Below are 112,636 nucleotides of genomic sequence, written 5' to 3'. Positions count from 1 at the left end.
GCCGTATGTTGGGCGTCGGCACCTTCTGTTACGCCGCGACACATATAGCGTTGTATGTCGCCGATCAGAGCTACGACGTCGTCAAGATCGTGCACGAAATCACGCATCGCGTTTACCTGATCATCGGCATGACCGCGCTGCTTGGCCTTGCGGTGCTGGCGATCACGTCGACGGACGGAATGATCCGCCGGATCGGGCCGTTGCGGTGGCGCCGCTTGCATCAGGCGATCTACGGCATCGCGCTGCTGGCGATCGTCCATTACTTCCAACAGACCAAGGCGGATGTGACCGTACCCGTGTTCGTCGCGAGCCTGTTCGGCTGGCTCATCGGCTATCGCATCGTGGCGTGGTGGCAGGACCGGACCGAATTGTCGACGTTGAGCTTGCTCGCACTATCGGTAACGGTTGCGCTGCTCACCTTCGCGGGCGAGGCCATTGGGATCGGACTGGCGTTCGGAGTGTCGCCATTGCGGATCTTGGATACGGTGTTCGATTTTGACGCCGGCATCCGACCGGGTTGGCAAGTGCTGGCGGCGGGACTGGCCGTGCTCGTCCTCGACTTGGTGCGCGCGCGCTGGAACGGCCGCCGGACGCGTCCGCGTCCTATCGCTGTGCCGCCGTGAAGACCATTGGGCTTACGTCTTCTTGGCCGTCAAATCTTGCGGCTGTCGTAGGCCCAATGCAGCAAGGCCTGTCGTTGCCGCCGGCGGCACAGGAGTTCGCCGGGCTCGCAGTTCTTTCTGATCTGCGCGACATCCCGACGGATCGCCTTCCAGCGCTTGATCTGCCGGGCATCCTCGTCCGGCATGCGGCGGCCCATGTAGTAACGGCAGTACCATTGAAACCAGCCGCGCGGATCGTCGGGATGAATCCAGCCCTTGCGCTTCCACTCCGATAAGGGCTGGCTGGCATCGATGCCGAAAAAGTTGAGGGCGCAGTCGCGCTCCGCCTTGGCAAATTTGGCGCGGGTGAACCAGCTCTTGGGAAACTCGCGCCGGCAGTCCGTCATGTACTTGCCGCAGAACACCCCGAGCGCCAGCATTTGAGCCGGCGTCAGATCCGGCGTGAATTCGGGCGCGAAGCCGCGTCCGGCGGGTGCCGTCAACGTATAGCGATAGCCCTTCTGCATCTTGTCATTGACGGTGACGACACGCCGGCGCATCGGTCGCTCTTTGTCCAATCGTTATGTCTGTTGCTGCGTAATCTTTTCTGCCGTTGTCGCGCGGCAATTTAAGCGCGCAAGTCGGCGTACTCGGGATGTTTGTCCATATAGGAAGCGACGAACGGGCACAGCGGCTTGACTTTCGACCCTTCGGCACGCGCGATATCGAGCACTCCACGCACCAGCTTGGAGCCGATGCCACGCCCATTGAGCTCCTGGGGCACCTCGGTATGAAGAATCGTCAGCAGCGTTCCCTCGCGCCGATAAGTGGAGAATGCGGTGTGGCCGTCGAGGTCGAGCTCGAAACGATGGCGGGCGGCATTGTCGTGGACGTCGTTGGACATGGTCACATTCTCGGCATGGGTCTAGACTAGCAACAAGCTCGTCGTTCTTGAACGTTTTGACAAGGTCCCGCCATGCCGGATTTGACGCTCTATCATGCCACCCCCTCGCGTTCGTCGGTCGTTTTGTGGATGCTGGAGGAGATCGGCGAACCGTATGACATCCATCTCTTGAGCCTCAGCGCGGGCGATAACCTCAAGCCGGATTATCTTGCGGTCAATCCGATGGGCAAAGTGCCGGCCTTGTCTCATAACGGCACGGTCATCACCGAGGTGGCGGCGATCTGCACCTATCTCGCCGACGCGTTTCCGCAGAAGAATCTGGCCGTACCGATCGGCACGCCGCGGCGCGGCGTCTATCTCAAGTGGCTGTTCTTCGGCCCGGGTTGTCTCGAACCGGCGGTGATCGACCGGGCTGCGCCGCGCAAAGAGGCGCCGCGGCGGGCCATGCTCGGCTATGGCGATTTCGACACCACGATGGACGTGATCGCCAAGGCGGTCGAAAAGGGCCCGTGGCTGATGGGCGAGCAATTCACTGCTGCGGACGTCGTCATTGGCGCCAACATCCGCTGGGCCACGATCTTCAAGCTCATTCCCGAGCGCAAGGAGTTCGTCGATTATGCCGCGCGGATCGCCGCGCGGCCGGCGGCACAGCGTGCCGAGGCCAAGGACAAGGAACTCGCGGGCTGAACCAAACCGTCGTGGGGCGCGACCAAACAGCATGAAAAAGCACATTGCGGTCCTTGCCGCCATTTGTATGACGGCTGTCGTCGCGTCTCGCGTGGCGGCGGCGACGCCGGAAGATGCCTACATCGCCGCGCGCGACGCGGCGATTGCCGCCATGAAGGCGTTGCCCGCGGGCGACGACGATGACGCCACGCGCAAGCGCGAGGAGGCGGCTCGCACCGATCTGACCGGCCGGCTGCAGGCGATCATCGGCCCCATCGCGATCAAAGGCCTCGATGGTCAGGCGCGGTCGAACATCGAGACCTTGTTCGAAGGCGATCAAGGTTTCGGTACGCTCGACGGCTTGGTATTCGGCGCCGTGGATGGCCCTCTGCAGGTGGTCGTCACGACCGAGGGCCTGCTGCGGCGCTGGCTCGTCGGCCATCGGCAATGGTGGGGCGACAAGGGGGCGCGCATGCCGCGGAGCTTGGCCGCGGCGGCTGCGACCAACGCCTTCTACACTCAAGCCATCAGCACCGACGCGGCAGTGACGAAGTTCGTTGCATTGCCGGTCATGAAGCCGGATGAGGCGACGTTCGCCTTTGCCATGCTTGCCGCGCGCTCCCAAGACGCCGTGCCGGCCAAGGCGGACGAGGTGTTCGTCACCGTTTCTTATGGCGGCCGCGTCTATCTTGCGTGTGGCAAGGCCAGCGCCGCCATCGGTCCCATTGGAGTCTGCGAACGCATCCGTCGCGAGTCTCAAACCAAGTCGGAGGCGGAGCAGGCGAAAGATGAGCGGGATTTCCTGCGCTGCTTTGCCGAGCGGGCGCCGCGCGAGCCGGCCTTCGGCACGGCGCTCAAAGATGCGCAGGATCTGATCGGGCGCCTGCCGCGCTGACGCCTCACGCCATATCGAGCACGACGCGGCCGTCGATGGTGCCCTTGGTCATGGCGTCGAAGATATCGTTGATGTCTTCGAGCTTGCGCGTGGTCACCGTCGTTTTCACCTTGCCTTCGGCGGCGAAGGCGAGCGCCTCGACGAGGTCCTTGCGCGTGCCGACGATCGAGCCGCGCACGGTGATGCGCTTGAGCACGACATCGAAGATCGGCGTCGGGAAATCGCCTGGCGGCAAGCCGACAAGGCCGACAGTGCCGCGGCGGCGGGTCATCGCGATGGCCTGACCGAAAGCGGCGTTCGACACGGCCGTGACCAGGACGCCGTGCGCGCCGCCGCCGGTTTCCCTGATCACTTTGGCGACCGCGTCCTCGGTCTTGGCGTTGGCGGTGACGTCGGCCCCAAGCTTGCGGGCCAAAGCGAGCTTGTCGTCGGCGACATCGATGGCGGCGACATGCAGGCCCATGGCCTTCGCATATTGCACGGCGACATGGCCGAGACCGCCGATGCCGGAGATGGCGACCCATTCGCCGGGCTTGGCCTCGGTCTCCTTGAGACCCTTATAAGTGGTGACGCCGGCGCACAGGATTGGCGCCATGGCGATGAGATCGGCGCCCTTCGGGATGCGGCCGACATAGGCCGCGGCTGCCAGCACGTAATCGGCATAGCCGCCGTCGACGCTGTAGCCGGTGTTGTGCTGGCTCTCGCACACGGTCTCCCAGCCGCTCGTGCAGTATTCGCAGCAGCCGCAGGCATCGTGCAGCCAGGGCACGCCGACGATATCGCCTTCCTTGAGGCCGAGCACGCCTTTGCCGACCTTGGCGACGGTGCCGATGGCTTCGTGTCCCGGAATGAAGGGCGGATTGGGTTTCACCGGCCAGTCGCCGTTCGCCGCGTGCAGATCGGTGTGGCAGACGCCGCTGGCGCGCACTTTCACGAGCACTTCACCGAGGCCCGGTTCGGGAACTTTGACTTCTTCGATGGTGAGAGGCTTGCCGAAGCTCCGGACGACGGCGGCTTTCATCATGTTGGCCATGCGCTGCTCCCGTGGATTGCCCGCGTGTCACATCACGATACCGGGCCGCCCACCTTGCGCTGGATCAATCGTCGCGTTCGCGCGCCATGCCAGAAGCATAGCGCGACGCGAAGGAACTCGGACGATGACGAAGAAGCTTGATTGGACGCCCGACACCAGCCTGCCGACCGGCAAGGGCGCGACGGTGCAGCGTTTCACCGCCACCGACGGCAAGAACAAACTAGAGATCGACACGGCGCCGTGGGGCGAGGGCGATCTCACCATCAACGGCGCCAAGCGCGCGCATGTCGAGAACGAGAAGACGGCGCAGCGCGCGTTCCGCGATCTCGACGCGCTGGCGGAGCGTTTCGAGCAGGAAGGCGAATAGGCGCGGCGATCAATCGTTTTCGACCGCCTTGAGCCACAACGCGTGACGCGCGGTTTCGCGGTTGCTGCAGGTCGCGTAGATCGTGCGCGCCACCGTGCCGCCTTCGTAGCGCAGGCCTTCGATATCGCAGGCTTTGGCGCGCCAGGTTTCCCACGCCGTTTCCATATCGTCGATCAGCGTCGCGCCCGAGACGGGGTGGGTGAGGCGGGTCTGCGGCGGCCGGTTATAAGGCTGCACCGGCGACTGGCCTGCGGGCCCTTCGCGCAGCGCTTTCAGGCTCGCGTCGATCATGGCCTGCCACACCGCCCGTTCGCGTGCGGCGCATCGTTCCTGGCCCGGCGTCGAGCCCGGGGGGAAGGCATCGTTCGGCTCGGCCGGCGCATCGGTGCACGGCTGATAGACGATGCCGATGCAGCGTTCCGGCCGGTCGGCTTCGCGCTTGAGGCAGGTCTCGATCGCAGCGCGATCCTCGGCCTTCGGCGGCTCCTGCGCCCAAGCCGCGCTGGATGCCGCGCTGGATGCTGCGGCGATGACAAAAACAAAAGCGAGCGGCTTCATTCCGGGTCTGACCCTTCGGTGATCGACGTCACGCGCACGGCAAGCTGTTTGTTGTTCTCGCTCAGGCGCAGCACGATGTCGAACGGCTTTTCCGGTCCCTCTTTCGGCACCCACATGGTGACGCGAAAACGGATGACGCCGTCGTTGCCGATGGTGAGGTTGTCGCGACCGAAGACGGAGAACACCCAGTTCTCGGACAAGGCTTTGGGCAGCTTCAGCTTCGCGCGCACCGCCGGCTCGACGATCTTCAGCAAATCGATGACGGCCGGGCTGGCGGCGCGGAGCGCATAAAGCTCGAAGGCGCCGGTGTTGAAACGCAGCTGCATCGCGCGCACGGCGAGGGTGCCGTCCGGCGACCAGCTCACATCCTCGCTGCGGCGGTTGGCGTGGCTGTCGCCGTTGTTCCAATAGCCGGTCGTGCTCTTGGCGAGCACCGCGCCGTCCTTGAGCCGCACCAGCAGCAATTCGAGCGTCTCGTCTTCCGGCTCGTCGCGCGGGGCGGCGCGGGGGGTGCGCCAGGCAAAGCCGCGCTCACGCGTCGGCGAGAGCGTATCGGCGATGATGCGCGCGGCGCCCGGGCCCGCGCCACAGGTCAGGCCCTCGAACGCGTCGGGCCGACACGGGCCCATGTCGGCGCGGGCGCGGCCGGCAAAGGCGATCGCCGCGGCGACGATGACGACACAGGCGATGGCCGCGACGATGGCGTCGCGCAGCGGATCGATTTCGTCGGACATGAGGCCCCCGCGGCCGATATGAGCACGCTTCGTCCCCTTTGTCGTGGCGAGGGCGGCAGCGGTTCATGGGCTCGGCGGCAGTGGCGGCAGCCTCAGACCGGGCGCGACGGCGCGTCCGACAGCGGCGAGCGCTCGGCGACAAGGCGCTTGCGCAGCTTGCCGCTGACGCGCGGCGCGACCAGCCAGCACAACGGCGCGGTGATGAGCGCGCTGCCGATCATGCTGAACAGCATCCAATAGCCGGCGTGGACGTTGAGCGTCGGCGACAACATCACGACATAGACGACGACGGTGAACACCGCGACGTTGAGCGTCGTGAAGAACAGCATCGCGACCTGGGCACGAATTCCGATTCCGCTCTGCATCGGCAGCCTTCCGTTTCTTCCCCTCGAGGCGGGCAGGGTCCCGCTCTTGTCTCGTTCGACACGGTGTTGCGAATGATGAGCGAAACAAGTTCCCAAACGCAACCAAATTGCGCCGCCGATACCGCCGAAAAGTTGCTGCGATGCACAGTCGTTGCGACCGCAACCGTTTGTGCGGTGAGCGTGCAGCAAACGGCCGACGCGGCGGGGTAGGGGCGGTGCGGCACAGCGGCCCGCACGGCGCGGCCGGCGCGTGGAACGCGGGGCGCGCCATCGCCGTTGGCCCTGCGAACCACGGGAGACACAGAGACAATGCCGACCCAAGCAGAAATCCAGGCGCGCTTCTGGAGCGCGTTGAAATCCGACATGACGATGATGATCGGCCTCGACGGCGTCGAGGACGGCCACGCCCGGCCGATGACGGCGCAGCTCGACGGCGAGCGCAGTCCGATCTGGTTCTTCACCACCAAGGACAATGCGCTGGTGCAGAACCTCGCGCGCGGCAACCGCGCCATCGCGACCTTTGCCTCCAAGGGCCACGACATCTTCGCCACCGTGCATGGCACGCTGCGCGTCGACACCGATCGCGCCACCATCGACAGGCTGTGGAACCGCTATGTCGCCGCGTGGTTCGAGGGCGGCAAGGACGACCCCAAGCTGGCGCTGCTGCGGCTCGACGCCGAGCGCGCCGAGATCTGGGTGGACGCCTCGAGCCTGGTGGCCGGCATCAAGATGTTGTTCGGCGCCGACCCGAAGGAAGACGTCAAGGACAAGGTGGCCGAGGTGGCGCTGCGCTGACGCGCGGCGCCACGGCGGGCGCTTACGAGTCCGTGCCATGCGCCGCGCGCGCCTGGTGCGGACGCGGCTTCGCTGGCGCGACCGACCACGGCAAGGGCGTCAGGCCGAAGCGCCGACGCCAGGCGATCAGCGCATCGATGGCGCGGCGCTGTTCGCCGCGCAGCTTGAGCGGATCCTCGCCAGCGACGTGCGCATCGAGACAGAGGCGCATGCCGGCGATCGCGTCGTCCGGCACGCGGTCCATGGTGAAGCGATAGCAGGCGACATGGCGGCCGCGGCAGCGACACGCGCGCAGGCACGCGGCGTTGTCGCAGAACAGCCACAGCGCATAGTGATCGGACAGCCAGCGCCGCGCGGCGCACACGTCAGGATCGTCCGAGAAGGGCACCGTCACCGGCGGCGGCGGCGCATTGAGCTTGCGCTCGAGCTGGTCGATGGCTGTGCGGGTGACGCGCACGAGCCCGTCGTAGAGTTCATCGAGCGCGGCGTTGGTTTTGGCATTGGCCATGGCGGCCGGTTTCGTCGTGGTGGTCATGGCGGGCGTGCTCCATCGTTCTCGCGGCGCGTTCGCGCCCGAGCTTTGCTGCGGTGGCCCTCGCCGAAACAGGCGGCGAGGGGAGTAGACCCCCGCGAAAACGCGAGGGGGACGGCGCGCCGAGAGGGCGCGACGTAGTCGTTCGGCGCGCGGTCATCGCGGACAAGCTTGCGCAGTCCGCGCAAGCAAGCCGTCGACCGCGCGGCGCCTTTCGGCGCGCCGTCCGGCGACTTGTCGGCGTCGGGCCGCGCTTTCAACGGAGGCCTCGCAAAGTCCCGAGGCACTCGGTGTCAGCCGGCTCCCGGCAGGGGGTCTTAGTGCCCCCGGCAAAGCAGTTTGCGTTTGCGCAAACTGCGTAAACTTGTTTGCGCTTGCCCGACGCCGCCCGAGCGCGTGGCTAGCGAGGCCACGCCCGCGGGCGCCGGCCCGGACCCCACGAGCCGGCGCAACCGGTTCGCGTCCCTCATGGGACCGAGCGGAGAGGATTTTAAGTTAAGCTAGGAAGATGGGGATAAATAATTTTTCGGAAGATCAAGCGGCTGAAAGCGCGGGGGAATTTGCGGGAAAGTGTGCGCGGGGGCGCGCATGTGCGAGCTGCGCGGGCCAGCCACGCAGCGCGAGTTCGCTCCGCCTCATCCTGAGGAGCCCGCCGAAGCGTCAGCGAGGGCGGGCGTCTCGAAGGATGGGCGGCCTCATGCATCGAGACGCGCTGCTTCGCAGCGCTCCTCAGCATGAGGGGCTGAGTTCATACCGACCCCGATTTCGCTGCGCTCCATCCGGGCTACAATCGCGCTGTTGACTCGCAAAGGACATCGTCGTGGCGTGGAAGGCTCGCACCGTCAAACTGCCGGCGCCGTATCTCAAGCGCGTCTGGCTCGAACCCGAGCGGGTGAGCGAGAAGGAGGCCTATCCGTTCTGCCTGCCGTTCCTGCGCGACGGCTTCGAGCTCGATTTCGATCATGCCATCACCATCATCGTCGGCGAGAACGGCACCGGCAAATCGACGCTGCTCGAAGGCATTGCCGCGCTCGCCGGATACGATGAGGCGGGCGGCGGCAAGGGCTATCGGCCGATCGACCATTCGCAGGCGCTGGAGAAGATGGGCGGCGCGTTGTCGAAGGCGCTGCGCGCAAGCTGGCTGCCGAAGATCACCAATGGCTGGTTCTTCCGCGCCGAGAGCTTCTTCACCGTGGCGCGCTATCTCGACGAAGCGGCGCGCGAGCCGTTGAGCGGCCCGCCTCCCGACTTCCTGTCGCACTCGCACGGCGAAGGCTTCCTGCGCTTCTTTCAGGAGCGCTGCCAACGCCAGGGCATCTTCATCTTCGACGAGCCGGAATCGGCGTTGTCGCCGTCACGGCAGATCGAGTTCTTGAAGCTGCTGCGCGCGATGGAGCGCTCGGGCATCTGCCAGGTGATCATGGCGACGCATGCGCCGCTGCTGATGGCTTATCCGAAGGCGCGGCTTTTGGAATTGACGCCCGCCGGCCTCGCGCCGGTCCGCGTGCGGGACACGGAGCATTTCCGGACGCTGCGGGAGTTCTGGCGCGATCCGGATGGGTTTGTGGAGGAGGTTTTGGGGGAGTAAGTGGAAAAGCCGATGGGGCCAGCCAAGCCTCCAATTTGCCCTATGGGCTTGTGGGCAACCTGCCGCCTCACTTCGTTTGATGTCGTCGGGTAAAGAAAAGTTGTGTAAGATTCTCTGGCAACCTTGAGGAGGTCTGCCTTGACCAAGCTTTTGGGTGCGCCCGAAAACCTTCATGAGTGAAGGATAACCACGGCTCCCGGGACGAAAACCTAGATGGGTAGGTAGGAGCACTCTCAAAACGTGGGACTCAAAGAAGCTCATCCCGCTAAAGGGATACTTAGATGGCCTGAGGCCAGGATAATGGTCGGACGCCCATCAGACGGTTATTATCCACGGAGCCCGGTCACCATGCCGGGCTCCTGCATTTATGGACATTAGAGCGGGTTAGCAGGACGCGTAATAAAGGCTTGCCATCCAATATACGAATTAATGGCATTTCAGAAGCTGGGGGCATGTCAAATGCGGGTTGTAACGACATGGATGTATTTCGACACTTCTGAAGTAAAGGGAGAGCGATCATTCCACCGCCCGCGCGGTCGAGGAGAAGAGCCTGAGCCAGGAATCGGAGTGGCATGGTTTGGCGGCGACACGACAACGCTTGGAGAAATCAACAATCTAAAAATCTTCCGGCATCTACCAGGGTCGCGCGGCGAGCAGCCGCTTACAGAAGATTTTTTTCGGGACTGCCTGGATCTTTTTTTAATGGACGCAGAAGAGTTCGAATTTTCCCGACCTGAGCGTTCGCTCAAAAATTCTGAGATCGTCGATTACCTTCTTGCGCAGCCTATCGTTATCGAGCGCTCGCCACCTATCCACCTTACCCTTAAGGGACTGCTCAATTCCACTAACCTCCCAGTCTGGATCGGCACGTACATGGGCTGGAGTGTCGCGCCAGAGCATTCCGTTCTTCTATTCGTTACGGTGCCCGGCGGTGTTATTGTTGTGGGCTCCGCCGCCGCAATAGCTGATGCTCTCGGTGCAGGTCTCAGCAAGTCCATGAAGCGGTTATTTCGAAGTCGATAATGCTGTCAAAGGAGAGACCCACCGAATTCAAGACGAGCGACAGAAGGCAAACTCACTAACCCGCTTTAGCGCCCGTCGATCTCAACTGTTGGAACGCCTTCCGGCGGCATTCGTCTTCGAATTTGTTCGAATATGAGCGCGGTCGAATGTCGATGCCAAGCCCAAAGGGCCAAAAGGACGAGACCAATAATAAAACCTAAAACTGCTACGACGACAAAAACAATAAATGTTCTCGAAGATTGAATTTCGGTTGTTAGGAGCGTGACTAGGAAACTTATTGCGATTGAAAGCAGAAAAATTGCAAAGTTTAGAAAGAGCGATTCTGGCGAACCCCGTTCCAATATTTGTAGCTCGGTTTCGGATATTTCATAGATATCTAAACGCTCAATCCGGCCTCGTCGCACAGCGGGCAAAAAACCAGATTGATCTTGACTTGCCATTAAGCGGCTCGGTGCGTCTGAACTGAGGCACTTACTGAGCCTGCGTAGCCTCCTAAATCTATAACGAGATGCCAATGGCCAGGCCGTGGCGGCGCAAGCCGCACTGGTGATCGCTTTGCTAATCCACCGAAATAACTATGGCGAAGCCCGCGTTTGTAATTCGAGAAATTGGTGTCATCCAAGAGAAGGACATTCGCTTGCTTGTCCAATGTAACTTCAACAACTTCGCCCGATCCCAAATTCAAGTCATAATGTAAGAAGTTCATGGCGACCTCACATTAGGAGTCGTGGTTGCAGAAATTATACGACACTACTCCGCTGCTTCCATCCCCTTCTTCCGCTTCCCCACGATTTTTCGCTCCAGCACCGGCTTCAAGAACTGTCCGGTATAGCTGCGCTTCGCCTTGACGATGTCCTCGGGCGTGCCGGCCGCGACGATCTCGCCGCCGCCGTCGCCGCCTTCGGGCCCGAGGTCGATCACCCAGTCGGCGGTCTTGATCACTTCGAGATTGTGCTCGATCACCACCACGGTGTTGCCCTGGTCGGTGAGCTCGTGCAGCACCTCAAGCAGCTTCGCCACGTCGTGAAAGTGAAGACCGGTCGTCGGCTCGTCGAGAATGTACAACGTGCGGCCGGTCGCGCGCTTTGACAGCTCCTTGGCGAGCTTGACGCGCTGCGCCTCGCCGCCGGAGAGCGTCGTCGCCTGCTGGCCGACATGGATGTAGTCGAGGCCGACGCGGTGCAGCAGCGCCAGCACGTCGCGCACGCGCGGCACCGCCTTGAAGAACTCGAGCGCTTCTTCCACCGTCATGTCGAGCACGTCGGCGATCGACTTGCCCTTGAACAGGACGTCGAGCGTCTCGCGGTTGTAGCGCTTGCCCTTGCAGACGTCGCAGGTGACGTAGACGTCGGGCAGGAAGTGCATCTCGATCTTGATGACGCCGTCGCCCTGGCAGGCCTCGCAGCGGCCGCCCTTGACGTTGAAGGAGAAGCGCCCGGGCTCGTAGCCGCGCGCCTTGGCTTCGGGCAGCGCCGCGAACCATTCGCGGATCGGCGTGAAGGCGCCGGTATAGGTCGCGGGGTTCGAGCGCGGCGTGCGGCCGATCGGCGACTGGTCGATGTCGATGATCTTGTCGATGTGCTCGAGGCCCTCGATCTTGTCGTGCGGGGCGGGGGCGAGCGAGGCGCCGTTGAGCTTGCGCGCGACCGAATTGTAGAGCGTGTCGATCAGCAGCGTCGACTTGCCGCCGCCGGAGACGCCGGTGACGGTCGTGAACAGGCCGAGCGGGATCTCGGCGGTGACGTTCTTGAGGTTGTTGCCGCGGGCGTTGACGACCTTGATCATGCGGCGCGGATCGGGCTTGCGCCGGTCGGGCACCGGCACGCCGAGCTCGCCGGAGAGATATTTGCCGGTCCATGATTTCGGCGCGGCGATGAGGTCCGGCACCTTGCCGGCGGCGATGACGTGGCCGCCATGGATGCCGGCGCCGGGGCCGATGTCGAGCACGTAATCGGCCTCGCGGATCGCGTCCTCGTCGTGCTCGACGACGATGACGGTGTTGCCGAGGTCGCGCAGGCGCTTGAGGGTTTCGAGCAGCATGGCGTTGTCGCGCTGGTGCAGGCCGATCGACGGCTCGTCGAGCACATACAGAACGCCGGTGAGGCCGGAGCCGATCTGCGAGGCGAGGCGAATGCGCTGGCTCTCGCCGCCGGACAAGGTGCCGGAGGCGCGGGCGAGGGTGAGATAATCGAGGCCGACGTCGACCAGGAATTTCAGGCGGTCGCGGATCTCCTTGAGGATGCGCGTCGCGATTTCCATCTGCTTGGCGGTCAGCGTCTTCGGCAGTTCGCCGACCCATTCGCCCGCCTTGCGGATCGACAGGTCCGAGATCTCGGCGATGTTCTTGCCGGCGATCTTGACGCACAACGCCTCGGGCTTGAGGCGCGCGCCGTGGCACATCTTGCACGGCACGTCGGTGAAGTACTTCTGCAGCTCCTCGCGCGCCCACTCGCTCTCGGTTTCCTTGAAGCGGCGTTCGAGATTGGTGATGACGCCCTCGAACGGCTTCTTGGTGGTGTAGCCGCGCATGCCGTCGTCGTAGACGAACTTGATCTCGTCGTCGCCCGAACCGTAGAGGATCGCCTCCTGCGTCTTCTTGCCGAGGTCCTTCCACTTGGTGTCGAGCGTGAACTTGTAGTGCTTGCCGAGCGCTTCCAAGGTCTGCGTGTAATAAGGCGACGACGACTTCGACCACGGCGCGATGGCGCCTTTGCCGACCTTGGCGTCCTTGTCGGGAATGACGAGGTCGGCGTCGATGTGCTGCTCGAGGCCGAGGCCGCCGCATTCCGGGCAGGCGCCGAACGGGTTGTTGAACGAGAACAGCCGCGGCTCGATCTCCGGAATGGTGAAGCCGGAAACGGGGCAGGCGAACTTCTCGGAGAAGATCAGCCGCTCGGCATTGGCGTTGCGGCCGCGGTTGGCGGCCGCGCCGCTCGCCTTGGAGTCGGCAAGCTCGACCACGGCGAGGCCGTCGGCGAGCTTGAGGCACTGCTCGAGCGAATCCGCGAGCCGCGCGCCGATATCGCCGCGCACGACCAGGCGGTCCACCACCACGTCGATGTCGTGGGTGAACTTCTTGTCGAGCGGCTTCACCTCCTGAATTTCATGGAAGGCGCCGTCGATCTTCACGCGCTGATAGCCCTTGCGCATGAACTCGGCGAGTTCCTTCTTGTACTCGCCCTTGCGGCCGCGCACGACCGGCGCCAGCACATAGATGCGCGTGCCTTCCGGCAAAGCGAGCACGCGGTCGACCATCTGCGACACGGTCTGGCTTTCGATCGGCAGGCCGGTCGCCGGCGAGTAGGGCGTGCCGACGCGCGCCCACAACAGGCGCATGTAGTCGTAGATCTCGGTGACGGTGCCGACGGTCGAGCGCGGATTCTTCGACGTCGTCTTCTGCTCGATGGAGATGGCGGGCGACAGGCCGTCGATCTGGTCGACGTCCGGCTTCTGCATCATCTCGAGGAACTGCCGCGCGTAGGCCGACAGCGACTCGACGTAACGGCGCTGGCCCTCGGCATAGATGGTGTCGAAGGCGAGCGACGACTTGCCGGAACCCGACAGGCCGGTGAACACCACCAGCTGATCGCGCGGGATCGTCACATCGACGTTCTTGAGATTGTGCTCCCGGGCGCCGCGGATGGTGATGGCGCGGGCGTCGCGGGCGGCTTTCGCCGCTTTGGCGTTCTTGTCGAACAGGTCGTTCATGAAGACGTCAGTCGCTGTAAGGGGTTGAGCCGGCGGAGCAAAAGGCCGCCGCCCGGCAATGGCCGGCGCGGCAAAGGCGATCAGTCTGAGAGCGGAACATAGGAAGAACCGTGACGCTTCGCCAGCCCGCCATGCGCGCTATTTCGGTGCTGGGGACAAGTGGGGAATCGCGCCGCAACACCGTGCCGCCGGCAGCGACGGAACCGGTGAGTTCCACGCACGGAAATAGTGAAAATTCGCGGTAATCCCGTAAGGTGTTAGTGCACCAGGATCGATAGGCTGTTGGTGCAGTCGTTGGGAATAGATTGGAATGGGAATGCCGGAAGCCGGGTCGCCTGCCGCAAGCACCGTCGACATCCCTCAACAATCGAAAGTCCGCACACGACGATCTCCCCCTGCGCCAATCATCGTCGACCGCCAACGCCTTCTAACGAGCGCTTCGATCGCGGTGCTCACGGCGCTCTCCGCCGGGTCGGCGTCGGCGCAAGCGTGGAACGGCAATACCAGCAGCGACTGGACCAACGGCGCCAACTGGTCAGGCGGCACGGTGCCGACCAGCCCGACCGCGGTGACCGTCGACTCGGTCAATCCGGCAGTGCTCGGCATCGGCGGCGCCGCAAGCGGTTCGACCGGCAATCTATACGTCGGCGAGACATCGGCCGGCAGTCTCACCATTCAGAACGGCAGCACGCTTACGAGCCTTGGAAGCTTCCGCATCGGTGGCGGCGGCGGCACCGGCACGGTGACGGTGACCGGCGCCGGATCGCAATGGACGGCCACCGGCCTCGCGCTCAGCATCGGCGGCACCGGACGGGGAATCCTGAACGTCGAGGACGGCGCTACCGTCACCGCCAGCGGCGGCATGTCGCTCGGCAACACCGGCGGCGTCGGCACGCTCAACGTCAGCAATGCCACGATCGCATCGCAGAGCCTGAGCGTGGGCGCGGGCTCCCAAGTCAACTTCGACAACGCCACCTACCGCGCGACACGTAGCAGCGGCGTGTGGATCGGCACCGGCCCCGGCACGCTCAACATCGCGGCGGGCGGGCTGACGCTCGACAGCGTCGGCTTCACGGTGTCCGCCTTGCGCGAACTCAGCGGCGTCGGCGCATTGACCAAGACAGGGACCGGCATCCTCAACCTGACGACAAGCAACTCCTATACGGGCCGGACTGTGATCGATCAGGGCACGCTGGCGCTGCGCGCCAACAGCTCGATCGCGGCCTCGAGCGGCGTGACCGCCAACGGCACTTTCGATATTTCACCGCTGACGGCAGCCGGCACCGACATTCAGAGCCTGAGCGGCAGCGGCGTCGTCACCATGGGCGCCAAGAATCTGACGATCACCAACGCCAACGATACGTTCGCCGGCACATTCAACGGCACCGGCGTGCTGACGATCGCCGGCGGCAAGGAGATCCTGAGCGGTGATAATTCGGCGTTTGGCGGATCGACGCTCGTTCAGGGCGGCACGCTGGCGATCAACGGCATTCTCGGCGGCCCGATGAGCGTGCTGTCCGGCGGCCGGCTGCAAGGCATCGGCACGGTCGGCGATACGACCAATGCCGGCGTCATCGCGCCGGGCAACTCGATCGGCACGCTGACCATCGCCGGCAACTACACCGGCAATGGCGGCACGCTGCAGATCGAGTCGGTCCTTGGCGGCGATGCGTCGCCGACCGACAAGCTGGTCGTCACCGGCAACACGGCGGGCAGCACGTTTGTACGTGTGACGAACGTAGGCGGCACGGGTGCGCAGACCACCGAAGGCATCAAGATCGTCGATGTCGGCGGCGCCTCGAACGGCACCTTTGCGCTTCAGGGTGACTACGTGATCCAAGGCCAGCAGGCCGTGGTCGGTGGCGCCTATGCTTATACGCTGCAGAAGAACGGCGTCTCGACGCCGGCCGATGGCGATTGGTATCTGCGCTCGAGCCTGGTCAATCCGCCAGCCGCTGCGCCGGCCGGTCCGCTCTATCAGCCTGGCGTGCCGCTCTATGAATCCTACGGCCAGATCCTGCTCGGCATGAACGGCCTGTCGACCTTTCGCCAGCGCATCGGCGACCGCTACAGCGGTGCGGGCGATGTTGCCGCGCCGACGCGCGTCCAGGCGCCATCGCCGGTGTGGGCGCGTGTCGAAGGCCAGCACACCAAGATGACGCCGTCGAACACGACGGGCTCGAGCTACACCGCAGATCAGATGAAGCTGCAAAGCGGTTTCGACGGCCTCGCCTTTGCCAACCGCTTCGGCCAACTGATCTTCGGCATCTCGGCGCACTACACGACGCTGACGTCCGACATCAAGTCGTTCTACGGCAACGGCAAGATCAACGTCGAAGGCGCCGGCATCGGCGGCTCGCTGACCTGGTTCGGCGACAACGGCTTCTATGTCGACGGTCAGTCGCAGGTGACCTGGTACAAGTCCGATCTGTCATCCGATCTCGCCGGCACCGTGGCGGGCAACAAGTGGGGCTACGGCTACGCGGTCGGCGCCGAAGGTGGCCGGCGCGTGCCGATCGGCGGCGCCTTCTCGCTGACGCCGCAGGCGCAACTGACCTATTCGTCGGTCAACTTCGACGGCTTCAACGATCGATTCGGCGCGCATGTGTCGAATGACCGTGCCAGGAGCTTGTTGGGGCGCGCCGGTCTGTCGCTCGATCATCAACGCGTCGGGCAGGGCGGCGACGGCCGAACGACGCGCTCGGACATCTACGGCATCGCCAATCTCTATTATGAGTTCCTGAACGGCGCGGTCGTGGATGTCGCGGGCACGAAGTTCGCCAGCGCCACGGATCGCTTGTGGGGCGGTGTCGGCGTCGGTGGCAATTATCGCTGGGCGGGCGACAAGTACGCCGTCTATGGCGAAGTGTCGTTCAACACCAGCCTCGCCAATGCGGGCGACAACTACGCGTACAAGGGCACGGTCGGCTTCCGCGCCAAGTGGTGAGCGGCGCGCCGCCAACGGAACCGCAAACGAACAACGGAACCGCAAAAGAAAAAGGCCGGCGCGAGGCCGGCCTTTCCCACATTACGAAAGTGGCTTCGGCTTAGAAGCGATAGTTCAGGCCGAGGCGGGCGACGTTGTAGTGATAGTCGCCGGTCGAGACGTTGACGCCACCGAAGTTGAGGTCGACGCTCTTGGCGTTGACGTACAGGTACTCGGCCTTGACGCTCCACGGACCCGCGAAGGCCCATTCCACGCCGCCGCCGACGGTCCAACCCGAACCCCACTTATCGGACGAGATCGAGCCGCCCGGGCCGGTGAGCGAAACCTTGGTGTCGCTGTAAGCGAAACCGCCGGTGCCGTACACCATGAAGCGATCCCAGGCGTAGCCGAGGCGGGCGCGCACGGTGCCGAAGGCCGGAACCTTCGCGTCGCCGGTGATGCCGCCGCCGAGGTCGGCGCTGTTCTTGATCGAGGTGCCCTGGATATCGGCTTCGAGGCCGAGCACGAACGGGCTGCCAGCAGCCTGCCAGTTGTAACCGATCTGGCCGCCGCCGACGACGCCGCTGGCCTTGCCGAAGTTCGAGTTGGCATCGGACCAGCCGCCGCCGAGGTTCACGCCGACATAGAGGCCGGTCCAGTTGTAGAGCGGCGCATACATCGGAGCCTTGGCAGGCATCGCCTCACGACGCGGGAGGTCGGCCGCGGAAGCGGCGGTGGCGAAGCCCAGCACGGCGACAGCGGCGCCAAGTGCAGTGAAAGAACGCATGGAAATTCTCCGGAAGTTCAGACAAGGACGGTTCGTCTCGAACCGTCGCGGTGCCACACTAATACGCAAGTCCCGACAAAATGCTGTAGCTTTTCGGTCACTCACGTCATCCGAATTGATTTGGATTTGAGTTACTTAATGAGTCCTTTACAGCGGGCGCGCGATGGAACTTTGGAACTTGTCATTTGTGAGTTCCGCCAAAAATTTCTTTAGACATCCACAACTGTTTTCATTGCGAGTGGCCGTGCGATTCTGCGAGCGAACACGAAATCGTGTTTGAGCCGTTATCGCCGTCGGACGCATCGATAGAAACGCGGAGGCGCTTGCAACGCCTCCGCGTCGGCTTCGATCAAGCCTTGATGAACTTGAGGACGTCGGCGTTGAACTTGTCGGGGTCGACCTGGGCGAGGCCGTGCGGCGCGCCCTCGTAGATCTTCAGCTCCGCGCCCTTGACGATCTTCGCGCTCTTCTCGGCTGACGCCGCGATCGGCACGATCTGGTCGTCGCTGCCGTGGATGACGAGCGTCGGCTTGTCGATCTTCTTGAGGTCCTCGGTGTAGTCGACTTCCGAGAACTCGTGGACGCAGTCGTATTCGCCCTTGATGCTGCCGGCCATGCCCATCAGCCAGAAGCTCTCACGCAGACCTTCGCTGATCTTCGCGCCCGGACGGTTGAAGCCGTAGAAGGGCATCGTCAGGTCTTTGAAGAACTGCGAGCGGTTGGTCGCCGTGCCCTTGCGGATCGAGTCGAAGACCTCGAGCGGCGTGCCTTCGGGGTTGTTCGCGGTCTTGAGCATCAGCGGCGGGACAGCGCCGACGAGCACGACCTTGGCAACGCGGCTGGTGCCGTGGCGGCCGATGTAGTGGACGACTTCACCACCACCGGTCGAATGGCCGATCAGCACGACATTTTTCAGCTCGAGCTTCTCGATCAGTTCGGCGAGATCGTCCGCGTACTGATCCATGTTGTTGCCGTTCCACGGCTGATCCGACGCGCCGTGACCGCGGCGGTCGTGAGCGATGACGCGATAGCCGTTCTGACCGAAGAACAGCATCTGCGCGTCCCACGCGTCGCCGGCCAAAGGCCAACCGTGCGAGAACAGGATCGGCTGGCCTTTGCCCCAGTCTTTGTAAGCGATCTTGGTTCCGTCCTTGGTGGTGATCGAAGTCATCAGAGGTGCTCCATGGTTGGTCTGCGGGTGGGAGGTCGGTGCGGCGTCGACCGTTGCCGGTAGGGCGAGCGAGGCAGCGAGTGCGCTGCCGGCAACGAGGGCGTCGCGGCGGGTCAGGGAGGTGCGAGCTTGCGGGTCCTGGGCCATACGGCGCTCCTTCAGGGCGGAAGTGCCCGACGATTAGATCGCAGGCGATCTAATCGTGCACGATATAAAAGGCGATGCCCCGGCCGAGTCAAGCGCTTGCGATTTAAGCGTGCGCGATTTATATTTTCGTCATAAAACGGGAAACGCGAAGGTGTGGAGGATAGGTATGGCGGTTCGGTCTAAAGCGAAGCCGCAGGATCATCTCGATCTCGATGAATTCCTATGCTTTTCGATCTATTCGGTCGGTCACGCCTTCAATCAGTTCTACCGGCCGGTGCTCGACAAACTCGGCCTGACCTATCCGCAATATCTGACGATGGTTGCGCTGTGGTCGAAGGACGAACAGACGGTCAAGGAGATCGGGCAGTCGCTGTTTCTCGAGTCGAACACGCTGACGCCGATGCTGAAGCGGCTCGAGGCGCTCGGCTACGTCAAGCGGGCGCGCGACACCGAGGACGAACGGCAGGTGCGCATCTGCCTGACCAAGGAGGGGCGGGCGCTGCGTGCCAAGGCGGCCGCAATCCCCGAATGCGTGCTCGATGCGCTGGGCGCCTCGCCGGAGCAGCTCGGCCGGCTGCAGAAGGAATTGTCGGTCATTCGCGACCGGCTGCTGGCGAAGGCGTCGTAAGGCGTCGCGCGCCACGCCGCTCGCATGGCCTGCGAGATACCTTACGCGTCGATATAGGCCGCGAGTTCGTCCGGATGGCCTTTGGGAAAGGCCGCCTTCAAATGGTCCAGGAAGGCTGAGACGCGCGCGTTCAGCAGCCGCCGCGACGGATAGAGCGTCCACAGCGCGATCTCCGGTCCTTCGACATCGCCCCAATGCACCAGCGTGCCCGCGGCAAGATCGCGACCGACCAACGAGATCGGAAGTCGCGCGGCGCCGACGCCCGCGCGCGCGGCATCGCGGACCATGACCAGCGATGACAGGCGAAGGACGGGATCGACGGCGATACGCAGTCGTCCCGCCGGCGACACGATATCCCAGCTTGCACTGCGATCGCCGGTTCCGCGCACGACAGCCGGAACAGTTTGATTGTCCGTTGGCCGCGTCAGGGCGGGGCTCGCGACGACGACGAGCCGATCGCGCAGGAAGATGCGGCCGACCAGGCTTTGGTCGGGCGCCGGATTAACGCGAATGGCCAGATCGTAGCCTTCTTCGATCAGGTCGACCGCCCGGTCCTCGGTCGTGATCTCGAGCCGCACCTCGGGATATTTCAGCGCGAAGGCGGCAGCGAGTTTGCCCATCGCTGTCTGCGAGAACAGCAGAGGCGCGCTGATGCGCAAGGTGCCGCGGGGTTTGTCGCCGCCGGAGGCGATCGCGGCGGCCGTCTCGTCGAGCTCGGTCAGCAGTGCCGCCGTCCGCGCAAATAGGGCGCGGCCTTCCTCGGTAAGCTTCAGCGCGCGGGCGCCGCGCTCGAACAGCCGCAGGTCGAGTGCGGCCTCCAGCTCCGCCACCCGTCGGGACAGGGTCGCTTTGGGGCGGCCGGCGGCGCGGGCCGCGCTTCCGAACCCGCCGTGCCGCGCGACGAGATTGAAATCGGCGAGAGCCAGGAGATCCATAGTGTTCCACTAGTGAGACGGTCTGTCCAAATATACCGTCTATCGGACCGAATTTGGATCGGCAATTTACGGGATGTCTTTTGACCCCAACCCCGGAGTGATCCCATGACCATCCTCGTTACCGGCGCCACCGGCCGTGTCGGCCGCAAAGTCGTCCAGCAACTCGTCACGCGCGGCGCCGCCGTACGCGTCCTCGTCCGCGATCCGGCGAAGGCCGACTTTCCGGCCGGCGTTGAAATCGCGACAGGCGAGCTGCTCGACATCGACGCGCTGCGGGCCGCCTTCGCCGGCGTGAAGACGCTGTTTTTGCTCAATGCGGTGGCGGGCGATGAATTCACCCAGGCCCTCGTCGCCCTGAACGTCGCTCGCGAGGCGGGCATCGAGCGCGTCGTCTATCTCTCCGTGATCCACGCCGATCGCTTCGTGAATGTGCCGCATTTCGCGGTGAAGTCGGGCGCCGAGCGGATGATCGAGCAGATGGGCTTCAGCGCCACGATCCTGCGTCCGACCTACTTCATCGACAACGAACTCATGATCAAAGACGTCATCGTCAATCACGGCGTCTATCCGATGCCGATCGGCAGCAAAGGCGTGGCCATGGTCGATGCCCGTGACATCGCCGAGGTCGCCGCGCTCGAACTGATCCGCCGCGACCAGGCGCCGGCCAAGCTGCCGCTCGAGACGATCAATCTGGTCGGGCCGGACACTCTGACGGGTCCGGCGGTGGCCGCCGTTTGGACCGCTGTCCTGGGCCGTGCGGTCGTCTATGGCGGTGACGATCCCGGCGCGTTCGAGCAGAATCTGGCGACCTTCATGCCAAAGTGGATGGCCTATGAGATGCGCCTGATGGCCGAGCGGTATGTGAGTGACGGCATGATCCCGGAGCCGGGCGACGTTGAGCGTCTGACGAAGATGCTGGGCCGGCCGCTGCATTCCTATCGCAACTTCGCGGCCGAGGTCGCCGCCTCGGCCTAAGGCCCGCGCGACGCTCACCATTTGGACCGGCGGCCAGCCTACTCGCTCGCCGCTGGTCTCTTTATAATCATTCTAAGTTATTGATTTATTTGTATTTACTTGACGGCGCGGGGGCGCAGACGCAAATAAAGACATCGTTTCGCGAAAGATCAGACCGATGTCCTGCAACGGTGACCACGCCACGCCGTCCGAAATCTTTCTGCTGGGCCAGGCGCCACGCGGGTTTCGCGGCCATATCGAAGCGATCGTGGTGACCGACAATGCGTCGGGCCTGGCGGTGGACGAACTCGAGCGCCGTCTGATCGAGCTTGGCTTCACCGAAGGCGCGCATATCGAAATCCTGCATGAGGGCGCCATCGGACGCGACCCCATTGCCGTGCGCGTCAACAACGCCACCGTGGCGCTGCGCCGCCGTGAAGCGATGGCGATCCGGGTAGTGTGATCGGATAAAACATGACTGCTGTCGTTGCCGGTACGGGCATTCGACGTTTCGCCCTCATCGGAACGCCGAACAGCGGGAAGACCGCTCTCTTCAACGCACTGACGGGCAGCCGGCAGAAGGTTGCCAATTATCCCGGCGTCACGGTCGAGCGTAAGACCGGCGCGCTGACGACGCCGTCGGGCCGCAGCGTCAACATCGTCGATCTGCCCGGCACCTATTCGTTGCGCGCCCGCTCGCCCGACGAAGAAGTGACGCGCGACGTCGTGCTCGGCCGCTTCAAGGCGGAAGAGGCGCCCGACCTGCTGCTCTGCGTCGCCGACGCCACCAATCTGCGCCTGTCGCTGCGCCTGATCCTCGAGCTCAAGCGGGTGGGGCGGCCGCTGCTGCTCGTGCTCAACATGATCGACATCGCCAAACGGCGCGGCGTCGAGATCGACACCGACCTGTTGTCGCGCGAGCTCGGCGTGCCGGTGGTCACCGCGGCCGCGGTGCGGCGCGGCGGCACCGAGGATCTGTTGTCGCGGCTCGATGCTATCGCCTCGCTCGAAGGCCTGCAGCCGTCGTCCGACCCGAACTGGCATGCGCCGACCACCGGCGACCTGCGGGCCGGCCAGCGCGAGGCCGACCGCATCATCAAGCTCGCGGTGAAGCATCCGGCCAAGCCGGACACGCTGACGACGCGGCTCGATGCCGTGCTGCTGCATCCGGTGTTCGGGCTGATCTTCCTGCTGGTGCTGCTGTTCGTGATGTTCCAGGCGGTGTTCACCTGGGCCCAGCCGCTGATGGATCTGATCGAAGCCGGCTTCGATGGATTGGGCGGCTTGGTGCAGGCTTACGTGCCCGACGGCCTGCTGCAGAGCTTCCTCAAGGACGGCGTCATATCGGGCGTCGGCAGCGTTCTCGTCTTTCTGCCGCAGATCCTGATCCTGTTCCTGTTCATCCTGCTCTTGGAAGATCTCGGCTACATGGCGCGGGCCGCGTTCCTCATGGACCGCATCATGGGCGGCGCCGGCCTGCACGGCCGCGCTTTCATCCCGCTGCTGTCGAGCTTTGCCTGCGCCATTCCGGGCATCATGGCGACGCGCGTCATCGACAATCCGCGCGACCGGCTGACCACCATCCTGGTGGCGCCGCTGATGACCTGTTCGGCGCGCATTCCGGTCTACACGCTGATCATCGCTGCCTTCATTCCGAACAAGCCGGTGCTCGGCTTCTTCGGCCTGCAGGGCCTCGTCATGTTCGGGCTTTACGCGGCGGGCATCGTCAGCGCGCTCGCCGTGTCGGCGATCGCCAAGTTCGTGTTCTGGCGCGACGATCCGACGCCGCCCTTCATGCTCGAGCTGCCCGACTACAAGCTGCCGCGGCCGCGCAGCGTGGTGATGGGCCTGTATATGCGCGCCAAGATGTTCCTGACGCGCGCCGGCACCACGATCTTCTCGATGATGGTGCTGATCTGGTTCCTGGCCTCGTTCCCGCGGCCGCCGGCCGGCGCGACCGATCCGGCCATCGACTACAGTCTGGCGTCCATCATTGGCCATGCGATCGAGCCGCTGCTCGCGCCGATCGGCTTCAACTGGCAGATTGCCGTGGCGCTGATCCCCGGCATGGCGGCGCGTGAAGTCGCGGTCGCCGCGCTCGGCACCGTCTATTCGATCGAAGGCGGCAAGGAAGCCGCCGAGCAGATCGGGCAGGCGCTGGCGAACAAGTGGACGTTGGCGACGGCGCTGGCGATGCTCGCCTGGTACGTGTTCGCGCCGCAATGCGCCTCGACCCTGGCGGTGATCAAGCGCGAGACCGCGAGCTGGAAGTGGATGTGGGTCACCTTCTTCTACATGCTCGCGCTCGCCTATCTCGCGGCCTTCGCCACCTATCACGTGGCGGTCGCGTTCGGAGCGGGCTGAGGCGGCGCGCATCCGCGCCGCCCCGATGTTTGCCGCCGATCCTTACGCGCCGGAGACCAGACGCAGGTTCGGACCGTCCGACTGCTTGCCGGCGGCCGGCAGGTTGGGGAACAGGTCGTCCGGCTGCGCCTTGATGTGCGCGACGATATCCGCTGCCGGCACCACGTCGGCGTACTTGGCGTGCATGTCGCACAAGTTGATGGCGTGGCTCGCCTGCGAACGATCGAAGCAGCCGTCCTCGGCCACGGCGACGCGGTAGTTCAGGCTGAAGGCGTCGAGCACCGTGGCGCGCACGCAGCCCGACGTCGTCGTGCCGGTGACGATGACGCTGTCGCAGCCGAGCAGGGTCAGGTAGCTCGCGAGGTTGCTGCCGAAGAAGCCCGACGGCTTCTGCTTGAGCACCACGAGATCCTGCTGCGCCGGCGCGATGGCGGAGACGATCGCGTTGGCATCGAGGTTCTGCTGCGGGCGCGGCGCGGATTCGGCGGTCCGGTTGTTCTTCCACGACCAACTGCCGGCATCCCAGTTGTCGGCGCGCACGACGCCGGTCGTGAAGATCACCGGCATCTTGCGGTCGTGGAAGACGTCGATCAGGTCCCGGATCTTGGCGATCGCGTCCCAGCTTTCTTCACCGCAGGAATTGGCCCAGCGCTTGATCGACTCCAGGATCGGCTCCGGTCTGTCGCCGGCGAAGCCATAGCTGACGTCGATCACGAGAAGCGCCGGACGCTTGCCGTAGCCGGCGTGCGTGCCGTAGCCCGAGGCGGCGAAGACCTTCTTGTCGCGCTCGGTGAGGAAGGCGTCCCAGATGCGGGGCTTTGAAGTGTCCGTCATGGCGATTTCCTTAAGTCGTTTAACCGTTGGCGGCGGTCGCGAGCCGCGGCGCCGTGCCCTTGGGCAGGTCGTACATGTCCGACGGCAAGATCTCGAAGAACGATAGCACCTCGGCCGTCTTCACGACATCGGCGTATTTGGCGTTCATGTCGCAGAGATTGATCGCGTGGCTGGCCTGCGAGCGGTCGAAGCAGCCTTCCTCGGCCACCGCGATGCGGTAGTTCAGGCTGAAGGCGTCGAGCACCGTGGCGCGCACGCAGCCCGACGTCGTCGTGCCGGTGACGATGACGCTGTCGCAGCCGAGCAGCGTCAGGTAGCTCGCCATGTTGGTGCCGAAGAAGCCGGACGGCTTCTGCTTGTAGATGACGATGTCCTGCGGCGCCGGCGCGATCTCGTCGACGATCTGGTTGCCGTCGAGATTGCTCATCGGCACCTGCGGCCGCTCGCTCGAGCGCTTGTTCTTCCAGCTCCACGAGCCGGAGTCCCAGTTGTCCTCGCGGCGCACGCCGGTCGTGTAGATGACCGGAATGCCTTTGCCGTGCGCCTTGTCGATGAGCGACTTGATCGATGCCACCGCCGGCCAGCTTTCCTCGCCGCAGGAATTGCGCCAGCGCTTGATCGATTCCAGGATCGGCTCGGGTTTGTCGCCGCAAAAGGCGTAGTTCACGTCGATCACGAGCAGCGCCGGACGTTTGCCGAAGCCGCCCCGCGTGCCGTAACCGGACGCCTCGAAGACGGCCTTGTCGCGTTCGGTGAGAAACTGGTTCCAGATCGGCTCCGACATCACGGCATCTCCCTTCCAACGTTGACTTCCAATTTCCGCATTACTTGTTCGCCTGCTTCATCGCCTTGACGAACTGCATATCGATGATGTCGTCGAAGGCGACATCCTGCTTGAGCAGGCCGGCGTTGCGCACGACACTCTGCGCGGTCGTCCAGGCTTCGGGCTCGACCATGCCGTCCTTGCTCCAGATGCTGTCGGCGAAGGACCGGTTGAGCGTCGCCCTGAGATCCTCGGCCGCCATCGTCGGGAACTCCTGCTTGGCGATCGCCACCGCTTCGTCGTGGTGCGCGTAGGTGAACGCGAGCCCCTTGATCACATTCTTGACGAAGGCCGCGACGACCTTCGGCTCATTCTGAATCGAATCCAGCCGCACGTTCAACGTCGAATATGCGTAGGGCCCGAGTTCCTTCGGGACGTTGTAGATCGGCTCTTCCCAGATGCCCTCGACCACGCCGCGCGTCAGCATCGGCTCGGTGGTGACGCCGATCTCGCCGGCGCCGGCTTTCACCGCGGCGACTTCCGCGCCATTGGCCATTTCCTTCAAGGTCACGTCCTTGCCCGGCGTGAGGTTCCATTTCGCCAGCAGAAAGCGGGTGATCGAATTCGGCGTACCGCCAAAGAAGCTGACGGCGATCGTCTTGCCCTTGATGAAATCGGCGAGCGACTGGCCGCTCGCCGGCTGCAAGCCCTTCTTGGCGACGAGATAGACATTGCCGCGATCGACGACATTGACCACGGCGCGCAGCTCGGCGCCCTTGAGCTTGGCGAAGGCATCATGCTCGGGGCCGCCGATGAAGGCGAAAGCCTGCTTGCTGAGCACGGCGTTGGTGTGCGCGGCTCCGCCTTGCAGGGTTGCGACTTTCACGTCGAGGCCGTCTTCCTTGAAGAAGCCTTTGCGGATGGCGACGTAAAGCGGCAGATAGCCGGTGCTGTGTACCGGCTCCGCGACGAGCAGACTCGTCTGGGCGTGAGCCGGCGCGGCGACGGTCGCGATGGCGGAGGCGGCGCCGGCCACGAGACCGAGAAGACGCTGGCGGAGTGTGATCTGCATCTGAGGGTTTCTCCTGTTGTCGTCACGAACGATACGCAAGAACCGGAGACCTCAGCGGTCGACACCCTTGCGAAGCACTTTCTCGATCCAGCCGACGATGACGTACATGACCATCGACAGCGTCGCGAGCACGAGCACGGCGACCCAGACGAGCGAAATCTCGTAGGTCGAGCCTGCGTAGAGAATGGTGCGGCCGAGGCCGTGCTCGGAAGCGACGAACTCGCCGACGATCGAGCCGGTCAAAGCGAGCCCGATGTTGACGCGCAGGATCGAAATGATCCAAGGCACGCACGAGGGAACGACAAGCTTGCTGAAGACCTGCCAGCGGCTGGCGCCGATCGAGTAGAACAGGCGCTCCTGATCCTTGTCGACCGCGCGCACGCCGGCATAGGCCGTCAGCGTCGACACCACGATCGTCAGCGCGATGGCGATCGCCACCTTTGAGCCGATCCCCATGCCGAAGACCAGGACGATCAGCGGCGCCAGCGCCAGCTTCGGGATGGATTCGAGGCAGACCACGTAAGGCTGCATGACGCGCGCGTAGTTCGGCGACCACCAGAACGACATGCCGAGCAGGGCGCCCGCGACCGTGCCCAATACGAAGCCGATCAGCGTCGACTCGAAGGTGTAAACGATATCGGTGAACGCGTTGCCTTCGGTGAAGAAGACGACCAGCGTCGACCAGATGGTGCTTGGCTGCGACCAGAAGAACGGATCGATCACTTTGAGGTCGGCGGCAACTTCCCACAGGGCGAGCAGCGCGACGAAAATGCCGAACTGCGCTGCCGCGATCACCGCCGGCGGCCAATTCTTTTGCACCGGCAATCTGCGCACGACCCGGCGCTGGCGTGTCGGCGTTGCGGGCATCGCGCGGTCGCGCGTGGCATTCATGACGGTGTCGGTGAGGGCCTTGGTGTTCATCGTCCCGCTATACTCCGCGTGTTGGCCGGTGCATCGTCAGGCCGCGACCGGTTCGGGATCGAGCGGCGCATCCGCTTCGCCATGCAGTAGGTCGAGGCAATACTTCTTCATGGCCACGAAGCGCGGCGTGCTGACGACCGAACGGTCGCGCGGCCGCGGTAGGTCGACCGGCATGATGTCGACGACACGGCCGGGCCGGCTGGCCATGACGTAGATGTCGTCGGACAGGAACACGGCTTCCTCGACGTCATGCGTGACGAAGATGACGGTGCGGCCGAAGTCCTCGAACAGTTGCAGCAGCCATTCCTGCATCTGCGCCTTGGTCTGCGCATCGAGCGCGCCGAACGGCTCGTCGAGCAGCACGACGTCGGTATCGATCAGCAGGGTGCGCAGAAGGGCCGCGCGCTGGCGCATGCCGCCGGACAGCGCTGACGGATGGCTGTGTTCGAAGCCGCCGAGGCCGTAGCGCTGCAGCAGCGGCAGCGCGCGCTCGCGCGCTTCTTTCATCGGCACGCCGCGGATCTCCATGCCGAGGGCGACATTGTCGACAACCGTGCGCCACGGCAGCAGCAGATCTTTCTGCAGCATATAAGCGACGCGGCCGATCGTGCCGGTGGCGTTGTCGCCATCGATCAGCACGTTGCCCGTGGTCGGCAATTGCAGGCCGGCGACGATGTTGAAAATGGTGCTCTTGCCGCAGCCGGAGGGACCGATCACTGAGACGAAACGGCCGGCGGGAACTTTGATGTCAACCGGTGCGAGTGCGGTGAAGGATTGGCCGGCACGCTCGAACACCATCGAGACATTGTCGAGGAGAAGGCGAGGTTGCTTGTCCACAATAGCCCTCCGTCATTCCAAAAGCCGGGGGCGCCTTTCACGCGCAGTCTGTGTCAGGGGTCCGCGGTCCGGTAGAGCAAGCATGCATCGTGCCAGACGCAATGGATGCGCTAACCACCCCGGCTGAAACGCTTTTCATTCTCTGGCGAGGATGGTGCGCCGGAACCCGGCGGCTGGCGTGCTCAAAGATCGACCGTGCTGTCGGGCACTGTGCACGGTTTCGTGGCGCGGCCTCAGTGAGTGGATCGCGGCGCTCGTCGGCAGGAGAGGGTGTTGTCGCGGGGGACCGCGTTGGCGATCATCAAAGCGAAAAGGCCGGCATTCACGCCGGCCTCTTGCTGCATCTTTGCGCACCACGCGGGCCGCATCTCCCGCGGGGCACGACGGTTGTTCAGAAGCGGTAGTTCACGCCGGCGCGGACGAGGTTCGTCTTGTAGGATACGTTGGTGTCGACGCCGCAGACGTCGGCGCCGCAGGTGATCTTGCCGAGATCGGCATAGAGATATTCGAGCTTCGCCGACCAGGGACCGCTGAAGGCCCATTCGACGCCGGCGCCGGCCGTCCAGCCGAACTGCGTCTTGTTGACCGAGCCGCCGAAGTTCGGCGTCGCCTTGATGTTGCCGAAGGCGCCGCCGCCGGTGATGTAGGGCAGGAAGCGATCGATGGCGAAGCCGATGCGGCCGCGCGCGGTGCCGAACCAAGTGTTCTTGCTTTCGCAGTTGTTCGGACCGGTGCATACGGTGCCGTTGGCACCGGCTTGGCTCGAGCCGCTGATCCAGGTGGCGTCGATATCGCCTTCGAGACCGAAGACGAAGTTGCCAGTCTGGATGTTGTAGCCCAGCGTGCCGCCGACCATGGCGCCTTTTGCATTCAGGCTGACGTTGCCCATGGGGGTGTTGTTCCAGTCGCTGTGCCCCCAGGCGTAGCCGCCGTTGATACCGAGATAGAAGCCGGTCCAGGTGAAGACCGGGGCAACATAGACCGGCGCCTTGTAGACCGGGCGGGGGATGTCGGCCGCGAACGATGGTACCGCCGCCGCCGCCGCCAGCACCGCCGCCGCGCACGCCGAGAGAATTCCACGTTTCATATTTGACCTCCTATGAGTTCTTCGATCGAAAAGGACAACTCATACTGGTAGCGGGAACTTATATGTTGTGGATGATTCGCGCTGTGGCTATTGCGCAACAGCGAATTGTATTTTCTCAATCGAATCAATTGCATAAATAGTTAACGCAACCGCGAACAAAAAAAGAACATGACTTGGCTTTAAAGGCACGGTACAACCGCGTCGCCACCCCGGAAGCTGCTGTGGATTAGGCGCAATCCGGCTTGCCGCCCGGACGGCGGGGTCTAGGGTGAAAAGTTAATTTTGGGCCTCGTCCACGGCGGGAGAGGCCATAACCGGCGGCCGCTGCCGATCTCGTCCAACGGGAGACGGAAGCCGCGGCCGCCCCTCGGAGAGCATCATGGCTGGTAGCGTCAACAAGGTCATTCTGGTCGGCAATCTGGGCGCCGACCCTGAGGTCCGCCGGACCCAGGACGGCCGGCCCATCGTCAACCTGCGCATCGCGACGTCCGAGACGTGGCGGGACAAGGCGACCGGCGAGCGCAAGGAAAAGACCGAGTGGCATCGTGTCGTCATCTTCAGCGAAGGGCTCGCCAAGGTGGCCGAGCAATATCTGAAGAAGGGCTCGAAGGTTTATCTCGAGGGCGCACTGCAGACGCGCAAGTGGCAGGATAAGGACGGGCAGGACCGCTACTCGACCGAGGTCGTGCTGCAGGGCTTCAATTCCAACCTCACCATGCTCGACGGCCGTTCGGGTGGCGGCAGCAGCGGCGGCGGCGACTTCGGCGGCAGCGACGATTTCGGCTCGAGCGGACCGAGCGGCGGCGGTGGCCAGCGCCGGCAGCCGGCGATGGCCGGCGGCGGCGGTGGTGGCCGCCGCGACGACATGGACGACGAGATTCCGTTCTGAGCCGCGGCGTAAAGCGGGCGCCGACAACACGCATAAAATCGCAAAGAGCTCAGGCCCGTCCCGCACAGGGGCGGGCCTGATGCATTGGGCTGTGCTGCGGCGCTCGATTGAAGCAACGCGTGGTTGCGTGCTTAGATGGGGCGGGCTCGCGCGGTTTTGCGCGCGCCGATCCGGGAGGGCAATCATGTTACGTCAAGGTCTGGCTATCGCGCTCGGCGCGGGCCTGCTGGTCGGCATGGTCGGTCATGCCGATGCGGCCAAGAAGAAACGCGCCGACGACGGTACGATTACGTTGTCGGGCTGCGCGCGGTTTTGGCCGCCGTTCTGCACGGTGCTCAGCACAGGTGCGCAAAGCTATTCATTGATCGGCGCCGTGCCGGCCGTACCGGTGAATACCGGCGTGACGGTCGTCGGCGTTAAGAGCGGCGATGTTTCGTTGTGCTTCGGCACACCGGTCCGCGTCGTGCGCTGGCGGCCCAACAAGATGCGTTGTCCGGCGATGTAGGGGCGGGGCGCTCCCCCGAACTTTGCGAAGCGATGGCCGCGCTGCCGCGCAGCGCGGGGCTTTGCGTTGCGCCGGCGGCAACCGAATGTCCTCGTCGGTTTCAGTGGGCAAGAAGCGGAAGACATGCGGAATACGCTGTGATGGCGTCATTCCGGGGCTCCGACGTGCCGGAATGACGGAGTCCTTTTGATCTGGCACAGTGGTTGCCAACAACGGCCGTCAACAGCGACCGCTCGACGGCGGCCATCCACGATCCATTCAGGACTTCGTCATGCCCACATTGGCCAGCGCCCTGTTGCAGGGGCTCAAAGATCATGGCGCCCGGGAAATCTTCGGCATCCCGGGCGACTTCGTGTTGCCGCTCTACAAGGTGATCGAAGAGAGCAACATCCTGCCGCACTACGAACTGAGCCACGAGCCCGGCGTCGGCTTCGCCGCCGATGCGGCCGCGCGCTACCACGCCGGTCTCGGCGTTGCCGTCGTCACCTATGGCGCCGGCGCCTTCAACACGGTCAATGCGATCGCCGGCGCGTATGCCGAGCGTTCGCCCGTGGTGCTGATCGCGGGCGCGCCGGGCGCGCGCGAGCGCAGCAGCGGCTTCATGCTGCATCATCAGGCGCGCACGGTCGACACGCAGTTCGCCGTGCTCAAGGAAGTCACCTGCGACCAGGCCGTGTTGAACGATGCCGCGACCGCGCCGGCCGAGATCGCGCGCGTGCTGCGCAGCGCGCGCGAGCGCTCGCTGCCGGTCTATATCGAATTCCCGCGCGACATGGTGGCGGCGCCTTGCGAGGAAGTGCCCGTTTTGCCGCGCACGGAGGCCGATCCGGATGCATTGGCCGAATGCGCCGACGAGATCGTGGCGCGGCTGAAGACGGCGAAGTCGGCGGCCATCATCGTCGATATCGAGATCAGGCGTTACGGCGTCGAGGAGCAGGTGGCGCAGCTCGCGCGCAAGCTCGGGCTGCCGGTGGTGACGACCTTCATGGGCCGGGGCCTCATGGAGAATGCGCCGGATGTGGTCGCCGGCACGTATTTGAGCGCGGCCGGCGACGAGAGCATCAACCGCCTGGTCGAGGATGCGGACGCCTTGCTGCTGCTCGGCGTCATTCTCTCCGACACCAACTTCGCGCTGTCGCAGCGGGTGCTCGATCCGCGCCACACCATGCTGGCGATCGACCGCGAGGTACGCATCGGCCATCATGTCTATCATGAGATGCCGCTCGAGGCGTTGATCGGCGCTTTGATCGCGCGGGCGGGGACGGGCCGGACGCGCAAGGCGCTCGCGCGCGGCGCGATGCGCTATCCGCGCGATCTCAAGGCCGACGACACGGCGATCATGCCGTCCGATATCGCCGCCGCGATCAACGACCTGTTCGACAAGCATGGGCCGATGCCGATGACCGCCGATATCGGCGATTGCCTGTTCACGGCGATGGAGATCGAGAACACGGCGCTCGCCGCGCCGGGCTATTACGCCGGCATGGGCTTTGGCGTGCCGGCCGGCATTGGCGTCGCCGCCGCGACAGGCCGGCGGCCCTTGATCCTGGTCGGTGACGGCGCCTTCCAGATGACGGGCTGGGAGCTCGGCAACTGCCAGCGCTACGGGCTCGATCCGATCGTGGTGCTGTTCAACAACTGCAGCTGGGAAATGTTGCGCGCGTTCCAGCCGGAGTCGGCTTTCAACAATCTCAGCGACTGGCACTTCGCCGACATCGCCAAGTCGATCGGCGGACATGGCGAGCGCGTCGCGACGCGGCGGCAACTGGTCGAGGCGCTCGATGCGGCGGTCAAGCGGCGCGGCAAGTTCTCGCTGGTCGAGGTAATGCTGCCGCGCGGCGTCACCTCCGACACGCTGGCGCGCTTCGTCTCCGGCTTCAAAGCCGCGCGCGAGAAGAAAGCGTAGGCGATCGGGGGCTTCGCATGTGGACGCAATTGCGCGGCCTAGCGCCGCGCCGAAAGCACCGACAAAGCCGTCGCGCAGAACGCAACAAAGGTGATGAGCGCGCCGGCGGCGTGCGACATCTCCCACTTCCACCGCAGCGCCTCCCAGCCGGCGGGAATGGCGGTCCAATTCTCGGTTGCCACATTGGCCGGATAGGTGAAAGCGAAGAAGACGGCGAGACTCGCCGCCATGCACACGAACGCCAGCACCGCGAACGCGAAAGCAGGACCTTGGCCGCGCGTCGCGATGGCCAGCGTAAGGTTGGCGAGGAGTGCAGCGATCGTCACGGTGCCGAGCAACGCCCAGCCGCGATAGATGGTCTGCACGATGAAGTAATCCGTCTCCGCCAGTTCCATCTTGTTGGCCAGTTCCAACAGATGCGCACCGGCTGGCACCAACGCCAGCGTGGTCAAGACCAGGGCCAGGAACTGAATATATTTCATCTGAGGTTCTCGCGGCGGCAACTAGCGAGATCAACAGGCGTCGGCCGGTCGGGTTCCTGTCGGCCGTTGCGCCTCAGTGCGCGCGGCGGCGGGTATTGAGGCGGCTCGCCAACACCTTGTCGATGCGGCGGCCGTCGAGATCGACGACCTCGAAGGTCCAGCCATGCGCGGTGACGCTTTCGCCGGTCGTCGGAATGCGGCCGAGCTCGGCCAGGACGAAACCGGCCACGGTCTCGTAGTCGCGGTGCTGCGGCAGTGTGAGGCCCAAGAGATCGGCCATCTCGTCGGCGGGCAGCGAGCCCGACAGCAGCCACGAGCCGTCGCCGCGGCGGAAGGCTTCCGGCGCCTCGGTGTCGGCCTTGAAGGCGCCGACGATCACTTCCATGAGGTCGGCCGGCGTGATGATGCCTTCGAAGTGGCCGTATTCGTCGTGCACCAGCGCGACCGGCACCGGCGCCTCGCGCAGTATCGCGAGGACGTCGAGCGCATCGGCGGTGTCGTGCACGATCGGCGCGGGGCACACGAAGTCGCGCGCGCTCACGCTCTTGATGAGGTTCTCGTCGTTGAGGATGGCGGCGAGCAGATCGCGCGTCTGCACGACGCCGACCATGGTGTCGACGTCTTCGCCCGCCGGCAGCCGCGAATGCTTGCTGTCGATAAGGGTGCGGCGGATCGTGTCCCAATCGGCGTTGAGATCGATCCACTCGACGTCGGTGCGCGGCGTCAGCACGCCGGCAACCGAGCGGTCGCCGAGCCGCATCACGCCGGCAATCATCTTGCGCTCGTCGGCGGCGATGACGCCGGCGCTTTCGGCTTCGGCGATGACGGTCTTGATCTCCTCGTCGGAGACGCCGTCTTCTTTCGGCGCGTCCTCGCCGAGCACGCGCAGCAGCAGGCGGCCCGACGTGTTGAGCAGCCACACCAGCGGTTTGGCAAAGCGGGCCAGGACCGTCATGGCCGGCGCGACGCGGACCGCGACGCGTTCCGGATTGCGCAGCGCGACCTGCTTCGGCACCAATTCGCCGACGATCAGCGACAGATAGGTGATCAACGCGACGACGATGCCGACGCCGGCCGGGTCGGCGATGAAGCGGGGCAGGCCGGCGGCGGTGAGCATCTCGCTGAGCCGCAGGCCAAGGGTGGCGCCGGAAAAGGCGCCCGAGACGACGCCGACCAAGGTAATGCCGATCTGCACGGTCGATAGGAAGCGGCCGGGGTCGGCCGCCAACGCAACGGCCTGGCGCGCGCCGGCAACCTCGCGGTCGGCCAGCGCCCGCAGCCGCGCCTGACGCGACGAGACGATCGCCAGTTCCGACATCGCCAGCAGGCCGTTGATGACGGTCAGCGCCAGGACGATGACGATCTCGATATAGACCATGTCTCTATTCCAGTGGGGTCAGGCGGCGATTGCGAGCCGCGCGCCGTCGATGACGTATTGCACCGCCAGCGCGGCGAGGATGACGCCGAGCAGGCGCGACAGCACGATGTTGCCGGTGACGCCGAGCCAGCGGCCGATACGGCTTGCGGCGAAGAAGGCGAGGAAGCACAGCGCGACCACGACCGCGATGACGAGAAGCAGCAATGTGAGCCGCACCGGATCGCCGCTGGCGCGGCCGGCGAGCAGCACTGTCGCGGTGATGGCGCCGGGGCCGGCCATCAGCGGAATGGCGAGCGGGAAGGCGGCGATGTTGCGCACATGCTCTTCGATCGCTTCCTCGGCCTGCTGCGTCTGCCGCACCGTGCGCACGCCGAACACCATTTCGGCGGCGATGTAGAACAGCAGCAGGCCGCCGGCGATGCGGAACGCGGGCAGGCCGATCGACAGCGAGCGCAGCAGCCAATCGCCGACGAGCGCGCTGCCGGCGAGGATCGCCGCGGCGATGACGCAGGCACGCAGCGCCACCGCGCGGCGGGCGGGCTGGGGCAAGCCCTCGGTGATGCCGATGAAGGCCGGCACCAGCCCGATGGGGTCGACGACCACCGCCAGGGTGACGAGCGCGGGAACGAGGAAATCGAACGGCATGGCGATGCCGAACCTAGCGGTTTTGCGGCCGTCGCGGGCGGCAAAAATGGCCGCAGGCACGCGCTTTCGGCGGGGCCTTCGGCCGCGCTTAAAAACCTAGCGTAAGCTATTGAAAAATCGCCAGGAATAACCACATTCGGGAGGTGTTTTGAGGTGGCCTTGCCGCCGTGAATCAGCTACAAAACCGGGTCGCTTAAGGCACCTTTCAGGAAGCCATCTTGTCCGATAACGAAACTCCCAAATCGGGGGGTGATCAGCCCTCCGATGTCCGCCCCGTCTCCATCACCGAAGAGATGAAGCGTTCGTACCTCGATTACGCCATGAGCGTGATCGTGTCGCGAGCGCTGCCCGACGTGCGCGACGGCTTGAAGCCGGTGCACCGGCGCATCCTCTATTCGATGCACGAGCAAGGCCATACGCCGGACAAGAAGTATGTGAAGTCCTCGCGCGTCGTCGGCGACGTGATGGGTAAATATCACCCGCACGGCGACCAGGCGATCTACGACGCCCTGGTGCGCATGGCGCAGGACTTCTCGATGCGCCTCGAGCTGATCGACGGGCAGGGCAATTTCGGCTCTGTCGACGGCGATCCGCCGGCGGCCATGCGATACACCGAATGTAAGCTCGAGCGTTCGGCGATGTCGCTGCTCGACGACATCGACAAGGACACCGTCAACTTCCAGGACAACTACGACGGCCACGAGCAGGAGCCCGTCGTCCTGCCGGCGCGTTTCCCCAATCTCCTGGTCAACGGCGCGGGCGGCATCGCCGTCGGCATGGCGACCAACATTCCGCCGCACAATCTCGGCGAGGTGATCGACGCCTGCTCGGCGCTGATCGACGATCCGGCTTTGTCGATCGACGATCTCAACAACATCGTGCCGGGCCCGGACTTCCCGACCGGCGGCATCATTCTCGGCAAAGCCGGCATCCGCAGCGCCTATCACACCGGCCGCGGCTCGATCATCATGCGCGGCAAGGTCGGCTTCGAAACCGTTCGCAAGGAACGCGAAGCGATCATCATCTCCGAGATTCCGTATCAGGTGAACAAGGCCTCGATGGTCGAGCGCATTGCCGAACTGGTGCGCGAGAAGAAGATCGAGGGCATCTCGGATCTGCGCGACGAGTCGGACCGCGACGGCTACCGCGTCGTCATCGAGCTCAAGCGCGATGCCGAGCGCGAGGTGGTGCTGAACCAGCTCTATCGCTTCACGCCGCTGCAATCGTCGTTCGGTTGCAACATGGTGGCGCTCGACGGCGGCCGGCCGCTGACGATGAACCTGAAGGACATGCTCAGCGCCTTCATCGCGTTCCGCGAAGAGGTGGTGTCGCGGCGCACCAAGTTCCTGCTCAACAAAGCGCGCGACCGGGCGCACATCTTGGTCGGCCTCGCCATCGCCGTCGCCAATATCGACGAGGTGATCCGGCTGATCCGCGCCTCGCGCGACGCCAAGGAGGCGCGCGAAGCCTTGATGGCGCGCGACTGGCCGGCCAAGGACATGATCAACATGGTGCTGCTCATCGACGACCCGCGTCACCGCGTGTCGGACGAGGGCACGACGCGCCTGTCGGCTGAGCAGGCGCAGGCGATCCTCGATCTGCGCCTGCAGCGCCTCACGGCTCTCGGCCGCGACGAGATCAGGGAAGAACTGGACAAGCTCGCCGCCGAGATCGCCGACTATCTCGACATCCTGCGCTCGCGCGCGCGCATCCAGGGCATCATCAAGGACGAGATGGCGAAGGTGAAGGCGGAGTTCGCCACGCCCCGCCGCACCGTGATCGCCGAGCAGGAATCCGAGGTCGAGGACGAGGACCTGATCCAGCGCGAGGACATGGTCATCACCGTGTCCCACCTCGGCTACATCAAGCGCGTGCCGCTCTCGACCTATCGTTCGCAGAAGCGCGGCGGCAAGGGCCGCTCCGGCATGCAGACGCGCGAGGAGGATTTCGTCTCGCGGCTGTTTGTGGCCAACACGCACACGCCGGTGCTGTTCTTCTCGTCCGCCGGCCAGGTCTACAAGGAAAAGGTCTGGCGGCTGCCGCTGGCGGCGCCGCAGGCGCGCGGCAAGGCGCTGATCAACATCCTGCCGCTCGATCCCGGCGAGACCATCACGACCATCATGCCGCTGCCCGAGGACGAAAAGACCTGGGCCGAACTCGACGTGATGTTCGCCACCACCAAGGGCACGGTCCGCCGCAACAAGCTGTCGGACTTCGTCGACGTGCGCCGCTCCGGCATCATCGCGATGAAGCTTGCGCCGGGCGAGGGCATCGTCGACGTGCAGATCTGCACCGAGAAGGACGACGTGCTGCTGACCACCGCGGGCGGCCAGTGCATCCGCTTCCCGGTGCCGGAAGTGCGCGTCTTCACCGGCCGCACGTCGATGGGCGTGCGCGGCATCGCGCTCGACGGCGACAACCGGGTCATCTCGCTGTCGATCCTGCGCCATCTCGAGGTCACCGCCGACGAGCGCGCGGCCTATCTCAAGCGCGCCAGCGCCATCCGGCGCGGCACCGGCGCGGAAGTCGAGGCGGGCGCGGCGCCGGTCGAGGCCGAGGAGGCACCGGAGATCGCCGACAGCGGCAATATCGAGCTCGGCGAGCAGCGTTACGTCGAGCTCTCGGCGGCCGAGCAGTTCGTGCTCACTTTGTCGGAGCGCGGCTTCGGCAAGCGCACGTCCTCGTTCGAGTATCGGACCACGGGCCGCGGCGGCAAAGGCATCGTCGGCATGTCGCTCACGACCAAGACCGGCAAGATCGTCGGTTCGTTCCCGGTCGAGGAAAGCGATCAGGTCATGCTGGTCACCGATGCGGGCAAGCTCATCCGCACCACGGTCGCCGGCATCCGCATCGCCGGACGCTCGACGCAAGGCGTCATCGTGCTCAACACCGCCGAGGACGAACGCGTGGTGTCGGTCGAGCGCTTGAGCGAGGAAGAGAGCGAGTAGGGCACTGTCATGCCCCGCGAAAGCGGGGCATCCAGTAGCCACGGCGCTGATGAAGATCATGGGAGCCGGTGATTGCTGGATCGCCCGCTTTCGCGGGCGATGACAGCAGAAACTGGAGGCCACGATGAACACCCAACTCTTCTCCGCCTTCCTGCTCATCACCCTGATCCTGGTGCTCACGCCGGGGCCGATCGTCACGCTCGTCATCTCGACCGGGGCGACGCGCGGCACGCGGGCGGCGCTGATGACGGTCGCGGGTTCGACCGTCGGCAATGCCGTGCTGATTTCGGCGATCGCCTTCGGCCTCAACATCGTCATCGAATACACCGCGGCGATCTTCGAAGTGCTGCGCTGGGCCGGCGCGGCTTACCTCATCTATCTCGGCATCCAGGCGTGGCGGCATGCGGGGCGCGACGTCGCGCTCACGACGGCGCCGAGCCACGGCGTCTATTTCCGCCGCGGTTTCTTCGTCGCCATCTCCAATCCGAAGACCATCGCCTTCTTCACGGCCTTCCTGCCGCAGTTCATCGATGCGACCCTGCCGGCCGGGCATCAGCTCGTGGTGATGTGCGTGGTGTCGGTGCTCATGGCCGGCGTCACCGACAGTGGCTGGGCGCTGATGGCGGCGGCGGGCCGCAACTTCTTCCTGCGCAAGGCCAATGCCAAGCTGCTCGGCCGTCTGTCGGGCCTCGCGCTGATCGGCGGCGGCGTCTGGCTGTCGCTGGCACGACGGCCGGGATAGCGTGTTTGAGGTGATTTAAGCGCGGAGCAATCTATGGAAGAGATGCCAAAAAAGTCGCGGGCGTTTATTGAGGGCGAATGTCTGAAGAAAATCGCCAAGGCTTGGCCCTCTAACGATGTTCAGCGCGTGGAGATCGAGCGCCTCTATCCCGAGGGCACCGGTCCAAACTGGCGCATTCGAGCGATGCATCCGAGTCTTCCGCCGATGGCCGAAAGTGAAATCCTGAGCCAAGTGGCGCATCTTAATCAGAGTTGGGCGTTGGAGGACGAGTGACTTGTTCGAGTCGAACTCGGCGTGAGACGCGGCACAGCGTTTGACCCGTCATCCTGAGGCGGCGGCCGCAGGCCGCCCTCGAAGGATGAACGGCCAAGACCTGAAAAGATTTGGCCGTCGCCCTTCGAGGCTCGCCGCTGCGCGGCTCGCACCTCAGGGTGACGGCTTTGGCGCTTTAGCCGTGGCCAGAAGGCCGGGTTAAACCGGTGATGTCGCCCGCCGATACAACACCAGCAACGCCACCAGCAGCACGCCGGCCGAGAGGCCGAGCGACCAGTGGATGCCGATCGCCGATCCGGCGACGCCGACCGTGATGCCGCTGAAGGCGCGCATGCCGAGACCGGCCATGTTGTACAGGCCGACGACGTGGCCGCGCATGTCGACGGGCGCGTTCAATTGCACCAAGGCCTGCGCCATGGTGTTGAACGACAATTCGAAGAAGCCGGCCGAGAACAACAGCACGATCGCCGCCGCGTAATGCGACACCGTCGCGAAGGCGAGCAGGGACAGGCTCCACAGAATGGCGAGCAGGATCGCCGTGCGTGCCGTCGGCTTGAGACGTCCCCAGGCCTCGAGCGCAAGCCCCGCGAGCAGCGCGCCGGCGGCGTCCGCCGCCAGCAGGATGCTGTAGGACACGCCGGGATCGCCGTGGCCGAGATCCTCGGCGAAGCCCGGCATCTGCGCGCTGTAGGCATTGCCGACGAGGAACGACGTCATGCCGGCGAGCAGCGTCATCGAGGTCAGAACGCGATACGGGCCGATGGCGCGGATGGTGTCGACGATGTCGGCGAAGCCGCGCACGGCCATGCGTTTGGCCGCGGCGCCTTTCTCGCTGGTCGGCGCCCAGAACAGCCAGATCAGCATCGGGAAATAGAACAGAGTGTTGACGATGATGCCGTGCGAGGGGCCGAGCGAGAGCATGATGGCGCCGCCGACGGCCGGGCCGACCAGCACGCCGAGATAGCGCGCCATCGCGTTCATGCGCACCGCGCTCGGCAGGCCGGCGGGGCCGACGATGTCGTACAGCAGCAACTGGTTCGGCGTCTGCCACAACACGCCGGCGCAGCCGTGGATGACGAGCAGCACCATGGCCGCCGACATGGTCAACGTGTCGGTGATGAACAGGATCCCCCAGCCGGTCGAGGCCACGATGAACAGCAGCATGCCGCACTGGATGATGCGGCGCGGATCGAAGCGGTCGGCCAAAGCGCCGACCGCGACCGAGAACAGCAGGAACGGCAGCCAGTGCGACAGCACGGCAAAGCCGGCCAGCGCCGGCGAATGGAATTTCTGGAAGACGACCCAGTAGCTGATCACGTGCTCGATATTGTCGGCCATCATCGCCAGCACGAACGACGCGAATTGCAGCCGATAGGCGGGCGACTTCATCGCCGCGAACGAACTGGACGCGGCCGCGGGGCTCTTCGGACTTTGGAAGTTCAAGGGATCACCTGGGTCGGACGGCACGATGCGATCGCTGTGCCGCCGGCGCGGCATCCGATCGACTGGCGTGGGCTCGTTGTGGCGCGAGCCTCTTACGCTCGTTCAGGCGCGGAGATAGCCGGGCTGTCCAACAGGGGCAACAAGCGCTGGGCGTTTTGGCCGCCTTGCAGAGCTGATCTGCGTGTCCGCGCGGCGGAGTCTTGGACCGGCACCTCTTGGAGGCTGACGTTCGGAGACCGCCTCAAAGCGCTTCCGATGGAAATCAGCACCTCCGGTCCAAGGACCGTCATGCCCGGCCTTGTGCCGGGCATCCACGAGCCCTTATGCGAGGTGTTAAAGACGTGGATGGCCGGGACAAGCCCGGCCATGACGCGGAGAGCCCGTGCCGCTTCGTTTACTCGTTGCCACGTTTGTCCGTCGTCACCAGGCGGACCTTGGCATTGCCGACCGCTGTGCCGGCGCAGGTGTTGTAGGGCCAGGGCGCCTGCGTGCAGGACTTCAGCGCGGCTTCTTCCTTTTGCGGCAGCGGGCCGGCGCTGACCGGACCGTTGGCCGGAGCCGAGAATACGGTGACCATGGCCGCGACGGCGGCGGCGGTCAGGATGGCGGAAACGGTTTTCAGCATGATAGCGCCCCTTGTTCGATTGCCCGAACATTGGTCGTGACACCCGGCCTGCGGGTTCAACGGCGTCCGGGGCTAAAAGTTCGCCCGGGCGGGGCGGGGTGCCTTGCCCGGGAACAAGGGCCGGGTTAGACCGGCGCGCATGCCGAGAACCGCCCTTTACGCAGGCTCTTTCGACCCGGTGACCAACGGCCACATCGATGTGGTCCGTAACGCCGTCAGGCTCGCCGACCGGCTGGTGCTCGCCATCGGCGTGCACCCCGGCAAGGTGCCGCTGTTCACCGCCGAGGAACGCCTGGCGATGCTCGAGGAGACCTGCGGGCCGCTCGCCAAGGCCGCCCAGTGCGAGCTCACCTGCATCACCTTCACCGGGCTGGTCGTGAACACCGCGGTGAAGGAGGGGGCCACGGTCCTCGTCCGCGGGCTGCGCGACGGTACGGACTTCAATTACGAAATGCAGATGGCGGGAATGAACGAGACCATGGCGCCGTCGGTGCAGACGGTGTTCCTGCCGGCCTCTCCCTTGGTGCGCCCGATCACCGCCACATTGGTACGTCAGATCGCGGGCATGGGCGGTGACGTTTCCGCCTTCGTTCCGGCGACGGTCGCTGCGCGCCTGAAGCAGAAATTCGCCGGCCGCGCCGGCGCCTGATTTCCCCTGACACGAGGATGACGATGCAAAGCCGCCGCTTGATCCTGACGCTCGCTTTGTCGCTGTTTGCCGGCGCGATCGCCGCGCCCGCCGTCGCGCAAGAGGCCGCCGCGCCCGCGACCTACAAGGTCAAGTTCGACACCACCAAGGGCTCCTTCGTCGTGCAGGTGAACCGCGATTGGGCGCCGCTCGGCGCCGACCGCTTCTACAATCTGGTCAAGAGCGGCTTCTACGACGACGTGCGCTTCTTCCGCGTCATCTCCGGCTTCATGGTGCAGTTCGGCATCAACGGCAATCCGAACACGATGGCGCAGTGGCGCGACAAGCCGGTCAAGGACGATCCGGTCAAGCAGAGCAACAAGCGCGGCTACATCACCTTCGCGATGGCGGGACCGAACACCCGCACCAGCCAGGTGTTCGTCAACTTCGTCGACAACACCAATCTCGATCAGATGGGCTTTGCGCCGTTCGGCCGCGTGATCTCCGGCATGGACGTCGTCGACAAGCTCAACGCCGAATACGGCGAGGGCGCGCCGCGCGGCCGCGGTCCCGACCAGAGCCGCATGCAGCGCGAGGGCAATGCGTATCTCGCCAAGGATTTCCCGCGCCTCGACTACGTGAAGAAGGCGACGATCGTTCAGTAGCTGTCGTCATCGGGCAGGCGCGACGCGCCGTGACCGGTGATCCCGTTTCGTCGGGCACAGCGCCTTCATACGCGGGATGGCCGGCATAGAGTCGGCCATGACAATTGAAACCCAAGGAGAATTGAAATGGCCAAGCCGGAAGATACCCTGACGCTCGAAACCACCCAGGGCCCTGTGGTGATCGAGATGCGTCCCGACCTCGCGCCCGGTCACGTCGCGCGCATCAAGGAACTGGTGAAGGACGGCTTCTACGATGGCATCGTCTTCCATCGCGTGATCGACGGCTTCATGGCGCAGACCGGCTGCCCGCAGGGCACCGGCACCGGCGGCTCGGGCAAGAAGCTCAAGGCCGAGTTCAATGCCGAGCCGCATGTGCGCGGCACCGTCTCGATGGCGCGCGCGGCCAACCCGGATTCGGGCGACAGCCAGTTCTTCATCTGCTTCGACGACGCCCGCTTTCTCGACAAGCAGTACACCGTCTGGGGCAAGGTGATCTCCGGCATGGAGAACGTCGACAAGATCAAGCGCGGCGAGCCGGTGCAGGACCCCGACAAGATCGTCAAGGCGACGATGGGGGCGTAAGGCCTTCACACCGCCGAAAGCAACGTCATGGCCGGGCTTTGTCCCGGCCATGTTCGTTTTGGGTTGCTCAATGCGTGGTGAGATTGGCGTGTAAGGCACAGCATTCGCCCGCTCGTCCCCGCGCACGGACATCGGGATTACCCGATGTCCGTCGTTTTGTTTTCTGCTTCAATCGCGGCTCACGCCGGCGTGGGCTTCTGCACCGGCGAGACGATATCCGTATCGGCGGCGATGGTGCGGTTCCGCCCCGCGGCTTTGGCCTGGTACAGCCGGCGGTCGGCGCGGGCGAGAAACGGCTGAAACGGCTCGCCTGATTGGTGCTCGGCGATGCCGAAGCTTGCCGTAATCTGCCCCGGCGACGGCAGAAACGGAAAATGCGTGCCGGCGAGACCCCGGCGCAGCCGTTCGGCGAACAGATAGGCGCCGCTGCTGGGCGATCCCGGCAACAGGATCGCGAATTCCTCACCGCCGATGCGTCCCACCACGTCGGCGCTACGCGCGGTACGGCGCAGAAGCTCACCGAACGCGGTCAACACGTGGTCGCCCGCCGCATGGCCGTGACGGTCGTTGATCTGCTTGAAGGCATCGAGATCGCAGGCGACCAGCGAGCATGGCTTGCGCCAGTCCTGCGCGATGATCGCTTCGGCGCGGGCCTCGAAGGCGCGGCGGTTCAGAACGCCGGTCAGGCCGTCGACATCGCGCTCGCGCCGCAGGTCGTCAATGACATCGGACAAGGCAGCGGCGAGCAGGGCGGCCGCCAGAGCGGCGCCCAACACCGCCAGCGAAAGATGCAGCATGTGCCAGAACAGTGACGCCCCGAAGGCCAACGCCGTGGCGGGCGCCTGCGTGCCGATGGTTAGCGCCGTGCGCGGGAAGAAGTGCAGCGCGAAAACGAAGAGCGTCCAGAACAGCACGCGATCGATCGCACGAGCTCTCATCAGCGGCGTCAGGTAGAAGACGGCCGTCAGCAGAATGGCGCCGTAGCTGAAGTTCTGGATGTACACGCGCACCAGCGTGCTCGGCACGATGTGAGAGAAGTACCACAGGCCGCCCATGATCGCGGCCAGGAACACCAGGTCGAGCGCGAGCCCGAAGCGCCGACCGCTACGGCGCAGGATGCCCTCGGCCGCGAGCAGCACGGCCGTGGTGTAGAACAGCCCGGACATCAGGGCGTTCGGCTGTGTTCGCGGCGGCCAATAAAAGACCTGCACCATGACGCCGAGCGCGAACAAGGCAGGGGCGGCGGCGAGCAGGAGCAGATAATGGCGCTTTCTTTCGATGGCCCAGGCCCACAGGAAAGACAGCCCGAACACGCACAGGATGCCCGGGCCGATCAGGGCCATCGTCACTCTGGCTGTGGGCTCGTCCAATGTCGTCTCCTGCGGCCAATCGGGCCGAACTCACAGCAGCGACATTGATAAACGCCTAAATTGTGTCTGACACTTTGCACTGTCGGCGGTCGCGTTCGCCGGCCTTGAATGTGCGCGCCCCGACCGGCATGGAAGGGCATGCGTACTGATCTGTTCGATTTCGACCTCCCGGCTGACCGCATTGCCCTGCGGCCCGTGCACCCGCGCGACGCCGCCCGGCTGCTGGTGGTGCGGCCTCATGCTCCGGTCGCCCCCGAGCAAGCGGGGGCCCAGAGAAGCGAGGTTGGCGCGGGTGGCCCCTGGGTCCCCGCTTTCGCGGGGACGAACGGAGAGGTTCTCGAGGACCGGCATATCCGCGACCTGCCGGACCTGCTCGCGCCCGGCGACTGCCTGGTGGTCAACGACAGCAAGGTCATCGCCGCGCGCCTCAAGGGGCGGCGGATCGGCCGGGGCGATACGGAACCCGGCATCGAGGCGACCTTACACAAGCGGCTCGACGGCTCGACCTGGAAGGCCTTCATCCTCGGCGCCAAGAAGGTCCAGGTCGGGGACACGCTGCGCTTTGGCGACGAGGGCAAGGTCTGCTTCCTCGGTCAGCTCGATGCTAAAGTTTCACATAAAGATGAAGGAGGTGAGGTAACCATTTCATTTTCCTTCCATGGCCCGATCCTGGACCAGGCCATTGCCGAGCGCGGCGACCTGCCGCTGCCGCCTTACATCGCCTCCAAGCGCAAGCCGGACGATCAGGACCGCGCCGACTATCAGACGGTCTTCGCCCACGAGGAAGGCTCCGTGGCGGCCCCGACCGCCGGGCTGCACTTCACCGAGGACCTGCTGGCGCGGCTGACGGCGCGCGGCGTGGCGGTCCACAAGGTGACCCTCCACGTCGGCGCGGGCACCTTCCTGCCGGTCAAGGCGGACGACACGGCCGAGCACAAGATGCATTCGGAGTTCGCCATCCTGCCGGCCGAGGTCGCCGACGCGCTCAACGCCGCCCGGGCCAAAGGCGGGCGGATCGTGGCGGTCGGCTCGACGGCCATGCGGACATTGGAAAGCGCGGCCGGAGACGACGGGCGCCTCAGGCCGTTCGCCGCCGACACCGACATCTTCATCACGCCGGGCTATCGCTTCAAGGCGGTCGACCTGATGCTGACCAACTTCCACCTGCCGCGCTCGACCCTGTTCATGCTGGTGTCCGCCTTCTCGGGGCGCGAGACCATGCAGCGGGCCTACCGCCATGCGATCGAAACCGGCTACAGGTTCTACTCCTACGGCGACGCCTGTTTGTTGTTCCCCCAACCGTCATTCCGGGACAGCGCGTAGCGCTGGACCCGGAATCCAGCGGCGCGGTACAGCGGTTCTGGATTCCGGGTTCGCTCGCTGACGCTCGCGCCCCGGAATGACAGAGAAAATGATGACCGACCCCTTCACCTTCACCCTCAAGACCACCGACGGCATGGCCCGGCGCGGGCAGTTCGTCGCGCCGCATGGCGTGGTGCAGACGCCGGCCTTCATGCCGGTCGGCACTGCCGGCACGGTGAAAGGGTTGCATCCTGAGGACGTCGCCGACACCGGCGCCGAGATCGTGCTCGGCAACACCTATCACCTGATGCTGCGGCCGGGACCGGAGCGCGTCGCCGCGCTCGGCGGCCTGCATAAGTTCATGAACTGGCAAAAGCCGATCCTGACGGACTCGGGCGGTTTCCAGGTCATGTCGCTCGCGACCTTGCGCAAGCTGACCGAGAAGGCGGTCACTTTCCGCTCGCACATCGACGGCACGATGTTCGAACTCTCGCCGGAGCGCTCGATCGAGATCCAGGCGCTGCTCGGGGCCGACATCTCGATGCAACTCGACGAGTGTCTGAAGCTGCCGGCCGCCCGAGAGGAAATCCAACGCGCGATGGCGCTGTCATTGCGCTGGGCCGAGCGCTCGCGGCGCGCCTTCGAGGCGCGCAACGCGACCGGCTACGCGCTGTTCGGCATCGTGCAGGGCGGCGACGACATCCCGCTGCGGCAAGAGAGCGCGCGCGAGCTCATCGACATCGGCTTCGAAGGCTATGCCATCGGCGGCCTCGCGGTCGGCGAACCGCAGGCGGTGATGCTCAAGGTGGTCGAGGAGACGACGCCGGTGCTGCCGGCCGAGCGGCCGCGCTATCTGATGGGCGTCGGCACGCCGCATGATCTTTTGGAAGCGGTGAAGCGCGGCGTCGATATGTTCGACTGCGTGATGCCGACGCGCAACGGCCGCCACGGCATGGCCTTCACGCGCTTCGGCTCGATCAACCTGTCGAACGCGCGCCACGCCGACGATCCGCGTCCGCTCGACGAGGCGAGCCCGCATCCGGCCGCGCGCACATACTCGCGCGCCTATCTGCATCACCTCATCAAGGCCAACGAGATCCTCGGCCAGGTGCTGCTTTCGACCATCAACATCGCCTACTACCAGGCGCTGATGGCCGGCATGCGCGCGGCGATCGAGGAGGGCCGTTTCGCCGACTTCTACGCCGGCACGATGGCGGGCTGGAAAGGCGGCGACATTCCGCCGCTGAGCTGAGCCGCACGCGAAACCTTTCTCGGCCTCATCCTGAGGAGCGCTGCGCAGCAGCGCGTCTCGAAGGATGGGGCCGCCCTCGATCCTTCGAGACGCCCTCGCTTCGCTCGGGCTCCTCAGGATGAGGGCCGGAGTTAAGTATCGAACCAGCGGCTACTTCCGCTTCGCCATCGGCTTGGCCACCTCACGCGCGCAGTCGATGAACAGCTGCGCCACCGGGCTCAGCGTGCGGGTGCGGAGGGTAACGATGCCGTTGGCCACGGGCGCGATCGGCAATCGAACCGGCAACGCTTTGATCTCCGGGCGCTGCGGCGCGATTTTCAAGGCGTCATCATGGAAGATGGTGATGAAGCGCCCGCTGGTCAGCAGGCTCATCCGCACCTCGGGCGACATGGTCACCACGGTCGTCCGGGGATAAGCGAGCCCGCTCTTGCGAAACGCTTCCGAATAGATCGGCCCCAGCGCGCTTTCGGGCGGCGGCAGCACCCATTGTTCGTTCATCAATTCGGCAAGCTCGATCCGGCGCCGTTTGACCAGCGGATTGTCGGCGCCCGCCGCGACGACATAGGACGTCTCGTAGAGCGCTTCGAACGTGAATTGATCGTCGTTGAACAGGTCGAGGCGCGGCACGATCAGAAGGTCGAGATTTCGCTCGGTCAGCTCGCGGTGCAGGGTTTCGACCTGCGTCGCCACCACATGGAACACCATGCGCGGATGATGCCGCGACAGCCGGCCGATGATGGCTGCGATGAAACCGGCGGCGAGCGGCGTGATGCTGCCGATGCGCACTTCGCCCGCCGTCGGGTCGGCGAGAAACTCGATGTTCTTGACCGCCTGATACAGCTCGTCGAACGCGGCTTCGCCGCCGTCGAGCAGGGCGCGGCCATACGGCGTCAGCTCGATGCCTTGCGGATTGCGGTCGAGCAGCCGTACGCCGACGGCACTTTCGAGGTCGGCGATCGACCGGGAGACGGCGGGCTGCGTGGTGTTGAGCAGCGTGGCGGCTTTGCGCATGCTGCCGGCCTGCACGACCGTCATCAGGATGTGCAGGTCCTGGAGCTTGATCCGGCGGCCGATCCGATCGCTCAACTGCATCGCCGATACCCTATCGCAACATTGGTATAACTATATCAGGAATTAGCATTGTCCCGGCATCACCGCATCCGCTATTTGTCCGCGCGGACGGTGGAACAGCCGCCGGCCAAGAGGGCGTTTTCTCCTGCCTTTGCGGCTCTGAGGGACGCCTTGCACGCCCACGCCGTCGTATTTTGCCAGTAATGGCGCGGCTTATCTCCACGACGGCGCTGTGCAAATCGAACGCACCCGAGTTGAGGAAACCGCCCGTATGACCGTCGATCCGAGCTTTCTCGCGAAGCGCCGCAAGCCGGCCTTCAAGCTGCCGCCGGGGGCGACCGACGCGCATTGCCACGTGTTCGGGCCGGGGGACAAATTCCCCTATGCGCCCAACCGTCGGTACACGCCGGAAGACGCGCCGAAGGAGATGCTGCGGGCGCTGCATGACTATCTGGGCATTTCCCGCGCGGTGATCGTGCAGGCGAGCTGCCACGGCATCGACAACAGCGCGATGATGGATTGCCTCGCTTCCGACCCGAAACGCTATCGCGGCGTCGCCATCGTCGACGACACCTTCACCGACAAGGATTTCGACAAGCTGCATGAAGGCGGCGTGCGCGGCGTGCGCTTCAACTTCATCAAGCATCTCGGCGGCACGCCGGACATGGACGTGTTCTACAAGGTGATCGATCGCATCAAGGGCCGGGGCTGGCATGTCGTGCTGCATCTCGGCGGCGCCGACATCATCCCGAACATGGAGACGATCAAGAAGCTGCCGCTGACCTTCGTCATCGACCACATGGGCCGCGTGCCGGCCAAGGACGGGCTCGATCAGGCGCCGTTCAAGGCGCTGATGGAGCTGGCCAAGCTCGACAATTGTTGGATCAAGGTCTGCGGCGCCGAGCGCATCGATTTTCCGCCTTACGACAAGGCGGTGCCGATCGCCCACGCGATCATCGAGGCGCTGCCGACGCGGACGATGTGGGGCACCGATTTCCCGCATCCCAATGCGTCGCACGAAGCCGACGAGGGCGAACTCGTCGATCTCCTGCCGAAATTCGCCGATGCTGCGGCACTTCAGCGCGTGCTGGTCGACAATCCGGCGCGGCTCTACAATTTCGATTAAACGTCAAACGTAGTCAGTAAAGGAAAGCCCGGGATGATGAACTATTTCAAAGGGACGCGGCTGTCGCGTCGGCTTGTCGTGTCGAGTTTGGCGATCGCCGCCGCACTCGCGATCGCGCCGCTGCAGAGCGCGCAGGCCAAGTGGCCGGAGCGGCCGATCCGCCTGGTGCTGCCGTTCGGCGCAGGCGGCGTCGCCGACGTCACCGCGCGCATCGTCGCGGAAAAGCTTTCCGACAAGCTCGGCGAGCGCGTCGTGATCGAGAACCAGCCGGGCCCCGGCGGCATCAACGCCGCGCGCACCGTTGTGACGGCGCAGCCGGACGGCTACACGCTCGGGCTTCTGAGCAACGGCACCGCGATCTCGGTCGGTCTGTTCAACAAGCTGCCCTTCGATCCGGTCAAGCAGTTCGACATGGTGTCGCTGGTCGGCACCTTCGATCTGGTATTCGCCGTCGACGCCAACGGCCCGTACAAGACGCTGGGCGATTTCGTGAAGGCCGCCAAGGCCGAGCCGGGCAAGCTCAATGTCGGCACCATCGCCGTCGGCTCGACGCAGAACCTCGGCGGAGAACTGTTCAAGTCGACCGCAAACGCCGACTTCCAGATCGTGCCTTACAAGAACTCGCCGGACATCGTCGTCGCGCTGCTGCGCAATGACGTGCAGCTGATGGTGGATTTCCCGCCGTCGATCCAAGGCCAGGTCAACGACAAGAAAATCCGCATTCTGGCCAGCTCGGGGCTGAAGCGCTCGCCGTTCCTGCCGGACGTTCCGACCGTGGCGGAGTCGGGTTTCCCCGGCTACGACGCGACCTCGTGGAACGGCATCTTCGCGCCCAAGGGCACGCCGAAGGAAGTCATCGACACGCTCAACAAGGCGATCAACGAGGTCGTGGCGATGCCGGACGTGAAGGAGAAGTTCGCGATGCTCGGCGTGACGGCGCAAGGCAGCACGCCGGATGAAGTGATGAAGCGTCTGACGGACGACATCAAGAAGTGGGACGCCGTCATCGCCAAGGCGGGCATTCCGAAGAAGTAAGGTCGGTTTTCGGCTGACGAAAAGTAAAAGGCCGGCGCGCGACGCCGGCCTTTTTTTGTTCCGCCGCCGCGAAGCGAGAGCCGGGTGGCACGGACACCGGCGAGCCTCTATGCTCGCCCCATCAAAGAAACGAATATTCGGGCGGGGCGCGTAAAGGAGCGATGATGACAAGAAAAACACGATCGATCGCCGTGGTTGGTGCCGGCATGGGCGGCCTCGCGGTCGCCGCCACGCTGCGGCAGGTCGGGTTCGACGTTCAGGTCTACGAGCAGGCCACGCGTTTCGGCCGCATCGGCGCCGGCATCCAGATGATGCCGAACTCGATGAAAGTGCTGCGCGGCATCGGCGTCGAGGAGCGGCTGCGAAAAATCGCCTTCGCGCCGTATTCGCATCTCAACCGCGATGCCTATAGCGGGGAGGTGCTGCGCGAGCTGCCGATGCCCGACACGCTCTATGGCGCGCCCTATCTGTGCATGCATCGCGCCGACCTGCACGAAGCACTGGCCTCGGTGCTGCCGGACGACATTATCCATCTCAACAAGAAGCTCGCGGGCCTCGACCAGAAGAGCGGGCAGGTGACCTTGTCGTTTGCGGACGGCAGCAAGGCGACCGCCGACGCGGTCATTGGTGCCGATGGCGTGCACTCGCTGGTGCGCGACATCATCGTCGGCCCCGATGTGCCGATCCACAAAGGCCGCATCGCCTATCGTGCGGTGTTCGACGCCAGCCTGATGGGCGGCTTCGACATCGGCCCCTCGCGCACCAAATGGTGGGGCAAGGACCGGCACATCGTCATCTATTACATCACGCGCGCGAAGAGCGAGCTTTACTTCGTCACCAGCGTGCCGGAATCGGCCGAGTGGATGACGAAGGAGTCGTGGTCGGCGAAGGGGGACGTCACGGAACTGCGCGCCGCCTACGAGACGTTCCACCAGGATGTGCGCAACGTGCTCAATGCCTGCCCCGACTGCCACAAATGGGCGATCCTCGAACGCGAGCCGCTGCCGCATTGGAGCGACGGCCGCGTCGTGCTGCTCGGGGACAGCGCCCATCCGATGACGCCTTATATGGCGCAGGGCGCTGCCACCTCGATCGAGGACGCGGCGGTGCTGGCGCGCTGCCTCAAGGACGTCGACGGTGACGACATCGAGGGCGCCTTCAAGCGCTACGAGGCGCATCGCAAGCCGCGCACGTCGGTCATTCAAGCCATCTCCAGCGCCAATAGCTGGATGCAGGGCGGCGACGCCGACACGAGCTGGCTCTACGGCTACGATGCCTGGGGCGCCGATCTCGACCGGCCGGCCTCCAATCCGCAGGCGAAGGCGGCTTGAGTTAACCTCCCCCCGCGAAGCGGCGGGGAGGGTCGATTTGCATTCGCCCGCGATTGCAAATCGGGGTGGGGCGCTTATTAGGTTTCGCGCGCGATTTTCTTCCCCCCACCCCCGACCCCTCCCCACCGCTCGCAAGAGCTCGCGGGGGGAGGGGAGACACGAGCCCCCATGGACTGGTCGCGTCCGGTCGATCTCTATTGCGAGCGGACCGATCCGTCCTTCTGGGCGGAGCCGGTCAATGCCGTCACCAATGCGTCGTTCCTGATTGCGGCGGCCATTGCCTTCATCCAGTGGCAGCGCAAGGGCGAGCGCGACTGGCCGGTGCTGCTGCTCGTCGTCATCACCGCCGTGATCGGCGTCGGCTCGTTCATCTTCCACACGGTGGCGACACGCGGCGCCGCGCTGTTCGACACCATTCCGATCGCCGTGTTCATCTACGGCTATCTGTTCTTCGCTTTGCGGCGTTATCTCGGGCTGTCGCTGATGATGGCGGCGGCGCTGCTCATCGCGTTTCTGGCGGCCACCTACGCGGAAGCCGCCATCGTGCCGCGCGGCGCGCTCAACGGCTCGCACGCTTATCTGCCGGCGCTTGGCGCCACTTTCGTAATCGGATTTCTGACGCTCCAGCGCCGCGCCGGTCCGCTGATCATCGCCGCCGGCGTGACGATCGCGCTCTCGCTGACGTTCCGCAGCATCGACATGGCGGTGTGCGAGAGTTTCCCGCTCGGCACGCACTTCCTGTGGCACAGCCTGAACGGGCTGGGCCTCTATCTGCTGCTGCGGGCCGCCCTGCTGGACAAGGCGGCCGCGCCGGTCACGAAGGCGGGCTAGCCGCGAAGGTCGTTACGGACCGCCGTAGAGCCAGGCGATGCCGTCGTAAGACGCTTCTTCGGAGCGGCCGGCGAGCATCATGTCGCGCAGCTCGGCGGCCGGGCCGCGGGCGTGATAGAACTCGCCATAGACGCGCGCCATGATCTGCACGCGCGCTGTGCGCAGATAGCGCTCCTGCTGATAGTCGAGGAAGGCGGCCTTCACGTCGTTGGGCTTGGCCGCGATCTTGTCGGCGAGCACCACCGCGTCCTCGGTCGCCATGCAGGCGCCTTGCGCGAGATATTGCAGCATCGGATGCGCGGCATCGCCGAGCAAAGTGACGTTGCCCTGAGTCCAGTTCTTCACCGGCTCGCGGTCGCAGAGAACCCACATGCGCCAGGTCTCGATGCGCTCGAGCAGGCGCAGCACTTCCGGCACCTGCATCTTGAAGTGCTGCCACAGCAGATCCTTGCTGCCTTCGGCGTCCCAGCCTTCCTCGTAATGGTCGGAGTGGAAGACGGCGACGAGATTGAACAGCTCGCCGCGGCGCAAGGGATAGTGCACGAAATGGGTGCGGGGACCGGCCCACAGCACCACCTCCGGGCGCCACAGATCGTCCGGCACCTGATCGCGGCGCAGCACGGCGCGATAGGCGATGTGGCCCGATACGCGCGGCTTGCCGTCGTTGACGATGCGCTCGCGCGTGTTCGACCACATGCCGTCGGCGCCGATCAGCGCGCGGCCTTCGACCTGCTCGCCGTTATTGAGCCTGACGGTGACGCGGTCGCCGTGATCGGTGTAATCCTCGACGCGGCGGCTGGTCTCGAGCGTGATCAGGTCGTTGTCCTGGCATGCCTTCAGGAACGTGCCGTGGATGTCGGCGCGATGCGTGACGGCGTAGGGCTGGTTGCCGAAGCGCTTTTGAAAGGCTTCGCTGAGCGGCACCGCCGTGATCAGCTTGCCGGTGAGGGCGTCGCGCATTTCCTGCGCGGGCGGCACGTGCGCGTCGGCGAGCACGGCGTCCTTGAGGCCGATCTTCTCCAGCATGCGGAAGATGTTCGGTCCGAGCTGAATGCCGGCGCCGACCTCGCGGAACTCATCGGCCTGCTCGAACAGGCGTACCGGAAAGCCTTTCTGAGCGAGCGCATAGGCGGCGATCAATCCGCCGATGCCGCCGCCGGAAATCAGGAAGGGGGCCGATCCGTTACCACGCGCCATGGGAGTTCCTCAGTATGCTGTCAATTATGGGGGCGGACCATAATGCGTTCCGCCGGCAAAGCAAGGCGTCCGGCCCATAAAAAAGCCCGCCGGCAGGCGGCGGGCAAGCGGTGACGTGAATCCGCGAATCGAACGGCGATCTATTTCTGCACTTGGCCGCGAATCTCGCCGGCTGTGTGCGCTGCGGTATGGACGTTCACGTAGAGCCGGCCCGCCAGGAGGTCGGAGGCTTGCGCGTCGGTGAGCGTCGCGGAGCCTTCGAAGGGGCTCGAACCGGCGCCCGTGATCGGAACCTGGATGCCGCCGTTCTTGCCGGGCTCGCCGGCGTGGAAATGGGCGGCGACGGCAGGGCCGGTCAGGTTGGAATAGCTGCCTTTCCAGGTGAGTTTCTTGGTCGCCGTGTCGTAGGCGGCGGTCAAAGAGCCCGTCGCCGGGCTGTCGTTCGGCGGCACCTCATTGGCGGCTTTGAGATCGGCCTTGAGGTTGATCGTTTCCGCCGCAGCGGGGGCTGCGGCGCTCAGCACGGCGAGAAAGGCGAGGGCGGCCACGCGGGGGCGGCGAATCGAGACGGTCATTGGTGTTCTCCCCAGTTTATTTTGCACTGCACGCAGGACAACACCGTACACGAAACTCTATTCCGTCGCCTCGCTTACAACGGCTCCAAATTAATGACCGTGGACGACGCTTCGCCGCAGGCGTCGCATTCCCAATGATGGCGAATCTCGTCGCCTTCGACGAACTCGGAGGAAACCGGCGCAACCATCCAATCGCCGCAATGCGGACAACGGGCCGGGCTCGCGAAAGCGCGGATCGAGGAGAGAGTCGAAAGGTGGCACTCGTATTGAAGCTGCATGTCTCTGCCTCCTGGCGGTGTCGCTATGAACCCCCGCTCACAGTGAGGAATAGAGGCGCATCGTGGCGTCGCAGAGACGGAAGCGTGAAAGTGTGGTGGCCGGTCGACTAAGGTTTCGTGACAGAATGTATACGCGTCAGCGACACGCGGTTTGCGGCGCCACGCGCATTCAACGAATCATTTCAAAAGTGTAAGCGCGCGGCCTCGGGCGCATAAAAAATGGATCAACGCAGCGGCCGTTCGGCCGGCCTTCATCACTGTACCGTGAACAGCATCACGGTGCGGGCGGACGACACGACGAAGTTCGCCGCGCAAAGGAATGCCATGATGCGGTTGATCCATTTCATGTCGATCATCATGGCGCTGCCGCTCAATTCGCTGGGACGCAGCTTTATAGCTCCAGAGCGGTGTCGAGACGGTTAAAGGCGCCACCATCGCGCGACGCAATGCTGCCCTGCTCGGGAACAGCGCAATAGCCAACATCAACCAGCAAGAACGCACGTGCGGCTCGCGCGTTGTCGGACCATGTGTGCGGCCGGGGGGCGGTCAACAAGCGGCCGGCTGCAACGGCCGGCGCCGGGACACAGATGATAGGGACGAGGACAATGAGCAAATTGATGGTTGCCATGGCGCTGACCATGGCGGTGGCGACGCCGACACTCGGGTTTGCCGCGCAGGGTTACAAGGCACGGGCGCAGGCGCCCGCGCGCTACAACGACGTGAGCATCGACAACGCACGGATGTCGCAAGAGCGCGCTCAAGCCATCCGGGATTGCACGGGCGTCGAGCAGAAGATGGGCAGCCAGTCGACCTGGGGCGTGCAGCAGTTGACGGTTTATCGCGACTGCATGACCCAGCACGGTCAGGCCGAGTGAATCGCTGAGCGATCGGGCGTGGCGCGCCATCGCCACGCCTGACAGGAATGCCGGCCTCCCGGGTGATCTTGCCTCCCCCGCCACACCGCCCGGCGCTGGCACCCGCCCTCAGGGGCCGACGCTTGCCGCCGGTTCCTGGGGGCGGGTACTTGTCTACCAATGCCGTCCGAGACGGCCTGGGCGCGGTCCCATCCCGCAAACCTCGACCGCGACGCCAGAATGTCGTGATTTTCGACGCCGCGGCGGTCGTGGTCGGTTGTCGGATGGCGACGTGCAGTGCTAGCCACTGGCCCGACACCTTTTGAAATGGAGCGGCGGGACATGTCGAAAGAGGCCATGCGGGCGGAAGCCGAGCGGCTGATCAAAGAGGCACTGGCGAAGAACAGCGTGTCGGTGACACGCGGCGCGACTCGGATCGAAACCAAGTGCGGCAAGTGCGGTGCCGTCAATCGCGTCACGGCGGAAGCGGGCGAGACCCGCGTCGAATACAAGTGCAAGGAATGCGGCCATAAGCAGAAGGCGATCTAAGCCTTCTGAGCGTGCGGTGTGCCGATCGGTCTGCGATCGATGCTGCCGCGACGCTCCAGGTCCGGCGCCGCTTGATGCGCCGGCTCTACCTTGCGCGACCAGGCGCGCTAGATCAGATCCTGCTCAACCAACTTGAGAAGATCGCGGCGGGGACGGCGTGCCTGTTCGTACAGAGCCGCGCCTTGATCGCCGCCGGCATTGATCAGGTCTTCCTTCTCACAGGTTGACGCGATCGTCAGCGACAGGCTCAGGAGATGCGCGTGGCCGCGGCAGTAGACCGCGAGCAATGCGCGCGTGAACGGCGGGATGGTCTTCACCAGCTCGCGCAGGCCTTGCGGATGTGTCCGGTAAAGATCGCCCAGCAGGCTCTCGGGAACGGGGCAGGGTTCTTCTTGACGCTGAAATTGCATTGCACTCTCCAACGATCATGAAGATGCAAGCAAAGAGGTTAAGGTCGTGTAAAGGTTTTGACCTAGCGCCCCGCCAACAGCGCGGACATCATTCACTTTATCAATCTGCTTGTGTGATTTTCGTCGATTGCTGAGAAAGTCTGGGCCCGCTGCGTAAGATAATTTTAATTCGGCCGTCGCTCAATCTGCGCGTGAGGAATGCGAATGACGGAAGCAGTTTCGCGCGCGACGGTTGAGGCGTTTTACGAAGCGTATATGTCGCGCGATCCCGAACGGATCGGCACTTTTCTGGACGGCGACGTCGAGTGGCATGTGGGCGGCCCGGTGGACGTCATGGCCGTGTGCGGTGCCTGGCGCGGCAAGGCCGCGGTGATCGACCGCTTCAGGAACCAGGTGCCCAAGATCATCCAGTTCAAGAAGCTCGACATCGAGGCACTGTTGGTCGACGGCGGCACGAGCGCGATGTTCGGGCGCGTCTCCTCGATCCATCGGGCGACCGGACGCATCATCAATCATCGCGTCTCGCATCTCGCGCGCTATCGCGACGGCAAGGTCACGCATTTCCGCGTCATCAACGATTCGCTGGACGCGGCCGAGCAGTTCGTCGGTCATCGCATCGACCTGAACAGCGATCCCGACGGTGCAGGCGGCCTGATCGCGGTGTAAGCGCGGTCAGCGCAGCGCCTTCGCCTCCTGGCGGCGCCGGGTGAGGATGAACTCGGTATAGCCGTTCGGCTGCGTGCGCCCTTCGAAGATCAGATCACAGGCGGCCTTGAACGCCGGGCCGTCGAAGCCTGGCGCCATCGCTTTGTAATGCGCGTCGCCGGCGTTCTGCCGGTCGACGACGGCGGCCATGCGCTTGAGCGTCGCCATCACCTGCGCCTCGTTGGTGACGCCGTGCAGCAGCCAGTTGGCGATGTGCTGGCTGGAGATGCGCAAGGTGGCGCGGTCTTCCATCAGGCCGACGTCGTGGATGTCCGGCACCTTCGAGCAGCCGACGCCCTGGTCGATCCAGCGCACGACATAGCCGAGGATGCCCTGGCAGTTGTTGTCGAGCTCCTGCTGCACTTCGTCCGGCGCCCAGTTCGAGGCCGCGACCGGAATGGTCAGCAGGTCGGCGAGTTTGGCCGGCGCACGCCCGGCGATCTCGCGCTGACGAGCGGCGACATCGACGGCGTGATAGTGCAAGGCATGGAGCGTGGCGGCGGTCGGCGAGGGCACCCAGGCGGTGTTGGCGCCGGCCCGCGGGTGGCCGATTTTCTGCGCCAGCATGTCGGCCATCTTGTCCGGCGCCGCCCACATGCCTTTGCCGATCTGCGCCTTGCCGGGCAGGCCGCAGGCGAGCCCCACGTCGACGTTGTTGTCCTCGTAGGCCTTGATCCAGGCGGTGTTCTTCATGTCGTTCTTGCGCACCATCGGACCCGCTTCGATCGAGGTGTGGATCTCGTCGCCGGTGCGGTCGAGGAAGCCGGTGTTGATGAAGACGATGCGATGGCGCGCGGCGCCGATACAGGCCTTGAGGTTGAGGGTCGTGCGCCGTTCCTCGTCCATGATGCCCATCTTCACCGTGTGGCGCGGCAGCCCGACCAGCTCCTCGACCCGGGCAAACAGTTCGTCCGCCAGCGCGACCTCGTCGGCGCCGTGCATCTTCGGCTTGACGATATAGATCGAGCCGGTGCGGCTGTTGCGGAACGGCCGGTCGCCGGGTTTCAGGTCGCGCGCGCCGATCAGCACGCTGACGGCGGCATCGAGAAACGTTTCCGGGATTTGCGCGCCAGCCTCGTCGAGCACGATATCGGTCATCATGTGATGGCCGACATTGCGGATCAGCATCAGGCTGCGGCCGGGCAGTGTGCGTTCGCCGCCTTGCGGCGCCCGATAGGTGCGGTCTTGCGACAGGCTGCGCTCGACCGTACGGCCGCCTTTCTCGAACGTCGCCTTGAGCGTGCCGTCGGTCAGCATCAGCCAGTTGCGGTAGATCTCGACCTTGTCCTCGGCATCGACCGCGGCGACCGAGTCCTCCATGTCCATGATGGTCGTGACCGCCGCCTCGAGAATGACATCGGCGACGCCGGCCTTGTCCTCGCGGCCGATCTGGTGCGCGCGGTCGATCTCTATCTCGAAATGCAGGCCGTGATGGGCGAGCAGCACCGCGTCCGGCGCGGCGGCATCGCCGCGATAGCCGGCAACCTGCTTCGGATCGCGCAAGCCCGTGAGCGCACCGCCCTCAAGCTCGGCGACGAGCGCGCCATTCTCAATGCGATAGGCGGTCGCCGCCGCGTGCGAGCCCTCGCGCAGTGGCGCGGCCTCATCGAGGAACAGCTTGGCGCGCGCGATCACCGCCGCGCCGCGCTTGGGATTGTACGCACGCCCGCGCGCGAGGCCATCGTCGTCCGGGATCGCGTCGGTGCCGTAGAGCGCGTCGTAGAGACTGCCCCAGCGCGCATTGGCGGCGTTGAGCGCGTAGCGCGCGTTCGACATCGGCACGACGAGCTGCGGCCCGGCGATATGCGCCATCTCGTCGTCGACGTTCTTCGTCTCGGCAATCACAGCGCCCCCGTCCGGCGCGAGATAGCCGATCTCGGTGAGGAAGGCCTGATAGGCGTTCATATCGATGGGCTTGCCGCGCCGCTCGCGATGCCAGGCATCGATCGCCGCCTGCAGCCGGTCGCGCTCGGCCAGCAGCGCCCGGTTCTTCGGACCGAGATCACGGAGGATGGCGGCAAAGCCGGACCAGAAGGCGTGTGGCGATTGGCCTGAGCCGGCAAGCGCCTCGGCGACGAAATCGGCGAGAATCCGGGCGGGCTTCAAGCCGCCCACGGTAACGCGGTCCATCGAGCGTGTGCTCCTCTCCCTGGCCTGGCTTAGACGCCATTATGAGCCGTGGGGTTCCCTTATCATAAGGGGCGAGCGGGCAGCGCCGGCAAATGGCCGATGTCCCGGAAGGCGGTACGTTTAATGCGTATTATCCGTGCGCCGGGCAGGGAACCGGGATCTCCCGACGAAGGCCATCCGAGCGCTATTTCACGGTTCATCTGTAAAACAATCAATAACCGATCGATAATGCGAAAGCCCTTTGATAATACGATATGGTCGTATTATCTCATTTTCCCGATTTGCACAGTTTACTATGCTAGATTGTTTTCGGGCGCGCAGGGTATTCGTAGTATATTTATATATTCTATAGGTTGTATATTTATGGAAGTAATCTGCCTGCTAGGGGGCGGCAACATGGTTACGAGCCAAGAAACGGCAGTTTATATTGCCGATATGATTTACCAGTTGGCGCACTTAGCGTCTGGCAACCGGCAACCTGACCTTGAGCAACTTCTTCGAATTGCGGAATTGGAAGCGAGGTGTTCGATCCCCTCTGACAATGCAAAGTCAGCGTAACAGCGCCGTGTGGGTTACTTCTTACGGCGCATGGTGCCGCGCCGGCTTATCGCTTTCCTTACCTCCGAGACCGCACCATCCTCGCGGATCATGAGGTCTTCGATTGTGCGGCCGGCAGCTAGCGCCGCGACCATCCAGCGAGGCCGCAAGCCGCGCCCCGACCACGTTTCCTCGGGATTGTCGGGATTCCTGAACTGCGGCGGGACCTTACCGAATTTCGGCGACCGAGCCATCGGGCTCACCGCATCGCCGGCCTTTGCAGGGCGATCAGAAAAGCGGTTGAGCCGCTCGAGCTTCATCTCGAGCGCACGCCGCTCGCTCTCTATCTGTTTGGAAATCGCGGCGTCGACCTGATCGCGAAGTTCTAAAAGCTCGTCGAATGAAAGCGTCTTTAAATTGATCGAAGGCATAGGGGGCCCGAATGATCTCTGCCGAACGTCAGTGCTTGTCATTTCTTCTCGCCTCGAAGGCAATAGACCAACGGGTGTGATGCCCCGCGCATTGCTACCGTCGTAAAATATATCCAAACAACGCGTCACAAAATTCTTGTAAAATGTGGCGTGAACTTGTCGGCGCCGGGCGGTATACAGGCCCAACCTCGCCCAAACGCCGGCGCAGGCCGCTATTCCTTGACCGCGCCGGTCATGGCCGCGACGTAGTGCTCGACGAAGAAGGCGTAGAGGATCACGAGTGGCAGGGAGCCGACCAAGGCGCCGGCCATCAACGAGCCCCAGCGATAGATATCGCCGTCGACGAATTCGTTGACGATGGCCACGGGCACCGTCTTGTTCGGCGTCGAGGACAGGAAGGTCAGCGCGTAGATGAACTCGTTCCAGCACAGCGTAAAGCAGAAGATGAAGGCCGAGATCAGGCCCGGCACCGCGAGCGGCAGCACGATCTTGAGCAGGATCTGCCAGCGCGAGGCGCCGTCGATCAGCGCGCACTCCTCGAGCTCGAACGGGATGGTCTTGAAATAGCCCATCAAGAGCCAAGTCGAAAACGGGATCAGGATGGTCGGATAGGTGAGAATGAGCGCAAAGGGCGTGTCGAACAGGCCATACTGGAACACCACCGACGACAGGGGAATGAACAGGATCGAGGGCGGCACCAGATAAGCCAGGAAGATAAGGATGCCGGCGTAAGGCGCGCCCTTGAAGCGGATGCGCACGATGGCATAGGCGGCGAGCACGCTCGCGACGATGGAGAGGAACGTCGCCGCCACGGCGATGAACATCGTGTTCCACAGCCACAGCGGATACTGCGTCTCGAACAACAGTTTGTAGATGTGTTTGAAGGTCGGCGTCCAGGTCCAGAACGGGCTGACGCGGTCCATGTCGAGCAACTGGTCGTCCGGTTTGATCGCGGTGAGCGCCATCCAATAGAACGGAAACAGCAGCACGATAAGGATGAGGCCGAGCGGCAGATAGAGCGTCACCAGCCTGCGCGGCAGGGTTTGCAGATAGGCCATGCCCTCGGAATGGTCCGCGAGCGCCTCGGCCTTCAACGCTCTGCCGGGCCGGACGAGTTTGGAGGCGAAGGTTTCCGTCATTCACTGCGCCTCTTTTCGCCGCGCGCCGTTCACGCCCTGGTGCCTCTCAATCATTCGTCTCTCCCTGTTGCCACTTGCGCCGTTGCAGGCCGAACCAGGACAACAGGATGGCCGCGAGCAGAAACGGGATCATCGCGGTGGAAATCGCCGCGCCTTCACCGAGCTGGCCGCCGATGATGGCGCGCTGATAGGAAAGGGTCGCCATCAGATGCGTGGCGTTGACCGGGCCGCCGCGCGTCAGCACCCAGATCAGCTGGAAATCGGTGAAGGTGAACAGCACCGAGAAGGTCATCACCACGGCGATGATCGGCGTCAGCAGCGGGAAGGTGACGTGGCGGAAGATCTGCCAGCGGTTCGCGCCGTCGATCGTGGCGGCTTCGTAGAGCGACGGCGAAACGGTCTGCAGACCCGCCAGCAGCGTGATGGCGACGAAGGGGATGCCGCGCCAGATGTTGGCGAAGATCGTCGACCAGCGCGCGTTCCAGGTATCGCCGAGGAAGTTGATGTTGCCGTCGATCAGGCCGAGGTGGCGCAAGGTCCACGATACGATCGAGAACTGCGCGTCGTAGATCCACCAGAAGGCGATCGCCGACAGAACGGTCGGCACGATGAACGGAATAAGGACGACGGCGCGGATGATCGCCTTGAACGGCATCCGCTCGTTGAGCAGCAGCGCGAGATAGAGGCCGATGCCGAACTTCACCACGCTGGCGACGACGGTGTAGAGCAGCGTGTTGAAGACCGAGAGCCAGAAGACGTTGTCGTCCCAGAGCCATTCGTAGTTCTCCAGGCCGACGAAAATGCCGCTGCGGCCGATCTTGGCGTCGGTGAACGACAGCCAGACGCCAAGTCCGAGCGGATAGGCCAGGAACAGGATGAGAAAGGCGGCCGCCGGCAGCATGAACCACAGGCCGAGCCAGTTGCGGTTGCTTTTGAGTCGCGTCCAGGCCGACGCCCGCGCGGCCGTGGATTGAACTTGCGAAAGGGCGATATTTGCCACGCGCGGCTGTTCCCCTCTTTGCGCGAGCCGATGTGGGTGGCGCACGCGGCGCCACCCACGGGTCACTTCAGGTGCGGTAGATGCGTTTCAACTGCCGCTCGGCATTGCGCATCGCTGTCTTGGCGTCGTCCTTGCCGGCGCAGAAGCCCGCGAACATGTCGAGGATGACATAGTCGGAGATCGCGGCGGCCGCCTTTTCGCCGTTCGAGCCGAGGCCGCCGGCGGTCAACGAGCGTTTGGCGACGTCGCGGTAGGGCGTGCGCTTCGGGTCTTCGGTCCAGACCGGATTGCTATCGAAGGCGTTGAGACAATGCGTCAGATAGCCTTGCGCCGCGGCGATCCACGGATTGAAGTTATCCGCCTCCAGCATGTAGGCAATCAGCGCTTTGCTCGCCTGCGGATACTTGGTGTAGCCCATCGCCAGGATCGGGAACATCAGGTGCAGTTCGGTCGGCTTACCGGCCGGCCCCACGGGGAAGTAGGCGTGGTTCATGTCGTCGGCGATGTGCTTCTTCGACGGGTCCTTGGTGGCGGCGACATAGATGGAGATGCCGTTATTGGTCCAATGGATCTCCTCCCCGAGGAACGCCTTGTTGTTGAATGCGTCGTTCCATGACGCGACGCCTGGCACCATGTTCTCGTATAGCGCCTTGGCGTAATTGAGCGCTTTCTCGGTCTCCGGCGAGTTGATGGTGACCTTGTCGTCCTTGTCGACATGCTGGCCGCCATGTGCCCACAGGCACCAATAGACCCAGGTGTTGCCGTCGCCCGGCGCATGGCCGAGCGCGAAACCGCCCGGCGTGTTGTTCTTCTTCATCGCCTTGACGTATTCGAGAAACGCGTCGGTCGTCGTCGGGAATGTGGAGAAGCCGGCCTTCTGCGAGGCGGCCAGGCGGTAGTTCATCAGGCTGCCGGTGTAGCAAATTGGAATACCGACCCACTTGTTGCCTTCCTTGCCGTACTTCACGGCGCTGTCGACCCAGCCGCCGTACTTTTTGCCGAGATAGTCGGCGACGTCGGTAACGTCGAGCACCTTGGTCGGGAACAGGTGCGGCAGTGAATAGAGCCCCCAGAAGAGGTCCGGCCCGGCGCCGGTATTGGCGGCGACAGAGGCCTTGGGCTGCACGTCCTCGTAGGACTCCCGGCTGATCGTGATCTTGACGCCGGTCGCCTTGGTGAAGGCATCCATGAGAGCGACAAACTTGTCGTCCTCCGCCTGCACGAAATACTTCCAGCGCAGGATCGAGAGCTGCGCATCCTTCTCGGGCTTCCACGGCGCGCTTTGCGCCCAGGCTTTGCTCCATTCGAGCAGAGCCGGGCCGGTCAAAGCCGCGGTGGCCGCCGCAGCGGTGCCCGCCTTGAGCAACGTACGGCGATCGAATGTCGTCATGGTCGTTTCTCCCGGTTGCGGTTCATTTTTTAATTGTCGAGCCGCTGCCCCGATTGCGCATCGAACAGGTGCGCAAGCTTGGGATCGGCTTTCAGCCGGATCTTGTCGCCCGGCTTGAATTGATGGCGTTCGCGGAAAACGGCGATGATGTCCTGTTGGCCGAGCTTGGCGACCACTTGCAGTTCCGAGCCGGTCGGCTCGACCACCTGCACCTGCATCTCGGCGCCGTCGTCGGCGAGCGTGAAGTGCTCCGGCCGCACGCCGAACACGGCCGGCTGGCCATCGCTGCCGCGCGGCGCGGTGTCGATCGCGAAGCTCGCGCCGGCCTCGGCTTGGAAGACCGCGCTGCCATTGGCGCGGATGCTGCCGTTGATCATGTTCATCGCCGGCGAGCCGATGAAGCCGGCCACGAACAGATTGTTCGGCCTGTCGTAGAGGTCGAGCGGCGCGCCGATCTGTTCCACCAGACCGTCGTGCATGACCACGATCTTGTCGGCCATGGTCATGGCTTCGATCTGGTCGTGCGTGACATAGACGGTCGTGGTCTTCAGCCGCTGATGCAACTCCTTGATTTCCGTGCGCATCTGCACGCGCAGCTTGGCGTCGAGGTTGGACAGCGGCTCGTCGAACAGGAACACCTGCGGATCGCGCACGATGGCGCGGCCCATGGCGACGCGCTGCCGCTGGCCGCCGGAGAGCTGACGCGGATAGCGGTCGAGCAAATTGGTCAAGCCGAGGATGCCGGCGGCGCGATTGACGCGTTGCGCAATCTCCTGCTTCGGCGCGCCGCGCAATCGCATCGAAAACGCCATGTTTTCGGCAACCGTCATGTGCGGATAGAGCGCGTAGTTTTGGAACACCATCGCGATGTCGCGCTCTTTGGGCGGCAGATGGTTCACCACGCGGTCGCCAATACTGATTTCGCCGGCCGTGATGTTCTCAAGGCCGGCGATCATACGGAGGAGGGTGGTCTTGCCGCAGCCCGAGGGACCGACGAGCACCACGAACTCGCCGTCCCGAATGGAAACGTTGACGCCATGAATGACGTTGACGGAACCGAACGCCTTGCGGACATCGCGTATCGCGACCGACGCCATGCATTCCTCCCTGTCGGCGAGCATAGGCCTTGGCTTTGCGCCAATGTGCTTGGCCCCATCGGGGCTGCTCGCGTCAGTTGAGGATCATCCGCCTTCCACGGCGCGAAAATCAAGTCCGTTATTAGTCGAACACGCGCGGCGCCTAAATCGCCATGCCGCCGTCAACGAGATGCGGCTGTCCGGTGATGTAGCTGGCTTCGTCCGATGCCAGAAATACCGCGAGTGCGGCCACTTCCTGCGCGGTGCCGAGGCGGCCCATCGGCTGACGCGCGACGAAATTCTGCCGCACTTCGGCGAGCGGCTTGCCGGTCTGCTGAGCGACGGCGACGACACGGTCTTCGAAAGACGGAGATACGATGGTTCCCGGGCATATCGCATTGCAGCGAATGCCTTTGGTGATGAAATCGGCCGCGACGGCTTTGGTCAGCCCGATCACGGCCGCCTTGGTCGCGCCGTAGACGTAGCGATTGGGCAGACCTTTGATCGATGACACGCCCGACGACATGTTGATGATCGACCCACGGCCGCTGTCCAGCATCGCCGGCAGGAAGGCCTTGATGGTGCGGTGCATGGATTTGACGTTGAGGTCGAAGGAAAAATCCCAGTCTTTTTCCGTGCACTCCAGCACTGTGCCCTGGTGCACGTAGCCGGCGACATTGGCGAGAATGTCGAGCGCGCCGAATTCGTCGGTGACGGCTTTTGCGAAGGCATTGACGGCGTCCGTCGAGCGCACGTCAAGCGCCGCCGTCTTCACAGCGTCCATACCCGCAAGCTTGTCGATGGCAGCATCGGTCGCGATCACGCGGGCGCCTTCGGCCGCGAAGCGTTCCGCGATGGCGCGGCCGATGCCCTGACCGGCGGCGGTCACCAGCGCGAGCTTGCCCTGCAGTCGTCCCGCCATGGTCGCTCTCCCGGACAATATTTTCGTACGACTTTAATGCATCGCGCCGCCGGCACAAGAACGCTGCACGACAAGGCGCGTTCAGGCCGAGGCGTAATAGGCAAGGAGCTCCTGGCCGTCCTTGGCGAGCCAATCGGCCACGCCGGCCATGTAGCCGGCAATCCTGCCCGACGGCGTGACGAGATACGTGAGCGGCATGCCGTAGATGGGAAGCCGCCCGGGGTTATCGGTCGACTTGTTGGCGAGCCGTCCTTCCGGATCGAGATAGATAGGGAGCGCGCGGATCGCCGCCTTCTGCAGATAACGTTTCACCTGTTGCCGGTCCGTCTTGTCGATGGAGACCGCCGCGACATTGACGCGGCCGCCGGCTACGTTTTGCAGCCGTTCGAGCAAGGGCAGATCGACACGGCAGGCCTCGCACCAGGTCGCCCAGATGTTGACCAGAAGTATCTTCCCCGGCGTCGGCGCGAGCGTCGCCGGCTTTCCGTTGATATCGGTCAGCGAGACGGGCGGGAGGATCTTGGACGGCCGGACGATGATGAATTGATGCCGTGCTGTCTCAAAGACCGGCGGCCGATCGTCGCTTTGCGCGAGGCCGGGGCGGGAGAGGAACGGCAGCACCGCCGAGCCCAAAAGCGAAGCCAATGTGGACCGGCGCGATAAATGAGGGGGACGGTCATCCATGACGATAGCGGCAGCCGCTTCTTGTGCTTCGACCGTGCGATTTCGTCCCGGAGGACGGACCGCGAAGCGCCTCGTAGACGCGGTTGAAGGCAATCGTGTGGCCTGTCCCGCCACGAACGGCGATGGACCCGACCCCAGGCGTGGATCAGGGCACAATCGGACATGCTCCGAGCACGCGGGCTCGTCGATTGTCGTCGTGCGCGTCAGTGGTTGTCGCGCGGAATGCCGCTCGTCTGCGCCACGCGCTGATATTTGACCGCCGGCTTGAGCACCATGCCGTCCGCGAGTTGATCGACCATGCCGCGCTGGATCTCCTGCCACGGCGTCTGGCTGGGCGGATATTTGTAACCGCCGCGCTTCTGCAAAGCGGCGCGGCGTTCCGCCAGTTCTTCGGCTGAGATCAGGATGTCGGCCGTGCCTTTGTTGAGGTCGATGCGGACGCGGTCGCCGGTCTTCAGCAAAGCGAGTCCGCCATTGGCGGCCGCTTCCGGCGAGGCGTTGAGGATCGACGGCGAACCCGACGTGCCCGACTGACGTCCGTCGCCGATGCAGGGCAGGGAGGTGATGCCTTTTTTGATCAGCGCCGCCGGCGGCTGCATGTTCACGACTTCGGCCGAGCCGGGATAGCCGATGGCGCCGGCGCCGCGGATGAAGAGCAAGGTACGCTCGTCGATCTTCAGGGCCGGGTCGTCGATGCGGTGATGATAGTCCTCCGGGCCGTCGAAAACGACGGCCCGGCCTTCGAACGCATTCGGATCCTTCGGATCGTCAAGGAAACGGTGGCGGAAGTCTTCCGAGATCACGCTCGTCTTCATGATCGCGGAATCGAACAGGTTGCCGTGCAGGACCTTGAAACCGGCCTGCTGCTTCATCGGTGCCTTGTACGGCTTGATCACCTTCTCGTCTTGCGACGTCGCCCGTTTGACGTTCTCGGCCATCGTTTTGCCGTTGATGGTCAGCGCCTCGCCATGGATACGCTTGGCCTTGAGGAGTTCGTGCATCACCGCCGGCAGGCCGCCCGCGCGGAAATACTCCTCGCCGAGATACTCGCCGGCCGGCTGCATGTTCACGAGAAGCGGCACGTCGTAGCCGATCTTCTCCCAGTCCTCGATGCCGAGCTTGACGCCGATATGGCGGGCGATCGCATTGATGTGGACCGGTGCATTGGTCGAACCGCCGATCGCGGTGCAGGCGACGATGGTGTTTTCGAAGGCCTTGCGGGTCAGGATGTCGGACGGCTTGAGGTCCTCATGGACGATTTCGACCGCGCGCACGCCGGTCGCATAGGCAATCTGGCCGCGCTCGCGATAAGGCGCTGGGATCGCGGCGCAGCCGGGCAGCGACATGCCCAGCGCCTCAGCCAGCGCGTTCATGGTCGAGGCCGTGCCCATCGTGTTGCAATGCCCCACGGACGGCGCCGAGGCCGCGGCGATGTTGAGGAAATCCTCATCGTCGATGCGACCGGCGGCGAGTTCCTCGCGCGCCTTCCATACGGCCATGCCCGAGCCGCAGCGTTCACCCTTCCACCAGCCGTTCAGCATCGGCCCACCGGACAGGACGATAGCCGGGATGTTTACCGTGGCGGCAGCCATCAGGCAGGCCGGCGTGGTCTTGTCGCAGCCGGTCATCAGCACGACGCCGTCGAGCGGATAGCCGTAGAGCACTTCGACAAGGCCGAGATAGGCTAGGTTGCGGTCGAGCGCCGCGGTTGGCCGTTTGCCGGTTTCCTGGATCGGATGGACCGGGAATTCGAAGGCGATGCCGCCGGCGGTGCGGATGCCCTCGCGCACGCGCTGCGCCAGTTCGATGTGATGACGGTTGCAGGGGGAGAGGTCTGAGCCGGTCTGTGCGATGCCGATGATCGGCTTGCCCGAGCGCAGCTCGGCTGGCGTCAGACCGAAATTGAGATAGCGCTCAAGGTAGAGCGCCGTCATGCCGGGATTGTCGGGGTTATCGAACCAGAGCTGAGAGCGGAGCTGGCGGCCGGATTTCTTGTGGCCCGACCTAGCACGCGCTTTGCGGCTCATGGCGATTTCTCCCTGAGGCTTTTGCGGCCATCAAAGCGGCTTTCCGCGCCCGCAGCAATATGGGGAGGTGGCTTTGCGGAATTAGAGTTGGTGAGCGCGCTGGGACTCGAACCCAGGACCTACTGATTAAAAGTCAGTTGCTCTACCGCCTGAGCTACGCGCTCGTCACCAAGGTCGCATGAGACCTGCCCAGTGCCCCGGAAGGCGGTTCCGAGACCGGTCGGGCGCGCCCCGCGGAAGCAAGACGCCCTCAACAGCCGTCCCGGACCGAGGCCCGGCGCCCGGGCTCATGCGTCCCGGCTGTGTAGGGGGGCCGACTAGCGCGGTCAATAGTCGCCTGCCGCATTCTTCACCTCGGCTTATCCCTCTCGATTTGTTAGACTAAGCCGTGTCGCGGCGGCCCCGGCCGCCATCCGGAGGTGCCCTGTAATGCCCATCGTCAACCGCGTCGCCGACCTTCATGCCGACATCACCGCCTGGCGGCGCGACCTGCACGCCCATCCGGAACTGCTCTACGAGGTGCACCGGACGGCCGCGGCGGTCGCTGAGAAGCTGAAGGCCTTCGGCTGCGACGAGGTCGTCACCGGCATCGGCCGCACCGGCGTCGTCGGCGTCATCCGCGGCCGCAAGGGCCGGGAGGGCGAGGGCCGGACCATCGGTCTGCGCGCCGACATGGACGCGCTGCCGATCGAGGAGGCGACCGGTCTGTCCTACAAGTCGACGGTACCGGGCAAGATGCACGCCTGCGGCCACGATGGCCACACGGCCATGCTGCTCGGGGCCGCGCGCTACCTGGCCGAGACGCGCAATTTCGAAGGCACCGCGGTCGTCATCTTCCAGCCGGCCGAGGAAGGTGGCGCCGGCGGCAAGGCGATGGTCGAGGACGGGTTGATGACCCGCTTTGGCATCGACGAGGTCTACGGCATGCACAACTACCCGGGCATGCCGGTCGGCTCGTTCGGACTGCGCGCCGGCCCGATCATGGCCGCGGCCGATTACATCACCATCGACATCGAGGGCGTCGGCGCCCACGCGGCGCGGCCACATCTCGGCGTCGACACGGTACTCGTCGGCGCTCACATTATCACCGCCATCCAGTCGATCGCGTCACGCAACGTCGATCCGCTGAAGTCGGCTGTCGTCTCGATCACCATGGTGCGCGCCGGCACCGCCGACAATGTCATCCCGCAGACCGTACAGCTGCGCGGCACGGCGCGCAGCCTGGAGGAGGGCGTGCGCGAGCTCATCGAAAAGCGGCTGCACATGGTCGTGGAGAGCACGGCCGCCGCCTTCGGTGCCAAGGCCAAGCTCACCTATCGCCGCAACTACCCGGTGCTGGTGAACCACGAGCGCGAAACCGATTATGCCGCCGCCGTGGCGATGGAAGTGGCCGGGGTCAAGCATGTCGATACTGCCCTGGCGCCGATGATGGGGGCCGAAGACTTCTCCTTCATGCTCAATGAGCGCCCCGGCGCCTTCATCTGGGTCGGCAACGGCAACAGCGCCGGGCTGCATCACCCGGAATACAACTTCAACGACGACACCATTCCCTACGGCACGTCATATTGGGTGAAGCTGGTCGAGACGCGGCTGGCGGGCTGACGGCTCGGCCAATCCGCGTTCGAGGCACGCGCACAGCCTCTCTCCATCATCTTGAAGTGCGAGTCCGCGGCGCGCGCCGCGACGGCTGACGGGCATTGAGCCATCGTCCGTCGGGCCGCTGACAAGCACTACCGGCCATGGCGGGGGGAAGGCTGTCGCCTTCAAGGCTCGGCGGTTGCCCGCCGCGTCCCCTCACAGGGGCGCGGATCGAGGACTGTCTGCTGTCGCGTGAAGCCTACGGTACCAGCTCGCGCTGTTCCTGAACGGGCGCGGGAGCCGGCTTCACCAGCGCCGAACGGCGCGGCAGCAGCGCGGCAAAGCGCGCCTCGAGCGCCTGCCAGGTGGCAAAGTCGTTGAGCGAGGAACGCTCGAGCAACGCCATCAGCACCGCGGCGACGAACGGCAGGCTCTGGATCACCAGCACGACGGCGAAGATGTTGATCTCGCGCACGCCCTTGTCGTTGGTGCCGACAAGCGTCAGAGCGCCGACGATCAACAGGCCCGCCAAAATCGCTTCCCAGAACGCCGGGAATTCCGTCGACTTGCGCTTGCCGCCCTTATCGGTACGCACGAAGGGCAGGTGGTCCTTGATGAAGCCCATCGCGACCGCATGCGCCACCGTCAACTGCACGGACATCGCGGCGAACATGGACGCGAACATCTGCCGCTTATTGGTGCGCACGCGCAAACGATAGAGCGTGAGGAAGTGCAGCAGTGACACCGCGAAGCTCGCGACGATCGGAATGGTCAGAACGCGGTCCGGCACGGCGATGTCGAGGAAGGCGACGACCGGCACCCACAGGATGTTCAGGATCGCGACCACGACGCCGAGCGATTCCGCACCGAGCCAGTTCAGCCAGCCGAGCAGGAATTCGCGCTTCTGCTCGCGGTTGAGCCGGCTCGCGCCCGGCAGGAACCGCCGCCAATGCTTCTTGACGATCTGGAAGCCGCCATAGGCCCAACGGTCGCGCTGCTTCTTGAAGGACTCGAAGGTGTCCGGCAGCAGACCATGGCCGTAGCGCTTGTTGGTGTAGTGCGCCTGCCAGCCGAGTTCGAGAATGGTGAGGCCGAGATCGGTATCCTCGCAGATGGTGTCGCTCGACCAGCCGCCGGCGGCCTCCATCGCGGTGCGCCGGATGAGGCACATCGTGCCGTGCACGATGATGGCGTTGACCTCGTTCCGCTGCACCATGCCGATGTCGAAGAAGCCGGCATATTCCGCGTTCATGGCGTGATGCATCACGCTGCGGCGATCGTCGCGGTGATCCTGCGGCGCCTGGATGAGGCCGACATTCGGATCGGCGAACAGCGGCACCAGGTCCTTCAACCAATCGGGCTGCACGACATAATCGGCGTCGATGACGCCGATTACTTCGGCGTCTGCCGCCGTGTGCACCATGGCAAGGCGGAGCGCGCCGGCCTTGAAGCCTTGCAGGTTGTCGGCGCGCACGAACTTGAAGCGCGGGCCGAGCACGCGGCAGTGCTCTTCGATCGGCATCCACAGCGCCGGATCGGGCGTGTTGTTGATGACGACGACGCATTCGTAGTTCGGGTAGTCGAGCCGCGCCAGCGCGTCGAGCGTCTGCTTGAGCATCTCCGGCGGCTCGCGATAGGCCGGGATGTGGATCGACACCTTGGGCGCATGATCGGGCGCGAGCGGCGGCGACTGCACCAGCCGCGCCGGCTTGCGGCCGAACGCGATCACCGCGATTTCCTCGATGCGCGCGAATGCGATCACGATCAGCGGAATCAAGAGCACGGTGCCGAGCGCCAAGGCGAAGGCTGCGCCGGGAACGAAGTAGTGCCCGTTCCAGTAGGCGAACACCGCCGCAAACCACGCGCCGACGACGTTGGCCGCGGCCGCCAGCGGCACCGCCTGCCAGAAGGTCACGCCGGCCATCGTCACGATGGGCAGGGACAGCAGGAGGCCGATAAGCAGGGCGATACCGGCGAGCCGCCAATGATCCGGGTTCGTGATCGGGCCGGTCCAGGAGAACTTGGCCTCACGGTTGGCGTCGTAGATCCCCCAGTAAGGGCCGACGCCACCTTCGAAGATCTTCCAGGGTTGGTCGATGGCTTCGACGATGTTGTAGTCGATGCCATAGGCTTCCGCCCGGGTGACGAAGTCGCGCAGCGCAACCGCCTGTTCGATGCGGCCCGGATTGGCGCCTTGCAGGTTATAGCCGGCGGTCGGCCAGCCGAACTCGGCGATGACGATGCGCTTACCGGGATAGAGGCGGCGCAAATACTCGTAGCCGCCGATCGCGCTCTCGACGGCGTTCTTCTCCGGCACGCCTTCCCAGTAGGGCAGAACGTGGACGGCGATGTAGTCGACGGCCGAGACCAGCTCGGGATGATCGCGCCAGACGCTCCAGATTTCGCCGGTCGTGACCGGCACGCTGGTCTGCCGCTTCACCCGCTGGATCATCTTGATCAGCCGGGCAACGCCGATGTCTTCCCGCGCCCGTTCGAGCTTTTCGGGGGTGTCGGCAGCGGCGAGCCGCTCTCGCTCGCTGGGTTCGAGCGTCTCGCCGGCGGTCGGCAAAAACTCGCCGCGGTAAATGGTTTCGTTGCCGACGACGATGCTCGAGACGTTGCTGTGACGCTTGGCCATCTCGACGACGGAAGCGATTTCGCGCTCGGTGCGGTTCTTATCCTTGTCGACCCAGGCGCCGGCCGTCACCCGCAGCCCGAACTCGGAGGCGATGCCCGGCACCAACTCCTGACCACCGGTGGCCGAATACAAGCGGATGGCCTTGGTAACGGGGGCCAGCAGCTTCATATCCTTGCGGATCTGCTCCGGCTTCGCCCGACCGCCCTTGTTGGGATCGGTGGAGGCGTCGTAGGGGGCATAGGAAACACTGGCCAATTGGCCTTCGAAATTGGGGGCCTGCACGGTATCACGTGTCATGGCCCACAATCCGGCATGCACGCACGCCACGAGGGCGACCACGGCAGCAACGGTGCGCATCGGACTCAATACCAAATGGGGCAGGGTGGCAGAGCCCTGAGCCCGTCCCCTGGGCTCAGCCGGAGCTTAGTTTGCTGGGCAGCAAAATAGCGCGGCATCAGGCAAGGAATCAAATAGTCGGCGCTCATGGCGAATCCTAGGCGGCGCGCGTGACGGGATGACGAATTATTCGCTCGCACGCCAACGCGATCAGCGGGGAGTCGTTCCGGTAGCGGGTGCGGCAGGCGGCTGCGCCGCCGCTGCGGCCGGGGCGGGCTCCATCCCGGGGTCGAGCCAGCAGGCGTGGACCCGGCCATTCAAGCTTTCCTGCTGCTTGGGATCGATGTTTCCCTGGCGAACGAGGCAGCGAAAAGTGGCCTGAATGTGCGCGCTCGGGCAACCGAAGCGGTCGTACAGGTCGAGGTGGCGGAAAGCCGTGTCGAGATCGTCGCGCCAGAGCAGGCTGACGACCCGGCGTCCAAGCCAGACGCATTCCGGATTGCCGGCGGGGCCGGTCAGAGCCTGGCTCGCCTCGGCGATCTCGTCGATCTTCTTCTGGCTCTCTTTATTGGCGTTCTGCGCGTCGGCGGCAGCCGGCTTCTGCTGTTCCGGCGGCTTGGCCGGCGCTGGCCCACTTTGGGCAAAAGCCGGAGCAGCGGTGAACGTGAACGCAACCGCGCAAAGCACGGGTAGGACCTGACGCAACGTCGAAAGTAACGGCATTTTCCCGCCGGTGTTGTGAGAGACGCCCCCGCGTCCCCGTGCCGGCTAGCTGTGCCGCCGGAATGGGACGCTAATGCGGCGCTTATTATTGATCGCCGGTCGACCCGGCTTGGTTTTGTGGTGAGCCCCGAACCCTAGACTTGGACCTAGACTTGAGCCGCTTGAACCTGGAGCCGAACCAAGAGCTTGGCTCGGGTGGCCTCCGGATTCAACGTCCGGAACCGCACAATAAAACCTTGGCCTTAACAAAGTTGATTTGTCCAGCGTCTCGACGCTCCTGCGCGAAAAACACCGCTTCCCAATGCCCGCTTGGCAGCACCGCGGGCCCACGATAAGCGGGGTATGCGATTTCCCACCTACCAGCGCGGATTCTTCGATGCGTTTCGGTCTCGCCTGCCTCGCCATCGCGGCGGTGGTCATTGCTGGAATCTGGACCTGGCTCGGTGCGCCGGCGCTGACGCCGCATTTCCCATGGCAGGCCGGTGAAAAGCTATACTGCATTTCGTACGCACCGTTCCGCGGCAGCCAAACGCCACTCGATCCGACGACGCGCATCTCCGCCGCGCAGATCGATGAGGATCTCACGCGGCTGGCGCAGATCAGCAACTGCGTCCGCACGTATTCGACCGACTACGGTCTCGACCAGATCGCCGGCATCGCCGCTCGCCATGGTCTGAAGGTGCTGCAGGGGCTTTGGCTGTCGAGCCACCCAGAGAAGAACCGCGAGCAGATCGACACCGCCGTCGCTCTCGCTAATCGGTACCCCGACACGATCCGCGCCGTCGTTGTCGGCAACGAGGTGCTGCTGCGTGGCGAGCTGTCGGCAACCGACCTCACCACCATCATACGTGAGGTCAAGGCGAAGGTGCGGGTGGCGGTCACCTATGCCGACGTCTGGGAGTTCTGGATGCGCAATCGCGACGTTGCGAGCGCGGTCGACTTCATCACCATCCATATCCTGCCTTACTGGGAGGACATTCCCGTGCCTGCGTCGGAGGCGGCCACCCATGTCCGCACCATCCGGCAGCAAGTGGTCGATGCGTTTCCGGGCAAGGAGGTCATCATCGGCGAGGTCGGCTGGCCGAGCGCCGGCCGCATGCGTGAGGGCGCATTGCCATCGCGCGCGAACCAGGCGCGCGTGATCCAGGATGTGCTCGACGTGGCCAAGACGGGCAACTTCAAGGTCAATGTGATCGAGGCCTTCGATGCGCCGTGGAAACGCGCGCTGGAAGGCACGGTCGGCGGTCACTGGGGCCTGTTCGATGACGCCAGTCGCAGCCTGAAATACCCCGGCAAGACGGTCTCCAACCATCCTTACTGGCAGTGGCAGGCGGCCGGCGGCGTCGTGCTCGCCATCCTGATCTTCGTGGTCGCCATCGTCACCCGGGGTAAAGATGCCGAGCCCCGCGCTTGGCTTGCCGTGACGCTCAATGCGATCGCGGCCGGCGTGCTGGTGGGCTGGGCGGTCGAAAATGCGCCGGTCGAGAGCCTCGGCGTCGGCGGCTGGGTCCGCTCCCTGGCCATGATCGCGGTGGCCGTCGTGAGCCCCTTCGTCCTCACGCGAGGCGTCATGAAGGCGGTACCGATGCCGGCGCTGGCACGCCTTTTCGGTCCGGTGGAATGGCGAACCTCCGACCGGCTGGCGCAGGTAATGGCCGGCGTGCTGGTCGCGACCTTGCTGCTCGGTCTGCTGGTCGCGCTCGGGCTGGTCTTCGATCCGCGCTACCGGGACTTTCCGTTCGCACCGATGACGGCGGCAATTGTCCCGCTCCTGACGCATAGTTTGGTCGTGCGCCGGGCCGAGGGCAGGCGCGGCGCCGCCGAGATCGGCGGCACCATCCTGCTCGCGCTATCGGTGATCTACATCGTGCCGAATGAGAGCCTGGCCAATTGGCAATCGCTGTGGCTGTGCGCGACCTTCGCCGCTTTGGCGCTTACTCTGTGGCGGGTGCGCGGCGTGCCAGGCTGAGCAGCAGCAGGCCGACCGCCAGCGCCGAAAACTGGGCGTTATAGAGCACGACACCCATGCTGGCCGCCGCGAGGGCGAGCGCGAATAAGAACAATGATGGCCGGATGAGATTGAGGGCCGCGACGATGAGCGCGGCAACGCCGAAAACCGAGTTGGTGAACAGCGCGATCGCAATCCGGCGCGAATAGCACAGCCACGTGTTCAAGCCGGCCTGGCAGGCAAGGCCGACGGTCGAGTTCTCGACGGCGAGATAGCGCATGTAGAGCGCGTAACCGAGCGAACAAAAGCCGATGATCAGCAACCAGTTTGTCGCGCGCGCGCTGGGCAGGAAGAGTTTCATGCGATGAATTATGCCGCGCTTGGCGCGCGGCGGCAATCAGCGCTGCACGACCGCATCGCCGTTGAACTTTGCCGCATGGCAGGCAACGTGCGATGCCACAAAACGGGCACAGACCTGACGAGCCGCGGCGAAGTTTGGCATCGGGCCAACCACCAGGCGCAGATTCTCGGTCTTACCTTGCTTCTGATCGCGCACGGCGATCGGCTGCAGACCCGTCAGCAAGGGCCCGAGATTGGCTTTGATCGCCGTCCAGCGCTCGCGCAGCGCGTCCATGTCGCGGGCGCCGCCGAGGTCGATGCCGTACTCGACCTTGGTCGCCGTCTGCGCCGGCTCCTCGGTCAGCGCCGCGATCGGCTTGGGCGCGGTCGGAACGTCGCGGGTCTCCAGCTTCGCCGCCTGAGCGGGCTCGGCCGGCGCCGCTGCAGCAGTGGCCGGTGCCCAGCCGCCGATGCTGCCGGTCACGCCCGGCATGGCCAGCGGATCAATCGTCGGGATGGCGGGTGTCGGAGCAGCCGGTGTTGGTGCTGGCGTCGTCGTCACAGCAGCCACCTGCGGCGGCGGTGACGGCGGCGCGGCTGGCGTGGCAGCGGCATGCTGCTTGATGGAACTGGTGACGTCTTCCAGATGCCGCTCGAGCGTCGCCAAGCGGCCGGTGAGGCGCTCGCGGTCGGCGGCAAGGCTGCGGATCTCGGCCTGCAAGCGCAACGTCTCGGGGTCGGGCTCCGGCGGACGCGGCGGCACTTCGGCCACCACGGTCGGCGTTGGCGCGGCTTCGCTGAAAAACGCCTCGATACGGGTTTGGCCGAGATCCGACTGAACCGTCATGGCGAGCGCGGCCACGGCGATGATTGCCGATCCGCCCCAGCCGCAAAGCCGCCAGACGGCATCGCGATCCGGCGGGCGAACCGCGCCGGTTGGCAGGCTACGCGTTTGGGCAGCGACGGTCGGCGCCATTGGCGGCTCCAGGGATCCCGAATCAGATATCTTTGAAAACATTAACAGAATCCGGCAGAATGCGCTTGTGATGTGGCGTGCCAAAAGGTGAATGCCGCTGCTCTTTTGTCTGCCGGACACCTCGGCTATGGGGTGATGCCACCCCTCACCACCAAGAGCCCTTCCGAATGTCTTCAAGAACTTGTCTTGCGATCGTGCTGGCGGCGGGCGAGGGGACGCGCATGAAGTCGTCGATGCCGAAGGTGCTGCACGCCATCGGCGGGCGCCCGCTCATCGACCACGTCCTGACCGCCGCGATACAGGCCGGCGGCGCCGAAATCGCGGTCGTTGTCGGCCCCGACCATGGCGCGGTCGAGAAGGAGGCGAAGCGCGTCGCCCCGCAGGCCGCCGTCTTCCAGCAACGCGAGCGTCTGGGCACCGCGCACGCCGTTCTGTCCGCGCGCGCCGCGATCGCGAAAGGCGCCGACGATGTGCTGGTGATGTTCGGCGATACGCCGCTGATCCGCAGCGAAACGCTCGCGGCGCTGCGCGAAGCGCTCGCCAAAGGAGCGGCGGTGGCGGTCCTCGGCTTCAGACCGGCCGATCCGACCGGTTATGGCCGGCTGGTCATGAACGGCAACGAACTCCTCGCCATCCGCGAGGAAAAGGACGCCAGCGCCGACGAGCGTGCCATCGCCTTCTGCAACGGCGGCCTGATGGCGCTGGCCGGCGCGCAGGCGCTGACGATCTTGGACCGCATCGGCAATGCCAACGCCAAGGGCGAGTACTATCTGACCGATGCCGTCGCCATCGCCCGCGACATGGGGCTGAAGACGGCGGCGATCGAAACCTCGGAGGACGACGTGCGCGGCATCAACACCAAAGCGCAACTCGCCGAAGCCGAAGCAGTGTTGCAGAAGCGCTTGCGGCTGGCGGCCATGGACGCCGGCGTGACGCTGGTCGCGCCGGAGACGGTATTCCTGTCGGCCGACACCAAGCTCGGAAAGGACGTGGTGATAGAGCCCAACGTCGTGTTCGGGCCCGGCGTCACGGTGGAGGAGGGGGCGGTGATCCGCGCCTTCTCGCATCTGGAGGGCGCGCGCGTCGGCAAAGGGGCGCGCGTCGGACCTTTCGCGCGACTGCGTCCGGGCGCGGTGCTCGGCACCGACGTCCACATCGGCAACTTCGTCGAGGTGAAGGCGGCAACCATCGAGGACGGCGCCAAGGCCAACCATCTTGCCTATATCGGCGACGCGCATGTCGGGGCGGCCTCGAATATCGGCGCCGGCACCATCACCTGCAATTATGACGGCGTCGCCAAGCACCGCACCGAGATCGGCAAGGGCACCTTCATCGGCTCGAATTCGTCGCTCGTCGCCCCTGTTAAGATCGGCGACGGTGCTTATGTCGGTTCGGGCTCGGTCGTCACCCAGGACGTGCCGGCGGATTCGCTCGCTATCGGACGGGCGAAGCAGACGGTTAAGGAAGGATGGGTGAAGCGCTTGCGCGAGGTGCAGGCCTTGGGCAAGAACGCGGCCGCTGAGAAGCCGTAAAGCCCGCGTGTTAAGGATGCGGGCCGCGCTGCTGATACACGGCGCAACGCCTTGTGATTTCCATAAAACGCAAAGCCACGGCTAAACGATCATCAGGTTCAACGGGGGCCGTCCAAGCGGATGTGCGGGATCGTCGGAATTCTGGGCACCGAACCGGTGGCCGCTCACTTGGTCGACGCGCTCAAGCGTCTCGAATATCGCGGCTACGACTCCGCCGGTGTCGCGACGCTCGACCATGGCAAGCTCGGCCGCCGTCGCGCCAAGGGCAAGCTCTCCGCGCTCGACAAGCGGCTCGACCAAGAGCCGCTGCCCGGCAATGTCGGCATCGGTCATACGCGCTGGGCGACGCACGGCCGTCCGACCGAAGACAATGCGCATCCGCATGCGACCGACCGCGTGGCGGTCGTCCATAACGGCATCATCGAAAACTTCCGCGAGCTGCGCGAGAAGCTCATCGCCGAAGGCTGCAAATTCACGAGCGAGACCGACACCGAAGTGGTGGCGCACCTCGTGACGCAGGAGCTCAAGCGCGGCAAGACGCCGATGGAGGCCGTATCGGCCTCGCTCAAGCAGTTGCGCGGCGCCTTCGCGCTCGCTTTCCTGTTCGCGGGCGAAGACGATCTCCTGATCGGCGCCCGCCGCGGCTCGCCGCTCGCCATCGGTTACGGCCGGGGCGAGATGTATCTCGGCTCCGATGCGATCGCGCTGGCGCCATTCACCGACACCGTGAGCTATCTCGAGGACGGCGACTGGGTCGTGCTGACGCGCAAGACCGTCCAGGTGCGCGACGCGAACGACAAGCTTGTCGAGCGTCCGACCATCAAGTCGATGGCCTCGGCCATGCTGGTGGACAAGGGCAACCACAAGCATTTCATGGCCAAGGAGATCCACGAGCAGCCGGAAGTGGTCGGCCATACGCTCGCGCACTACATCGACATGGTGCATGAGCGCGTCGCGCTGCCGAGTGAGATGCCGTTCGACTGGAAGAAGCTCAAGCGTTTGTCGATCTCGGCCTGCGGCACCGCCTTTTACGCCGGGCTCGTCGCCAAGTACTGGTTCGAGCGCTTCGCCAAGCTGCCGGTCGAAATCGATATCGCGTCCGAGTTCCGCTATCGCGACGCTCCGCTGGAGGAGGGCGATCTCGCCATCTTCATCTCCCAGTCGGGCGAGACCGCCGACACGCTGGCGTCGCTGCGCTACGCCAAGGAGCACAAGCTGCACGTGCTGTCTGTGGTCAACGTGCCGACCTCGACCATCGCCCGCGACAGCGACGTGGTGATGCCGACATTGGCCGGCCCGGAAATCGGCGTTGCGTCGACCAAGGCTTTCACCTGTCAGCTCGCGGTGCTCGCCTGTCTCGCCATCGCCGCGGGCCGGGCACGCGGCGAGTTGAGCGAGGCTGACGAGCAGAAGCTCGTGCATGCGCTGATCGAGGTGCCGCGTCTGATGACGCAGGCGCTGACGCTCGAGCCGCAGATCGAGAAGCTGGCGGTCGAGCTCTCCAAGACGCGTGACGTGCTTTATCTCGGCCGCGGCACCAGCTTTCCGATCGCGCTCGAAGGCGCGCTCAAGCTCAAGGAAATCTCCTACATCCACGCCGAAGGCTACGCCGCCGGCGAGCTCAAGCACGGACCGATCGCGCTGATCGACGAAAAGATGCCGGTGATCGTCATCGCGCCGCACGACCGCGTGTTCGACAAGACGGTGTCGAACATGCAGGAGGTGGCCGCGCGCGGCGGGCGGATCATTCTCGTCACGGATCCGAAAGGTTCGCAGGAATCGACCATCGATTCCGCGCACACATTGACCCTGCCGGAGATGGCCTCGACCGTGACGCCGCTGGTTTATGCCGTGCCGGTGCAGCTCATGGCCTACCACACGGCGGCCGTGATCGGCACCGACGTCGACCAGCCACGCAACCTCGCGAAATCCGTCACGGTGGAATAGACTGCGGCCTATGGCCGATCTGGACCCCAAGCTGGGCGAAGCGCTTGTCGCCGACATCGAGAAGGCGGCGGCGCCGCCGCATCACGGCTTCATGGCGCGAATCCGCAATTATTTCCTCACCGGGCTCGTGGTCGCGGGGCCACTGGCGGTCACGGCCTGGCTGGTCTGGACCGTCGTCAACTGGGTCGACGACGTGGTGCGCCCCTTTATTCCGGCCACCTATCGTCCGGAGAGCTATCTGCCCTGGCCGATCCCGGGAACCGGCCTGATCGTCGCCATCGCCGCGCTGACGCTGCTCGGCTTTCTCACCGCCAATCTGGTCGGACGCACCTTGGTCGAATTCGGCGAAGGGCTGTTGAGCCGCATGCCGATCGTGAGGCCAATCTACAAAACGATGAAGCAGATTTTCGAGACCTTGTTCTCGAAGACGGGCTCGAGCTTCCGCAAGGTGGCGCTGGTGGAATTCCCCGGCCCGGGCATGTGGTCGCTCGTTTTTCTGTCGCACCCGCCCGGCGAGACCATGGCGACGCAACTGCCCGAAGGCGAGCACGTGTCCGCGTTCATGCCATGCACGCCCAACCCGACCACGGGTTTCTTTTTCTATGTGGCGCGCAAGCGCCTGATCGAACTCGACATCAGCGTCGAAACCGCCATGACGCTGATCATGTCCGCCGGCATGGTGCAGACCGACGCGGATCAGCAGAAAAAGCTGGCGCAGTTGGCCGCGACCGCGCGGGCGGCGCAGATCGAGCGGAAGACTGAAGACGTGAGCTGAGTTCGTTTATCGATGCAACACTCCGGGGGGAGACGATGAACTTTCAAGAGGCAATCAAATCCGGCTTCCGTAACTACCTGACCTTTTCCGGCCGGGCGCCACGCTCGGAGTTTTGGTTCTGGGTCTTGTTCGAGGTCCTGGTGTCGATCGTCGCCAACATCCTCGATGTGGCGATCTTTCCGTTCAGCGACGTATCGCCTCTCAACGCCATCGTTTCGGTCGCCCTGTTCCTGCCGAGCCTGGCGGTGTCAGTCCGCCGTCTGCACGATATCGACCGCACCGGCTGGTGGGTGCTCATCTCGCTCACCGTCATCGGCGTCGTGCTGCTGCTCATCTGGAACTGTCTGCGCGGCACCATCGGCGCCAATCGCTTCGGCCCCGATCCGCTGGCGGGTCAGGCCCCCTGACGGTATCGGCCGACGGCGCTCTTCCGTGAGCGCCGTTGGCGTCAGAACAATCGCCCGTATCAGATCGACATTTCCTGCTCGGTCGGCACGCGACCGTGCGGCGTCAACTGATTGACGACTTCGGGCAGGTGCTGGCTGAGACCGGCAAGAAGCTCATCGCGCGACATTCCGGTTTGTGCCGTCAGCGCATCGATGCGGTCGGCGCCCAGCGCATTCGCGAGATCGTCCGGCGAAATGGTCTGGTTCGGTTCGTTGCTGACCCAGGACTTCGCGACGTCGCCTTGGCCGCTCTGTTGAAGCTGCTTGAGCAAATCGTTCAGACCGCCGCTCAAAACGCTGCCGGCGGCGCCGCCTGCGAGCAGGCCGCCCAAACCGCCTTGCAATAAGTTGCCGAGGCCGCCCGCACCGCTGCCACCTAGCAAGCCGCCCAGGCCGCCGTTCAGCAGACTGCCAAGATCGCCGCCGCCTTGGCCCGGCGCCGCCGCAGGGCCGGCACTTTGATTAGCCGCCGCAGGGCCGGCACTTTGATTAGAGGTCGAAGGCGCAGCACCCGGCTGATTGGTGAAGTGCTTCACCGCCTTGTAAGCGAGCAGACCGAGGATCGCCATCGTGATCGGCGACATGCCGCCGCTTGCGGTATTAGGCTCTCTTTGGCCGCGCGGTCCATTCTGCATCCCGTTGAGCACATCAAGCAGACCCATAAGCGCCTCCTGTTGAAGGTTATGCAGAGTAGTTACCGCCTGTGTCAGGGCAATGGCACAGCGATGCGCGGGCCCAAAGCCGAGCCACGCGAAAAGTTCCCCGCTCTTTGAGAAATAATGGTCACGCGGAACGGGTACGGTCCGCTAGACTACTTACGATGTGGTCAGGACGGACGGACCAACATGAACATCATTTGGATAATCGTTATCGGGTTCATTGCCGGTGTGATCGCACGCTGGCTGACGCCCGGCCCCAATCCCATGGGTTTCATCGTCACGACCGTGCTCGGCATCGCCGGCGCGTTCGTTGCCACTTTCATCGGCCAGTCGATTGGCTGGTACCGCCTCGATCAAGGCGCCGGCTTGGTCGGCGCCACCGTGGGCGCCGTCATTGTCCTTTTCATCTGGAATCGGATCGCGGTGAAACGCCAAAGCTGAGCAACGCGAACTTAATCGACATCGTTTTCGTCGGCGTTTCGTTATGGCGGGCCGCACCGAGCGTCGTTCTGTCTGTCTGCGCGCTTATCACAAAGGAGAGGATCAATGAGCATCTTCGGAAACATCATGTCGGCGATTTTCGGATCGAGCAGCGCCAAAGCGGCGCAGCCCGCGGCGGCGCCAGCTTCGAGCGGCGGCGCGGCGGCAGGGACCGCGACCATGCCTCAGGTCGATGTCGCGGCGGTGCTGAGCGATATCGCATCCAAGAACAAGGAGAAGCTCGATTGGCGCAAGTCGATCGTCGACCTGATGAAGCTTCTCGGCTTGGACAGCAGCCTCTCGGCGCGCAAGGAGCTCGCCAAGGAACTGGGCTATACCGGCGACACGAACGACTCCGCCACCATGAACGTCTGGCTGCATAAGCAGGTCATGCAAAAGCTCGCCGAGAACGGCGGCAAGGTGCCGGACGATCTCAAGCACTGAGCGAACCGGCAGGCGAAGTCATCCGGCGCGGATCAGCTTGATGGCTTCGTCCTTGCCGAACAGATAGAGCAGGTGGCGCAGCGCTTCGCCCCGTTCGGTCTGTAGCTGGGGGTCGCGCGACAGGATCAGCGCCGCGTCGTCGCGCGCGGCGCCGAGATATTTGCCGTGCACCTCGAGGCGGGCGACGGCAAAGCCCGGCACGCCGCTTTGCCGCGTGCCGAGCAGATCGCCTTCGCCGCGCAGACGCAAATCCTCCTCGGCGATACGGAAGCCGTCTTCCGTCTCGCGCAGGATCGCGAGCCGCGCCTTGGCCGTTTCGCCGAGCGGCGCCTTGAACAGCAAGAGGCACGTCGATTTGCCGGTGCCGCGGCCGACGCGGCCGCGCAACTGATGGATCTGTGCGAGGCCGAAGCGCTCGGCGTGCTCGATGACGATGATGGTCGCTTCCGGCACGTCGACGCCGACCTCGATCACCGTGGTGGCGACGAGCAGCTGCGATTGCCCCGACGCAAAGCGCGCCATGGCGGCATCCTTGTCGGCGCCTTTCATCTGGCCGTGCACGAGATCGACCTTGTCGCCGAACTTCTGGCGCAGCTCCTCGTAGCGTTGCTGCGCGGCGGCCAGATCGCTCTTCTCGGATTCCTCGACCAGCGGGCAGACCCAGTAAGCGCGTTTGCCTTCGCCGATGGCGCGGCCGATGGCGTCCTCGACCTCTTCGAGGCGGTCGAGCGGCACCGTGCGGGTATCGATCGGCTGACGGCCGGCGGGCTTCTCGCGCAGTTCCGAGATGTCCATGTCGCCGAAGTAAGTGAGCACGAGCGTGCGCGGGATCGGCGTCGCGGTGAGCACGAGAACATCGACGGCGTCGCCCTTCTGCGTCAGCGCCAGGCGCTGGTGCACGCCGAAACGGTGCTGCTCGTCGACCACGGCCAGTGCGAGATCGTGGAAGGCGACGTCATCCTGGAACAGCGCATGCGTGCCGACGATAAGATCGAGGTCGCCGAGCACCAGGCGGTCGAGGATCTCCTTGCGCGTGGCGCCGCGCTCGCGGCCGGTGAGCAGCGCGACGCGGATACCGGCGGCTTCCGCCAGGGGCGCGATGGTCTTGAGATGCTGGCGAGCGAGGATCTCGGTCGGTGCCATGAAGGCCGCCTGCCGGCCGGCCTCGATCACGGTCGCGGCCGCCGAGAAAGCGACCACGGTCTTGCCCGAGCCGACATCGCCTTGCAGCAGCCGCAGCATGCGATGCGGCTTGGCGAGGTCGGTGGTGATGTCGTCGACCGCCTTCTGCTGCGAATGCGTCAGGGTGTAAGGCAGCGCCTTGAGGATGCGCGCGCGCAGGCGGCCTTCGCTGGACGTGCCGCGGCCGGCGATGCGGCGCATATGCGCGCGCACCAGAGCGAGCGCGAGCTGGCCGGCGAGCAGTTCGTCGTAAGCGAGCCTGATCCAGGCGAGGCTTTCGGGCGCGAGGTCGTGCGGCTCGTGCGGCCGGTGCACGGCGCGCAGCGCGTCGGCGAAGGCGGGCAGGCGCTCGCGCGACACCCAGGCCGCGTCCTGCCATTCCGGCAACGGCGGCAGTTTGCCGAGCGCGCCTTCCATGGCGCGGCGCACATTGCCGAGCGCCAGGCCTTCGGTCAGCGGATAGACCGGTTCGACCAGCGGCAGCGTCGCAAAGCCCTGCTCGTCGACGACGCGGTCGGGATGCACCATCTGCAACATGCCGTCGTAGAACTCCGCGGTGCCCGAGACGTAGCGCGTCTCGCCGACCGGCAGCAGCTTCTCGAGGTAGTCGGGCCGCGCGCTGAAATACGTGAGCGTCAGCGTGACGCCGGTGTCGTCGCTGGTGACGATGCGGTAGGGCGCGCGCGGCCGGTTGCGCGGCGCGGGGCGATGCTCCTCCACCTGCACGGCGACCGTGACGACCTGGCCGGGCAGAACCTCGTTCAGCTTCGGCCGCGCGCGGCGGTCGATGGCGCCCGTGGGCAGGTGCAGCAGCAGATCGACGACGCGCGGCATGTCGCGCTCGAGCAGCTTCGCGTACAGCCGCTCGAGCTTGGGACCGACGCCGGGCAGGCTGGTCACCGAGGCGAACAGGGGACTAAGGACAGCGGGACGCATGGATCAATCGACGCCGGTACCGGGGGTGCTGTAGGACTTAAGGCGAACGGTGATTCTAGGACACTTCTTCAGATTCGGGGGCAGGGTAAGGTGGTTGTACGGTCAGGTCTCGCACTCGTTTTCGCGTTGTTTTCCCTCCTGGCGCCGGCGCAGGCGCAGGACTATCCGAACCGGCCCATTACCATGGTCGTCGCCGCCGCGGCGGGCGGCCCGATCGACGTGTTCGGCCGCATCTTCGCGGAAAAGCTCTCCGACAAGCTCGGCCAGCGGGTCGTGATCGAGAACGTCGGCGGCGGCGGCGGCACCGTCGGCGGCCAGAAGGTCGCCCGCGCCACCCCCGACGGCTACACGGTGCTGCTCGGCACCGTCGCGACCCACACCAATCCGACGCTGCTCGTCGACAAGCCGCCTTACGACCCGGTCGCCGACTTCACGCCGGTGGCGCTGGTGTCGGAAATCCCGCTGGTGCTCATCACCCGCAAGGACTTCCCGGCCAATACGTTGAAGGAATTCGTCGCCTACGCCAAGGCGAACCAGAGCAAGATGAACTACGGCTCGGCCGGCGTCGGTTCCGCCGCGCATCTCGGCTGCGTGATGCTCGACAATGCGATGGGCACCCACATCCAGCACGTGCCGTATCGCGGCACGTCGCTGGCGATGCAAGACCTCGTCTCCGGCCGGCTCGACTTCCTGTGCGAGATTGCGGTGACCGCCGTGCAGAACATCAATGCCGGCACGGTGAAAGGCATCGCCGTGCTGTCGCCGAACCGCTCGCCGGTGCTGCCGAACATCCCGACCGCGGCGGAGGAGGGGCTTCCGTCCGTCCAGGCCTACACCTGGACCGCGCTGTTCCTGCCCAAGGACACGCCGGCCCCGATCGCCGCCAAGCTGCAGAAGGCCGCCGCGGAGACCATGGACACGCCCGGCCTGAAGGAGGAGATGGAGAAGCTCGCGGCGACCTTCGTTGCGCCGGAGCGGCGCTCGTCGGCCTATCTCGGCCAGTTCGTGAAAGACGAACTGACGAAGTGGGGCAACGCCATGCGCGCCAGCGGCGTCATCCCGAAGTAGCGACGCGCGCTGTCGAGGCGAACACGTCCTTGGCCGCGAACAAACCATTCAGGGCCGCCGGGAAACCGGCATAGACCGCCATCTGCATGATCACCTCGACGATTTCCTCGCGGCTCAAGCCGACGTTCAAGCCCGCTTCGATGTGAACCTTCAATTGCGGGGCCGCGTTGCCCATCGCCGTCAGGGCGGCGATGGTGGCAATCTCGCGGGCCCGCAGGTCGAGGCCGGGACGGCTGTAAATATCGCCGAACGGAAATTCGAGAATGTAGCGCGCGAAATCCGGAGCGATATCGGCCAAAGACGCGATGACCTTGTTGCCGGCCTCGCCATCAATTTCAGCGAGCGCGCGCTTGCCGCGTTCGAGGCGGCTTTCGCTGTTGTCTTGACCGTGCTGCGTCATGTTCTCCCGTCCTTTGTTGCAAGCCGGCGTAACCGGCGATCTTGGTGTCGAGGACAAGAAGACAGGCGTGCAGATCGGCCACATGAGCGCGGACGCGCTCGCGGTGCTGTTCGAGCAACTCGCGACGCTGCGCCTCGGTACCGGCGCCGCGTTGCCACAGGACCGCGTAACGCAGCATCTCTCGGATCGGCATTCCGGTCGTCTTCAAACGATCGAGAAATTCGATCCAACTCAGAATCGATGCGTCATAGTTTCTTTGACCCGATGGATCCCTGTACGCGCGGGGAACCAGCCCGATCCGCTCATAATAACGGATGGTGTGGGCCGATAGTCCTGATCGCTTCGCCAGTTCGCCAATCTTCACGAGCGCGTTCTTTCGCCACGACGCAGCCGAGGCTAGGGGTTAGAGCGCACTCTAAGTCAATAGACAAAAAGCGTCGCTCGTCCCTCATGCGCGGCGGCACCCGCGCTGGCGAGGTTATTCCGAAGCAGGCGCCCCCATCTCGCAGCGTCGCGCTTGCGCGGCGCTTTCGGCTGCCATATATCGGGCTTCGGTCGGCAGCTCACCGAGGCATCGCCACCCCTCCCGAGGGGCGCTAAACCTGCCATCTTCTCGTTTCGACTGACACCCTTATCCCGTGCCACGTCGCAAGCTGGCGATCACGACAGTCCTCATTGGACGCGGCACGTCGAGGATAAGCCATGTCGAGACAAGCCCTTCCGTTCTTCGCGGACGATGTATCCAACTTCGCGCGCGCCCTCAGGCGAGAGCTCACGCAATCGGACCAAGAGAATGCCGCTGCGCCCAGCCATCTGACCTTGCTGAACATGGTGGCGCGCGCCGGCGGCTACCAGAACTTCCAGCACTTCCGCGCCCAGGCGATGGCGCGCCAGCAGCTCGATCACGCGTCGCCGGGACCGGCCACGGAACCCGCCGACTTCGTCGCGGTCGGCCGCCTGGCGCGGTACTTCGACGGCGAGGGGCGTCTTGCCCGTTGGCCGTCCAAGTACAGCCATCGCGTGTTGTGCCTGTGGGTGTTGTGGTCGCGGCTCGAGCCCCGGCGCGTCTACACCGAGGCTGAGATCAATCGCGCGCTGGATGAGCAGCATCTGTTCGGTGACTACGCGCTGCTGCGGCGTGACCTGTGCGATGAGAGCCTCATGACGCGCACTGTCGATGGCCGGGAATACCGGCGTGTCGAGCAGACGCCGCCGGCCACGCCGCTCGCGTTGATCCGGCACCTTGCCCAGCGTCTGCCGGCGTAACCACACTGCGTCATGCCCGGCCTTGTGCGGGGCATCCACGGCTGCGGTCTCTTGTGTTTCGCCAAGAGGTGTGGATGGCCGCGACATAGGGGCATAGCCCGTCTTCGACGGGCTATGCCCGGCCATGACAAATCAAAAGGCGCACTCTATATAACGCCCGCCCGGCCCGTCCGGGTTTTCGGCGTTGGAGACAAGCGTGACCACAGGCACCCAGATTTCGAGTGAAGGGCTGGACCCGCGCCGGCGGCGGCTCTTGTTCCGTGCCTGGCATCGCGGCATCCGCGAGATGGACTACATCATCGGCCGCTTCGCCGACGCCCACCTGACCGTTCTGAACGATTCGGAACTCGACACGTTCGAGAGTTGGCTGGAAATCCCCGATCAGCAGATGTTCGCCTGGGTGAACGGCTCGGAGCCCACGCCGGCCGAGGTTGACGGCCCGCTGTTCCGGCGCCTCTGCGACTTCCACAGTAAAGGCCTGACGACCCCGTGACTGTTTCCGTGAAATCTCCCGCCGAGGCGCTCAAGCCCGGCAAGGCGCTGACTTTGGCGCAGGTCGCCGACGGCGCCGAAGGCCTGGTGCTGTCCGACCTCGCGCGTTCGATCGCCGCGAAGCCGAACGCACCCGCGATCTCGCTCGCTGTCGTCTGCCGCGACGGCCAGCGCATGGCGGCGCTGTCGCGCGCGCTGGCGTTCTTCGGGCCCGATCTCGAGATCATGGAGTTCCCGGCCTGGGACTGCTTGCCCTACGACCGCGTGTCGCCGAACGCCGCCGTGGTCGCGCAGCGCATGACGGCGCTGTCGCGTCTCGTGCGCACCAAGGGCCGCGATAAGCCGTCCGTTCTGCTGACCACCATCAACGCGGCGTCGCAGCGCGTGCCGGCGCGCGAATTCGTCGCGACGCATGCGCTCTCGGTCGCGCCCGGCAATGTCACGGGCATGGCCAGCATCGTCGAATGGCTCGAGCTCAATGGCTACCTGCGCGCCTCGACCGTGCGCGAGCCGGGCGAATACGCCGTGCGCGGCGGCATCCTCGATCTGTTTCCGCCGGGCATGGACATGCCGGTGCGGCTCGATTTCTTCGGCGACGCGCTTGAGACGATCAAGACCTTCGATCCGCAGACGCAGCTTTCCGAACTGCCGATGCGCGGGCTCGATCTCGTGCCGGTGGCGGAGTTCCAACTCGTCACCGAGACCATCCGCCGTTTCCGCACCGGTTACATCGAGCAGTTCGGCGTCGCGTCGCCCGACGATCTTCTCTACCAGTCGGTGAGCGAAGGCCGCCGCCATCCCGGCATGGAGCATTGGTTGCCGTTGTTCCAGACGTCGATGGAAACGCTGTTCGACTATCTGCCGGGCACGCCGCTGGCGCTCGAACATCTCGACGAGGACGCCGCGCACGAGCGCTTCGCGCAGATCGCCGACTATTACGATGCACGCGTCGAGGCGTTGAAGCAGGGCGTGCTGCCGCCCTACAAGCCGCTGCCGCCGAACAAGCTCTATCTCACGGAAGACGAATGGCGCGCTCAGCTCGACCGAGCGGCACGGGCGCGGCTCACGCCTTTCGCCGAGCCGGAAGGCGCCGGCGTCATCGATGTCGGCGCCCATGCCGGGCACAACTTCTCGGCCGAACGCAATGACCCCAAGGCCAATGTGTTCGAGGCGGTGGCCAAGCACGTGATGGGATTGCAGAGCGCCGGCAAGCGCGTCGCCATCGCCCTGTGGAGCGAAGGCGCGCGCGAGCGCATGTCGACCGTGCTCGGCGACCACAAGCTGCACAATCTGCAATCGGTTTCTTCCTGGCCGCAGGCTTTGGCGCTGCCCAAATCCATTATCGCGCTCGGCGTGCTCGGCATAGAAGCCGGATTCGAGACCGGCGACACCGCGATCATCAGCGAGCAGGACATCCTCGGCGACCGCCTGGTGCGGCCGCGCCGGGCGCAACGCCGCGCCGAGAACTTTATCGCCGAAGCGACCAGCCTCGCGCCGGGCGATCTCGTCGTGCACGTCGATCACGGCATCGGCCGTTTCGTCGGCCTGCAGGCGATCGAGGCTGCGGGCGCGCCGCACGACTGCCTCGAAATCCACTATGCCGATGCGGCCAAGCTGTATCTGCCGGTCGAGAACGTCGATCTTCTGTCGCGCTATGGCTCGGAAGAGACCAATGTCGAGCTCGACCGCCTAGGCGGCGGCAGCTGGCAGGCGCGCAAAGCCAAGATGAAGGCGCGCATCCTCGCCATCGCCGGCGATCTGATCAAGATCGCCGCCGAACGGCAGTTGCGCGAAGCGCCCAAGATCACCGTCACCCCCGGCGCCTATGACGAATTCTGCGCCGGCTTCCCTTACGAAGAGACCGAAGACCAACTCACTGCGATCGACGCGGCGCTTGGCGACCTCGCCAAGGGCCGGCCGATGGACCGGCTGGTGTGCGGCGACGTCGGCTTCGGCAAGACCGAAGTCGCGCTGCGCGCGGCATTCGACGTCGCCATCAACGGCAAGCAGGTGGCGGTCATCGTGCCGACGACCTTGCTCGCGCGGCAGCACTTCAAGACATTCTCCGAACGCTTCCGCGGCTTCCCGGTGAACGTGGCGCAGGCTTCGCGTCTGGTGACGGCCAAGGAGCTTGCCGAGACCAAAGCCGGCCTGGCCGCCGGTACCGTCGACATCGTCGTCGGCACGCACGCGCTGCTCGGCCGTGGCATCAAGTTCAAGGACCTCGGCCTGCTGATCGTCGACGAGGAGCAGCATTTCGGCGTCACCCACAAGGAGAAGCTCAAGACGTTGCGCTCCGAGGTGCACGTGCTGACGCTGTCGGCGACGCCGATCCCGCGCACCTTGCAACTCGCGCTCACCGGCGTGCGCGACCTGTCGATCATCGCGTCGCCGCCGGTCGATCGTCTGGCGGTGCGCACCTTCGTCTCGCCGTTCGATCCGGTCACGGTGCGGGAAGCGCTGTTGCGCGAGAAATACCGCGGCGGCCAGTCCTTCTATGTCTGTCCGCGCATCGAGGATCTCGCCGGCGCCAAGGACTTCCTGGAAAAGAACGTACCGGAAGTGCGCGTCGCCGTGGCGCACGGCCAGATGCCGCCGACCGTGCTCGACGACATCATGTCCGCCTTCTACGACGGCAAGTTCGACGTGCTGCTGTCGACCACCATCGTCGAGTCGGGCCTCGACATTCCGCGCGCGAACACCTTGATCGTGCATCGCGCCGACATGTTCGGTCTGTCGCAGCTCTATCAGCTGCGCGGCCGGGTGGGGCGCTCGAAGCTGCGCGCCTATGCGCTGTTCACGCTGCCGGCGCAGAAGTCGATCACGCCGCAGGCCGAGCGCCGCCTCAAGGTGCTGCAGTCGCTCGACACGCTCGGCGCCGGCTTCCAGGTGGCGACGCACGATCTTGACATCCGCGGCGCCGGCAACCTGCTCGGCGAAGAGCAGTCCGGCCACATCAAGGAAGTCGGCTTCGAGCTCTATCAGCAGATGTTGGAAGAGGCGGTGGCGAGCCTCAAGGCCGGCATCACCGCGCCGGTCGAGGACCGCTGGGCGCCGCAGATCACCATCGGCACGCCGCTGCTCATTCCGGAGGACTACGTCGCCGATCTGTCGGTGCGGCTCGCGCTGTATCGTCGTTTGGCCGATATGGACGAAGAGGGCGAGATCGACTCCTTCGCGGCCGAACTGGTCGACCGTTTCGGCAAATTGCCGAAGGAAGTCGACGCCCTGTTGCAGGTCGTCGGCATCAAGGCGCTGTCGCGCAAGGCCAATATCGAGAAGGTCGACGCCGGCCCGAAGGGCGTGGTGCTCGCCTTCCGCGACAATCAGTTCGCCAATCCGGAAGGTCTCATCGGCTTCATCCGCGAATACGGCCCCGACGCCAAGATCCGCAACGACAAGAACGGTCAGCGGCTGGTCCTGCTCGACGATTGGGAGACGCCGGAAGCGCGGCTAAAGGGCACGGCGGCCATCCTGCGGCGGCTGGCCAAGATCGCCGGGCAGGCCAAGGCGGCGTGATGCGATACCCCGTCCTGAGGAGCGTGCGCAGCACGCCTCTCGATGGACGAGGGCGCCGAGCCCCATCCCGCGAGACGCGGCCTGACGGCCCGTCCTCAGGATGAGGCAGGGCTAATGCGGCATCCTCAGCACCGGCTTGATCGTCGCGCCGGACACTGAATCCTCCGCCGCCTGATTGATGTCGGCGAGATCGTAAGTCGTGATCATCCGCTCGATCGGAAAGCGGCCGGCCATGATGTGGTCGGCGAGCAGCGGGATGAACTCTCGCGGCACGCTGTCGCCCTGGATGACGCCGCGCACGATGCGGCCCTGTTGCAGGAACGGCATTTCGAACGAAACGTCGGTGCCGTTGCGTGCGCTGCCGAGCACGATGCAGGCGCCGGCATACATCAGGCATTCGATCGCTTCGCGCGTCACCGTGGCGATCGCCGATGTGTCGATCGCGAAGCGAACGCCGCCGCCGGTGAGCTTGCGAATGTCGTCGACGACATTGACGCGGCCCGAGTGATCTATCACGTGCGTGGCGCCGAGCTCGCGTGCCAGTGCCAAGCGGTTCTGCCGCACGTCGACGGCGATGATCGGATCGCAGCCGGCGATCTTCGCCGCCATCAGCGCCGAGAGCCCCACGCCGCCGACGCCGAACACGGCAAGGCTGTCGCCCGGCTTGGGCCGGCACACATTGAGCACTGCCCCGGCGCCGGTCTGGCCGCCGCACGCGAGCGGCCCGAGGATATCGAGCGGCGCGTCATCGCGCACCTTCACCGCGAAGCGCTCGTTGGCAATGCTGAAGTTGCCGAAAGATGACTGCTGAAAGAACGAGCCGTAGATGGGCGCGCCGTCGAGGCTGTGCAGCGTCGAGCCGTCGGCGCGCGAGCCGCCCATCTTCAGTTCCTGAACCGTGAGGCAGTAGCTCTGGCGTTCGCCGATGCAATTCGGACACGTGCCGCAAAATGGGTACGACATCACCACGTGATCGCCGGGCCTGAACTTGGTGACGCCCTTGCCGATGGCGCGCACAATGCCGGCGCCTTCGTGGCCGAACACGGCGGGCAGGGGCGTGCCATAATAGCCGTCGCGGCCGTGCAGATCGGTCTGGCACATGCCGGAGGCGACGACCTCGACCAGCAGTTCATCGTCGCGCGGGTCGGTGAGATCGATCGTCTCGACCGCGAAGGCGCCGAAACGCTCGCGGGCGACGGCGGCGGTGATCTTCATGGCCGGTCTTATTCGGCGGCTTCCGCGCGCGCGATGCGCTCGATCGCCTCGGCGAGATACTCCGGTGACTGCGCGCCGGAAACGGCGAAGCGTCCGCCGAAGATGAAACAGGGCACGCCCTGGATGCCGGCCTCCTTGGCCGTTTCGGCTTCCCGTGTCACCTCTTCGACATCCAGCTCGCTGTTGAGCGCGGCGCGCACGTCTTCCGGATCGAGACCGATGTCGGCCGCGGCCTGGACCAGCACCGCCTCGTTGGTGAGGTCGGCGCCTTCCGTGAAATAGAGATCCATCAGCCGCTGCTTCATGTCGGCGGCCTTGCCGATGCCCGACGCCCAACGGATCAGCCGGTGCGCGTCGATCGTGTTCGGCTGGCTGCTGATCTTGTCGATCGCATAGACGAGCCCTTCCTGCGCGGCGGCGGCCGCGACGCGCTGGGCGATGTCCTTGTAGGCGGCCGGCGAGCCGAACTTGGTGGTGAGGTATTGCTCGCGCGAGATGCCCTCGCGCGGAATCCAGTCATTGAGGAAATACGGCCGCCAATGCACCTCGACCGGAATGTCCGGCTTCAAGGCGATCGCCTGTTCCAGCCGGCGTTTGCCGATGAAGCACCACGGGCAGACCACATCGGACACGACATCGATGCGGACAGGCGGACGGTCGGACATGGCGAGCTCCCTGTTGGAGCTAAGGTAGGACGCCCGCTACTCGGCCGCAACCATGCGGCTGCCCATGACGCGCTGCATCAGGCTGTCGATGGTATCACCGGTTTTCAGCGTGGCGAGCGTCACATTGGTGATGACGGTATCGCGCACGGCACCGCCCATGGCGTTCTTGAGCGCGCTGGCAATGCGGCGCACGACCACATGGGCCGCGCGCAGATCGGTGTGCGTGAAGGCGATCAGGATCGCGCCGTCTTCGTCGCGCGTCGCGAAGTCGATATCGCGAATGAGCTTCGTCACCAGCCGCGCCGTGTCCAGGCCGGCGCGCGCGTCGGGCATGCCTTCGAACGCGAAGCGCGCGATCGACAACGCCTGGCTGCGGTCGGCCGCGGCCTCGATCGCCTGCGCGAGATCCTGGCAGAAGGCCTCCGGCGCATGCAGGCCTGTCTCGGGATCGAACAGGCCGCCGGCTTCGAGCGACTTCAGCATGCGCTTGAGGCGTTCCTCGAAGGCATAGAGCCGCACCAGCGGCATCATGCGCGCGACGAGACGCGCCGGGTCGCCGTCGACGTGATCGATGTTCGGCAGCACGTCGGCGAACGTGCGCGAGACGTCGCCGATCACCGCCACCGGAATATCGCGGAAGCGCGTGTCCTGCGCGAGCACGGTGAGGAAAGCCTCTACCATGCGCGGCGAGAAGCCGTCGCCGACGACGATGCCGCTGATGTCGCGGGCGTTGAGATGCCGGGCCGCGGTTTCGACGCTCAGCGCACCGATCATCTTAACGCGTTCGCCCATGGCGACGCTGAGTCCCGGATAAAGCGGGCCGCGGCCGGCGATCAGCACGGTCGCGTCTTCGAGTGCATCGTGCTCCGGCAGGCCGAGCGAATTGCCGCCTTCGGAGACGAACAATTCGAGCCGGCGCAGCACGGTCTCGTGCAACGCGCGCACGCGCAGCGCCGATTGCAGGCGGCGCACCAGATGCGCGCGCGGCAGCGAGATATCGGCGGGCAGCGCGATCGGCAGCGCCGGCTCGCTGCCGGCATCGCACAGCGCCACCGTCGGCACGATCGGTCCCTGGGCGGTCGCGATCTGCAGGCAGAGCATGCGGGCCGCCGCCTCGCTCGGCGCCGGGCCGGGCTCGGCGATCACCACGGCCGCGGGCTTCACCGACACGAAGGCGGTCGGCGCGTCGGCCCAATTGGCTTCGACAATGGGGAAAGCGCCAGCGGCGCCCAAGGCTTCAACAACATCCGGCGCCGGCACCTCGGCGACGACGACCAGCGGACCCTGCAGCGACATGAACGCACGCTTACATGATAAGAACTAGGCGCAACTCTAACGGAGCGCCTGTTAATGCCGCGTCAACGACGTTGGACGATGGCGATCAGGCGGCGTCCGCCGTCTTGCGCCGGCGGAAGGCACCGGACACAAGCGGGTTGAAGCCCAAAGCCTGCAGGAAAGCGCTGGTACGATCGCGGCCATGGCCGGCGAGGCGCTGGCCGAGCAGGGCGTCCGGCACCGTCGTCAGCGTGGCCTGCGCGTCCACTTTCACCACCCGCGCCTCGATCTCGGCGGCGCGGAAGCTGTAGCCGCCGACACTCGCCAAGCCGTCGGCGGTGCCGGTGATGACAACGCTCTCGCCGTCCTCGGTGGGCCGGCAGATAAAGCCCGTGCGCACGAAGCCATCTTCTTCGGGCGCGAAGAACGCGCTCCCGCTTCCCTCGATGCCGGGCGGGAAGGCCGCCTTGGGCACCATGGTCCCTCGGACCGCCAAAGTGCCGGCTTTGGTGCGCATCGTCTCAAGGACCGTCGGGCCGCGGCCGGCACCGCGCGGCGCATGCACCACGCCGAGCGGGATGGCGGCAGGCATACCGTCATCGCCGCGCCTGCCGGCGCAGACCGCGATATCGCCGAAACAGGCGATGTCGGTCACGGCCGCCGCGCCTTCCCAGGGCGTCGCCGTCGCCATGCGCTCCGGCGTGCGCCACAGCGACAGGACGTGCCAGAACCCTTCCAACTCTCCCGTCTCGGCCAGCGGTGTGAGAACCGGGCCCGGCACGACAAGCGCGCCGCCGTCAACGGCCGCGCACTGCGCCGCGAAAGCCTCTTCGTCGAAGCCGTGATGCAGATGCAAAGTGCCGCCGCTCAACAGCCAGGGCATCAGCGTCGCGCAGAGGCCGCCGAAGGTCGATGCCGGAATGGTCGACAGCAAAGCGACGTCCGAGGGCAGGCCGCTTTCGAGGAAAACGGCGAGGCCGCCCGCGATCAGTTCGGCGTGATTGCGCGCCAGCGCGGCGTAGCCCTGCGAGCCGACTTCGAAGGTGATGACCGCGACATGCGCCGCCGGATGCTCGATCCGCGACGCGTCGACAAGCTCGCCGGGCGCGGACTCGAACACATCGTCGAGCGGCACCACGCCGTCAGGCAGATCGCTGCCGAACGAGCAGACATGGCGCACCGGAAACAGCTCGGCCGCAACGTGCATGGCGATCTCGACATGCGCATAGGCGCCAATGCGGCCGGTGGTGATGACCGCCTTGGGACCGAGCGGCAGCAGCGCGTTCACCATCTCCTGCTGACGCCACAGCACCGGCAGCGGCACCGCGATCATCCCGGCGCGCAGCACGCCGAGCAGCGCGATGATGCTTTCGACCGTGTTGCCGAGTTGGATGGCGACGATGGAGTCGTTCATCAGCCCGAGGCCGCGCAGGCGCGCCGCTACGCCAGAGATCGCACGGTCGGCTTCGGCAAAGGTCAGCCGGCGCGGCGCACGGTCGGCGCGGTTCGGCGCATCGCACAGCGCCAGAACGTCCGGCCGGCGCACGCCCGCGCGGCGGAAAAGACCGTCGAGCGTGTCGAGATCGGTATCGACCGAAGCGCCGTCGCCCAGGATCATGCGGACACCCTCATTGCACGGCCCCCTTCGCCCACCACGTCTCCGGCAAATAGCCGAACAGCGACGTGCGCTCGGGATGCGCGATCTTCGACCAGCGCGCGACCCATTGCACCGGCGGATAGTAAAGCGGGATTACATAGAAGCCCGACAGCAGCACGCGATCGAGCGCGCGCGTCGCCGCGACGAAGTCCTCGCGCGTCGTGGCGCTGAGCATCGCGGCGATCATGGTGTCCACGGCTTTCGATTTGACGCCCATGTAATTGCGGCTGCCTTGTTGATCGGCCGCCGCCGAGCCCCAATAGAAGAACTGTTCGTTGCCGGGGGAGAGCGATTGCTCCCAACGATATTCCATCATGTCGAAATCGAAGGCGATGCGCCGCCGCTCGAATTGCGTCGCGTCCACCGTGCGCACTCGCGCCTCGATGCCGGCACGCTTGAGGCTGCGGCTATAAGCGAGCGCGAGCCGCTCCTGATCGCGCGTCGTCGTGAGGATTTCGAAACTGAAAGGCCGGCCGCTTGCCTTGTGCACGAGTTCGGTGCCTTTGAGGGCGTAGCCTGCCTCGGCGAACAACGCGAAGGCCCGCCGTAACGTCGAACGGTCGCGTCCCGAGCCGTCGGTCACCGGCGGCGCCCAGGTGCCCTGCATGATGTCGTCGCGCACCGTGCCGGGGAACGGCGCGAGCAGTTCGCGCTCACGCGCATTCGCCGGATGGCCGTGGGCGGAGAGATCGCAGCCGTCGAAATAGCTGGCCGTGCGCTTATAGAGATCGAAGAAATAGGTGTGATTGATCCACTCGAAATCGAAGAGTTGGAGCAAGGCCTCGCGCACGCGCACATCGGCAAAGAGCGGCCGGCGCGTGTTGAAGGTGAGGCCCTGCATGCCCTTGGGCAGACCGTAGGGGAATTCCTCCTTGAGCGCGCGGCCATCCCGCAGCGCGGGAAAATCGTAAGCCGTCCGCCAGCGCCCGGGATCAGTCTCGACACGCACGTCGTAGAGACCTTTCTTGAAGGCTTCGAAATGCGTGTTGCCGTCGCGATAGTAATCGACGCGGATCTGATCGAAATTCCACAGGCCGCGGTTGATCGGCAGATCGCGGCCCCAATAGTTCGGGTTGCGCTTGAAGGTCACGCTCTCGCCGGGCCGCACGGCGCTCACCGTGTAAGGACCGCTGCCGAGGAGGGGCGTAAAGCTCGTATCCTCGAACGTCGCCGGATCGACGGCATGTTTCGCGATGATCGGCATCAGCCCGATGATCAGCGGCAGTTCGCGATCGTCCGCGGCCGACAGATCGAAGCGCACGGTGCGCTCGTCGAGCGCTTCCACCTTGCTCGCCTTGGCATAATAGAGCCGGAAGTTGGGGCGGCCGCGATCGCGCAAGGTCTCCCAGGAAAAGATGATGTCGGCCGGCGTCACCGGTCTGCCGTCGGCAAAGCGTGCCGCGGGGTTGAGCCGAAACGTGACGTAGGTCCGCGCGTCGTCCGTCTCGACGCTCTCGGCCAGCAATCCATAGAGCGTGAACGGCTCGTCATAGCCGCGCGCAAGCAGGCTCTCGATCACATAGCCGCGCATATAGGCGGCCGGGATGCCCTTCACGATGAACGGATTGAGACTGTCAAATGTACCGAGCACGCCTTGAACGAGCTGGCCGCCTTTCGGCGCCGCCGGATTGGCGTAAGTCGGCGCGGAAAAGTCCGAGGGCCAAGCCGGCGCGCCGTGCATCGCGATGGCATGGTTCGCGCGCGGCGAGGCGGCGACGCCACCGAACGGACAGGCCGCCGCCAGCGTCCCGAGCACGACTGTGCGCCGCGACAAATGCCACGGCGCCGCATCCTTGGAGAGGAGATCGAGCGCGTACACGAGGGTCGATTGCGATTCGTTTCCGATGGTCCGAATTTATCACAGGGGCCGCTGGCGAATGGTCATTTTCGCCCCATTCGTGGCTTTATCGCGGGACGGAATTCGGCTATCAGGCTGCGGGCCTGAGGGGTCACGCTCCCGCCGTATTTGGCACGGAGAGAGCCGGCTGAGGGCGACCGGCCGAGGGTCCGCGCACGGCCTCCGGGCGAGTTAAGAACATAAGGATTACGCAATGGATCATCGGATCGCATCGGCCCGGCCGCTGGGTCGGGCGTTGACCGTCACTTTGGCTGCCGCCGGCCTTCTGGCCGTCGCCGCGCCGGGTGCATTTGCTCAGGCGCAGAAGCCGCCGGCGGGCCGCCCCGCGGCACCGGCCGCGCAGCCACAGCAGCCCGCTCAAGCGCCGCAGCAACAGGCCGGCGATCAGCCGCAGCTGATGTACTCGCCCTGGATGAAGGTCTGCGGCAAGGGTCCGGACACCGGCGGCAAGCAGGTCTGCGTCGTCACCAAGGACGGCCGTCTCGAAAACGGCATGCCGGTCGCGATCGTGCAGCTCTTCGAGCCGGAAGGCGAGCAGAAGGTGCTGCGGATTACCGTTCCGCTCGGCATGCAGCTCGCGCACGGCACACGCGTGATCATCGACCAGAACCAGCCGCAGCAGTCGCCCTACAAGATCTGCTTCCCGGTCGGCTGCATGGCCGATTATCCGGTCACCGACGATCTGATCGCCAAGATGAAGAAGGGTCAGAACATCGTCGTTCAGGCGATCAACATGCAGGGCACGCCGATCAGCCTGCCGCTGCCGCTGAACGATTTCGCCAAGGCTTATGACGGTCCGCCGACCGATCCGAAGGCGTTCGAAGAGCAGCAGCGCAAGCTGCAGGAAGAGCTGCAGAAGAAAGCCGACGAAGCGCGCAAGAAGCTGGAAGGCGCGCAGGGTTCCGCCGCCCCGGCTGCGCCGGCGGCTCCCGCGCAGAAGAAGTAAGCGCTTCGACGCGATCGAAATGCGAAAGGCGCGGCTTCGGCCGCGCCTTTTTCGTTTTTCGTTGGACCCGTCGCCCTTCGAGGGCGGCCTTCGGCCGCCACCTCAGGATGACGGGACTAGCTCGGAATGAAGGGCTGAGTGTCGGTCAATGCAGCTGGCTGTCGCGCGGGATGTAGCCGCCGTCATCGTCCCAATCGAAGACGTCGGCGATATCGGGATGACGGACCGGCTTGCCGGAATTGTCGGGCAGCAGGTTCTGCTCCGAGACGTAGGCGACGTATTCCGTCTCGTCGTTCTCGGCATACAGATGATAGAACGGCTGGTCCTTGCTCGGCCGGATCTCCGCCGGAATGGACTCCCACCACTCCTCGGTGTTGTTGAACACCGGATCGATGTCGAAAATCACGCCACGGAACGAGAACAGGCGGTGCTTGACCACCTGACCGATATTGAACTTGGCGTTGCGCATCTTGCTCATGGCCACACCAGATAGTCCAACATCGTGGCGGGCGCTAGACGGCTACAGCCCATATCGCGCGCCCATCTCCGGGTCCTTGGCCGCGACCAATTTAGCGAGGTCCAGCAACACCTTGGCCTGTTTCCAGGTGGCGTCGTCCTGCATCTTGCCGTCGATCATGACGGCGCCCGCGCCGTCGGGCATGGCCTCGACGATCTTCTTGGCGAAGGCGACCTCGGCCGGATCGGGCGAGAATACGTTCTTGGCGATGGCGATCTGCGACGGGTGCAGCGTCCAGGCGCCCAGGCACCCCATGAGGAAGGCATTGCGGAATTGGGCCTCGCAGGCGGCGAGGTCGGCGAAATCGCCGAATGGGCCGTAGAAGGCCTTGATGCCAGCGGCGGCGCAGGCGTCGACCATCTTGGCGGTGGTGTAGTGCCAGAGATCCTGCTGATAGGCGGCGCGGGGGGCGTCGGGCGTAGCCGGTGCGGCATCGGCCAGGACCTTGTACTCCGGGTGTCCGCCGCCGACGCGCGTCGTCTTCATCGCCCGCGAGGCGGCAAGGTCGGCCGGGCCGAGGCTCATGCCGTGCATGCGCGGCGACGCCGACGCGATCGCCTCGACATTATTGACGCCCTGCGCCGTCTCCAGGATGGCGTGGATGAGGATCGGCTTCTTGATCTGGTGGCGCGCCTCGAGCTGCGCCAGCAACTGATCGAGATAGTGGATGTCCCACGGCCCATCGACCTTGGGCAGCATGATGACGTCGAGCTTGTCGCCGACGGCGCCGACGATCTCGGTCACGTCGTCCAGCACCCAGGGCGAATTGAGCGCGTTGATGCGCGTCCACAGCCCGGTGGCGCCGAAATCGGTCGCCTTCGCCATCGCGATGAAGCCGGCCCGGGCAGCCGCCTTGGCCTCGACCGGGATGGCGTCTTCGAGGTTGCCGAGCACCACGTCGACCTGTTTGACCATCTCCGGCACGCGCGCCCGCAGCTTTTCCATGTGCGGCGGCACGAAGTGGATCATGCGCTCCAGCCGCACCGGCAGCTCACGCAAGGGGGCCGGGGCGCCGATGGCGAGGGGGGCGAAAAACTGGCGGGGAAGCTTCACCGGTGAGGTCCTTCCAAAACGCAAGCCTGCCGTTTAGAGGAATGCAAAGGCCACGCCAAGTAGCTAGGAAGTAGCGACGAACTAGCTAGGACGTGGCGACACTACCGGCCCGGGGGCCGGCCGGGACCTTCCGCGCATGCTCGACGTCGTCAATTTAGCGCTGCCGTTCTTCGGCCTGATCCTCGTCGGTTTCGTCTGCGGCAAGCTCAAGCAAATCCCGGACACGGCGCTGGGTTGGATGAATTTCTTCATCATCTACGTCACGCTGCCGGCGCTGTTCTTCCGCATCCTGGCGCAGACGCCGCTGGAGCAGCTTGCCCGCATCGAGTTCGTCATCGCGACCACGCTCTCGACCTTCTGCGCCTTCGTCATTTCCTTCGCGATCGGCATGGCGCTGCGCCACCGCAGCATCGCGGAGGCGACCATTGCGGGCCTTGCCGGCGGCTACGGCAATATCGGCTACATGGGGCCGGGTCTCGCGCTGGCGACGCTCGGCGCGCAGGCGGCCGGACCCGTGGCGCTGATCTTCTGCTTCGACACACTGCTGCTGTTCTCGCTGGTGCCGTTCATGATGGCGCTCGCCAATCCGCAGCAGTCGAGCATCGGCGCCACCGCCTTCGACGTGCTCAAGCGCATCGTCACGCATCCGCTGGTGCTGTCGACGGCCGCCGGCGTGGCGTCGGCGGCGATCCATTTCGAGCCGCCGGTCGCGCTCGACCGCCTCCTGCAGTTCTTGCAGAATGCCGCCGCGCCCTGCGCGCTGTTCACCTTGGGCGTCACCGTGGCGCTGCGACCGCTGAAGAAGATGCCGTGGGAAGTGCCGTTCCTGGTGCTGGTGAAACTCACGCTGCACCCGGTCATCGTTTTCGTGATGCTGTCCGTGTTCGGCCCGTTCGACAAGACCTGGATCGACGCCGCGGTGCTGATGGCGGCGCTGCCGCCGGCGCTCAATGTGTTCGTGTTCGCGCGCCAATACGACACCTGGGTCGAGCAGGCGTCGAGCGCGGTGCTGATCGGCACCTTGGTGTCGGTCGTGACGCTCACCAGCGTCATGTGGCTGGTGAAGACGCATAACCTGCCGCCCTTGTTGTGGTGACGCGCATGCAGCCGTTGTCGGGTCTGCTCGTTCTGGACTTCACGACGTTGCTGCCGGGGCCGCTTGCGACCTTGATGCTGGCGGAAGCCGGCGCCGAGGTGATCAAGATCGAGCGGCCGGGCGGCGAGGACATGCGCCGCTTTCCGCCGCAGTTCGACGGCGAGGGTGCGGCCTACGCGCTGCTCAATCGCGGCAAGCAAGGGCTGACGCTCGACCTGAAAAGCGAGGCCGATCGCGCGAAGCTCAAGCCGCTGATCGCGCGCACCGATATTCTCGTCGAGCAGTTTCGTCCCGGCGTGATGGCGCGGCTGGGCCTCGGCTACGACGAGGTCGCCACGCTCAATCGGAAGCTGATCTATTGCTCGATCTCCGGCTACGGCCAAGCAGGCCCGCGCGCCGATGAGGCCGGCCACGATCTGAATTACATCGCCGCGACCGGCTTGCTCGATCTGCAGCCGGGGCCGATCGAGCGTCCGGTGGTGCCGCCGATGCTGGCGGCCGACATTGGCGGCGGCAGCTTTCCCGCGGTGATCAACATCCTCCTGGCGCTGCGGGCGCGCGACCAAAGCGGGCAGGGTTGTCATCTCGACATCGCCATGACCGATGCGATGTTCACCTTCGGCTGGTACGCGCTGGCGCTGGGCGCGGCGAGCGGCCGCTTCCCGAAGCCGGGCGAGTTGATGCTCGCCGGCGGCTCACCGCGCTATCAGCTTTATCCGACCAAAGACGGCCGCATCGTCGCCTGCGGTGCGCTGGAGCAAAAGTTCTGGCTCGCCTTCGCGCAGGCGATTGGTCTTGCACCGGACTATGTTGACGACACGCGCGATCCTGAGGCCACGCGCGAGGCCGTTGCGAAGTTGATCGCGGCGCGCACCGCCGACGAATGGCGCCCGCTGCTGGCGCAAGCCGATTGCTGCGCCACCATCGTCACGCCGCTCGAGGAGGCGCTACGCGATCCGCATTTCGTGGAACGCGGCCTGTTCGCGCATGAGGTCGAGGTCGGTCACGCCAAGACACTGCCGGCGATCCCGGTTCCGATCGCGCCGCAGTTTCGCGGGAAGCCGGGAACGAAGAAGGCGCCCTGATGACTCGTCATGGCCGGGCTTGTCCCGGCCATCCACGACCTGCTTGTTGAAGCGCATCTAAGGAAGGCGTGGATGCCCGGCACAAGGCCGGGCATGACGGGAGAGTCAAAGCATCTCCCCTCGCATCAGCCTTGGCTCCGCGCCACGCGGGGCGATGCCTTCGCGCATGACGGCACGGCGCAACGGGCCGATGCGGTCGATCATGTAGACGCCGAGGCCGCGCAGCGCCTGCGCCGGCAACAGGTCCGAAAGCAAAGTGCGGTTGAGGGCGTTGATGGCCATGGTCCGGCTCGTCACGTCGCCGCGGCGTTTACGCTCGTAGACCGCGAGTACGTCATCGCCGCCGATGTCGCGGCCGTGGCGCTCGGCATCGACGGCAAGCTCGGCAATGGTGGCGGCATCGCGCAGGCCGAGGTTCAGACCCTGGGCGCCGATCGGCGGCACCACATGCGCGGCCTCGCCGACGAGGGCGATGCGATGCGCACCGAAGCTGCGCGCGGTCGCGACCGACAGCGGAAACAGGCCGCGGCCGGGTTCGACTTCGACCTTGCCGAGGATTGAATGCGCGGCGTGCTCGATCTCCTCCGAAAGGGCATCGTCGTCCATCGCCGCCAGTTCCTCGGCGTCCATCGGGTCCAAGACCCAGACCAGACTCGAGCGCCTGCCGGGCAGCGGCACGAGCGTAAAGGGCCCGGTCGGCGTGTGGAATTCCGTCGACGTTTCCAAGTGTTCACGGGAGTGCTTCAAGCAGACCGTGAGGGCGACCTGGGGATAGCGGCGGGTTTGCAGGTCGATGCCGGCGGCTTCTCGGCACAGGGAGCCACGGCCATCGGCGCCGACCACCAAGGGGGCCCGCAGCACCTCGCCGTTGTCCAGCGTGACGGCCACGCCGTCCGCTTCTGACTCGACCGCGACAACCGCGACGTCCATCAGCCGCAGATGGGGCAGAGCCCGGGCGCGCTGCTCGAGCGCCGCCAAGAGGTCCTGGTTGACGATGTTGTGGCCGAAGGCGTCGCGCTCGAGTTCATAGGCCTCGAACTTGGCCTCCGGGGCGCGCCAGAGCCGGCCGGTGTCGTCGACGATGCGCAAGGTGCGCAGCGGCGCCGTCTTCTCCTCGCAGAGTTCCCAGACCCCGAGCGCCTCCAGGGCCGTCACGGAGCCGCCGAGCAGGGCGGTGGTGCGGTTATCGGATCTGTCCGGCCGCTTGCCGGCCAGAACCGTATCGAGGCCGCCCTGCGCCAGCGCAAGGGCGGCGGTGAGGCCGGCGGGGCCGCCGCCGACCACGATCACCTGGGCGCTATTGGGGGTGTTTTTGTCCGGCATCAAAGGCTTAGACTCCGTTCCGCGCTAGCCGATTAGCACGCTGCGCCGGTCGCAACCATCGGGGATGCCCCGGATGGCGCCGCCCGGCGTTGGTAGGCTATGCACGGCGGAAGGACGATTCCGTGACCGAGACCACCCGCGAACCGCTTGCGCATCTGCCTCCGGCCGAGGGCCGCTTGGGCAGCGTGCTCGCGCGGCCGAAGGCCATCGCAGCGTTCTGCGTCGTCGCGCTCACCGTGCTCGGCTGGGCCTATCTCGCGGTGCTGACAGCCGGGGCCGCCGATCCCTTGAGCGCGTTCGACGCGCTGTGCCGGGCCATGGCCGATACATCGTCCGGGTTCAGCGGCGCGGCGCTCATCGCCCTGATGTGGGGCGCCATGACGCTGGCGATGATGCTGCCGAGCGCCGCGCCGATGATCTTCACCTATGCCGAGATCGCCGACACCGCCGCCAAGAAAGGCGAGCGCATCGTGTCGCCCTTCGTGCTGGCCGGCGGCTATCTCACGATCTGGTTCGCGATCGCGGCCGGCGCGACCTTGGCGCAGATCGGCCTGACGCGCGTCGCGCTGCTCGACACCGGCATGGCCTCCGCCAGCGGGCTGTTCTCCGGCGCCATCTTCCTGACAGCCGGCGTCTATCAGTTCAGCGCGCTCAAGCATGCCTGTCTCACGCAATGCCAGCGGCCGTTCCCGTTCTTCTTCGCCAATTGGGCGACGACGACAGCGGGCGTCTACAAACTCGGCCTGCGGCAGGGGCTTTATTGCCTCGGCTGCTGCTGGGCGATGATGGGCGTCATGTTCGCCGTCGGCCTGATGAATGTCATCTGGATGGCCGGCCTCGGCATCGTCATGACCGTCGAGAAGATGGGCACCGGCCGCAAGTTCACGCACGCCGTCGGCGTGGTGTTGATCGCGGCGGGAATTGCCTTCATCGTCGTAGCCTTCGCCGCCCATTGGCCGATCCGCGCGGCTTAAGCTACAAATCAAGAAAAGACCGGGAGGAAGCGTGACCGAAGCGTGGACCTTGAAAGGCGAGATGACGCTGTCGTGCAGCTGCACGGTGTTCTGTCCCTGCGTGCTCTCGCTCGGCGAACACCCGCCGACCGAAGACCGCTGCCAGACCTGGGCCGGCATCCGCATCGACGACGGCCAGTTCGACAATGTCGATCTCTCCGGCATCAATCTCGGCTTGATGATGGACCTGCCGGGCATCATGGCGCGGGGCAACTGGACGGCCGCGTTGTTCATCGACGACAAGGCGCCGATCCAGGCGGTGAAGGGACTCACCCGCATCTTTACCGGCCGCGTCGGCGGCACCACGCATCTCTTGTCGATCCTGGTCGGCCAGTTCCTCGGCGTGCATCAGGTGCCGATCACCTACGAGACGCAGGGCGATACGCGGCTCATCAGCCTCGACAAATATGGCGGCGGCGCCATCACGCCCGTGAAGGGCAAGGAGCAGGGCGACAACGTCGTCATCCGCAACAGCCAATATTGGATCGGCCCCGACGTCATCGTCGCCAAGTCGGAGAAGTCGCGCTTCCGCGGCTTCGGCCGCAATTGGAACCTCGGCGGCCGTTCGGCCGAGATCGTCAAGCTCAATTGGGGCAACCGGTAAGTGCCGACCTTCGCGCGCGTCCGCGCTTACGCCGTCCATATCCTGACCGCCAGCGGCGCCGCCTTCGCGCTGATGGCCATGGTGTTCGCCACCGGCGGCCATTGGGAAGCGATGTTCGTCTGCCTCGGCCTTGCCCTCGTGGTCGACGGGGTCGACGGGCCGTTGGCGCGCGAGTTCAAGGTGGCCGAACTGTTGCCGCGCTGGTCGGGCGACACGCTCGACCTCGTCGTCGACTTCACCACCTATGTGTTCGTGCCGGCCTATGCCATCGCGGCGAGCGGGCTGTTGCCGGTGTGGTTCGAACTGGCCGCCGGCATCATCGTCGTCATCTGCGGCGCGCTCTATTTCGCCGACCGCGACATGAAGACCGACGACAACTATTTCCGCGGCTTTCCGGCGCTCTGGAATCTCGCGGCCTTTTATCTCTACATTCTGCAGCCGCCCGGATGGGCGGGCGTCACCTTGATCCTGGCGCTGGCGGTGCTCAGCTTCGTGCCGTTCAAATTCGTTCACCCCGTGCGCGTTCGCCATCTGCGGCTGCTCAACATCGCGCTGCTGATCGTGTGGGCCGCGCTGGCGCTGGTCGCGGTCTTCGCGGGGCTCAACCCCGGGCCTTATGTCGTCTGGACGCTGGTGCTGATCGCCGTCTACTTCTGTCTCGTCGGTCTGTTTCGGCCTGCCGCGCAAGACCTATAAGAAAACCGGAGGGGACTCATGACACGACCCGTGCTTCTCATTGCCGGCGGCAGCCGCGGCATCGGCGCCGCCACGGCAAAGCGCGCCGGCGAACGCGGCTACGATGTCGCCATCAACTACAAGAGCAACGCCAATGCCGCCGCCGACGTCGTCGCCTCTGTGAAGAAAGCCGGGGGAAAAGCGCTCGCCATTCAAGGCGACATGGCGAGCGAGGCCGATATCGCCCGTGTGTTCGGAGAGACGGCGCAGGCGCTCGGCCCCGTCACGCACTTCGTGCACTCGTCCGGCATCATCGGGCCTTATTCGCGGCTCGACGAAGCGGACGCGACGATGATGCGGGAGGTGTTCGAGGTGAACACCTTGGGCGCGATCCTGTGCCTGCGCGAATGCGCGCGGCATATGTCGACCAAGCACGGCGGCAAGGGTGGCGCGGTGGTGATGCTCTCGTCGATGGCGGCCACCATCGGCGGCGCCGGCGAATGCGTCTGGTACGCCGCCGCCAAAGGCGCGGTCGATTCCATGGTCATCGGCATGAGCCGCGAAGTCGCGAAAGAGGGCATGCGCGTCAATGCCGTCACCCCCGGCGTCATCGACACCGACATCCAGCCGGCCGGCCGCATCGAGCGGGTCGGACCGATCCTGCCGATGGGCCGCCCCGGCGAAGCGCACGAGGTTGCGGAAGCGATTCTGTTCTTGCTGTCGGACGCGGCATCCTATGTGAACGGCGCGAACTTGCGAGTGTCCGGCGCGCGCTGACATTTCCGTGCGGCGTCTCGACACGCCGCGCATGTTCCTTGCTTTTTGGCCGGGCCGCATTGTCCGTTGCCGAGACGAATGATGCACTTCCTTCCATAAGGGGAGGAAAAAACATGAAACGTCCTGTGGTTTTGATCGTCGGCGGCAGTCGCGGCATCGGCGCGGCAACGGCGCGGATGGCAGCGCGTGCCGGTTACGATGTCGCGGTGAGTTTCAAGAGCGACGGCAACGCGGCGGCGGCCGTGGTCAATGAGGCGATCGCCGCCGGCGGACGCGCCGTCGCCATCAAGGCGAACGCGGTCACCGAAAGTGAGATCGAACGGATGTTCGACGATGCGGCGGCGGCGCTTGGAGCGATCGGCCACGTCGTGCACAGCGCCGGCATCGTCGGCAAGAACGCGCGGCTCGACCGTGCCAGCGCCGAGACCATCCGCGAGGTCATCGACGTCAATCTTTTCGGCGGGCTGTTGTGCGCGCGCGCCGCGGCGCGTCGCATGTCACGCGCGAGCGGCGGCGAGGGCGGCGCGATCGTGCTGCTCTCCTCGGTGGCCGCCGTCACCGGGGCACCGAACGAGTATGTTTGTTACGCCGCGGCGAAAGCCGGCATCGAAGCAGCCACGCGCGGCCTCGCGCGCGAACTGGCCAAGGAAGGCGTGCGAGTGAATTGCCTGCGGCCCGGCACCACGGACACGGACATCCATGAGCCCGGCAGGCTTGCACGCGTGACGCCGCTATTGCCAATGGGGCGGCCGGGGCAGCCCGACGAGATCGCGGCGGGCATCCTGTTCCTCCTGTCGCCCGCGGCGTCCTATGTGAATGGCGCGGTGCTCAGCGTGTCCGGCGGCATCTGAAGGCATGAACGGACCCGGCTTGCGCTCCGGCCCGCGCCGCCTATGATCCGCGCCGAATTTGTTCGCCAGAACAAGTCTTCAAGGGGTGAAACATGGTCGCAGCAGTCCGCGTTCATAAACACGGCGGTCCGGAAGTCCTGACGTTCGAGGACGTCGAGGTACCGGCGCCCGGTCAGGGCCAGATCAAGATCAAGCAATACGCCAGCGGCGTGAACTTCATCGACACTTACTTCCGTTCCGGTCTCTATCAGTCGCCGGTCGGCATGCCATTCGTCGCCGGCAACGAAGGCGCGGGCGAGGTGATCGCGGTCGGCCCCGGCGTGACCGATCTCAAGGTCGGCGACCGCGTTGCTTACGTCGTGGCGCTCGGCGGTTATTCGGCCGAACGCCTGCTGCCGGCCGAGCGCGCCGTGAAGCTGCCGGACAACATCGGCTACGAGCAGGCGGCCGGCATGATGCTCAAGGGCATGACCGCGCAATATCTGCTCAACCGCACCTTCAAGGTCGGCAAGGGCACGACCGTGTTGATGCACGCGGCGGACGGCGGCGTCGGCCTCATCCTGTGCCAATGGGCGAACCATCTCGGCGCGACGGTCATTGGCACCGTCGGCTCGAAGGAAAAGGCGGAGCTCGCCAAGAAGAACGGCTGCCACCACACGATCCTCTATCGCGACGAGAACTTCGTCGATCGCGTGAAGGAGATCACCGGCGGCAAGCTCTGCGACGTCGTCTATGACGGCATCGGCGCGTCGACCTTCCCGGCCTCGCTCGACTGCATCCGTCCGCTCGGCTACTTCGTCAGCTTCGGTTCGGCGTCGGGGCCGATCAAGGCCTTCGACATCAACATGCTACAGTTCAAGGGCTCGCTGTTCGCGACCCGGCCGACGCTCAACCACTACGCCGCCAAACGCGAGGACCTCGTGTCGATCGCCTCGGACCTGTTTGACAAGGTCGGATCGGGCGCGGTGAAGATCCCGGTCAACCAGAAGTTCGCCCTCAAGGACGCCCGCCAGGCACATGAGCACCTGGAAGGCCGCGAGACCACAGGCTCGACCATCCTGATCCCGTAGCCGGCGGAAATCGTAATATTTTTCAACGGGTCATGGCCGGGCTAGTCCCGGCCATTGGCTTTCGGTAGGCATGGTCCTTGCCTCTCGGAGACGGAGTCGGCGGGATGAGCCCGCCGTCGCCCACCACGTTGGATCCCATGCCGCGCACGCCACTCGCCCCCCTCGATCAGGTCTCGCGTTTACCGCTCCGCTCCCCTTCGAAGCGGGGAGGCTGAGCCATGGACGTCTTTCTGGGCGAATGGGCGAACCTGCTGATCCGTTGGATGCATCTGGTCGTCGGCATCGGCTGGATCGGCACCTCATTCTACTTCATGGCGCTCGATTACTCGCTGAACAAGCTCGGCCAGAAGCAGGGCGTGCTCGGCACCGCCTGGCAGGTGCATGGCGGCGGCTTCTACTTCGTCGAGAAGTACACGGTGGCGCCGCCGCAACTGCCCGAGACGCTGCACTGGTTCAAATGGGAGGCCTATCTCACCTGGGTCTCGGGCTTCGGCCTGCTCATCGTGCAGTATTACATCCATGCGCGCTCGTACCTGATCGACCCATCGGTGCTGCCGCTGACACCGTGGCAGGCGATCGGCATCTCGCTCGGTTCGATCCTGGCCGGCTGGGCGATCTATGAAGGCCTGTGCCGCTCGCCGATCGGACAGAACACGACCATTCTGGCGATCTGCTTCTTCGCGCTGATCATGGGCGCGGCGGTATTCTACACCCACGTGTTCTCGGCGCGCGGCGCCTTCCTGCATGTCGGCGCGCTCACCGGCAGCATCATGGCGACCAACGTCTTCGCGGTGATCATCCCCAACCAGAAGAAGATGATCGCGCAGATGATCCAGGGCAAGACGCCCGATCCGTATTACGGCATGGTCGGCAAGCAGCGCTCGACGCACAACAACTACCTGACGCTGCCGGTGCTGGTGATGATGGTGTCGCCGCACTATCCGTTCCTGTCGGCGCATCCGCATGCCTGGCTGGTGGTGGCGCTGATCCTGATCGCCGGCGCCAGCATCCGGCACTACCTCAACCGCGTCGACGCCGGCGACGATTGGAAGAACTACGGCTGGACTGCGCCGGTCGCCGTCGGTGCCTTGATGATCGCGATCTTCGTCACCGCGCCGCGCTCGAGCGGCGGCGGCGCGGCCGTCTCGGATGCCGAGGTGCTGGCCGTCACGCAAAAGCACTGCGTCATGTGCCATGCGGCCAAGCCAACGCACGAGGGCTTCACGGAAGCGCCCAAGAACATCACGCTCGATAACATTGCCAGCCTCAGGCAGTATGCCGCGCAAATCTACGTCCAGGCGGTCCAAACCAATGCGATGCCGCTCGGTAACGAGACCGGCATGACGCAGGAGGAGCGCGATGCGCTTGGCCGCTGGGTGAACGCGCAGAAATGAGCGAAGACATCCAACCGTGGGGCCGCGTATCGACGCTGCTGCTGGCCGCCGCCGTAATGGTGGCGGCGCAAATCATCGCCTTCACGGCGCTGCTGTCGCTCTTCGGCATGAGCTTGTCGAGTCACGGCGACATCGGCGGCGACGGCGTCTCGGTGACGCTGCTGATCCTGATCTCGACGCCGGTGCAGATCACGATGCTGATGCTGCTCGCGGCCCGGCGCGGCAATCCGCTTGATTATCTCGCGCTCGTCGTGCCCAAGCGCGGCGACGTGATCTTCGGCGTGCTGGCGATCATTGCACTGATCGTCGTCGCCGACGCGGTGAGCTGGCTGGCCGACCGCGACTTGGTGACGCCGTTCCAAACCGCGATCTATCGTACCGCCGATGCCGCTGGCTGGCTGCCGCTGTTGTGGTTCGCGGTCGTCATCGGGGCGCCGGCCGGTGAAGAACTGCTGTTCCGCGGTTTCCTCTTTCGCGGCTGGCTGCGCAAGCCGACCGACACCTGGGCCGTGATCGCCATCACCGCCGGCCTGTTCGCGCTGATGCACGTGCAATACGACTGGTTCGTAATGGGGCAGGTGTTCATCTTCGGCCTGCTGCTCGGCTTCATGCGCTGGGCCTCGGGCTCGGTCTTGTTGACGATGTTGCTTCACGCCATCATCAATTTCGAAGGCATGCTCGAAACCTGGATCAGCTTGAATGTCTGAGGTCGATGCCGCCCAACTCGGCGCGCGCGCCGAGGCGATGATCAAGGCGCTCGGCGCGATCTCGGCCGAGCCGGGCCGGCTGGTGCGCCTGTTTCTGACGCCCGAACATCGCCGCGCCGCCGATCTCGTCGCCGGTTGGATGCGCGAGGCGGGGCTGACGGTCTCCGAAGACGCGCTCGGCACGGTGCGCGGCAGCATCGGGCAGGGGCCGCGCCTCTTGATCGGCTCGCATATCGACACCGTCATCGACGCCGGCCAATACGACGGACCGCTCGGCGTCATCGCCGGCATCCTCGCGGTGTCGCATTTCGGCGGCAAGCCGCCGCTGCCGATCGACGTGCTGGCCTTCGGCGACGAGGAGGGCTCGCGCTTTCCGGCGACCATGGCGTCGTCCTCGGCCTGCGCTGGGGTGTTCGATACCGGCACGCTGGGTCTCGCCGATCGCAAGGGCGTCACCCTGGCCGAGGCCATCAAGGCCTATGGCAAGAACCCGGACGACATCGCCAAGGCGGCCTATCGCAAGGACGAGGTGCGCGCTTACGCCGAAGTGCATATCGAGCAGGGGCCTCTGCTCGAATTCGACGGCGAACCGCTCGGCGTCGTCACCGGCATCGTCGGCCAGAGCCGCTGGCGTGTCACGGTGACGGGCGAGGCGGGCCATGCCGGCACGGTGCCAATGCGGATGCGCCGCGATGCGCTCGCCGGCGCCGCCGAGATGGCCCTGATGATCGAGCGCGTCGGCAGGGACAATGCGGCGAGCCACATGGTGGCGACGGTTGGCCGCTTCGACGTCTCGCCGGGCGCGACCAACATCATCCCAGCTTCGGTGACGTTCACCATCGATCTGCGCGACCTCGACGACCGCCTGCGCCAGTCAGCCATCGACACCATCCGCCGCGAGGCGCGCGCCGTCGCCGAAAAACGCGATCTCGGCGTCATCTTCGAAGTGTTCCATGACGCTGCGGCGGTCGCCTCCGACGGCAAGCTGCAGCAGCATTTTGCCGATGCAATCACGGCGCTCGGCCACAAGCCCATGCGGTTG

The 112,636-nt window shown here is 65.1% G+C and carries 108 protein-coding genes and 1 tRNA gene (2 of these 109 only partly in view); 54 read left to right on the top strand and 55 right to left on the bottom strand.

The window, feature by feature from the left end:
* A protein-coding gene (locus tag DW352_RS05955) for a protein-methionine-sulfoxide reductase heme-binding subunit MsrQ (protein ID WP_115689427.1) crosses the window boundary here: on the top strand, positions 1-623 show its 3' portion. It extends 250 nt beyond the left edge of the window; 623 of the gene's 873 nt are visible here — the last part of the coding sequence; its start codon lies off the left edge, out of view; its stop codon occupies positions 621-623.
* 29 nt (positions 624-652) lie between these two features.
* Here the strand turns inward: DW352_RS05955 and DW352_RS05950 are convergent, their stop codons facing one another.
* The gene (locus tag DW352_RS05950) at positions 653-1,162 is read right to left on the bottom strand and encodes a hypothetical protein (protein ID WP_115689425.1); all 510 of its coding nucleotides are present in this window, start codon (positions 1,160-1,162) and stop codon (positions 653-655) included.
* 68 nt (positions 1,163-1,230) lie between these two features.
* A complete protein-coding gene (locus tag DW352_RS05945; protein WP_115689423.1) occupies positions 1,231-1,506 on the bottom strand; it encodes a GNAT family N-acetyltransferase in 276 nt (91 codons plus the stop codon).
* 72 nt (positions 1,507-1,578) lie between these two features.
* Between DW352_RS05945 and DW352_RS05940 the strand changes: the two genes are divergently transcribed.
* On the top strand, positions 1,579-2,193 hold the full coding sequence (locus tag DW352_RS05940; protein WP_115689421.1) for a glutathione S-transferase family protein: 615 nt from the start codon (positions 1,579-1,581) through the stop codon (positions 2,191-2,193).
* Positions 2,194-2,224: 31 nt separating this feature from the next.
* The gene (locus DW352_RS05935; RefSeq protein ID WP_162826810.1) at positions 2,225-3,067 is read left to right on the top strand and encodes a hypothetical protein; all 843 of its coding nucleotides are present in this window, start codon (positions 2,225-2,227) and stop codon (positions 3,065-3,067) included.
* A 4-nt stretch (positions 3,068-3,071) separates the two neighbouring features.
* Here the strand turns inward: DW352_RS05935 and adhP are convergent, their stop codons facing one another.
* A complete protein-coding gene (gene adhP, locus DW352_RS05930; protein WP_115689417.1) occupies positions 3,072-4,100 on the bottom strand; it encodes an alcohol dehydrogenase AdhP in 1,029 nt (342 codons plus the stop codon).
* A 124-nt stretch (positions 4,101-4,224) separates the two neighbouring features.
* Here adhP and DW352_RS05925 point away from each other — a divergent pair, with 124 nt between their 5' ends.
* A complete protein-coding gene (locus tag DW352_RS05925; protein WP_115689415.1) occupies positions 4,225-4,467 on the top strand; it encodes a hypothetical protein in 243 nt (80 codons plus the stop codon).
* Between the two features lie 9 nt (positions 4,468-4,476).
* Here the strand turns inward: DW352_RS05925 and DW352_RS05920 are convergent, their stop codons facing one another.
* From DW352_RS05920 to DW352_RS05910, 3 genes are all read right to left on the bottom strand, one after another.
* Positions 4,477-5,025, bottom strand: a complete 549-nt coding sequence (locus DW352_RS05920; RefSeq protein WP_115689413.1) for a lysozyme inhibitor LprI family protein — start codon at positions 5,023-5,025, stop codon at positions 4,477-4,479.
* Positions 5,022-5,759, bottom strand: coding sequence for a hypothetical protein (locus DW352_RS05915; protein ID WP_115689411.1), 738 nt, complete (start codon positions 5,757-5,759; stop codon positions 5,022-5,024). The genes DW352_RS05920 and DW352_RS05915 overlap by 4 nt, the downstream gene beginning before the upstream one ends.
* Before the next feature lie 92 nt (positions 5,760-5,851).
* Positions 5,852-6,124: a hypothetical protein gene (locus DW352_RS05910; RefSeq protein ID WP_162826809.1), complete on the bottom strand. Its 273-nt coding sequence runs from the start codon at positions 6,122-6,124 to the stop codon at positions 5,852-5,854.
* A gap of 309 nt (positions 6,125-6,433) precedes the next feature.
* Between DW352_RS05910 and DW352_RS05905 the strand changes: the two genes are divergently transcribed.
* Positions 6,434-6,919, top strand: coding sequence for a pyridoxamine 5'-phosphate oxidase family protein (locus DW352_RS05905; RefSeq protein ID WP_115689407.1), 486 nt, complete (start codon positions 6,434-6,436; stop codon positions 6,917-6,919).
* 22 nt (positions 6,920-6,941) lie between these two features.
* On the opposite strand, the gene DW352_RS05900 is transcribed toward DW352_RS05905, so the two are convergent.
* A complete protein-coding gene (locus DW352_RS05900) occupies positions 6,942-7,454 on the bottom strand; it encodes a hypothetical protein (protein ID WP_115689405.1) in 513 nt (170 codons plus the stop codon).
* Positions 7,455-8,271: 817 nt separating this feature from the next.
* Between DW352_RS05900 and DW352_RS05895 the strand changes: the two genes are divergently transcribed.
* Complete coding sequence (locus DW352_RS05895; protein WP_115689403.1) at positions 8,272-9,039, top strand: AAA family ATPase; 768 nt, start codon at positions 8,272-8,274, stop codon at positions 9,037-9,039.
* A 480-nt stretch (positions 9,040-9,519) separates the two neighbouring features.
* Positions 9,520-10,062: a hypothetical protein gene (locus DW352_RS26715; protein ID WP_162826808.1), complete on the top strand. Its 543-nt coding sequence runs from the start codon at positions 9,520-9,522 to the stop codon at positions 10,060-10,062.
* 65 nt (positions 10,063-10,127) lie between these two features.
* On the opposite strand, the gene DW352_RS26710 is transcribed toward DW352_RS26715, so the two are convergent.
* Genes DW352_RS26710 through uvrA form a run of 3 tightly spaced genes read right to left on the bottom strand, consistent with a single transcriptional unit; the run spans position 10,128 to position 13,770 of the window.
* Complete coding sequence (locus DW352_RS26710) at positions 10,128-10,502, bottom strand: hypothetical protein (RefSeq protein ID WP_162826807.1); 375 nt, start codon at positions 10,500-10,502, stop codon at positions 10,128-10,130.
* Positions 10,502-10,768: a DUF1883 domain-containing protein gene (locus DW352_RS27615; protein ID WP_115689399.1), complete on the bottom strand. Its 267-nt coding sequence runs from the start codon at positions 10,766-10,768 to the stop codon at positions 10,502-10,504. Before DW352_RS27615 ends, DW352_RS26710 begins: the two co-directional genes overlap by 1 nt.
* A gap of 44 nt (positions 10,769-10,812) precedes the next feature.
* Entirely contained in the window at positions 10,813-13,770 is a 2,958-nt protein-coding gene (gene uvrA, locus DW352_RS05880; protein ID WP_115689397.1) for an excinuclease ABC subunit UvrA, read from the bottom strand.
* A gap of 448 nt (positions 13,771-14,218) precedes the next feature.
* On the opposite strand from uvrA, the gene DW352_RS05875 reads away from it, so the two are divergent.
* Positions 14,219-16,717 (top strand): autotransporter family protein, encoded by a 2,499-nt coding sequence (locus tag DW352_RS05875; protein WP_245434335.1) that lies wholly within the window; start codon positions 14,219-14,221, stop codon positions 16,715-16,717.
* A 100-nt stretch (positions 16,718-16,817) separates the two neighbouring features.
* On the opposite strand, the gene DW352_RS05870 is transcribed toward DW352_RS05875, so the two are convergent.
* Entirely contained in the window at positions 16,818-17,483 is a 666-nt protein-coding gene (locus DW352_RS05870; protein ID WP_115689393.1) for an outer membrane protein, read from the bottom strand.
* A 349-nt stretch (positions 17,484-17,832) separates the two neighbouring features.
* Positions 17,833-18,654 (bottom strand): alpha/beta fold hydrolase, encoded by an 822-nt coding sequence (locus DW352_RS05865; RefSeq protein ID WP_115689391.1) that lies wholly within the window; start codon positions 18,652-18,654, stop codon positions 17,833-17,835.
* A 313-nt stretch (positions 18,655-18,967) separates the two neighbouring features.
* Between DW352_RS05865 and DW352_RS05860 the strand changes: the two genes are divergently transcribed.
* Positions 18,968-19,429: a MarR family winged helix-turn-helix transcriptional regulator gene (locus tag DW352_RS05860; RefSeq protein WP_115689389.1), complete on the top strand. Its 462-nt coding sequence runs from the start codon at positions 18,968-18,970 to the stop codon at positions 19,427-19,429.
* Between the two features lie 41 nt (positions 19,430-19,470).
* On the opposite strand, the gene DW352_RS05855 is transcribed toward DW352_RS05860, so the two are convergent.
* A complete protein-coding gene (locus tag DW352_RS05855) occupies positions 19,471-20,364 on the bottom strand; it encodes a LysR family transcriptional regulator (protein WP_115689387.1) in 894 nt (297 codons plus the stop codon).
* A gap of 105 nt (positions 20,365-20,469) precedes the next feature.
* Between DW352_RS05855 and DW352_RS05850 the strand changes: the two genes are divergently transcribed.
* From DW352_RS05850 to feoB, 3 genes are all read left to right on the top strand, one after another.
* Positions 20,470-21,339, top strand: coding sequence for an SDR family oxidoreductase (locus DW352_RS05850; protein ID WP_115689385.1), 870 nt, complete (start codon positions 20,470-20,472; stop codon positions 21,337-21,339).
* Between the two features lie 157 nt (positions 21,340-21,496).
* Positions 21,497-21,781, top strand: a complete 285-nt coding sequence (locus tag DW352_RS05845) for a FeoA family protein (protein ID WP_115689383.1) — start codon at positions 21,497-21,499, stop codon at positions 21,779-21,781.
* Between the two features lie 11 nt (positions 21,782-21,792).
* Positions 21,793-23,682: a ferrous iron transporter B gene (gene feoB, locus DW352_RS05840; RefSeq protein WP_115689381.1), complete on the top strand. Its 1,890-nt coding sequence runs from the start codon at positions 21,793-21,795 to the stop codon at positions 23,680-23,682.
* 42 nt (positions 23,683-23,724) lie between these two features.
* Here the strand turns inward: feoB and DW352_RS05835 are convergent, their stop codons facing one another.
* The 6 genes from DW352_RS05835 to DW352_RS05810 all read right to left on the bottom strand — a co-directional run bounded on the left by DW352_RS05835 (position 23,725) and on the right by DW352_RS05810 (position 29,196).
* The gene (locus tag DW352_RS05835) at positions 23,725-24,516 is read right to left on the bottom strand and encodes a cysteine hydrolase family protein (protein ID WP_115689379.1); all 792 of its coding nucleotides are present in this window, start codon (positions 24,514-24,516) and stop codon (positions 23,725-23,727) included.
* Positions 24,517-24,535: 19 nt separating this feature from the next.
* The gene (locus DW352_RS05830) at positions 24,536-25,300 is read right to left on the bottom strand and encodes an isochorismatase family protein (RefSeq protein ID WP_115689377.1); all 765 of its coding nucleotides are present in this window, start codon (positions 25,298-25,300) and stop codon (positions 24,536-24,538) included.
* A gap of 40 nt (positions 25,301-25,340) precedes the next feature.
* Positions 25,341-26,351: an ABC transporter substrate-binding protein gene (locus tag DW352_RS05825; protein WP_115689375.1), complete on the bottom strand. Its 1,011-nt coding sequence runs from the start codon at positions 26,349-26,351 to the stop codon at positions 25,341-25,343.
* Positions 26,352-26,402: 51 nt separating this feature from the next.
* Positions 26,403-27,272: an ABC transporter permease gene (locus DW352_RS05820; protein ID WP_115689372.1), complete on the bottom strand. Its 870-nt coding sequence runs from the start codon at positions 27,270-27,272 to the stop codon at positions 26,403-26,405.
* A 36-nt stretch (positions 27,273-27,308) separates the two neighbouring features.
* Positions 27,309-28,109 carry an ABC transporter ATP-binding protein gene (locus DW352_RS05815; protein WP_210209936.1) on the bottom strand — a complete coding sequence of 267 codons (801 nt, stop codon included), beginning with the start codon at positions 28,107-28,109 and terminating at the stop codon, positions 27,309-27,311.
* Between the two features lie 391 nt (positions 28,110-28,500).
* On the bottom strand, positions 28,501-29,196 hold the full coding sequence (locus tag DW352_RS05810) for an outer membrane protein (protein ID WP_115689368.1): 696 nt from the start codon (positions 29,194-29,196) through the stop codon (positions 28,501-28,503).
* A gap of 379 nt (positions 29,197-29,575) precedes the next feature.
* Here DW352_RS05810 and DW352_RS05805 point away from each other — a divergent pair, with 379 nt between their 5' ends.
* The 3 genes from DW352_RS05805 (at position 29,576) to ipdC (ending at position 32,496) form a co-directional block, all read left to right on the top strand.
* Entirely contained in the window at positions 29,576-30,085 is a 510-nt protein-coding gene (locus DW352_RS05805) for a single-stranded DNA-binding protein (RefSeq protein ID WP_115689366.1), read from the top strand.
* Positions 30,086-30,269: 184 nt separating this feature from the next.
* Positions 30,270-30,590 (top strand): hypothetical protein, encoded by a 321-nt coding sequence (locus DW352_RS05800; RefSeq protein WP_115689364.1) that lies wholly within the window; start codon positions 30,270-30,272, stop codon positions 30,588-30,590.
* Positions 30,591-30,861: 271 nt separating this feature from the next.
* Positions 30,862-32,496: an indolepyruvate/phenylpyruvate decarboxylase gene (gene ipdC / locus DW352_RS05795; protein ID WP_115694260.1), complete on the top strand. Its 1,635-nt coding sequence runs from the start codon at positions 30,862-30,864 to the stop codon at positions 32,494-32,496.
* Between the two features lie 38 nt (positions 32,497-32,534).
* Here ipdC and DW352_RS05790 read toward each other — a convergent pair whose 3' ends face one another.
* The 3 genes from DW352_RS05790 to DW352_RS05780 form a co-directional block, all read right to left on the bottom strand.
* Positions 32,535-32,978, bottom strand: coding sequence for a DUF1772 domain-containing protein (locus tag DW352_RS05790; RefSeq protein WP_115689362.1), 444 nt, complete (start codon positions 32,976-32,978; stop codon positions 32,535-32,537).
* Positions 32,979-33,051: 73 nt separating this feature from the next.
* On the bottom strand, positions 33,052-34,356 hold the full coding sequence (locus tag DW352_RS05785) for a hemolysin family protein (RefSeq protein WP_115689360.1): 1,305 nt from the start codon (positions 34,354-34,356) through the stop codon (positions 33,052-33,054).
* 18 nt (positions 34,357-34,374) lie between these two features.
* Positions 34,375-35,001 carry a MarC family protein gene (locus DW352_RS05780; RefSeq protein ID WP_115694259.1) on the bottom strand — a complete coding sequence of 209 codons (627 nt, stop codon included), beginning with the start codon at positions 34,999-35,001 and terminating at the stop codon, positions 34,375-34,377.
* A 218-nt stretch (positions 35,002-35,219) separates the two neighbouring features.
* Here DW352_RS05780 and gyrA point away from each other — a divergent pair, with 218 nt between their 5' ends.
* The 3 genes from gyrA to DW352_RS05765 all read left to right on the top strand — a co-directional run bounded on the left by gyrA (position 35,220) and on the right by DW352_RS05765 (position 38,964).
* Complete coding sequence (gyrA, locus tag DW352_RS05775; protein ID WP_115689358.1) at positions 35,220-37,949, top strand: DNA gyrase subunit A; 2,730 nt, start codon at positions 35,220-35,222, stop codon at positions 37,947-37,949.
* A gap of 124 nt (positions 37,950-38,073) precedes the next feature.
* Positions 38,074-38,691, top strand: a complete 618-nt coding sequence (locus DW352_RS05770) for a LysE family translocator (protein ID WP_115689356.1) — start codon at positions 38,074-38,076, stop codon at positions 38,689-38,691.
* Between the two features lie 33 nt (positions 38,692-38,724).
* Positions 38,725-38,964 (top strand): hypothetical protein, encoded by a 240-nt coding sequence (locus DW352_RS05765; RefSeq protein ID WP_115689354.1) that lies wholly within the window; start codon positions 38,725-38,727, stop codon positions 38,962-38,964.
* 198 nt (positions 38,965-39,162) lie between these two features.
* On the opposite strand, the gene DW352_RS05760 is transcribed toward DW352_RS05765, so the two are convergent.
* On the bottom strand, positions 39,163-40,353 hold the full coding sequence (locus DW352_RS05760; protein ID WP_115694258.1) for an MFS transporter: 1,191 nt from the start codon (positions 40,351-40,353) through the stop codon (positions 39,163-39,165).
* A 448-nt stretch (positions 40,354-40,801) separates the two neighbouring features.
* The gene (locus DW352_RS05750) at positions 40,802-41,032 is read right to left on the bottom strand and encodes a hypothetical protein (RefSeq protein WP_115689350.1); all 231 of its coding nucleotides are present in this window, start codon (positions 41,030-41,032) and stop codon (positions 40,802-40,804) included.
* Between the two features lie 139 nt (positions 41,033-41,171).
* On the opposite strand from DW352_RS05750, the gene coaD reads away from it, so the two are divergent.
* From coaD to DW352_RS05735, 3 genes are all read left to right on the top strand, one after another.
* Positions 41,172-41,681, top strand: coding sequence for a pantetheine-phosphate adenylyltransferase (gene coaD, locus DW352_RS05745; RefSeq protein ID WP_115689348.1), 510 nt, complete (start codon positions 41,172-41,174; stop codon positions 41,679-41,681).
* Between the two features lie 23 nt (positions 41,682-41,704).
* Positions 41,705-42,325: a peptidylprolyl isomerase gene (locus tag DW352_RS05740; RefSeq protein WP_115694257.1), complete on the top strand. Its 621-nt coding sequence runs from the start codon at positions 41,705-41,707 to the stop codon at positions 42,323-42,325.
* Between the two features lie 126 nt (positions 42,326-42,451).
* Positions 42,452-42,907, top strand: coding sequence for a peptidylprolyl isomerase (locus tag DW352_RS05735; protein WP_115689346.1), 456 nt, complete (start codon positions 42,452-42,454; stop codon positions 42,905-42,907).
* Between the two features lie 179 nt (positions 42,908-43,086).
* Here DW352_RS05735 and DW352_RS05730 read toward each other — a convergent pair whose 3' ends face one another.
* Positions 43,087-44,277, bottom strand: a complete 1,191-nt coding sequence (locus DW352_RS05730; RefSeq protein WP_245434334.1) for a GGDEF domain-containing protein — start codon at positions 44,275-44,277, stop codon at positions 43,087-43,089.
* 138 nt (positions 44,278-44,415) lie between these two features.
* Between DW352_RS05730 and queA the strand changes: the two genes are divergently transcribed.
* Together queA and tgt are read left to right on the top strand one after the other, a co-directional pair.
* Positions 44,416-45,600, top strand: a complete 1,185-nt coding sequence (gene queA / locus DW352_RS05725) for a tRNA preQ1(34) S-adenosylmethionine ribosyltransferase-isomerase QueA (protein ID WP_115689342.1) — start codon at positions 44,416-44,418, stop codon at positions 45,598-45,600.
* A 91-nt stretch (positions 45,601-45,691) separates the two neighbouring features.
* Entirely contained in the window at positions 45,692-46,831 is a 1,140-nt protein-coding gene (gene tgt, locus DW352_RS05720) for a tRNA guanosine(34) transglycosylase Tgt (protein ID WP_245434333.1), read from the top strand.
* A 150-nt stretch (positions 46,832-46,981) separates the two neighbouring features.
* Here tgt and DW352_RS05715 read toward each other — a convergent pair whose 3' ends face one another.
* Positions 46,982-47,923 carry a LysR family transcriptional regulator gene (locus tag DW352_RS05715; protein ID WP_115689338.1) on the bottom strand — a complete coding sequence of 314 codons (942 nt, stop codon included), beginning with the start codon at positions 47,921-47,923 and terminating at the stop codon, positions 46,982-46,984.
* A 250-nt stretch (positions 47,924-48,173) separates the two neighbouring features.
* On the opposite strand from DW352_RS05715, the gene DW352_RS05710 reads away from it, so the two are divergent.
* From DW352_RS05710 to DW352_RS05695, 4 genes are all read left to right on the top strand, one after another.
* A complete protein-coding gene (locus DW352_RS05710) occupies positions 48,174-49,028 on the top strand; it encodes an amidohydrolase family protein (protein WP_115689336.1) in 855 nt (284 codons plus the stop codon).
* Positions 49,029-49,061: 33 nt separating this feature from the next.
* Entirely contained in the window at positions 49,062-50,063 is a 1,002-nt protein-coding gene (locus DW352_RS05705) for a Bug family tripartite tricarboxylate transporter substrate binding protein (protein WP_245434332.1), read from the top strand.
* Between the two features lie 164 nt (positions 50,064-50,227).
* Entirely contained in the window at positions 50,228-51,394 is a 1,167-nt protein-coding gene (locus DW352_RS05700; protein ID WP_115694255.1) for an FAD-dependent monooxygenase, read from the top strand.
* 168 nt (positions 51,395-51,562) lie between these two features.
* Positions 51,563-52,225, top strand: a complete 663-nt coding sequence (locus tag DW352_RS05695) for a ceramidase domain-containing protein (RefSeq protein WP_115689334.1) — start codon at positions 51,563-51,565, stop codon at positions 52,223-52,225.
* 12 nt (positions 52,226-52,237) lie between these two features.
* Here DW352_RS05695 and DW352_RS05690 read toward each other — a convergent pair whose 3' ends face one another.
* Both DW352_RS05690 and DW352_RS05685 read right to left on the bottom strand, forming a co-directional pair.
* Positions 52,238-53,422, bottom strand: a complete 1,185-nt coding sequence (locus DW352_RS05690) for a 3-hydroxybenzoate 6-monooxygenase (RefSeq protein WP_115689332.1) — start codon at positions 53,420-53,422, stop codon at positions 52,238-52,240.
* A gap of 140 nt (positions 53,423-53,562) precedes the next feature.
* Positions 53,563-53,997 (bottom strand): CHRD domain-containing protein, encoded by a 435-nt coding sequence (locus tag DW352_RS05685; RefSeq protein WP_115689330.1) that lies wholly within the window; start codon positions 53,995-53,997, stop codon positions 53,563-53,565.
* A gap of 883 nt (positions 53,998-54,880) precedes the next feature.
* Here DW352_RS05685 and DW352_RS05675 point away from each other — a divergent pair.
* The gene (locus DW352_RS05675) at positions 54,881-55,150 is read left to right on the top strand and encodes a hypothetical protein (RefSeq protein ID WP_162826806.1); all 270 of its coding nucleotides are present in this window, start codon (positions 54,881-54,883) and stop codon (positions 55,148-55,150) included.
* A 321-nt stretch (positions 55,151-55,471) separates the two neighbouring features.
* A complete protein-coding gene (locus tag DW352_RS05670; protein ID WP_115689324.1) occupies positions 55,472-55,678 on the top strand; it encodes a hypothetical protein in 207 nt (68 codons plus the stop codon).
* Between the two features lie 107 nt (positions 55,679-55,785).
* On the opposite strand, the gene DW352_RS05665 is transcribed toward DW352_RS05670, so the two are convergent.
* Positions 55,786-56,088, bottom strand: coding sequence for a hypothetical protein (locus DW352_RS05665; RefSeq protein ID WP_115689322.1), 303 nt, complete (start codon positions 56,086-56,088; stop codon positions 55,786-55,788).
* A gap of 204 nt (positions 56,089-56,292) precedes the next feature.
* Here DW352_RS05665 and DW352_RS05660 point away from each other — a divergent pair, with 204 nt between their 5' ends.
* On the top strand, positions 56,293-56,754 hold the full coding sequence (locus DW352_RS05660) for a nuclear transport factor 2 family protein (protein ID WP_162826805.1): 462 nt from the start codon (positions 56,293-56,295) through the stop codon (positions 56,752-56,754).
* 6 nt (positions 56,755-56,760) lie between these two features.
* Here the strand turns inward: DW352_RS05660 and DW352_RS05655 are convergent, their stop codons facing one another.
* From DW352_RS05655 to DW352_RS05610, 10 genes are all read right to left on the bottom strand, one after another.
* The gene (locus DW352_RS05655) at positions 56,761-58,923 is read right to left on the bottom strand and encodes a malate synthase G (RefSeq protein ID WP_115689318.1); all 2,163 of its coding nucleotides are present in this window, start codon (positions 58,921-58,923) and stop codon (positions 56,761-56,763) included.
* Positions 58,924-59,495: 572 nt separating this feature from the next.
* Positions 59,496-59,891, bottom strand: a complete 396-nt coding sequence (locus DW352_RS05650; protein WP_162826804.1) for an H-NS histone family protein — start codon at positions 59,889-59,891, stop codon at positions 59,496-59,498.
* Between the two features lie 212 nt (positions 59,892-60,103).
* Positions 60,104-61,030 (bottom strand): carbohydrate ABC transporter permease, encoded by a 927-nt coding sequence (locus DW352_RS05645; RefSeq protein ID WP_115689314.1) that lies wholly within the window; start codon positions 61,028-61,030, stop codon positions 60,104-60,106.
* A gap of 46 nt (positions 61,031-61,076) precedes the next feature.
* On the bottom strand, positions 61,077-62,030 hold the full coding sequence (locus DW352_RS05640; RefSeq protein ID WP_245434331.1) for a carbohydrate ABC transporter permease: 954 nt from the start codon (positions 62,028-62,030) through the stop codon (positions 61,077-61,079).
* A 67-nt stretch (positions 62,031-62,097) separates the two neighbouring features.
* A complete protein-coding gene (locus DW352_RS05635; RefSeq protein ID WP_115689310.1) occupies positions 62,098-63,420 on the bottom strand; it encodes an ABC transporter substrate-binding protein in 1,323 nt (440 codons plus the stop codon).
* 29 nt (positions 63,421-63,449) lie between these two features.
* Positions 63,450-64,517, bottom strand: a complete 1,068-nt coding sequence (locus tag DW352_RS05630; protein ID WP_115694254.1) for an ABC transporter ATP-binding protein — start codon at positions 64,515-64,517, stop codon at positions 63,450-63,452.
* 142 nt (positions 64,518-64,659) lie between these two features.
* Positions 64,660-65,418: an SDR family oxidoreductase gene (locus DW352_RS05625; protein ID WP_115689308.1), complete on the bottom strand. Its 759-nt coding sequence runs from the start codon at positions 65,416-65,418 to the stop codon at positions 64,660-64,662.
* 81 nt (positions 65,419-65,499) lie between these two features.
* Entirely contained in the window at positions 65,500-66,063 is a 564-nt protein-coding gene (locus tag DW352_RS05620) for a TlpA family protein disulfide reductase (RefSeq protein WP_162826803.1), read from the bottom strand.
* 242 nt (positions 66,064-66,305) lie between these two features.
* Positions 66,306-68,129, bottom strand: a complete 1,824-nt coding sequence (locus DW352_RS05615; RefSeq protein WP_115689304.1) for an IlvD/Edd family dehydratase — start codon at positions 68,127-68,129, stop codon at positions 66,306-66,308.
* A gap of 88 nt (positions 68,130-68,217) precedes the next feature.
* Positions 68,218-68,293, bottom strand: a tRNA-Lys gene (locus DW352_RS05610).
* A 265-nt stretch (positions 68,294-68,558) separates the two neighbouring features.
* Here DW352_RS05610 and DW352_RS05605 point away from each other — a divergent pair.
* On the top strand, positions 68,559-69,731 hold the full coding sequence (locus DW352_RS05605) for a M20 aminoacylase family protein (protein ID WP_115689302.1): 1,173 nt from the start codon (positions 68,559-68,561) through the stop codon (positions 69,729-69,731).
* A 235-nt stretch (positions 69,732-69,966) separates the two neighbouring features.
* Here the strand turns inward: DW352_RS05605 and DW352_RS05600 are convergent, their stop codons facing one another.
* A complete protein-coding gene (locus tag DW352_RS05600; protein WP_115689300.1) occupies positions 69,967-72,702 on the bottom strand; it encodes a glycosyltransferase in 2,736 nt (911 codons plus the stop codon).
* 189 nt (positions 72,703-72,891) lie between these two features.
* A complete protein-coding gene (locus DW352_RS05595) occupies positions 72,892-73,404 on the bottom strand; it encodes a beta-1-3, beta-1-6-glucan biosynthesis protein (protein ID WP_245434330.1) in 513 nt (170 codons plus the stop codon).
* A 376-nt stretch (positions 73,405-73,780) separates the two neighbouring features.
* On the opposite strand from DW352_RS05595, the gene DW352_RS05590 reads away from it, so the two are divergent.
* The gene (locus tag DW352_RS05590) at positions 73,781-75,373 is read left to right on the top strand and encodes a glycoside hydrolase family 17 protein (RefSeq protein WP_210209935.1); all 1,593 of its coding nucleotides are present in this window, start codon (positions 73,781-73,783) and stop codon (positions 75,371-75,373) included.
* Here the strand turns inward: DW352_RS05590 and DW352_RS05585 are convergent.
* Both DW352_RS05585 and DW352_RS05580 read right to left on the bottom strand, forming a co-directional pair.
* Positions 75,339-75,713, bottom strand: a complete 375-nt coding sequence (locus DW352_RS05585) for a hypothetical protein (RefSeq protein ID WP_115694253.1) — start codon at positions 75,711-75,713, stop codon at positions 75,339-75,341. The two genes, DW352_RS05590 and DW352_RS05585, sit on opposite strands and share 35 nt — an antisense overlap.
* Before the next feature lie 36 nt (positions 75,714-75,749).
* Entirely contained in the window at positions 75,750-76,844 is a 1,095-nt protein-coding gene (locus DW352_RS05580; RefSeq protein ID WP_162826802.1) for a hypothetical protein, read from the bottom strand.
* Here DW352_RS05580 and glmU point away from each other — a divergent pair.
* From glmU to DW352_RS05560, 4 genes are all read left to right on the top strand, one after another.
* On the top strand, positions 76,835-78,199 hold the full coding sequence (glmU, locus tag DW352_RS05575) for a bifunctional UDP-N-acetylglucosamine diphosphorylase/glucosamine-1-phosphate N-acetyltransferase GlmU (protein WP_115689296.1): 1,365 nt from the start codon (positions 76,835-76,837) through the stop codon (positions 78,197-78,199). The genes DW352_RS05580 and glmU overlap by 10 nt on opposite strands.
* 120 nt (positions 78,200-78,319) lie before the next feature.
* Entirely contained in the window at positions 78,320-80,146 is a 1,827-nt protein-coding gene (gene glmS, locus DW352_RS05570) for a glutamine--fructose-6-phosphate transaminase (isomerizing) (RefSeq protein WP_115689294.1), read from the top strand.
* A gap of 10 nt (positions 80,147-80,156) precedes the next feature.
* Positions 80,157-80,921, top strand: coding sequence for a DUF502 domain-containing protein (locus tag DW352_RS05565; RefSeq protein WP_115689292.1), 765 nt, complete (start codon positions 80,157-80,159; stop codon positions 80,919-80,921).
* A 35-nt stretch (positions 80,922-80,956) separates the two neighbouring features.
* Entirely contained in the window at positions 80,957-81,328 is a 372-nt protein-coding gene (locus DW352_RS05560; RefSeq protein WP_115689290.1) for a DUF805 domain-containing protein, read from the top strand.
* 59 nt (positions 81,329-81,387) lie between these two features.
* Here the strand turns inward: DW352_RS05560 and DW352_RS05555 are convergent, their stop codons facing one another.
* On the bottom strand, positions 81,388-82,029 hold the full coding sequence (locus DW352_RS05555) for a YidB family protein (protein WP_115689288.1): 642 nt from the start codon (positions 82,027-82,029) through the stop codon (positions 81,388-81,390).
* A gap of 183 nt (positions 82,030-82,212) precedes the next feature.
* Between DW352_RS05555 and DW352_RS05550 the strand changes: the two genes are divergently transcribed.
* Both DW352_RS05550 and DW352_RS05545 read left to right on the top strand, forming a co-directional pair.
* On the top strand, positions 82,213-82,467 hold the full coding sequence (locus tag DW352_RS05550) for a GlsB/YeaQ/YmgE family stress response membrane protein (protein ID WP_115689286.1): 255 nt from the start codon (positions 82,213-82,215) through the stop codon (positions 82,465-82,467).
* 105 nt (positions 82,468-82,572) lie between these two features.
* Positions 82,573-82,950, top strand: coding sequence for a DUF3597 domain-containing protein (locus DW352_RS05545; protein WP_115689284.1), 378 nt, complete (start codon positions 82,573-82,575; stop codon positions 82,948-82,950).
* 18 nt (positions 82,951-82,968) lie between these two features.
* Here the strand turns inward: DW352_RS05545 and recG are convergent, their stop codons facing one another.
* Positions 82,969-85,068, bottom strand: coding sequence for an ATP-dependent DNA helicase RecG (gene recG, locus DW352_RS05540; protein ID WP_115689282.1), 2,100 nt, complete (start codon positions 85,066-85,068; stop codon positions 82,969-82,971).
* A gap of 90 nt (positions 85,069-85,158) precedes the next feature.
* On the opposite strand from recG, the gene DW352_RS05535 reads away from it, so the two are divergent.
* Positions 85,159-86,136: a Bug family tripartite tricarboxylate transporter substrate binding protein gene (locus DW352_RS05535; protein WP_162826801.1), complete on the top strand. Its 978-nt coding sequence runs from the start codon at positions 85,159-85,161 to the stop codon at positions 86,134-86,136.
* Here the strand turns inward: DW352_RS05535 and DW352_RS05530 are convergent.
* Both DW352_RS05530 and DW352_RS05525 read right to left on the bottom strand, forming a co-directional pair.
* Entirely contained in the window at positions 86,123-86,536 is a 414-nt protein-coding gene (locus tag DW352_RS05530) for a carboxymuconolactone decarboxylase family protein (protein WP_115689278.1), read from the bottom strand. The genes DW352_RS05535 and DW352_RS05530 overlap by 14 nt on opposite strands.
* Positions 86,472-86,900 carry a MerR family transcriptional regulator gene (locus DW352_RS05525; protein ID WP_115689276.1) on the bottom strand — a complete coding sequence of 143 codons (429 nt, stop codon included), beginning with the start codon at positions 86,898-86,900 and terminating at the stop codon, positions 86,472-86,474. Before DW352_RS05525 ends, DW352_RS05530 begins: the two co-directional genes overlap by 65 nt.
* A gap of 338 nt (positions 86,901-87,238) precedes the next feature.
* On the opposite strand from DW352_RS05525, the gene DW352_RS05520 reads away from it, so the two are divergent.
* The 3 genes from DW352_RS05520 to mfd all read left to right on the top strand — a co-directional run bounded on the left by DW352_RS05520 (position 87,239) and on the right by mfd (position 91,813).
* The gene (locus tag DW352_RS05520) at positions 87,239-87,802 is read left to right on the top strand and encodes a DUF2087 domain-containing protein (protein WP_115689274.1); all 564 of its coding nucleotides are present in this window, start codon (positions 87,239-87,241) and stop codon (positions 87,800-87,802) included.
* A gap of 196 nt (positions 87,803-87,998) precedes the next feature.
* Complete coding sequence (locus DW352_RS05515; protein WP_245434329.1) at positions 87,999-88,295, top strand: FAD assembly factor SdhE; 297 nt, start codon at positions 87,999-88,001, stop codon at positions 88,293-88,295.
* Complete coding sequence (gene mfd, locus DW352_RS05510) at positions 88,292-91,813, top strand: transcription-repair coupling factor (protein WP_115689272.1); 3,522 nt, start codon at positions 88,292-88,294, stop codon at positions 91,811-91,813. The genes DW352_RS05515 and mfd overlap by 4 nt, the downstream gene beginning before the upstream one ends.
* Before the next feature lie 111 nt (positions 91,814-91,924).
* On the opposite strand, the gene DW352_RS05505 is transcribed toward mfd, so the two are convergent.
* The 5 genes from DW352_RS05505 to DW352_RS05485 all read right to left on the bottom strand — a co-directional run bounded on the left by DW352_RS05505 (position 91,925) and on the right by DW352_RS05485 (position 98,306).
* The gene (locus tag DW352_RS05505; RefSeq protein WP_115689270.1) at positions 91,925-93,028 is read right to left on the bottom strand and encodes an NAD(P)-dependent alcohol dehydrogenase; all 1,104 of its coding nucleotides are present in this window, start codon (positions 93,026-93,028) and stop codon (positions 91,925-91,927) included.
* Between the two features lie 8 nt (positions 93,029-93,036).
* On the bottom strand, positions 93,037-93,693 hold the full coding sequence (locus tag DW352_RS05500; RefSeq protein WP_115689268.1) for a DsbA family oxidoreductase: 657 nt from the start codon (positions 93,691-93,693) through the stop codon (positions 93,037-93,039).
* A gap of 36 nt (positions 93,694-93,729) precedes the next feature.
* Entirely contained in the window at positions 93,730-94,989 is a 1,260-nt protein-coding gene (locus tag DW352_RS05495; RefSeq protein ID WP_115689266.1) for a PleD family two-component system response regulator, read from the bottom strand.
* A gap of 85 nt (positions 94,990-95,074) precedes the next feature.
* Positions 95,075-96,586: an AMP-binding protein gene (locus DW352_RS05490; RefSeq protein WP_115689264.1), complete on the bottom strand. Its 1,512-nt coding sequence runs from the start codon at positions 96,584-96,586 to the stop codon at positions 95,075-95,077.
* Between the two features lie 10 nt (positions 96,587-96,596).
* Positions 96,597-98,306: an extracellular solute-binding protein gene (locus DW352_RS05485; protein ID WP_115694250.1), complete on the bottom strand. Its 1,710-nt coding sequence runs from the start codon at positions 98,304-98,306 to the stop codon at positions 96,597-96,599.
* Between the two features lie 370 nt (positions 98,307-98,676).
* Here DW352_RS05485 and DW352_RS05480 point away from each other — a divergent pair, with 370 nt between their 5' ends.
* The gene (locus DW352_RS05480) at positions 98,677-99,429 is read left to right on the top strand and encodes an invasion associated locus B family protein (protein ID WP_115689262.1); all 753 of its coding nucleotides are present in this window, start codon (positions 98,677-98,679) and stop codon (positions 99,427-99,429) included.
* A 145-nt stretch (positions 99,430-99,574) separates the two neighbouring features.
* On the opposite strand, the gene hspQ is transcribed toward DW352_RS05480, so the two are convergent.
* Positions 99,575-99,907, bottom strand: coding sequence for a heat shock protein HspQ (gene hspQ / locus DW352_RS05475; protein ID WP_115689260.1), 333 nt, complete (start codon positions 99,905-99,907; stop codon positions 99,575-99,577).
* Between the two features lie 42 nt (positions 99,908-99,949).
* Positions 99,950-100,999: an HpcH/HpaI aldolase/citrate lyase family protein gene (locus DW352_RS05470; protein ID WP_115689258.1), complete on the bottom strand. Its 1,050-nt coding sequence runs from the start codon at positions 100,997-100,999 to the stop codon at positions 99,950-99,952.
* A gap of 136 nt (positions 101,000-101,135) precedes the next feature.
* Here DW352_RS05470 and DW352_RS05465 point away from each other — a divergent pair, with 136 nt between their 5' ends.
* Both DW352_RS05465 and DW352_RS05460 read left to right on the top strand, forming a co-directional pair.
* On the top strand, positions 101,136-102,095 hold the full coding sequence (locus tag DW352_RS05465) for an AEC family transporter (protein WP_115689256.1): 960 nt from the start codon (positions 101,136-101,138) through the stop codon (positions 102,093-102,095).
* Positions 102,096-102,100: 5 nt separating this feature from the next.
* Positions 102,101-103,180, top strand: coding sequence for a CaiB/BaiF CoA transferase family protein (locus tag DW352_RS05460; RefSeq protein WP_115694249.1), 1,080 nt, complete (start codon positions 102,101-102,103; stop codon positions 103,178-103,180).
* Between the two features lie 105 nt (positions 103,181-103,285).
* Here the strand turns inward: DW352_RS05460 and DW352_RS05455 are convergent, their stop codons facing one another.
* Entirely contained in the window at positions 103,286-104,503 is a 1,218-nt protein-coding gene (locus DW352_RS05455; protein ID WP_115689254.1) for a UbiH/UbiF family hydroxylase, read from the bottom strand.
* A gap of 122 nt (positions 104,504-104,625) precedes the next feature.
* Between DW352_RS05455 and DW352_RS05450 the strand changes: the two genes are divergently transcribed.
* From DW352_RS05450 to DW352_RS05410, 9 genes are all read left to right on the top strand, one after another.
* Positions 104,626-105,477, top strand: coding sequence for a DUF2182 domain-containing protein (locus tag DW352_RS05450; RefSeq protein ID WP_115689252.1), 852 nt, complete (start codon positions 104,626-104,628; stop codon positions 105,475-105,477).
* Between the two features lie 61 nt (positions 105,478-105,538).
* Positions 105,539-106,120 carry a DUF1326 domain-containing protein gene (locus DW352_RS05445; RefSeq protein ID WP_115694248.1) on the top strand — a complete coding sequence of 194 codons (582 nt, stop codon included), beginning with the start codon at positions 105,539-105,541 and terminating at the stop codon, positions 106,118-106,120.
* The gene (locus tag DW352_RS05440) at positions 106,121-106,816 is read left to right on the top strand and encodes a CDP-alcohol phosphatidyltransferase family protein (protein ID WP_245434328.1); all 696 of its coding nucleotides are present in this window, start codon (positions 106,121-106,123) and stop codon (positions 106,814-106,816) included.
* A gap of 18 nt (positions 106,817-106,834) precedes the next feature.
* Complete coding sequence (locus tag DW352_RS05435) at positions 106,835-107,572, top strand: SDR family oxidoreductase (RefSeq protein WP_115689250.1); 738 nt, start codon at positions 106,835-106,837, stop codon at positions 107,570-107,572.
* Positions 107,573-107,685: 113 nt separating this feature from the next.
* A complete protein-coding gene (locus DW352_RS05430) occupies positions 107,686-108,423 on the top strand; it encodes an SDR family oxidoreductase (protein ID WP_115689248.1) in 738 nt (245 codons plus the stop codon).
* 92 nt (positions 108,424-108,515) lie between these two features.
* Positions 108,516-109,493, top strand: coding sequence for a quinone oxidoreductase family protein (locus DW352_RS05425; protein ID WP_115689246.1), 978 nt, complete (start codon positions 108,516-108,518; stop codon positions 109,491-109,493).
* Positions 109,494-109,711: 218 nt separating this feature from the next.
* Positions 109,712-110,887: a urate hydroxylase PuuD gene (locus DW352_RS05420; RefSeq protein ID WP_115689244.1), complete on the top strand. Its 1,176-nt coding sequence runs from the start codon at positions 109,712-109,714 to the stop codon at positions 110,885-110,887.
* Complete coding sequence (locus tag DW352_RS05415; protein WP_115689242.1) at positions 110,884-111,594, top strand: CPBP family intramembrane glutamic endopeptidase; 711 nt, start codon at positions 110,884-110,886, stop codon at positions 111,592-111,594. The genes DW352_RS05420 and DW352_RS05415 overlap by 4 nt, the downstream gene beginning before the upstream one ends.
* On the top strand, positions 111,587-112,636 hold the 5' portion of the coding sequence (locus tag DW352_RS05410; protein ID WP_115689240.1) for an allantoate amidohydrolase. Its footprint extends 177 nt past the window's final position; the window shows 1,050 of its 1,227 coding nt (coding positions 1-1,050); the start codon lies at positions 111,587-111,589; its stop codon lies beyond the right edge, outside the window. Before DW352_RS05415 ends, DW352_RS05410 begins: the two co-directional genes overlap by 8 nt.

Origin of the sequence: Pseudolabrys taiwanensis, from assembly GCF_003367395.1 — a bacterium.
Taxonomy (GTDB): domain Bacteria; phylum Pseudomonadota; class Alphaproteobacteria; order Rhizobiales; family Xanthobacteraceae; genus Pseudolabrys; species Pseudolabrys taiwanensis.
The sequence above is the reverse complement of the archived record's forward strand: the minus strand, read 5'-3'. Positions and strand labels throughout refer to the sequence as shown.

Coding starts and splice junctions, on each gene's coding strand:
- DW352_RS05950 (WP_115689425.1), bottom strand. CDS start 1,162: ATGCGCCGGCGTGTCGTCACCGTCAATGACAAGATGCAGAAGGGCTAT.
- DW352_RS05945 (WP_115689423.1), bottom strand. CDS start 1,506: ATGTCCAACGACGTCCACGACAATGCCGCCCGCCATCGTTTCGAGCTC.
- DW352_RS05940 (WP_115689421.1), top strand. CDS start 1,579: ATGCCGGATTTGACGCTCTATCATGCCACCCCCTCGCGTTCGTCGGTC.
- DW352_RS05935 (WP_162826810.1), top strand. CDS start 2,225: ATGAAAAAGCACATTGCGGTCCTTGCCGCCATTTGTATGACGGCTGTC.
- adhP (WP_115689417.1), bottom strand. CDS start 4,100: ATGGCCAACATGATGAAAGCCGCCGTCGTCCGGAGCTTCGGCAAGCCT.
- DW352_RS05925 (WP_115689415.1), top strand. CDS start 4,225: ATGACGAAGAAGCTTGATTGGACGCCCGACACCAGCCTGCCGACCGGC.
- DW352_RS05920 (WP_115689413.1), bottom strand. CDS start 5,025: ATGAAGCCGCTCGCTTTTGTTTTTGTCATCGCCGCAGCATCCAGCGCG.
- DW352_RS05915 (WP_115689411.1), bottom strand. CDS start 5,759: ATGTCCGACGAAATCGATCCGCTGCGCGACGCCATCGTCGCGGCCATC.
- DW352_RS05910 (WP_162826809.1), bottom strand. CDS start 6,124: ATGCAGAGCGGAATCGGAATTCGTGCCCAGGTCGCGATGCTGTTCTTC.
- DW352_RS05905 (WP_115689407.1), top strand. CDS start 6,434: ATGCCGACCCAAGCAGAAATCCAGGCGCGCTTCTGGAGCGCGTTGAAA.
- DW352_RS05900 (WP_115689405.1), bottom strand. CDS start 7,454: ATGACCACCACGACGAAACCGGCCGCCATGGCCAATGCCAAAACCAAC.
- DW352_RS26715 (WP_162826808.1), top strand. CDS start 9,520: ATGTATTTCGACACTTCTGAAGTAAAGGGAGAGCGATCATTCCACCGC.
- DW352_RS26710 (WP_162826807.1), bottom strand. CDS start 10,502: ATGGCAAGTCAAGATCAATCTGGTTTTTTGCCCGCTGTGCGACGAGGC.
- DW352_RS27615 (WP_115689399.1), bottom strand. CDS start 10,768: ATGAACTTCTTACATTATGACTTGAATTTGGGATCGGGCGAAGTTGTT.
- uvrA (WP_115689397.1), bottom strand. CDS start 13,770: ATGAACGACCTGTTCGACAAGAACGCCAAAGCGGCGAAAGCCGCCCGC.
- DW352_RS05870 (WP_115689393.1), bottom strand. CDS start 17,483: ATGCGTTCTTTCACTGCACTTGGCGCCGCTGTCGCCGTGCTGGGCTTC.
- DW352_RS05865 (WP_115689391.1), bottom strand. CDS start 18,654: ATGACTTCGATCACCACCAAGGACGGAACCAAGATCGCTTACAAAGAC.
- DW352_RS05860 (WP_115689389.1), top strand. CDS start 18,968: ATGGCGGTTCGGTCTAAAGCGAAGCCGCAGGATCATCTCGATCTCGAT.
- DW352_RS05855 (WP_115689387.1), bottom strand. CDS start 20,364: ATGGATCTCCTGGCTCTCGCCGATTTCAATCTCGTCGCGCGGCACGGC.
- DW352_RS05850 (WP_115689385.1), top strand. CDS start 20,470: ATGACCATCCTCGTTACCGGCGCCACCGGCCGTGTCGGCCGCAAAGTC.
- DW352_RS05845 (WP_115689383.1), top strand. CDS start 21,497: ATGTCCTGCAACGGTGACCACGCCACGCCGTCCGAAATCTTTCTGCTG.
- feoB (WP_115689381.1), top strand. CDS start 21,793: ATGACTGCTGTCGTTGCCGGTACGGGCATTCGACGTTTCGCCCTCATC.
- DW352_RS05835 (WP_115689379.1), bottom strand. CDS start 24,516: ATGACGGACACTTCAAAGCCCCGCATCTGGGACGCCTTCCTCACCGAG.
- DW352_RS05830 (WP_115689377.1), bottom strand. CDS start 25,300: ATGTCGGAGCCGATCTGGAACCAGTTTCTCACCGAACGCGACAAGGCC.
- DW352_RS05825 (WP_115689375.1), bottom strand. CDS start 26,351: ATGCAGATCACACTCCGCCAGCGTCTTCTCGGTCTCGTGGCCGGCGCC.
- DW352_RS05820 (WP_115689372.1), bottom strand. CDS start 27,272: ATGAACACCAAGGCCCTCACCGACACCGTCATGAATGCCACGCGCGAC.
- DW352_RS05810 (WP_115689368.1), bottom strand. CDS start 29,196: ATGAAACGTGGAATTCTCTCGGCGTGCGCGGCGGCGGTGCTGGCGGCG.
- DW352_RS05805 (WP_115689366.1), top strand. CDS start 29,576: ATGGCTGGTAGCGTCAACAAGGTCATTCTGGTCGGCAATCTGGGCGCC.
- DW352_RS05800 (WP_115689364.1), top strand. CDS start 30,270: ATGTTACGTCAAGGTCTGGCTATCGCGCTCGGCGCGGGCCTGCTGGTC.
- ipdC (WP_115694260.1), top strand. CDS start 30,862: ATGCCCACATTGGCCAGCGCCCTGTTGCAGGGGCTCAAAGATCATGGC.
- DW352_RS05790 (WP_115689362.1), bottom strand. CDS start 32,978: ATGAAATATATTCAGTTCCTGGCCCTGGTCTTGACCACGCTGGCGTTG.
- DW352_RS05785 (WP_115689360.1), bottom strand. CDS start 34,356: ATGGTCTATATCGAGATCGTCATCGTCCTGGCGCTGACCGTCATCAAC.
- DW352_RS05780 (WP_115694259.1), bottom strand. CDS start 35,001: ATGCCGTTCGATTTCCTCGTTCCCGCGCTCGTCACCCTGGCGGTGGTC.
- DW352_RS05770 (WP_115689356.1), top strand. CDS start 38,074: ATGAACACCCAACTCTTCTCCGCCTTCCTGCTCATCACCCTGATCCTG.
- DW352_RS05765 (WP_115689354.1), top strand. CDS start 38,725: ATGGAAGAGATGCCAAAAAAGTCGCGGGCGTTTATTGAGGGCGAATGT.
- DW352_RS05760 (WP_115694258.1), bottom strand. CDS start 40,353: ATGAAGTCGCCCGCCTATCGGCTGCAATTCGCGTCGTTCGTGCTGGCG.
- DW352_RS05750 (WP_115689350.1), bottom strand. CDS start 41,032: ATGCTGAAAACCGTTTCCGCCATCCTGACCGCCGCCGCCGTCGCGGCC.
- coaD (WP_115689348.1), top strand. CDS start 41,172: ATGCCGAGAACCGCCCTTTACGCAGGCTCTTTCGACCCGGTGACCAAC.
- DW352_RS05740 (WP_115694257.1), top strand. CDS start 41,705: ATGCAAAGCCGCCGCTTGATCCTGACGCTCGCTTTGTCGCTGTTTGCC.
- DW352_RS05735 (WP_115689346.1), top strand. CDS start 42,452: ATGGCCAAGCCGGAAGATACCCTGACGCTCGAAACCACCCAGGGCCCT.
- queA (WP_115689342.1), top strand. CDS start 44,416: ATGCGTACTGATCTGTTCGATTTCGACCTCCCGGCTGACCGCATTGCC.
- tgt (WP_245434333.1), top strand. CDS start 45,692: ATGACCGACCCCTTCACCTTCACCCTCAAGACCACCGACGGCATGGCC.
- DW352_RS05715 (WP_115689338.1), bottom strand. CDS start 47,923: ATGCAGTTGAGCGATCGGATCGGCCGCCGGATCAAGCTCCAGGACCTG.
- DW352_RS05710 (WP_115689336.1), top strand. CDS start 48,174: ATGACCGTCGATCCGAGCTTTCTCGCGAAGCGCCGCAAGCCGGCCTTC.
- DW352_RS05705 (WP_245434332.1), top strand. CDS start 49,062: ATGATGAACTATTTCAAAGGGACGCGGCTGTCGCGTCGGCTTGTCGTG.
- DW352_RS05700 (WP_115694255.1), top strand. CDS start 50,228: ATGACAAGAAAAACACGATCGATCGCCGTGGTTGGTGCCGGCATGGGC.
- DW352_RS05695 (WP_115689334.1), top strand. CDS start 51,563: ATGGACTGGTCGCGTCCGGTCGATCTCTATTGCGAGCGGACCGATCCG.
- DW352_RS05690 (WP_115689332.1), bottom strand. CDS start 53,422: ATGGCGCGTGGTAACGGATCGGCCCCCTTCCTGATTTCCGGCGGCGGC.
- DW352_RS05685 (WP_115689330.1), bottom strand. CDS start 53,997: ATGACCGTCTCGATTCGCCGCCCCCGCGTGGCCGCCCTCGCCTTTCTC.
- DW352_RS05675 (WP_162826806.1), top strand. CDS start 54,881: ATGAGCAAATTGATGGTTGCCATGGCGCTGACCATGGCGGTGGCGACG.
- DW352_RS05670 (WP_115689324.1), top strand. CDS start 55,472: ATGTCGAAAGAGGCCATGCGGGCGGAAGCCGAGCGGCTGATCAAAGAG.
- DW352_RS05665 (WP_115689322.1), bottom strand. CDS start 56,088: ATGCAATTTCAGCGTCAAGAAGAACCCTGCCCCGTTCCCGAGAGCCTG.
- DW352_RS05660 (WP_162826805.1), top strand. CDS start 56,293: ATGACGGAAGCAGTTTCGCGCGCGACGGTTGAGGCGTTTTACGAAGCG.
- DW352_RS05655 (WP_115689318.1), bottom strand. CDS start 58,923: ATGGACCGCGTTACCGTGGGCGGCTTGAAGCCCGCCCGGATTCTCGCC.
- DW352_RS05650 (WP_162826804.1), bottom strand. CDS start 59,891: ATGCCTTCGATCAATTTAAAGACGCTTTCATTCGACGAGCTTTTAGAA.
- DW352_RS05645 (WP_115689314.1), bottom strand. CDS start 61,030: ATGACGGAAACCTTCGCCTCCAAACTCGTCCGGCCCGGCAGAGCGTTG.
- DW352_RS05635 (WP_115689310.1), bottom strand. CDS start 63,420: ATGACGACATTCGATCGCCGTACGTTGCTCAAGGCGGGCACCGCTGCG.
- DW352_RS05630 (WP_115694254.1), bottom strand. CDS start 64,517: ATGGCGTCGGTCGCGATACGCGATGTCCGCAAGGCGTTCGGTTCCGTC.
- DW352_RS05625 (WP_115689308.1), bottom strand. CDS start 65,418: ATGGCGGGACGACTGCAGGGCAAGCTCGCGCTGGTGACCGCCGCCGGT.
- DW352_RS05615 (WP_115689304.1), bottom strand. CDS start 68,129: ATGAGCCGCAAAGCGCGTGCTAGGTCGGGCCACAAGAAATCCGGCCGC.
- DW352_RS05605 (WP_115689302.1), top strand. CDS start 68,559: ATGCCCATCGTCAACCGCGTCGCCGACCTTCATGCCGACATCACCGCC.
- DW352_RS05600 (WP_115689300.1), bottom strand. CDS start 72,702: ATGCGCACCGTTGCTGCCGTGGTCGCCCTCGTGGCGTGCGTGCATGCC.
- DW352_RS05595 (WP_245434330.1), bottom strand. CDS start 73,404: ATGCCGTTACTTTCGACGTTGCGTCAGGTCCTACCCGTGCTTTGCGCG.
- DW352_RS05590 (WP_210209935.1), top strand. CDS start 73,781: ATGCGTTTCGGTCTCGCCTGCCTCGCCATCGCGGCGGTGGTCATTGCT.
- DW352_RS05585 (WP_115694253.1), bottom strand. CDS start 75,713: ATGAAACTCTTCCTGCCCAGCGCGCGCGCGACAAACTGGTTGCTGATC.
- glmU (WP_115689296.1), top strand. CDS start 76,835: ATGTCTTCAAGAACTTGTCTTGCGATCGTGCTGGCGGCGGGCGAGGGG.
- glmS (WP_115689294.1), top strand. CDS start 78,320: ATGTGCGGGATCGTCGGAATTCTGGGCACCGAACCGGTGGCCGCTCAC.
- DW352_RS05565 (WP_115689292.1), top strand. CDS start 80,157: ATGGCCGATCTGGACCCCAAGCTGGGCGAAGCGCTTGTCGCCGACATC.
- DW352_RS05560 (WP_115689290.1), top strand. CDS start 80,957: ATGAACTTTCAAGAGGCAATCAAATCCGGCTTCCGTAACTACCTGACC.
- DW352_RS05555 (WP_115689288.1), bottom strand. CDS start 82,029: ATGGGTCTGCTTGATGTGCTCAACGGGATGCAGAATGGACCGCGCGGC.
- DW352_RS05550 (WP_115689286.1), top strand. CDS start 82,213: ATGAACATCATTTGGATAATCGTTATCGGGTTCATTGCCGGTGTGATC.
- DW352_RS05545 (WP_115689284.1), top strand. CDS start 82,573: ATGAGCATCTTCGGAAACATCATGTCGGCGATTTTCGGATCGAGCAGC.
- recG (WP_115689282.1), bottom strand. CDS start 85,068: ATGCGTCCCGCTGTCCTTAGTCCCCTGTTCGCCTCGGTGACCAGCCTG.
- DW352_RS05530 (WP_115689278.1), bottom strand. CDS start 86,536: ATGACGCAGCACGGTCAAGACAACAGCGAAAGCCGCCTCGAACGCGGC.
- DW352_RS05520 (WP_115689274.1), top strand. CDS start 87,239: ATGTCGAGACAAGCCCTTCCGTTCTTCGCGGACGATGTATCCAACTTC.
- DW352_RS05505 (WP_115689270.1), bottom strand. CDS start 93,028: ATGAAGATCACCGCCGCCGTCGCCCGCGAGCGTTTCGGCGCCTTCGCG.
- DW352_RS05500 (WP_115689268.1), bottom strand. CDS start 93,693: ATGTCCGACCGTCCGCCTGTCCGCATCGATGTCGTGTCCGATGTGGTC.
- DW352_RS05495 (WP_115689266.1), bottom strand. CDS start 94,989: ATGTCGCTGCAGGGTCCGCTGGTCGTCGTCGCCGAGGTGCCGGCGCCG.
- DW352_RS05490 (WP_115689264.1), bottom strand. CDS start 96,586: ATGATCCTGGGCGACGGCGCTTCGGTCGATACCGATCTCGACACGCTC.
- DW352_RS05485 (WP_115694250.1), bottom strand. CDS start 98,306: ATGCACGGCGCGCCGGCTTGGCCCTCGGACTTTTCCGCGCCGACTTAC.
- DW352_RS05480 (WP_115689262.1), top strand. CDS start 98,677: ATGGATCATCGGATCGCATCGGCCCGGCCGCTGGGTCGGGCGTTGACC.
- hspQ (WP_115689260.1), bottom strand. CDS start 99,907: ATGAGCAAGATGCGCAACGCCAAGTTCAATATCGGTCAGGTGGTCAAG.
- DW352_RS05465 (WP_115689256.1), top strand. CDS start 101,136: ATGCTCGACGTCGTCAATTTAGCGCTGCCGTTCTTCGGCCTGATCCTC.
- DW352_RS05460 (WP_115694249.1), top strand. CDS start 102,101: ATGCAGCCGTTGTCGGGTCTGCTCGTTCTGGACTTCACGACGTTGCTG.
- DW352_RS05455 (WP_115689254.1), bottom strand. CDS start 104,503: ATGCCGGACAAAAACACCCCCAATAGCGCCCAGGTGATCGTGGTCGGC.
- DW352_RS05445 (WP_115694248.1), top strand. CDS start 105,539: ATGACGCTGTCGTGCAGCTGCACGGTGTTCTGTCCCTGCGTGCTCTCG.
- DW352_RS05435 (WP_115689250.1), top strand. CDS start 106,835: ATGACACGACCCGTGCTTCTCATTGCCGGCGGCAGCCGCGGCATCGGC.
- DW352_RS05430 (WP_115689248.1), top strand. CDS start 107,686: ATGAAACGTCCTGTGGTTTTGATCGTCGGCGGCAGTCGCGGCATCGGC.
- DW352_RS05425 (WP_115689246.1), top strand. CDS start 108,516: ATGGTCGCAGCAGTCCGCGTTCATAAACACGGCGGTCCGGAAGTCCTG.
- DW352_RS05420 (WP_115689244.1), top strand. CDS start 109,712: ATGGACGTCTTTCTGGGCGAATGGGCGAACCTGCTGATCCGTTGGATG.
- DW352_RS05415 (WP_115689242.1), top strand. CDS start 110,884: ATGAGCGAAGACATCCAACCGTGGGGCCGCGTATCGACGCTGCTGCTG.